The organism is Streptomyces sp. AJS327, assembly GCF_013450295.1.
In the GTDB taxonomy this organism is placed as follows: Bacteria; Actinomycetota; Actinomycetes; order Streptomycetales; family Streptomycetaceae; genus Streptomyces.
This window is the reverse complement of sequence record NZ_SKBR01000002.1, coordinates 1-115,343: the sequence shown is the minus strand read 5'-3', so window position 1 is coordinate 115,343 and position 115,343 is coordinate 1. Positions and strand designations below refer to the sequence as shown.

Below are 115,343 nucleotides of genomic sequence, written 5' to 3'. Positions count from 1 at the left end.
CGACCGTGACGTGTGGCGGGAGGAGGCCGCGCTGGTGCCGCAGCACCTGGAGACCTTCGGCGACCACACCCCCACCGCGCTGTGGGACGAGTACCGCGCCCTGGTCAGGCGACTCGGCTGAGCCACGGACACACCCGACGCCCCCGGCGCTTCCCCGCGCCGGGGGCGTCGCGCTGTCCGGGAACGGCCGCCCGCCACCCCTCCGGACGCCGGTGGCCCGGGGAGTGCGGCGTCGGCCGCGCGCTGGCCGGCACCCCGATGCGGCGGGCCGGACGAGCGGATCAGACCGGTCCGGTGGAACAGACCGACGGATCAGACCGGCTCGGCGAGCCCGAGCCGCTCTCCGTGCGCCACGGCGCACTCCTCCGCGAGCTGGATCGCGAGCGCGTCCTCGCGGGACGTGGCGACGGCGAGCGCGTTGCCCGCGAGCCGGTGCGCCCGCTGGTGCAGCGCGACGACCCGGGACGGATCGCCGCTCGGCGCCGAGGGCGCCGCACGCAGCGGGGCCTGCCCGGACCGCAACCGCGCAACGCCCTCCGCGAGCCGCCGCGCCCGCTCGTCCAGCTCGGCGGCGGGCGCCAGCGCGCGGATCTCGTCCACCACCGTGAGCAGCGCGGTGAGCTGACCCGCGAGCCGGATATCCAGCTCCTCCTCGCGGGAGCGGCGCGGCGCCCGCACCGCGGGGTCGGGCTCGGCCATCGTGTGGACCGACTTGCTGCGGATCGGTTCGTACATGGGTGGCCTCCTGGCGAACATCTTCGGGAAGACATCCTAACTTAGACTCCGTCTAAAGTTGTCCTCTCTCGCGTTCACCTTCCACGCGGCGTCCCGCCCCTCCCCCGCCCACCGGACGGCGCTCGCCGCGTACCCCCCACGACCGGCCCCACCCCCGAGCGCACGACCCGGGGACGAAGCTGCCCCGGACACACCGCACCCCCGGCCCACGGAGGGCCGGGGGTGCGGGGAGCGCGCGAGATGACGGGAGGGCGCCCCGGAGCACGGGGCGCGGAGCCGGGGCTCAGTACTGGCTGTAGCCGTCCAGGAAGTTCCCGATCCGGGTGACCGCCTCGGCCAGCTCGTCGGCCGCCGGGAGGTTGACGATCCGGAAGTGGTCGGGCTCCGGCCAGTTGAATCCGGTGCCGTGCACGATCATGATCTTCTCCTCCCGGAGGAGGTCGATCACCATCTGCCGGTCGTCCTTGATCTTGTACACGTCGGGGTCGAGCCGGGGGAAGGCGTAGATGGCGCCCTTCGGCTTGACGCAGGTCACGCCGGGGATCTGGGTGAGCAGCCGGTGCGCGGTGTCACGCTGCTCGCGCAACCGTCCCCCGGGCAGCGTCAGGTCCTCGATCGACTGCCGGCCGCCGAGCGCGGTCGCCACCGCGTGCTGCGCGGGCATGTTCGCGCACAGCCGCATGTTGGCCAGGATCGTCAGCCCCTCGACGTAGCTGTCGGCGTGCGCCTTCGGTCCGCAGACCGCCAGCCATCCGCTGCGGTAGCCCGCCACCCGGTACGACTTCGAGAGCCCGTTGAAGGTGAGGGTGAGCAGGTCGGGGGCGACTACCGCGGTGGGCGTGTGGGTGGCGTCGTCGTAGAGGATCTTGTCGTAGATCTCGTCGGAGCAGACGATCAGGTTGTGCCGCCGGGCGATGTCCGTCAGCCCGCGCAGCATCTCCTCGTCGTAGACCGCCCCGGTCGGGTTGTTCGGATTGATGATCACGAGTGCCTTGGTGCGGTCGGTCACCTTGCGCTCGACGTCCGCGAGGTCCGGCAGCCAGTCCGACTGCTCGTCGCAGCGGTAGTGCACGGCCGTCCCGCCGGAGAGCGAGACGGAGGCGGTCCACAGCGGGTAGTCGGGCGCCGGGACGAGCACCTCGTCACCGTCGTCCAGCAGCGCCTGCATCGACATCTGTATGAGTTCCGAGACGCCGTTGCCCAGGTAGACGTCCTCCACCGACAGCTCGACACCGCGCGTCTCGTAGTGCTGCACCACCGCGCGGCGGGCGGAGAGCAGCCCCTTCGCGTCCCCGTAGCCGTGTGCGCTGCCGACGTTCCGGAGCATGTCCTCCAGGATCTCGGGCGGGCAGTCGAAGCCGAAGGCGGCCGGGTTTCCGGTGTTCAGCTTGAGAATGCGGTGCCCCGCCGCCTCAAGCCGCATGGCCTCCTCCAGGACGGGGCCCCGGATCTCGTAACAGACGTTGGCGAGCTTGGTCGATTGGATCACCTGCATATCGCCACCTTACGGGCGAGTTTCGCAAGCCGCCCCGTGTTTCTCCTCACCCTCGCCGCCCCCGCCCGCCCGCACCGGCGGCGCTCCCCCCGCGCCACGGGCCCCCGTCAGCGGGCGGCACCGGCCGCACCGGCCACGGCCACGGCGCCGACGACGCCGGGCACCGGACCGCCGATCCAGCGACGGCCCGGAGCCGGCTCCCGCACGTACCGGAAACGCGCGCCCCACTCCCCGCGGCCGCCCGCACGCGCGCCAACTCGCCACACGCCGCGCACCGCACGCCCCCGGCACGGAGCCGGAACAGCCGTAGCCCCCGCCCGGGCGGTGGCCGAGAATGGTCACCATGGCTCGCGTAACCACCCCTTCCGCTGTCCCGGACGCCTCCGTGCCCGCCACCACCGCCCCCGACCCGCTGGCGGACGCGACCGGCCGTACGCACCGGACCGGCGCGGCGCTCCAGGAGAGCGCCGCCACCCCCCGGCTCGGGCTGCGCGAGCGCAAGAAGATCCAGACGCGGCGGGCCATCCGGCAGGCGGCCTTCCGGCTCTTCGCCGAACACGGGTACGACGCCACCGCCGTCGACCGCATCGCGGAGGCCGCCGAGGTCTCCACCAGCACCGTCTTCCGGTACTACCCCACCAAGGAGGACATCGTCCTCACCGACGAGTACGACCCGATGATGGCCGAGGCGCTGCTACGCCGCCCGGCCGGGGAGGCTCCGGCGACCGCGGTGCGCCACGCCCTCACCGATCTCACGCGGGAGGTCTGGAAGCACCAGGGGGTGGAGATCACCCAGCGGCTCCGGCTGGTCTGCGAGGTGCCAGCGGTGCGGGCGCGGCTGATCGAGAGCGTCGCCGTCACGGGCCGCGCGCTGGCCCGCGCCCTGGCGCAGCGCACCGGCCGCCCGGCGGACGACCTCGAACTCCAGGTCTTCGTGGGCGCGGTGGTCGGCGGGCTGGTCCAGGCGATCCTCTGCTGGGACGCGAACGGCCGGACCGGAGAGCTGGTCCACCTGCTCGACCGGGCCCTGGCCCTCCTGGAGAACGGCCTGCGGCTCTGAGCATCCCCGAGGCGCCAGCGCGCCCCCGGCGTCCCGCCGCGCGGCCAGCCGACGGGCCCACCCGCCCCAGCTTCCGCCATGCCCTCCGGCTTCCACCCGGTTCCGTCCAACTCCCGCCCCGGGAAGACCGGTTCGGCCGGTTCGCCGGGACCAGCCGGTCCAGCGGGTCCAGCCGGTTCTGTCAGCCCGGCCGGTTCGGCCGGTTCGGCCCGATCAGGGGAGGGTGGACGGCTCCTCCGGGGTGAGGGCGGCGGCCAGCTCGTCCGCGTCCGTCGTCGGCGCGGAGCAGACGAAGCCCCGGCAGACGTAGGCCGCCGGGCGGCCGTCCACCAGGCCCCGGCCCCCAAGCAGCGGCACCTCCGCCCCGGCGTCCGCCTCCACCCCGGCCTCCTCCGGGGTTCCGGGGCCGGGCTCCGGCTCGCCGCGCGCCACCACCACACCGGGCGCCGTGGCCAACAGCGCGGTGCGGTGCAGCAGTTCGGTACCCGGATCGGACGCGGGCCCGACGACGGCCACCTCGCGCGGCCCGTCCAGCAACGCCTCGGCCGCGGCGAGACCCCAGCCGATGAAGCGCGGCACCCGCGCCGCCAGCGGGGAGACCACCGCGAGCGCCCGCTCGGCCGCCCGCCGGTGCCGGTCGGAGCCGGTGTAGGCGGCGTAGCTGAGCAGCGCCGCGGCGGCGGCCGTCCAGCCGGAGGGCACCGCGTTGTCCGACGGGTCCTGCGGGCGCCGGATCAGCCGTTCCGCGTCGTCCGCCGTGTCGTACGGGGTGCCGTCCTCGCCGACGAAGCGGGCCAGCACCGTCTCCAGCAGGGCGCCGGTGCGGGTCAGCCACTCGGTGCGGCCGGTCACCGCGAACAGCGTGAGGTAGCCCTCGGCCACGTCGGCGTAGTCCTCCAGCACCCCGGCGCTCGGGCCCGCGGCGCCGTCCCGCGAGGTGCGCAGCAGCCGGGTGTGGGGGCGGCCCTCCTCCGGCGCCGGTTCCACCGTGTGGACGGCGGCGAGCAGTTCGGCGGCCCGGGTGGCGGCGTCCACCAGGTCGGGCCGGTCGAAGTACTGGCCGGTCTCGGCGAGGGCCGCGATGGCCAGCCCGTTCCACGCGGCGACCACCTTCTCGTCCCGCGCGGGTCGGGCGCGGGCGGCGCGGGCCTCACGCAGCCGGGCGCGCACCGACTCCAGCCGCTCCCCGTCCGCGCCCCCGCCCGGACCCACGTTCTCGCCGCCGCCCTCGTTCTCACCGTCGAGGGCGGGCAGTTGGAGGACGGAGGCGCCCTCCTCGAAGCTGCCCTCGGCCGTGACGCGGAACCGGTCGGCGGCGTACGCGGCGTCCCGCTCCCCCAGCGCCTCGACGAGCTGCGCCGGGGTCCACACGTAGTACGCGCCCTCCCGGTGCCGTCCGGTGCCGTCGTCGCTGTCCGCGTCCAGCGCGGAGGCGAAACCGCCCTGGGCGGTGCCGAGTTCGCCGACGAGGAAGTCCGCGGTCTCCAGCGCGATCCGCCGGGCGAACGCGGAGCCGCTGGTCCGCCAGAGATGGGCGTAGACCCGGCAGAGCAGCGCGTTGTCGTAGAGCATGCGCTCGAAGTGCGGAACGACCCACTCCGCGTCCACCGAGTAGCGGGCGAACCCCCCGCCCAGCTGGTCGTAGAGCCCACCGCGGGCCATCGCCTCGCAGGTCGCCTCCACCATCTGGAGCGCCCCCTCGGAGCCGGTGCGCGCGTGCTGCCGCAGCAGGAACTCCAGCACCATGGACGGCGGGAACTTCGGAGCGTCACCGAAGCCACCGCGCACCGCGTCGAAGTCCCGGGTCAGCCCGAGCAGCGCGGCACCCGTCTCGTCCGGTCCCGGGACGCCCGCCCCGTCGTACCGGAGGGCGCGGGAGGCGAGGTCCCGCGTGATCCGCGCCGCGACGTCCGCGACCTCCTCGCGCCGCTCCGCCCAGGCGAGCCGCACCCCCTCCAGCACCTCGCCGAAGGACGGCATGCCGTGCCGGGGACGCGGCGGGAAGTACGTGCCGAAGTAGAAGGGTTCGGCCTCCGGGGTGAGGAAGACCGTCATCGGCCAGCCACCGTGCCCGGTGGCCGCCTGCACCGCCTCCATGTACACCGCGTCGACGTCCGGGCGCTCCTCCCGGTCGACCTTCACGGACACGAAGTTCTCGTTCAGCAGCCGCGCCGTCTCCACGTCGGCGAAGCTCTCGTCCGCCATCACATGGCACCAGTGGCACGCGCTGTAACCGACGCTGAGGAGAACCGGAACGTCCCGCCGCCGCGCCTCCTCGAACGCCTCGTCCGACCAGGGCCACCAGTCCACCGGATTGTCGGCGTGCTGCTGGAGATACGGGGACGTGGCATCGGCCAGGCGGTTCATACCGGCATCGTCGCACGGCCCGGAGCGTCCGGCCCAGCGCCCGGGAGCCGTCCGGCGGGCGACGGACGGCGTCACGAGCCTTCGGACGCCAGCCCGGCCGAGGAGAGCGGAGCGAACGACCGTCGTGTACACCCCTTGGCGACATGTCGTCCCGGGTCTTCCCCAGGACGATGGCCTGGACGACCCCGGCCCAGCCGTGGCGCGCGTGCTCGTCGGCCACCAGCGCGGACGGCCGGTAGCGCGGCTCCCGTTCCCGGTGCTGACGGTTGGGGGGATCGGCGGGACGGCTGGTTCTGCCGCCTGGGGCGGACGGGGTCGGCCTCGTGGCCGGTTCGGTGGCCCGTCCGCCCGGGTGCGGATCGTCAGCTCTGCGCCGACCCCTCCTCGGCCTTGTCCGGTGCGTCCTCCGTGCTCGTGGGCAGCTTCGGCTGCCAGGTGAAGGCCACCAGGGTCACGACCACGACACCGGCCAGCGCGACGGCCATCCACGGGCCGAGCAGGGAGTCGACGGAGTGGATGACGAGCCCCGGGACGATCACGTCCGGGACGGTGAAACCGAGCCCCTTCGCGCCCTGCGCGCTGAGGTCGCCGAAGACCTGGAACTTGTACGCGGCGCTGATGAGGATCCAGCCGAGGAAGCCCCAGAGGAATCCACCGGCCCACGCGCCGCGGCGACCACCGGTGGCGTTGGCGAAGATCGCCGCCGCGCCGCAGGCGAAGAACGCGACGATCATGCTGGGGATCGGCACCGGCCAGCCGATGGCGGCGAGGAAGCCCATGCCGACCACCTGGCCGATGACCCCGGAGATCAGCCCGATCACCAGCGCGTTGGGCGCGAAGGAGAAGATCACCGGCACGTCGAGGGCGGGCTTGGCGCTGGGAATGATGCGGCGTGCGATGCCTTCGAAGGCGGGCACGATCTCCGCGATCAGCATCCGCACGCCGTAGAGCATGATGAGCATGCCCGCGGCGAAGCCGAGGGCGGAGAGCAGCGTGAACACCAGCCAGTTCTGGCCGTCGGATATGTCCTTGGTGAAGGTGGACAGGCCTATCTGCGAGATGGCTCCGGCCGCGGCGGCGAAGGCGATGACGAACATCACGAGTGTCGTCGAGACGGCGACGTCGCGGAAGAAGTTGAGCTTGGCGGGGACCTTGATGTCCTCGGTGCTCTTCTTGGGGTCGCCGACGAGCTTGCCCAGGCCCGCGGCGGCGACGTTCAGCAGCGTCTGCCCGTGACCGAACGCGACGTCGTCCCGGCCGGTGATCTTGCGCATCACCGGCTGCGCGAGGGCGGGCGCGAACGTCATGTAGGCGCCGTCCACGACCGACGCCGCGGCGACCGTGACCACGTCGCCCAGGTCCAGGCTGTGGAAGAGAATCGCGAAGGCGCCGGCGTGGACCCAGATCATGTGGCCGGTGAGGTACACGTATCTCGCTCTGGTGACGCGAGCGAGCAGGAGGTGGAAGGCGTAGCCGAAGAGCAGGGTGAGGCCGATCAGCATGCCGATCCGGCCTACGTCGGCGGTCTGGACCGCGCTGACGACCGCTTCGTCGAAGGTGGCGAAGGTCGTGATCCGGCCGGTGGGCAGCGCCTTCTCGAACATGGTCTGGATCGGGGTGAGTGCCTCGATGAGGACGGTGATGCCGCCGGCGATGACGAGCAGGCTGAGCGTGGTCTTGATGGTGCCCGAGACGGTGTCTCCCAGCGGCTTTCGCTGAGCGAGCAACCCGATCAGGGCGATACAGCCGATGATGATCGCCGGCACCTGGACAATTTCCAGGAGGAAGTTCAGGACGTCCATGTGCGTTCTCCTGCGCGGAATGGGCGTGCGGGCCGTCAGGGCCGCATGGTGGGAACCGGCTCGGCGTGCAGCTGAGTCCGTCTGATCTGGGGTGAGCGCTCAGAGGCCGCTCGTCGGGGAGCGTGGTGGCGCGGCCGCCCGGAGTTGGCGGCGGGCCGTCAGCTCGGCAGGGAGCGGATGAGGTCGAGGACCTTCCGGCTGACCTCGTCGCGGTCGACGAGGTTGTCGACGAGGACGACGTGCTTCGCCGAGCCACCCGAGACCTGGTGCTCCATGTCGCGGGGAGCGATGACGATGTCGGCGTGCATCGACTTGAACGAGGCGAGGTCGACCGGGTCGACGCTGGCCTGGATGCCTTCGTCGGCGACGATCTGGCGCACCTGCATCGCCAGCATCATGCTCGTGCCGAATCCCATTCCGCAGACGGTCGCGATCTTCATGACGTTCTCCTTCAGTGGCTGTTCTGGTCGCGGTGGCTGTTCTGGTCGCTGGCGGCCGGGAGGCCGTGGCGCAGCAGGACCGCGTGGATCTCGTCGCCGGTCTCGGCGGCGCGCAGTTCGGCGAGGGCCTCGCGGTTCTGGATGAGGGTGACGATCTGCTGCAAAGCCCGCAGGTGGGCCTGCTTGTCGAGCGCCGCGAACGCGATGACGACGTCCACCGGGTCGTTGGCGGCGTGGCCGAACTCGACCGGCTCGGCCAGTGTGACGATCGAGACACCGGGCGAACGGACACCTGCCTCCGGGCGGGCGTGGGGCATGGCGACGCCGGGGGCCACGACGACGTAGGGGCCGAGGTCGCGTACCGCGTCCTTCATGGCCGAGACGTAGTCGTCGGTGCAGAGGCCACCGCGGACGAGCAGTTCCCCCGCGGCGTCCACCGCGTCCTGCCACGCGGGGGCGGCGACGCGTGCGCGCGTGCGCTCGCGCGGCGCCAGGGGGGTCGGGTCCGCTGTCTCTCCGCTCACTGGTCGCCCTCCACGGAGGAGGACGGTCCGCGTCCCGGGGTCTTGCTGGAAGTCAGCCGGTTCATCACCACTCCCTGCTCATTAGTGATTGAAACTTCGCCAGATAGGAACAGTTTCAGTCAGTTGATGTCAATGTTTCGGTAGGAAAAATGTGATTCAGTCAGCATGTGTGGGGATGGGCTGGGGGCCTGGCACCGTGGAGGGCTCCGCGAGGAGCCGCAGCAGCCGGGCGACCTCTTCCGCCACGGCGTCGCGACCGGCACCGAGATAGCCGCGCGGGTCCCCTCGTCGGCTCGTCGTGATGGCCGCGAGCACCGCCCGCGTCATCCGCAGGTTGAGATGGGTCGCGATGTTGATCTTTCGCATGCCGGCGGCGACGGCCGCTCGCAGGCCGTCGTCCGGCACGCCGGACGAGCCGTGGAGCACCAGGGGAACCGGCACGGCGGCGGCGAGCCGCCGGATCAGCGGCTCGTCCAGCCGGGCGTCCCGGGTCTCCATGGCGTGCGAGGAGCCCACCGCGACGGCGAGCGAGTCGACCCCGGTGGCCTCGGCGAACCGCCGTGCCTCGGCCGGGTCCGTCCGCGCTCCCGGTGCGTGCACGCCGTCCTTGCCGCCGATCTCGCCCAGTTCGGCCTCGATCGACGCGCCCCGTTCGTGGCACCAGGCGGCCACCGACGCCGTCTCGCGCACGTTGTCGTCGTGCGGCAGCCGGGAGGCGTCGAACATGACCGATCCGACACCGAGGCCGACGGCACGGTGCAGGAGGTCGACGTCGGTGGCGTGGTCCAGGTGGACGCTCACGGGGGCACTGGACTCCTCGGCGATGCGCAGGCAGGCGAGGGCCAGGGGGCCGATGCTGCCGTGGTAGCTGACGGTGTTCTCGGAGATCTGCAACACGACGGGGCGCCGGGCCGCTTCGGCGCCGGTGACGATGGCCTCCGCGTGTTCCAGCGCGATGACGTTCATCGCGCCCAGCCCGGTGCCGTCGGCCTCGACGCGGGCGAGTAGTTCCGCCATGGTCATGTGGGGCACGTGGTTACCTCTCGCTGAGGAGTCGGGTGATGGGTTCGGCGTGCAGCTGGTGGCGCCAGGCTCGCCGGGTCGGCAGGTCGATCTCCCCTGCCGCGGGGGCGACCACGGCCGCGGCCGATGTGGCGACGGCCTCGGTCAGGATCTCGGGCCAGGGGCGCCCGTCGGTGAGGGCGGAGGCGATGGCGGCCACCGCGGCGTCACCGGCCCCCGTGGGGTTGCCTTCGAGCGCCCGCAACGGCTTGACCTGCCAGGTCGTCTCGGAATCGCTGGCGATCACGCCGTCGGCGCCGAGCGTGACGACGACCGGCGCACCGGTTGCCGCGGCGAGTTCGCGAGACGCTGCGACGACCTCCACCGCCTCGCCTGACGCGCCGAGGAGCCGCCCGAGTTCGTCCCGGTTGGGCGTGAGGATGGCGGCCGAGTTCCGGGCCGCGTACAGGAGGGGTTCGCCGTCGAGGTCGAGGATGACCGGCACCGCGTGCTCGCGTCCCAGGTGGGCCAGCCGCGTCGGGAGTGCGGGGTCCGTCCCAGGCGGGAGGCTCCCGGATACGACGAGGACCGTCGCGTCCCGAAGCCGCTGGGCGACCAGGTCGGTGAGGTCGTTCTCGCTGTTCGGCGCGGCGACGTACCCCGGTTCCCACAGCGAGGTCACACGCTGGTCGTCGTGGACCACGAGGGTCTGGCGGGTCTGGGGCAGTGACTCGACGAAGTGCGCGTCGACGCCCCGGTCCGTGAGCAGCCCGGTGAACCCTGGCCCGGCGAGGCCGGTGGCGAGGGTGGAACGGCGGAGCAGGCGCAGCACCCGGGAGACGTTGACCCCCTTGCCGCCCGGGCTCCTGGTGACTTCCGTGACCCGGTGCACGTCTCCGGGCTCCAGGTGGGGCAGTCGGTAGGTGACGTCGATCGCGGGGTTGCAGGTGACGGTGAGGATCACGCGACCCACCCGCCCCGGCGCATGACCTGGCGTACGCGCAGGTCGTCGTCGAGTCGCAGCAGGTCGGCCCGGGCGCCCCGGACCAGGCATCCGATCGGGGCGGCGGCCTCGCGTGCGGCGTGGAGAACGGCCGCCGGGGTCCGGGTCGCCGCCGTGACCGCCGCGGTGAGGTCCGCTCCCGCGTGGCTCACCAGCCGCCGCACGGCGTCGGCGAGGTGAATCGTGCTGCCGGCGATCGAGATCGGCTCACCGTCGATGACGAGCTTCGCGACACCATCGGCCACCTGGACGTCCTGGGGCCCGAGCCGGTAGGTGCCGTCAGGCATTCCCGCGGCGGCCATCGCGTCGCTGATCAGCACGGTCTGCCCGGCCGGGAGGAGGGTCGTCACGAGCCGGGCGGTGGCGTCGTCGAGGTGGGTGCCGTCGACGATCAGCTCGACGCGCGCGTCGAGGTCCGCGGCGGCCGTCAGCGCGGCCGCGACCGGACCCGGGGCGCGGTGGTGCAGGGGCGGCATGCCGTTGAACAGATGCGTCGCGAGCCCGGTGACCCCCCGCGCGCGGCCCCGGCGCAGCGCGGCGTCCGCCGTGGTGGCGTCGCACGAGGTGTGCCCGACGGACGCGGTGACCCCGCTGCCGTGCAGGAGGTCGATCACGTCGAGCGCCCCGGGCAGCTCGGGAGCGAGCGTCATCGCGACGAGGTGCCCGCGGGCGGCGTCGATCAGCTCCCGGGTGAATCCGGTGTCGGGGGCGCGCAGGTGCTCGGGGTCCTGGGCCCCGCAGCGGCTCGTGCTGAGGAAGGGCCCTTCGACGAAGACCCCCGCGATCACGTCGCGGTCGGCGGCGTCGGCCGCTGCCCCGACCGCCGCCAGCATGCGGTCACTCGTGTCGGTGACCAGGCCCGCGACCACCGAGGTGGTGCCCCGCCGCAGATGGTGGTCGGCCGCCGCCGCGATCTCGTCCGCCGCGCCGCTGGTGAACGACGCGCCGCCGCCCCCGTGGCAGTGGATGTCGACGTACCCGGGCACGATCACGCCGGATCGCGGTGTGCCGTCATCGTCGCGGCGCGCGGGGCGCACCTCGGCGATCCGGTCCGCGACGACGCTGACGACTCCGTCCTCGATCACGCCGTGCGGGGTGACGACGCGCCCGCGCAGGTTCTGGCCGGACCGCTCCTCGTCGGAGCGTCGTCCGTTCTCACCGGTGTCCATGGGTTACTCGGCGGCGTCGGCGAGGATGACCGAGCGGCTCAGGTTCCGCGGCTGGTCCGGGTTGAGGCCGCGGCGGAGCGCCAGCTCCAGGCTGAGGCGGTGGACTCGGACGAGTTCGGCCAGCGGGTCGTTCGCGAGGTACTCGAAGTGCGCACCGGTGGCGGCGACATCGTCGGCCAGACCCGGCACCGGTTCCCCCAGCGCCCACACGACCCGGCCCGGGGCACTGACGCTCAGGGGGCCGTGCCGGTACTCCATCATCGGGTAGGACTCGGTCCACTGCTGCGCGGCTTCGCGCAGCTTCAGGGCGGCCTCGTTCGCCAGGCCCACACTCCACCCCCGTCCCACGAAGGTGAACTGCTCGGCCGCCAGCAGCGTCGGCCACGTCTCGTGCTCGGTGTCGAGCGCTTCCCGCGCCTGGGCCGCCGCCGCCTCCAGGTCCTGCCCTAGGTGGGCGCGCAGCAGGGCGAGCGTGGTGGTGGCGAAGCGGGTCTGCACCACCGAGGCCTCGTCGACCTGCGGCGTGGCGATCGCGTCCGCCAGTTCGAGCACCGGGGAGTCCGGCGTGGCCGTGACCACCGTGGCTGGCACGCGGCCGCGGACCTCGGCGAGCAGGGCCAGGATCTCCGTCGTCGTGCCCGACCTGGTGATCGCCACGATCCGGTCGTAGGGCCGGTCGAGCCGCGCCTCCGTGGGGGTCCACGCGTCGGTCAGGCCGAGGCCCGCGTCCTCCCGGAGGCTGGCGTACGCCTGCGCCATGTAGAGCGAGGTTCCGCACCCCACCACGGCCACGCGCTCCCCGGTCGCGGGCAGCAGCGCCTGGTGGCGCTCGACCCCGGCGGCCGCGGACAGCCAGTCGGTCGGCTGGGTCGCGATCTCGGCCTCCAGGTGGGTCCTGCGCACGGAAACGGTCATCTCTCCTCCAGTGAGGGTCGGCCTGCCCATCCAGTCACCGACTGCGCGAATCTGACGCAGGGTGCGGATTACCGGGCAGCTTCACGCAACATTGAGATGGAGGCTAGCGCATGATGCTTGTTAATGACTAGAAGCTTGACTTTCCAATCAGCTCTATGCAGTGTGACACCACTCGTTCCACTACGAAGGAGAACCGGATGCCCAACCTGCCCGCCGCCTACTTCGATGCCGCGATCGAGCTTCTACGGCGGCTGCGAGACGAAGAGGTCAGCCCGATCGAGGAGGTCGGCGCTGTCGTCGGAGAGGCGCTGCGTTCCGGTGGCCGTCTGTTCGCCTTCGGCTGCTCGCACTCGTCGCTCCCGGTGCAGGACATCGTTTACCGCGCCGGTGGCCTCATGCTCGTCAACCCCGTCTACGGGCCGGGCATCGCCGCCCTGGACACCCGCCCGACGACGCTGGGCAGCGACATCGAGAAGCTGCCCGGGTACGCCAAGGCCCTCCTGGACAACTCCCCGCTGCGCGAAGGCGACGTCCTGATCGTCGTCTCCGTGTCCGGGCGCAACGCGGTGCCCATCGAGATCGCCCAGCTCGCGGCCGAGCGTGGTGCCACGGTGATCGCCGTGACCTCGCACGAGTACACGGACGCCGTCGAGTCCCGCCACCCCTCGGGCAAGAAGATGAAGGACTTCGCGCACCACGTCCTCGACAACAAGGTCCAGGCGGGCGACGCCGTACTGTCCCTGCCGGGCGTTCCGCAGCGGTTCTGCGCCCTGTCCGGGGTGACCAGCACCGCCTTGCTGCACGCGCTCGTCGCGGCCGTCATCGCCGACCTGGACAGCCACGGTGAGACCCCGCCGGTGTTCCTCGCCGCCAACGTGGACGGCGGTGCGGAGTGGAACGCCGAGCACATGTCCAGGAACGCCGATCGGATCTTCTACCTGTGACGACGACGGCCCACGGCGGACAGGCACGCACGGTCATCCGGGGACGTGGCGTCAGCGGGGGAGTCGGCGTCGGACCGGTCGTGCGCATGGCCGAGCCCGTCCCCGAACCCGCTCATGACGGCCGGCACACCGGGGACGGTGACGCGCGGGACGCCCTCCGCGAACTCGCTGGCGCGATCGACACGGTCCAGGAGGAGTTGCGGCGGCGCGCGGGAACCGCGAGCGGCGAGGTGCGCGACATCCTGCTCGCGACCATGGCCATGGCCGGTGACACCACCCTGCACCGGAGCGCGGAGCAGTTGATCGAGGCGGGGGCCTCGCCGCAGTCCGCCGTCTGGCGCGCGTGCGGCGGGATCGCGGACGCGTTCGCCGGCCTCGACGGCGTCTTCGCCCAGCGGGTGCGCGACGTCGAGGACGTCCGCGACCGGCTGATCAGCGCCTTGGACGGACGCCCCGCGCCGGGAGTGCCACACCGCGACGAGCCGTTCGTCCTGGTCGCCCACGACCTGGCCCCGGCGGACACGGCGACCCTGAACCCGGCCCAGGTGACCGCGCTCGTGACCGCGTCCGGCGGCCCGACGAGCCACACCGCGATCCTGGCCCGTTCGCTCGGCATCCCCGCCATCGTGGCGGCGCCGGACGCGGCCACGCTCGTCGAGGACTCCGTCGTTCTCGTCGACGGTGACCGGGGATCCGTCGTCGTCGGCCCGGCGCCCGACGAGATCGCGCGGTCCACCGAGGGGCCGGACCTCGCCGCCCCCTTCCGGGGCACGGCCGCGACGGCGGACGGCCACCGGGTGGTTCTGCTCGCGAACGTCGGGGACGCCGAGGCCGCCGACGGGTTCGCCAGCGGAGGGGCCGAGGGCATCGGCCTGTTCCGCACCGAGGTGTGCTTTCTCAACCGCACCACCCGGCCGGGCGTCGCCGAACAGACGGGCCTCTACCGGACGGTGCTCTCCGCGGCGGGCAGCGGCAGGGCCGTCGTGCGCACCCTCGACGCGGGCGCCGACAAGCCCATGGCCTTCCTGCCCCACCAGGCCGAACCGAACCCGGCCCTCGGGGTGCGCGGGTACCGGATGGCCGGGGCCGCGGAGGGGATCCTGGAGGACCAGCTTGCCGCGATCGCCCAGGCCGGTCAGGACGTGGCGGCCGACGTCTGGGTCATGGCACCCATGATCGCCACTCCCGCCGAGGCGTACGAGTTCGCCAGGGCCGCACGGCGTCCCGGTATCTCGCGGGTCGGAGTCATGATCGAGGTCCCCTCGGCCGCCCTGTGCGCTGACGAGATCCTCACCGCCTGCGACTTCGTCTCCGTCGGGACCAACGACCTCACTCAGTACACGATGGCCGCCGACCGGGAACTCGGCGGGGTCGCCGCCCTGAACGACCCCTGGCAGCCAGCGGTCCTGCGTCTCGTGGAACGCGTCGCCAACGCCGGTACCCGGGCGGGCAAGCCCGTCGGCGTGTGCGGCGAGGCGGCCGCCGACCCCGCGCTGGCCTGCGTGCTGGTCGGCATGGGCGTGAACTCCCTGTCGATGACGCCGCGCGCGGTCACCCCGGTCGCCAGACGACTTGGGGACGTCACCGTCGAACAGTGCCGGCGCATGGCCGCGGTCGCCCTGGCGGCCGACTCCCCCGAGAGCGCACGCGCTGGCGCCGAGGGCGTCCTCGACGCCCAGTGAGAGCAACCGGCGGACAGACGACAGACAGACGACGGACAACGAGAGCGAGGAGTACGTCGACCATGGTGGAGAAGCGCGTGACGGTGATGCTGGCAGAGGGCCTGCACGCCCGCCCGGCCACGGAGTTCGCCGAGCTGGCGGGCCGGCAGTCCGTCCAGGTCACCATCCGCAAGGAGGGTTCGTCCCCCCAGCGGGCCGACAGTGTCCTGGGGCTGATGATGCTGGGGGCGGCACACGGGGACGAGGTCGTCCTCAGCGCCGAGGGCGAGGACGCCCAGCACGCGATAGCCCAGCTCGCTCCGCTCCTCGACGGTGCGAGCTGATGCGGGTCCGGACCGTCCGGCTCGCGGTATCCCTGTCATGACAGTGTGTTGGTATCTTCGACGCGGTGTTCATGGGGATGCGTGGAGCCGGGTCAGGACGGGCTGACGAGCGGGAGCGATGATGCGATACGAGCGACTCAATGCCGTGCTCGAACTGCTGGCCAATCGCGGGCACATGAGCGTCGAGCAACTCGCCAAGGAACTGGACGTGTCCACGGCGACGGTCCGCCGCGACCTCGATCACCTGACCAGGCAGCAGTTGCTCACCCGGACCCGTGGCGGTGCGGTCGCCTCAGGCGTTGTTGACCTCCCGATCCGCTACAAGTCAGCCCGGCACGCCACCGAGAAGGAACGCATCGGGGAACTCGCCGCCGCCGAACTGGTGGGGCCCGGGATGGTGATCGGCATCAACGGCGGGACCACGACCAGCGAGGTCGCCCGCGCGATCGCCCGTCGCGCCGACCTGGCGGACCGGCAGGACAGCGAGCGCGTCACCGTGGTCACCAACGCGGTGAACATCGCCCAGGAACTCACGGTGCGCCAGCACATCAAGCTGGTCGTGGTCGGCGGCGTCGCCCGGTCGCAGTCCTACGAGCTGGTGGGCGCCCTCGCGCACGCCGCCATCACGCAACTCAACTTCGACCTGGTCATCCTCGGAGTCGACGGGATCGCACCGGGCCCGGGTACGACGACGCACGACGAGGACGAGGCCAGCATCAACGCCGCCCTCGCCTCACGCGCACGCCAGGTGGCCGTGGTCGCCGACGGCTCCAAGGTCGGCAACGCGGCCTTCGCCGGCATCTGCCCCCTCGACGCGATCGACGTCCTGATCACGGACACCACGGCGGACCCTCGGGCCAAGACGGAGATCGCCGACAGCGGAGTCCGCGTCCTCACCGCGTGAGCGGAACGCCGGAGCCGGGTCTCCGCGCGGGACCGTCCTCCGCGCCGTGGGGCTCGGGCACAGCCCGCTGAACCGGCGGCGACACGCCACCGCGACGACGCTGGCCCGTCGCGCCCGCCGTCAGCAGGACCACGATCCGCTCGACGGACGGCGCCCGGACGTCATCGTCTACCGGGCGGAGACCATCGACCTCACGCCCACCCGTCCCGAACACGTGCTCCTGGTCGTCGAGATCGTGTCACCCGGCTCGGAGACCACCGACCGGATCGTGAAGGTGGAGCAGTACGCCACGGCGGGCATCCCCTTCCACTGGCGTGTGGAGCACGCCGCCACCGGCGTTCCGATCGTCCACACCGACGTTCTCGACCCCTCCAGCGGGGCCTGCCGGCAAGGTGAGATGTTCACCGGCGCGATCAAGGCCACCGCCCCCTTCCCCGTCGCGGTCGACCTCGGGGCGTGACGTCAGCCTGGTCGGCCAGGTCCCGCCGGGGCCGGGGTGACCGGCACTGACGGTACCGGGCGGCGGTACCGGCGGAGGGATCGCCCGGAGGCGGGGAGGTCAGGGCCCGTCCGTGCGGCAGGAGTGACGGGCCGTCAACGCGGCGGCGGCGAAGGGTAGTTGACGGGGCGGCAGCTCGGACGGGAGCGGGGGCGAGCGTCCCGAGGGTGGCCGGACACGGGACCCGCCGAGGGCCGGACCCGAGTGGCCACCACGCGGAGGCCGACGGACCCGCCACCACACCTCCGGCTCCTCCCCCGTCCACCCGTCCCACCCCGTCACCTCCACCCCGTCACCTCCACCCCGTCACCTCCACCCCGTCACCTCCATCCCGCCCGTCCGGCTCGCCTGGCTCGTCCCGCCCGCCGGGCGCGGCCGGTTCGTTCGGCTCACCCGGTTCGTTCAGGTCGTTCAGGTCCTCAGGGGCGGCGGTCCGTGGTGCGTCGGGGTGCGCCGTAGCCGTCGCCACGGTGCAACGGGGTTGCCGCGTATCGGGTGGAGCGGTTCTCCACATCAGGGATGAATCGCCACGAAAGTCACCGTGAGGCCCGGGAACTCCCCTGTTTGTTGTCTATGTGGCAACGGAAATTACCGCTCAATAGCTTTCTCCACTCCACCTGTTGGCTTTACCGCAACACCGTTGTACGTTTCTCGCGCCGTCAGACGTACGGCCCCGGACCACCCCCTACGAGGAAGCCGATCGATGGACGTTGACTTCAGGGCAGCCCGCGCGGAGCGTGCTCGAACCATCGCCGCCGCGGGCGGTCTGGACGAGGCGATCGCCCGGGGAGCCCTGCCGAGCCGGGCCACCCTCACGTTGTCCGAGGCCCTGGTCCTGGGGCTGCTCCGGCAGGACGTGCGCGCGTTCGTGGTCGTACTGGGACACGGCTCCACGGAGATCGGTGAGGTCCTGCGGGTGTACGAGGACGCCGGGTTGCTGCGGACCTACCCGGTGCGGCACGAGACGGAGGCCTCGCACGCGGCGACGGCCCTGCGGTGGGTGACGGGCGAGAAGGCCGCCGTCGTCACCTCCATCGGGCCCGGCGCCCTCCAGGCGATGGCCGGTTCGCTGGTGGCCAGCAGCGACGGGGTCGGGGTGTGGCACCTCTACGGGGACGAGACCACCGAGGACGAGGGCCCCAACATGCAGCAGATCCCGCGCGCCGAGCAGGGGCTGTTCCTGCGGCTCGCCTCCGCGATGGGGCCCGCGTACTCGCTGCACACCCCGGGCGCGCTGCCCACCGCGCTGCGCCGGGGCCTGAACACGGTCGACCATCCCCATCGCCCGGGCCCCTTCTACCTGTTGCTGCCCCTCAACACGCAGCCGGGGATCATCGAGGACTTCAACCTCCTGGAGCTGCCCACCGGCGCGCCGCCGCGGCTCGGCGGGGCGTCGGCGGCGGACGAGCACGAGCGGACCGCGCGGCGGCTGCTCGCTGCGGAACGGGTCGTGATCAAGGTCGGCGGTGGCGCCGAGGGCTGCCGCGCCGAGCTGGAGGAGCTGGCCGGGCTCGTCGACGCCGTGTTCGTCATGTCCCCCGTCAGCCTGGGCATCGTGCCGTCGAGCCATCCCCGCCAGATGATGGTGGGCGGCTCGAAGGGGACGCTGAGCGGCAACTTCGCGATGGAGCACGCCGACCTCCTGGTGGCGGTGGGAACCCGGTCGGTCTGCCAGGCCGACAGCTCACGGACCGGGTACCCGCGCGTCCGGCACGTCGTGAACATCAACACCGACCTCGACGCCGCGACCCACTACAACGAGACCACCGCGCTGGTCGGCGACGCGCGGGAGACGCTCTCCGCGCTGGTCCGGGCGGTGCGCTCGGCCACGGAACGGCCGTCGTCCGGGCGTGAGCCGGGGCCGGGGGCGGACGGCTCGCCCTCGGCGTGGCTGGCCGAGTGCCGGGCCGCCCGCGAGCGGTGGGACGAGGTCCGGCGGAGCAGACTGGACACTCCCGTCCTCTTCGACGACGTGTGGGACCGGGAGGTTCTCACCCAGCCCGCGGCGGTGCACACCGTGGCGCGGTGGGCCGAGCGGCACTCGGCGGTGACCTTCTTCGACGCGGGGGACGTCCAGGCGGTCGGCTTCCAGATGTCGGAGGTGGAGGAGTCCGACACCTCCTACACCGAGGCGGGCGCGAGCTACATGGGGTTCGCCACCAGCGCGGTCCTCGCGACGGCGCTGAGCGAGCGCGACTGGTACGCGGTCGCGGTCTCCGGCGACGGCTCCTTCACCATGAACCCGCAGACGCTGATCGACGGTGCCGCGCACGGGGCGCGCGGCTGCGTGGTCGTGCTCGACAACCGCCGGATGGCGGCGATATCGAGCTTGCAGATCGCGCAGTACGGGGCCGACCACGCCACGTTCGACGGCGTGCCGGTCGACTACGTCGCCTGGGCCTCGGCCGTCGGCGGGATCGCCGCCTTCCACGGCGGGCACGACCGGGAGTCGCTGCGCGCGGCTCTGGACCGGGCACACGCGCACCCGGGGCTCAGCCTCGTCCACGTCCCCGTCTACTTCGGCCCGCACGAGGCCGGTGGCCTCCCCTCCTACGGCCGGTGGAACGTCGGCAACTGGGTCGGGGACACGCAAGAACGACGCCACGAGATCGGACTCTGACATGGCAACGACGACACGAGCGAGCCAGCACGAGGGCGCCGGGGAGTCCGGCGCGCTTCCCCCACCGCTGCTGTTCATCAACGGTGCGTGGCGGGAGTCGGCGGACGGGGCGACGCGGATCGTCGAGAATCCGGCGACGGAGACCGAGGTGGCCTCGGTGCCGCTGGCCACCCCCCGTGACCTCGACGAGGCGCTGGAGGCGGCCGACGCCGGGTTCCGGAGGTGGCGGTCGACCTCGGCGTGGGAACGCGCCGACGCCCTGCGGGCGTTCGCCCTCGCCATCCGCGAGCAGGCTGACCGCTTCGCTCTCGTCATGACGCTCGAACAGGGCAAGCCGCTGGCCCAGGCCCGGGGTGAGGTGCTCGCCTCGGCGGACCAGTTCGACTGGTACGCCGACGAGGCGCGGCGGATCTACGGACGCACCGTGGAGGCCCGCGATCCCGCCACGCGGATCCTCGTGCGCCGGGAGCCGATCGGGCCGGTCGCCGCGTTCGCGGCGTGGAACTTCCCCTCGCTGCTGTCCGCCCGGAAGATCGCCCCCGCGCTGGCCGCGGGATGCTCGATCGTGGTCATGGCGCCGATCGAGGCGCCCCTGAGCACCCTGCTGTTCGCCGAGGTCGCGGAGCGGACGGGGCTGCCCGCCGGGGTGCTCAACGTGGTCACCGGCGAACCGGCCGACGTCTCGCGGCACCTGATCACCTCCGAGGTGATCCGCAAGGTCAGCCTGACCGGCTCGGTCCCGGTCGGCGTCGAACTCGCCCGGCTGGCCGCCGAGGGCATGAAGACCACCTCCATGGAACTGGGCGGCCACGCCCCCGTGTTGGTGTTCCCCGACACCGACGTCCGTGGGACGGCGGTCGCCGCCGCCCGGGGCAAGTTCCGCAACGGCGGGCAGGTGTGCATCGCGGCGAGCCGTTTCCTGGTGCACGAGTCCGTCAGCGCGGAGTTCACCGAGGCGTTCGTCGCGGAGACCCGCGAGCTGCGGGTCGGCGACGGCCGGGACCCCGGTGTCGACCTGGGTCCGCTGACCACCTCCCGGCGCCGTGCGGAGGTGCGGGCCCTCGTGGAGGACGCCGTCGGCGCGGGAGCGACGCTGGAGCACGGCGGAGGCGTGCCCGAGGAGTTCGACGCCGGGTACTTCTTCACGCCCACCGTGCTCAGCGGGGTGCGCCCGGAGATGCGCGTGATGCGCGAGGAACCGTTCGGGCCGGTGGCGCCCCTGACCACCTTCGCGTCGTTCGACGAGGCGATCGCGCTCGCCAACTCGACCCCGTACGGCCTGGGCGGCTTCGTGTTCACCCGGGACCTCGCCACCGCGCACCGGGCCTCGGAGGCGCTGGAAGTCGGCATGGTCGGCGTCAACCATCTGACGATCGCGACCGCCGAGGCGCCGTTCGGTGGCGTCAAGCTGTCCGGCCACGGCCGCGAGGGCGGCAGCGAGGGCGTCGACGGCTACACCGTCACCAAGTACACCAGCATGCGTCTGGACGGCCCGTCATGACCGGCGTGGGCGCGGGCCCCGCGCGGGGGGTGGACGGGGGTCTGACCTCGTACGGGGACGTGGGGTTCAGCCGGTTCCTGCGCCGGGCGTTCCTCGCCTCGGCCGGGTTCGACACCGAGGACCTGGACCGGCCGGTCATCGGGATCGCGAACACCAGCAGCGACTACACCACCTGCCACCGCGAGATGCCGCAGCTGGTGGAGGCGGCCAGACGGGGCGTGCTGGAGGCGGGCGGGCTGCCGTTCGTGTTCCCCACCACCTCCCTGCCGGAGATCCTGCTGTCCCCCACCTCGATGCTCTTCCGCAACCTCATGGCGATGGAGACGGAGGAGCTGATCCGGGCCCAGCCCATGGACGGGGTGGTCCTGCTGGGCGGCTGCGACAAGACCGTTCCGGCCCAGATCATGGCCGCGGTCTCGGCGGACGTCCCCGCCGTCGAGGTGGTCGCCGGGCCGATGCTGACCAGTTCCTGGCGCGGTCAGCGACTGGGCGCGTGCACGGACTGCCGTGGAATGTGGGCCCGGCACCGCGCGGGTGAGCTGGACGAGGCCGACGTGGCCGACGTCGGGACGGCACTGGCCACCACCGGCGGGACCTGCATGGTGATGGGCACCGCCTCGACCATGGCCTGCCTCGCGGAGGCGATGGGCCTGAGCCCGGCGGGGTCGGCCACCGCCCCGGCCGCCACCGGTGACCGGCTGCGGGCCGGTGTGCGGGCCGGGCGGCTGGCCATGCGGGCGGTCGAGTCGGACCTGCGGCCGTCCCGGCTGCTGAGCGAGGCGAGCGTCACCAACGCGGTCACCGTGCTCCTGGCGATCGGCGGCTCCACCAACGCCGTCATCCACCTGCTGGCGATCGCCCGCCGGGCCGGTCTCGACCTGACCCTCGACGACATCGACCGGATCGCCCGCCGGGTGCCCCTGCTCGTCGACTGCAAGCCCTCCGGGAGCGCGTACCTGGAGGACCTGCACCGCGCGGGTGGGGTGCCGGTCCTCATGAAGACCCTGGAGCCGCTGCTGGACCGCTCGGCGCGGGTGATCGAGGGAGGCACCCTCGGTGACCGGCTCGACTCCGTCGCCCCGGCGCCCGCCTGGCAGACCACCATCCGCCCCCTCGACGAGCCCCTCGGTCCCCCCGGGGCGCTGGCGGTGCTGCGCGGGAACCTCGCGCCGGACGGAGCCGTCATCAAGGTCTCCGCCGCGACACCCCGGCTGACCCGGCACGAGGGCCCCGCCGTGGTGTTCGAGTCCCCCGACGACGTGGCCGCCCGCATCGACGATCCCGCCCTGGACATCACGCCGGACTCGGTGCTGGTCCTGCGCAACGCGGGGCCGGTGGCGTCGGGGATGCCCGAGGCCGGATCGTTCCCGGTGCCGAAACGCCTCGCCGAGCGGGGTGTCCGGGACATGGTCCGGGTCTCGGACGCCCGGATGAGCGGAACCTCCTACGGCACCGTCGTGCTCCACGTCGCGCCGGAGTCGGCGGTGGGCGGGCCCCTCGCCCTCGTACGGGACGGCGACCCGATCCGCCTGGACGCCGGGCGCGGCGAACTGTCCCTGCTGGTCCCGGACGAGGAGCTGGAGCGCCGCCGGGCCGCCTGGACGCCGCCGCCGTCGCCCTCCCGTGGCTGGCGCCTGCTGCACGCGCGACACGTCCAGCAGGCGTCGCTGGGCGCCGACTTCGACAGTCTGGGCCCCGCCCCGCGGGCTCCCGGGACCGGGCGGAGTGAGTGAATGTCAGCACTGACACGACGCCGGACCGGGGAGCGCACGCCTCATGACCACACGATCAGCGAACAGCAGCGCCCGGGGAGCCGGGGACAGGCCGCGCGGAAGCGGATCCCTCGCCTCGGGACTGGACATCCTGGAGACGCTCGCCCAGCACACGGAGGGCATGGGCGTCACCGCGGTGGCGCGGGCCGTCAACCTGGACAAGGGCAACGTCCACCGGCTGCTGCGGGTGCTGGAGGAACGCGGCTACGTCGAGCAGGACCCGCGCACCAGGGCCTACCGGGCCTCGGTCCAGCTGGTGTCGCTCGCCGGTCATCTGCTGCGGGGTATGGACCTCATCAGCGCGGCGGCGCCGGTCATGCGGGAGCTGACGGCGCGCACCGGCGAGGCGGTCCACCTGGCCCGGCGCACCCGGTCCGGCGGGGTTTACGTCGCGCAGGAGCGGCAGGGCAGCGGAGTCGTGACCGTGGAGACCGAGATCGGCGCCCAGCCCCTCATCCACGCGACGGCCACCGGTAAGGCGCTCTACTGCATGGCGGACGGCGAGGAGGTCGCCCGCGTGGTCGAGCGGCCCATGACGGCCCGCACCATCCGCACCCTCACGTCCCTGGACGCGCTGACCGCCGATCTGGAGAAGACCCGTGAACGCGGATACGCCATAGACGACGAGGAGCTGAACATGGAGGTCCGGTGCGTCGCCGCCCCGGTCTTCGACCTCTACGGCGCCCCCACCGCCTCGATCGGCCTGTCCGGGCCGGCGGCCCGCGTGAGCCTGTCCCAACTCGACGGTCTCGGGCAGCACGTGCGCGCCGCGGCGCGACGGATCACGGAGGACATCGGCGGGCACGTCCCAGCCGCGTTCGGCACCCACCCACCTTCCATGGAGATGCTGGAATGAGACGCGATGCATTCCCCCGCGGGCGGCGGGCGGCGCATGTGGCCCTGGCGGCCGCCATGCTCGGCCTGACCGCCTGCGGTACCGGCTCCGACAGTGGCGAAGTGACGATGAAGCACTACTTCGACGTCGGTGGCGGCCACTTCGACCGGATCGGGGCCCTGTGCGACGCGCAGAGCGGCGAACGGACCAAGATCGACCCGGTGGAACAGGAGGCCTACAAGGACTCCATACAGGTACAGCTCGCCGGGGGCAGTCCGCCGGACGTGTTCTCGTACTGGGCGGGCGCGAAGACCCAGTACCTGGTGGACCAGGAGCGGCTGACCCCGCTCGACGACGTCTGGGAGCAGTACGGACTGGACAGGTCCGTCCCCAAGTCGCTCGCCGACGCCTCGGCCGACTACGACGGCCACAAGTACCTGGTGCCGTTCGACTACCACTACGTCGGCATGTTCTACAACCCGAAGGCGCTGGCCAAGGCCGGGATCACCGAGACGCCGCGCACCTGGGACGAACTCATGGACGCGGCCGCCAAGTTGAAGTCCGTCGGCATCACCCCCTTCGCGCTGGGCGCCAAGGCCCAGTGGCCCGCCCAGTTCTGGTTCGACTACCTGCTCCTGCGGACCGCGGGGCCGGAGTACCGCGAGAAGCTGATGACCGGCCGGGCCTCCTACACGGACCCCCAGGTCAAGAAGGCGTTCGGGATGTGGCGGGACCTCTTCGACAAGGGGTACTTCAACAGGAGCGCCAACGGTGTCGACTGGCCCGACGCCGCCGACCAGGTGGCCAAGGGCGAGGCGGCCATGACCCTCAACGGGACGTGGATCACCGGGTACTGGGACGGGAACAAGATCTCCCCGGGCAAGGGCTACGACATGTTCCCCTTCCCCGAGGTGACACCGGGCGTGCCGCAGGCCGCGCTGGGCCCCGTCGACGGGTGGGCCGTGGGGACGGGTGCCGCGCACCCCACCGAGGCGAAGAAGGTCCTCGGCTGCCTGGCCGGCCCCCGCGCGCAGGAGATCATGGCCGAGGGCGAGGGTGCCCTGCCGCCCAACAGGAACGCCGACATCTCCCAGCGGAACTCCGTGGTGCGCAAGGCCGCCAAGGAGGTCGAGGACTCCTCGACGTTCGTCTTCAACTACGACCTCGCCACGCCCCCCGAGATGTCGGACGAGGGCCTTAACGCGATCGCGAAGTTCGTGCACGACCCGTCGACCCTTGAGCAGAACCTCAAGGACGCCCAGGCGGCCTCCGAGCGCACCTTCCAGAAGTAGCCGCCATCCCGGAAACCCCGGTCGGCGCCTCCCGCGCTCATCACTTTCTCCTTTCGCTGCGCTCACCGGACTGACCGAACTCAGCGAACTCACCGAATTCCTATCCGTACCCGAAGCTGCCCTTATCCGTACTCGAACAGGAATGGGGAGGAAATATGTCGTTGCGACGCACCGGCTGGGTTTGGGCATTCCTGTTGCTGCCGCTCATCACCTACGCGATAGCCGTAGTAGGCCCTGCCCTCTACTCCTTCTACTACAGCCTGACCGACTGGAAAGCGGTCGGTGGTGACAGCCCGTTCGTCGGGCTGCGCAACTACCAGGACATCGGCGCCGACCCCTACTTCTGGAACGCGCTGACGAACACCGGCCTGTGGACCGTCGTGGCCGTCGTCGTGCCCACGGCCGTGGGCCTGGCGCTGGCCCTCGGACTCAACCGGGTCATCCGGCTGCACCGGGTCATCAAGTCGCTGTTCTTCCTCCCGGTCGCGCTCTCCCTCGTGGTCGTGGGACAGGTGTGGTTCTGGATCTTCCGCCCGGAGGACGGCCTGCTCAACCTCGCCCTGGGTGCGGTGGGGCTCTCCTCCTGGCAGCAGGCGTGGCTCGCGGATCCGGACCTGGCGCTCTGGGCGGTGCTGCTGGCCTGGTGCTGGCAGCAGGTCGCCCTGTCCATGGTGGTCTTCCTGGCCGGTCTCACCGCGGTTCCGGCGGAGCTGATCGAGGCCGCGCGGATGGACGGCGCCTCGGCGCGGCAGCAGCTGCGCCATGTGGTGATCCCCGCCCTGCGCCCCGCGTTCACCGTGGTGATCTCCCTCTCGGTGATCAACGCACTCAAGAGTTTCGACATCATCTACATCATGACGCAGGGCGGCCCCTTCCGGGAGACCGAGACGCTGGCGGCATTCATGTACAGGGTCGGATTCAAGACCTACGAATTCGGCTACGCCAGTGCCGTGGCGGTCGTTCTGTTCGTCCTCACCCTGGTGACCATCGGCCTCTTCTTCGGCTGGATGAACCGTAAGGAGAAGGAGAATGGCTGACGTTGTCACTCCGGGCCCGGGAAAGCCGGGAAGGCTGGGAAGGCCGGGAAGGAAGGCCACCCCGTCGTCGCCGGAGAGCGCGACCGGGAAGGAGCGCGGGGGGCGCCTCACCACCACGATCGTGATGCTGCTCCTCAGCGTCCTGTTCCTCGCACCGGCGCTGGGCGTGCTGTGGACCTCCCTGAAGTCCAACACCGACATCGCGGCGAACGGCCTGTGGGCGCCCACCGGCGACCTCACCACGGACAACTACCTCCAGGCGTGGAGGTCGGGCAACGCCGGCACGTACCTGCTCAACTCCGTGCTGGTGTCGATACCGGCGGCCGTCATCTCGATCGTCCTCGGCTCGCTGGTCGGCTACACGGTCGCGAAGCTCCGTCCGCGCGGCTCGCAGCTGATCACGCTGTTCTTCGTGGCCGGGCTGTTCGTCCCCCCGCAGATCCTGCTGCTCCCGCTGTTCAAGCTGTTCAGCGCCAGCGGGCTCTACGACACCCTGTGGCCGATGATCATCGTGCACAGCGGTTACGGGATGTCCCTGTGCACGCTGGTGATGCGCAACTTCTTCCAGAACGTTCCGGACTCCCTGCGCGAGGCCGGTCTGGTCGACGGCGCGAGCGAGCCGCGCATCCTGCTGTCCCTCGCGATGCCGCTGGCCCGGCCCGCGCTCGCCACGCTGGCGACCCTCCAGTTCACCTTCATCTGGAACGACTTCCTCTACCCGCTGGTGTTCACCAGCTCGGAGGAGACCCGCACGGTCATGGTGGGGATCCTCTCGCTCCAGGGGCGGTTCTCGGTCGCCTACGGAACCCAGGCGGCGATGGCCGTCCTCGCCAGCCTCCCCACCCTCCTCGTCTACATCGTCTTCCAGAAGCACTTCGTCCGCGGCCTCACCGCCGGGGCGGTCAAGGGCTGACCTCTCACCGCTCAACCGACAAGGAACCCAACCATGCCCCGTATTGGAATCATCGGCTGCGGCCGGATCTCGGACCTGCACGCGCGCGCGTACCTGGAGCACCCCGACGCCACGGTGGTCGCGATCGCCGACCCGGACCGCGGCAACCTCGCGGAGCGGGGCGAGGCGTGGGGCGTGCCCGCGTCCGGTCGGCACGAGGACTACCGGGACCTCCTCGCCCGCTCCGACGTGGACGCGGTCGAGATCCTCGTGCCGCACCACCTGCACGCGCCCATCGCCCTCGACGCGATGGACAGCGGCCGTCACGTGTCCCTCCAGAAGCCGATGGCGCTGTCCCTGGCGGAGGCGGAGGCGATGGTGGGGCGGGCCCGCGAGCGCGGCGTCACCTTCAAGGTCTTCGAGAACTTCGTGTTCTACCCGCCGGTGGTCCGGGCCAAGGAGCTGGTGGACAACGGGGAGATCGGGGACGTGCTGAGCATCCGGATCAAGTCGAACCCCGGCTGGAGCCCCACCTCCTGGGACGTTCCGGCCGCCGCCCAGGCGTGGCGCGTCGACCCCGAGAAGTGCGGGGGCGGCCCCCTCGTCTTCGACGACGGGCACCACAAGTTCGCCATCGCCTGGCACTTCCTCGGCCTTCCCGAGCGGGTGCACGCCTTCGTCGGCTCGGACCCCCGGACCGGGCTGGACGCCCCGTCCATGGTCAGCTGGCAGCACGGCGGCGGGCAGGTCGGCGCCCTGGAGGTCGTCCACTCCCCCGACCTCCAGCTGGACACCGTCCACTACCCGCAGGACGACCGGGTGGAGATCACCGGTACCCGGGGGGTCATCTGGGTCACCCGCGGACACGGGCGGATGCTCGACGCCCCGGCCGTCGTCCTCTACCGGGACGGGCGCACCCAGGGGTTCTCCGACATGCCCACGGGCTGGGAGACCAGCTTCGTGGACTCCGGCCGCCAGTTCGTCGACTCGCTGACGACCGGCGCCGCCCCGTCGCTGACCGGTGAGGAGGGCGCCGAGGTCCTGGCGTTCGCGCTGGCGGCCCAGGAAGCCGCGCGGAGCGGCGCACCGGCCACCCTCTGAACCCCCGCCGCCAGCTCCGGAGTCCTCCCCGCTCGTCACACGGGCGCGGAGGACTCCGGCGGGTGCGGCCCCGCCCTCGGCGCCGCCCCACGGCCGGTGGTGGGGGGTGGAGGCGGCCGTGGGGGCGGCTCGGCGGGCTGGCGGCGGCCCGCGTGCTGGGCGGCCGAGGTCCCGGTGGTGGCCCGCCCGTTCAGGCCCCGGCCGGGTGGGCTGTCCCCGTCCGGTCCGGCGGGGGCGTCCGTACCCCGGAGAACGCGAGGGTCAGCAGGGCCAGCGCCGCGCAGTACGTCAGCATGACCAGGGCGCCCCGCCCGGGGAAGCCGAGCCCGGCGACGCCGAGTCCGATCAGCAGGTCGGAGACGACGAAGACCAGCCCGCCCCAGGCCGCGGCGGTCCCCAGGACGTGCGCGGTCAGCGCCATGGTGAGCAGCGCCAGCGCGTACCCGGTCACCGCGGTGCCCAGCGCGGGCCCGAGCGCGGGCGCCAGCGCGGCGCAGGCCACCACCCAGGCCAGCAGGTACGCGGCGCACAGCGGGCGGCGCGCCCGCAGGTGACCGACGGCACCGGCGCGGACGAACGCCGTGATCCAGCACAGCTGGGCTCCCAGGAAGAACAGCAGGCCGACGACGAACGCGACCGCGCCGGGCAGCAGCAGGGCCACGTCACCGGCGGTGGCGAAGCCGAGTCCGGCCAGGACGTGCGGGTGCCGGCGGCCGGTCGTCCGCCACAGGTGGAGGGCGAGCACGGGGGCCAGCAGCGGCTTGGCGCACCACTCCAGGACGGGCCAGTCCGCCATCACCGCCGTGAGGTCGGCGGCGGCCAGGACGGCGAAGACCACGAGCGGGACCGGCATGGTCAGCTCTCCTTCTCGCGGAGCGGGGCGCGGGTCCGCCGGGGCCCGTCGCCGGGGGTGGGTGGGAGGGGCGGCGGTGTGGCGTCGGCGGGTACGGGGGGCGGGGCGGGGTCTGGGCCCGCCTCAGCGCGCCGGTCGAGCCGGTACCCCAGCTGGCAGACGACGGCGCCCGCCATGAGCACGGCGGGAAGCACCGTGAACCCCCACAGCAGCGCCGTCAGCGCGGTGGAGGTTTGCGCGACGGTGGCCCCCTCCGTCGCCGAGCTGAACCCGGCGACGGCGAGGACGGCGGAGTACGCGTACGGGCCGACCGCCGTGCCGGTCGCCTCGGTCGCCGTCCACACCCCGGTGTAGGCGCCCGCCTCGGCGGTGCCCCGTTCCTTCGCCGCTGCGATGACGTCGGGGAGCATCGAGAAGGCGAAGAGCTGGAGGCCCGCGAACGCCGTGCCCATCACGGCGACCACGGCGACGATCCCCACCGTGCCGAGGCTCCGGCCGGGCAGCAGGGCGAGGGATCCGGCGAGGAACAGGCCCTGCGCCGCGAGCAGTCCGCGCTGTTTCCCGGTCCTGCGGGACAGCCGCAGCCACAGCGGCCCGACGGCGGTGGCCGGGACGAGGAAGGCGCCCATCAGCACGGCCGTGAGGGAACGGTCGTGCAGCACGTACTGGGTGTAGAAGGGCACGGCCGCGAGGAACAGGTGGGTGGTCGTGCCGGTGAGGAGGTACGAGAGGAGCAGCGCGCGGAAGTCGCGGTCCCGCCAGGCCGACCGGAGGTCGCCGGAGACCGAGTGGGCGCGCGCGGCCGGTGGCTGGAAGCCGCAGTGGCGGGTGAGTCCGCGGACCCCGGAGATGGCGAGCAGCCCGGACAGCACCAGGACCCCGGCCAGCAGCAGCGCCATCCGCGCGTAGGAGCCGCGCTCGCCGGAGGACACCAGGAGCGGCGCGGTGACGCCCGCGCCGAGCAGGCCCAGGGTGAGGAACACCATCCGGAACATGAAGACGCGGGTGCGTTCGTGGTAGCCGATGCGCAGGTCGGACGGGGTCGTCAGGTAGGGGACCTGGAAGCAGGCGAACAGCAGGTTCCCGGCGACGTAGCAACAGCCCACCCACAGCGCGGCGTTCACTCCGGTGACGCCCCCGGGCACGGTGAACATGGCGGTCCAGGCCAGCGCGAGGAGCAGCCCGTGGCGGAGCATGCCGCGCCGGTGCCCGACGCGGCGGGCCTGGCGGTCGGAGCGGGAGCCGAGGAACGGGTGGACGACGATGTCGACGATCTTCGGCAGGAGCAGGGTGATCCCGGCGAGGAACGGGGAGACGCCGAGGGTCTGGGTGAGGAAGTAGAGGAGCAGCAGTCCCGGCACCGTCACCCACAGGCCCATGCCGACCGATCCGGCGGCGTACCGGCTGAGGTCCCCGGTGCGGGCGCGCGCCGTGGCGGGCGCGGTGCTCACGGCGCGGCCCGATGGCGCCGGACGACCCCGGCGGCAGGTGCGGCTCCGTCGAAGGCGTCGCCGCGTACCCGGGCCGCGAGGGTGCGGGCGATGACGCGGTCGGTGAGCCGGGGCAGGTGGCGGGCGAGGAAGAACTCGGCGGCGCCGCGCCGGGTCGTGGTCAGGTCGCGGCGGGCCCGGCGGGCGAGGCCGGCGCGGAGCACCGTGTCGACGACGCCGTCCAGCGGCTCGTAGGCGCTCATGCCCTCCAGGGAGAGTCCGGCGGCGGCGGTCGAGTCGTGGATGGGGCTGCGCACCGCCGAGGGGTAGACGCAGGTGACGCCGACGTGGGTGCCGATCTCCAGGCGCAGCGCGTCGGCGTAGGCGACGAGCGCCCGTTTCGAGGCCCCGTAGGCGGCGGCGAGCGGCAGCTGCATCACCGCCATCCGCGAGGAGACGATGACGACCCGGCCCCGGGCGGCGACCAGCGCGTCCACGCAGGCGGCGGTGGTCCGCCAGGTGCCGAGCAGGTTGACGTCGAGCTGGCGGCGCACCTCGGCCGAGGGCGGGTGCTCGGCGGGCGCCGGTCCGCCGACACCGGCGTTGTTGATCAGCAGGTCGAGTCCGCCGAGCCGGTCGAGGGCGGCGGCCACGTTGGTGGACACGTCGGTGTCGTCGGTGAGGTCGCAGGGCAGCACCTCGACCGGTTCGTCATCGCCGGGCGCCAGGTCGAGGCCCACGACGCGGGCTCCCTGGCTGGCGAGGCGCGCGCAGATCGCGCGGCCGAAGGTGCCGGAGGCGCCGGTGACGAGGACGCGCAGTCCCCTGGCGTCCCGCCGGGTGCGGGGGAGGGTGCTCACACTGCGCTCCTGTCCTGGGTGGCGGGGGTGAACGGCCGTGCGCCGCGCCGCAGTCGGGCGCGGCCCGCGGCGATCTCGCGCGGCACGTCCGCCACGTACTGGTCGAAGTCGATACGCATGGCCGGTCGCCGGTCGCCCCACCGCGCGACGGCGGCGCGCAGGGCGCGGTCCGTGGCGCGCCGCCGCCGCTCGGGGGACGGCAGGGCGTAGGCGCCGCCGAGGTGGGCGGCGGCCAGCCGGGCCTGGGCCTCGACGACGGGCAGGGCGGCGCCGGTGGACTGCATCAGGCCCACGAAGCACAGGCTCGGGTCGTCGAGGTGGAAGACCCGCTGGTAGAGCGGGAGTCGCTCGGGGTCGCCGCCGAGCCAGCGCTCGGACAGGAAGGGGATGGTGACGCGGTATCCGGTCGCCCACACGATCACGTCGACGGGCTCGTCCCGGCCGTCGGCGAAGACGACGCGGTCCCCGGCGAGGCGGTCGACCCCGGGGCGCGCGGCCACCTCGCCGTGGGTGAGGCGGTGCAGGATGGTGTCGCTGATCGTGGGGTGGTTCTGGAACAGGCCGCCCTCCGGCGCGGGCAGCCCGTAGCGCCGGGGGCTGCCGACGGCGAGCCGCAGCATCGTCTCGGCGAGGCGCTGGCGCAGCCGCCAGGGCAGCGCGGCGAGGGCGCCGCCGGTGGCGTCGGAGGGCCGTCCGAAGAGGTACTTGGGGACGATGTGCACCCCGCGCCGGGCGGAGAGCAGGACGGGGCCGCGGGCGACGTGGGAGGCGTCGACGGCGATGTCCATCGCGGAGTTGCCCATGCCGACGACGAGGACGCGGCGGTCGCGGAAAACCTCCGGGGTGCGGTAGTCGTGGGCGTGCAGCTGGCGGCCACCGAAGTCGCCCGGGTAGGCGGGGTCGGGCCAGCGGGCGTCCCAGTTGTGGCCGTTGGCGACGACGACGGCGTCGAACCGCTCGCTGTCCCCGGCGGTCACGGTCCAGCCGTCCGGGTCCCGTTCGACGGCGGTCACGGTGGCGCCGTAGCGGATGTGCCGGGTGAGGCCGAACCGCTCGGCGTAGTCGGCGAGGTAGCCGGCGACCAGGTCGGCGGAGGGGTAGTCGGGCCAGTGCGCGGGCATCGGGAGGTCGGCGAACTCGGTACGGCGTCTGCTGGTGTTCAGGTGCAGCGAGGCGTACGCGGGCGACAGTCCGCTGGAGTTGTCCCGCGCCCACAGGCCGCCCGGCCGGTCCCCCCGCTCGTAGGCCACGGGCCGCGCGCCCGCGTCGAGGAGCGCCTTGACGGTGGCCAGACCGGCGGCGCCCGCGCCGATCACGGCGACACGGCAGGGTGGGGGCATGCTGCTCCTCGGGACGGCGGGGGCGCGGGCGGGTGCCGCGGCGCGGCCGACTGTGGCCGGTACCAACCGTAGGAAGGCCTCCCGCCTCGGAACATGTTCCGCGTCACGTCATCGGGTCCCCGCGTTGTGCCTGGCCACAACGGGCCGCAGGATGCGCCCATGGAACGTGACGGCTGGCGGGACGTGGTCGACCTGATCGAGCGGGTGGTCGGCGAGGACGAGCTGATGCCCTCCGTGGTGGCGGGGGTGCGGGGCACGGTGCGGGAGGTGGCGGCGCTGCCGGCCGCCGACATCGCCGGGCACACCCGTGCCCTGCTGGCCGCGGCGACCCGGGCGCTCGCGGCGCGGCGCGGGCCGACCGAGGCGGAGCTGTCCTTCGTCGAGGAGCTGGGCTCGACCCGCGCCCGGCAGGGCGTTCCCATCGAGGCGGTGCTCGGGGCGATCCACGTCGCGGAGCGGGTGATCTGGTCCCGGGCGAGGGAGGCGGCGAACGGGCTGGAGGCCCATGTCCTCCTGGACGTACGGGAGTTGTACGAGGACTGGGCGCACGCGGTGCGGGCGCGGCTGATCAGCGCGCACCGGGCGGCCGACGCGGGGCGGCACGTCGGCGAGCGGGACCTGGCCGCGCTGCGGCGCCTGCTGGAGGGCGGTTCGGCGGCGACGCTCGCCGCCGCCGAGGCGGGCCTGCCCCCGGGCGGCGGACTGTGGGTCCTGGTCGCCCGGCCCGGCGACGGCGCCCTGGAGCAGTCCGTCCGCGAGCACGGCCCGGCGCTCCTCGCGCACGTGGACGGGCTGCTGGTCGGGGTGTTCGCGCGGGCGCCCGGGGAGCGGGCCACGGGCGGCGGCACGGCGGGCCTCGCGGGCCCGGCCGAACCGGAGGAGCTGGGCGCCGTACGCCGTCTCGCGCTGGCCGCGCTGACCGCCGCCGAGTCGACGGGGCGTGGCGGCGTGACGCACGTGGCGGACGTGGCCGTGCTCGCCGCGGTCGCGGACCGCGCCGACCTCGCCGCCATGCTGACGGACCGCCACCGCCCGGCGATGACGGCCCTCGGCCCGCACGCCCGGCCGGTCGCCCAGGCCGTCCGGGCCTGGCTGGAGTGCGGACGCGACGTCCCGGCGGCCGCCACCCGCCTCTTCGTGCACGCCAACACCGTCCGCAACCGCGTCCACCGGTTCGCCGACCTCACCGGCATCGACCCCACCGACCCGTTCGGCGCGCTGAACGCCTGGTGGCTGTGCGGGGAGTGGCTCGCGCAGGGCGCGGAGCCAGCCGGCCCCCGGGGGACCACCCCGGGCTAAGCGGCCGGGGCGGTCCCCGTGGGCGACGCGTCGTCCCTGGTGAGCGGAGTGGTGCGGGCCGCGCGTCGCGGCAGGGGCGACGGCGCGTCACGGCACGGTGGGCGAGCGGGAGTTGGCGAGGTGGGATCGGCGGACCGGGGGGCGCGGGGTGGTGCGGGCCGTCGCCACGGTGCGGGCGGAGGGGGTGCCTCCGTGCCCACCGGGACATGAGAGTCCCCTCATCCGGGTGGGTTAGCCTGCCCACCCCTGTTTCGATGGTTCAGCGTTTCGCCGTTTCGCCGTTCTGCGTTCGCCGTTCGGCGGACGGCGTCTCGACCGTTCCTGGCCCGGCACCGTCAGCGGAGTGAGCTGCGCATGGATGTTCCCGTTTGGATCTGGACGCTGACCTGCGTCGGGATCGTGGCCCTGATGGCCTTCGACTTCTTCTTCCACGTGCGTGAGGCGCACGTGCCGACGCTGCGGGAGGCGGCGCTCTGGTCGGCGCTGTACGTCGGCGTCGCCGTCGCGTTCGGCGTGGGCGTGCTGGTGTTCGGGGGCTCCACGATGGGGTCGGAGTACTTCGCGGGCTACGTCACCGAGAAGGCGCTCTCGGTGGACAACCTGTTCATTTTCCTGGTGATCATCAGCAGCTTCCAGGTGCCACGGGAGGACCAGCAGAAGGTGCTGCTGTTCGGCATCATCTTCGCGCTGGTGGCCCGGACCGGGTTCATCGCCGTGGGCGCCACCCTGATCAACTCCTTCGCCTGGGTCTTCTACCTCTTCGGGCTGGTGCTGCTGCTCACCGCCGGAAAGATGCTCAAGCCCGCCAGCGAGGACTCGCACAACAGCGAGAACGTCATGGTCCGGCTCGCCCGGCGGCTGCTGAACACCAGCGACCAGTACGACGGGGACCGGCTGTTCACCGAGATCGACGGCCGGCGCGTGATGACGCCGATGCTGCTGGTGATGGCCGCCATCGCCGGTACCGACCTGCTGTTCGCGGTCGACTCGGTGCCCGCGATCTACGGTCTGACGCAGAACGTGTACGTGGTCTTCACCGCCACCGCGTTCTCCCTGCTCGGGCTGCGCCAGCTGTACTTCCTGATCGACGGCCTGCTGGACCGGCTGATCTACCTCGGCTACGGGCTGGCCGCGATCCTCGGGTTCATCGGCGTGAAGCTCATCATGCACGCGCTGCACGAGAACAACGTGCCGTTCATCAACGAGGGCGACCCGGTGAGCGTGACGCAGATCGGCACCGGGGCGTCCCTGGCGGTGATCTCCGTCGTCCTGGTGGTCACCGTCGTCGCGTCGCTCTACAGCAAGCGCGGCCGGATGCAGAACGCGATCTCCAACGCCCGGCGGCACGCCACCGACTACCTGGACGCGGAGTACACCGCCGACCCGGAGGAGCGGGAGCGGATCTACCACGCGCTCCTCGACGAGCGGCGGCAGATCGCCGAACTGGGCCCGAAGTACCAGGGGATGCTGGACGGCGAGCCCGGGTTGACGGCCCTGCTCGACCGTGCCGTGGCGCGGCACGAGGAGGCCGTCGCCCGCGGTACCGCGGACCCGGTGCGGTCGGCGGACGCGGAGGCGTAGCCCGCCGGACGGGCCCCGGCCGCCGCCTCTCCCCCCGGGGAGGGGAGGCGGCCGAACGCCCGTCCTCCGCCGGGGAGTCGCGGTGACCACGAGCACCGAAGCGGACGCGGCGGGCCGTCGGCGCCGGGCGGTGAACCCACCGGGCACCCCCTAGTCGCGCGCCGACCCCTATCTTTGCCGGATCGCCTCCACAGGCTCCGCCGTGGCTGGTTAGCCTCGCCGACGTGCCGCAGTCAGTGTCCCGCCGTTCGTCACGCCCGTCCGTTCCGACGCCGCCCCGCACGGCCCACTCTCCCGTGACCGGCAGCGGCTCACCAGCGTCCCCGTGCTCCGGCGAGCACGCGCGGAAGCGGTACGCGCGGGCCGGACGCGCCCGGGGCCCGTTCCCGCCGCCGCGTTCCGGCGGCCCCCTGGGTCCCGGCGCGACGCGGCGTCTCCACCACCGGGACCACGGCTGGGCCCTCCCCTCCGGCGGCCACGCCCCGGAACCCGGTCGGGCCGACCGGCGGGCGGACGGACCCGCCAGCCCCCAGTAGCTCGCAGTAGCCCGCAGCACCAGCACGACGAACGGGAGCGTGAATGAATTCTCGAATAGCGGTGGCCGGTGGCGGTATAGCCGGGCTGAGCGCCGCGTTGCTGCTCGCCCGTCAGGGGTACCGGGTCGACCTGGTGGAGCGGGACGGGCCCCCGCCGGACGACCTCGCCGACATCCAGTCCTGGGAGCGGCCCGGGGCACCGCAGGTCCGTCACCCGCACATGTTCTTCGGCCTGTTCCGGCAGCTGCTCCGCACGCGCCTACCCGACGTGCACGCCGACCTCCTCGCGCACGGGCTGGAGGAGGTGGACATGACCGCGCCACCCGGGGTCGAGGCCCCGGAGGACGCCACCGACATGGCGGGCTTCGGCTGCCGCAGGGCCACGGTCGAGTGGGCGCTGCACCGGGCCGTACGGCGGCAGGACGGGATCGAGGTCCACCACGGCCGCTCCGTCCGGGAGGTCGTGGTGGAGGACGGCCGGGTTCGCGGGCTCCGGCTCGACGACGCGACGCTGGAGGCCGTGGCCGTGGTGGACGCGACGGGCCGTCGCTCGCCGCTGGCCGCCGCGTTCACCGGCGAGGCCGAGGAGAGCCCCTGCGGGAACGTGTACCACAGCCGTTTCTACCGGCTGCTGGACGGCGTCCCGCAGCCCCCGCTGTTCCTCAGCCCGATCGTCTTCGCGGGCGGGGCGGGCTTCGGCGGCGGTCTCTACGCGCACGACAACCGCACCTTCGCGGTGGTCTTCGCCCGGCTGCCGGAGGACGAGGTCCTCGGCCAGCTTCGCGACGTCGACACGTTCGAGGCCGCGACCCGGGCGGTCCCCCAGTTCGAGCCGTGGCTGCGGCCGGGGAGCGCGGAGCCGATCGGCCCCACCCTGCCGATGGCCGGACTCACCAACACCTGGCGGGAGTTGACCCCCGAGGCCCCGGCGGGCTACCTGCCGATCGGGGACGTGCTCTGCACCACCGACCCCGTGCTGGGGCGCGGCGCCTCGTTCGCGCTGTCCGGCGCGGTCCGGCTGAACGACCTGCTCGCCGAGCACGGCGCCGACCTCGCGGCGGTCGCCGCGGACCTGCGGGCCTACGCCCGCGACGACCTCCGCCCCTGGTACGACGACGCCGTCCGGGAGGACGACCAGCGCACGCGGAGCTGGCGCGCGACGGTCGAGGGCCTGCCGGAGCCGGAGGCCGAACTCCCCCTGGTCGTCCTCGCCGTGCTGGCGGGCATGCGGGACCAGCGGCTGTGGGAGCTGGCGCAGCGGCGCGCCAACCTGCTGACGCCGCCGGACGCCCTGGACGTCCCGGAGGTCCACGAGCGGGTTCAGGCCGTGTTCGCCAGCGGCTGGGAGCCGCCGGTGCTCTCGGGCGGTCCGTCCTACGACGACCTCACCAAGGCGCTGAGCGCGCCCACCGACTGAGCCAACCACCCGTGGGGCCCCGGCGTTCGCCGGGGCCCCCACGACGTCCCGCGCCTAGCCGGCCTCGGGCCGGGGCGGTTCGGGCAGCCAGGCGTCGACGGCCGCGGCGGTGGTGGCGGCGCCGGTCTCCATCATGGAGAAGTGGTTCCCGGGCACCTCCCGCGTGGTGTTCGGCAGCGGCCACGTCAGGCGCCAGCCGTCGCCGGAGACGGTGTCGGTCACCGGCTCCTCGGGGCGGAGGAACAGCGTGGGCGTGCGCACCGGCGCGGGCGCCCAGTCGTCGAACATCTGCAGGTAGGCGCCCATCGCGGTGAGCCGGGCGCTGTCGAGCCGCCCGACCGTGGACTCGTTGTCGAACATCATGTCCGTCAGCGCGTCCTGTACCTCAGCGAAGGCCGCGCTGCCCGGCAGGTAGGTGTCGATCAGCACGGTGCCGGCCGGCGGTGTCCCCCGGGACTCCAGCCGGGCGGTCACCGCGTGCGCGAGCCAGCCGCCCGCCGAGTGCCCGACGAGGACGAACGGCCGCCCCTCGGCGCACCCCGTGGCGAGGTCGGCGTGCAGGTCGACCACGGCGTCCACGTCCGCCGGGACCGGCTCGTCCGCGCCGAACCCGGGCACCGGCAGGAACCACGCGTCCCGCCGCCCCTGGAACGCCGCACCGAAGCGGGCGTACTGGTAGACGCTGGACAGCGCGGTGATGGTGGACAGACAGACCAGCACGGGCCCGCCGGAGCCACGGGACAGGCGCACCGGCCGGGGCGGCCGCTCCAGGTCGGCGGGGGAGGCGAAGGTGTCCCGCAGCCGGGACGCCGCGACGAGCAGGTCCAGCGCCTCGTGGACCCGCCGCCGCTGGCAGGCCAGCCGGTACAGCGCCTCGATACCGTCGGGCGCCCCGCCCTCCGCCGCCGGGGCGGGCGAACCGCCACCGGTGGTGCCGGTGTCGGTTCCGGTGGCGGGTTCCGGTTCCGGCGCGGCCGCCAGTTCGGCGTCCAGGTGCGCCGCCAGCGCCAGCGGCGTCTCGTGGTCGAAGACGAGCGTCGCGGGCAACCGCAGTTCCGTCGCGGCCTGGAGCCGGTTCCGCAGTTCGACGGCGGTCAGCGAGTCGAAGCCCAGTTCCCCGAACGGGCCGTCGGTGGGCACCTCCTCCGCGTCGGCGTGGCCGAGCACGGCGGCGGTAGCGGTGCGGACCAGCCGCACCAGCACCTCCTCCCGCTCGGCGGGCGAGCGACCCGCCATCTCCCGCCGCACGGTGGCCTCCACGGCGGCCGGGCCGCGCGGCGCCCGCTGCCCGGGCGCCCCCACCAGGGTGCCGAGCAGCGGCGGCACCGCCCCCTCGGCGGCCCGGGCGCGCAGCGTCGCCAGGTCGACGCGGGCGCCGAGCAGCGTCGCCTCGGCGTGCCCGAGCGCCGCGTCCAGGAGCGCCAGCCCGTCCTCGGTGCCGAGGGGAGCCAGACCGGCGCTGACCATGCGGCGCAGGTCCGCCTCGGACAGGTGGCCGGTCATGCCGGTGCGTTCCCCCCACAGGCCCCAGGCGAGGGACAGCGCGGGCAGTCCGGCGGCCCGCCGGTGCCGGGCCAGACCGTCCAGCACGGCGTTGGCCGCCGCGTAGTTGCCCTGTCCGGGGCTGCCGAGCACGGCGGCCGCCGAGGAGAACAGCACGAAGGCGGCCAGCGGCCGGTCGCGGGTCAGCTCGTGCAGGTGGAGCGCGCCGTCGGCCTTCGCCCGCAGGACCCGGGCCAGCTGCTCCGCCGTCATGGAGGTGAGGACGGCGTCGTCCAGCGCCCCGGCGGCGTGGATGACCGCGCTGAGCGGCCGGTCCTCCGGGATGCCGTCCAGGACCCGGCGCAGCGCCTCCCGGTCGGCGGTGTCGCAGGCCACCAGGGTGGCCTCGCAGCCCAGTTCGGCGAGTTCCGCGCGGAGTCCGGGGGCTCCGGGGGCGTTCTCGCCGCTGCGGCTGAGGAGCAGCAGGTGCCGCACGCCGTGCGTGGCGGCGAGGTGCCGGGCGACGTGCCCGCCGAGCGTTCCGGTACCGCCGGTGACCAGGACGGTGCCGGTGAGCGGTGCGGCCGGTGCGGCCGGTGCGGGCAGGCGGGCGAGCCGGGGTTCGAGCACGGCCCCGGCGCGCACGGTGAGTTGGGGCGCGCCGCTGGCGACGGCCTCGACGAGCGCCCGTGGCAGCACGTCGCCGTCCAGGTCGAGCAGGGTGAAGCGGCCGGGGTGCTCGGCCTGCGCCGAGCGGTACAGCCCCCAGACGGCGGCGGCGGTGGGGTCGGCCGTGTCCGCGCCCCGGGTGGTGACGACCAGCCGCGTGGCGGCGAACCGCTCCTCGTCCAACCAGGCGCGCAGCAGGGTCAGTTGGTGGACCATCGCCTCGTGCACGTCGGCCACGGTGGGCGGCGCTGGCCGGGCGGGCGTCCCGGGGGCGAGCAACACCACCGCGGGCACCGCGCCGTCGGCGTACGCCGAGCGCAGCGCGGGCAGGTCGGGATGGGCCGTGGCTCCGGCTCCCCCGGCGGTGAGCCGTGCGCACAGCTCCTGCGCCCCAGCGCCGACGACCGCCCAGTCTCCACCCTGGGGCGCCACGTCGTGGCCGGTCGTCTCCCGCCAGTCGATCCGGAACAGCCCGCCGCCGGAGGCCCGTAGCCCCCGGGTGGACAGCGGGCGGAACTCCAGCGAGCCGGCGGACAGCACCGGGGCGCCGGTGTCGTCCGTCGCGGTGACGGCGATACCGCCGCCCGCCCGCTTCAGCCGCACCCGCAGGGCGCTGGCGCCGGGGCGGTGCAGGCTGAGACCAGTCCAGGCGAACGGCAGCCGCACCTCGGCGTCCGGGTCGGCGGGGGCGTCCCCGGCGGTCGCGGCCAGGCCGACCGCCTGCACCCCGGCGTCGAGCAGCGCCGGATGGAGCCCGAACCGGGCCGCCTCGGGGGCGAGTTGCTCGGGCAGCTGGACCTCGGCGAAGGTCTCGTCGCCACGGAGCCACACCCGCCGCACCCCACGGAAGGCGGGGCCGTAGCCGTAGCCGAGGGCGGCGAGCCGGTCGTAGCCGCCGGTGAGGTCGACGGGGGTGGCGCCCTCCGGCGGCCAGACGGTCTCCGTGTCGGCGCCGGGGACGGCGGTGGCGGCGAGCGTGCCGGTGGCGTGGCGGGTCCACACCGGGCCGTCGGCGTCGTCGTCCGCCCGGGAGTGGACGGTGAGTTCGCGGCGCCCCACTGCGTCGGGCGGTCCCACCCGCAACTGGAGGCGGCGTTCGGTGTCCTCCGGGACGACCAGCGGCGCCTGGAGGGTGAGTTCCTCCACCGCCGGGTGGCCGCAGCTGGCCCCGGCCCAGAGCGCGAGGTCGACGAACGCCGTGCCGGGAAGCAGCGTCACCCCGGACACCTGATGGTCGGTCAACCACGGCTGGATACGCGGGTGGACGCTGCCGGTGAGCACCAACTCGCCGCTCTCCGCGAGGTCGACGGCGGCGCCGAGCAGCGGATGGTCCGCCGCGTCCACCCCGGCCGCGGCGACGTCCCCGGCGCCGGACGGGGCGGGGGTCGGTACCCAGTACCGCTGCCGCTGGAAGGCGTACGTGGGCAGGGCCACCGGCCGCACCGCGCGCCCGGCGAACGCGGGGCGCCAGTCGACCCGCACCCCACTGACGTGGGCCTCGCCGAGCGAGGCGTGGAACCGGTCGAGGCCGCCCTCGTCACGGCGGAGCGTTCCCACCGCGACCGCGTCAGTGTCGGCCTCGCCCGCCGTGTCGAGCACCCCGGCGGTCAGCACCGGATGCGGGCTCAACTCGACGAAGGCGCGGTGCCCTTGGCCGAGCAGACACCCGACGGCCTCGTCCAGCCGCACGGTGTGCCGCAGGTTCCGGAACCAGTAGTCGGCGTCCAGCGTCGAGGTGTCGAGGCGTTCCCCGGTCACCGAGGACACGAACGGCACGCTGGACGGGCGGGGTTCGACGCCGCCCAGCCGGGCGAGGAGCGGTTCACGGAGCGTCTCCACCTGCCGGGAGTGCGAGGCGTACCCGACGGGGACACGCCGCGCCCGCACCCCGGCGGTGGCGCACTCCTCCTCCATCCGGCCCAGACCGTCGACCGGACCGGACACCACCACCGCGCGGGGCCCGTTGACCGCGGCGATCTCCAACTCCCCGCCCCACCCGGCCAGTCGCTCTCCGACCCACGCGGCGGACGCGGCGACCGAGGTCATCCCTCCGCCGCCGGTGAGGTCCGCCAGCATCCGGCTGCGCAGCGCCACGACCCGCGCCGCGTCGGCGAGGGACAGCGCGCCCGCCACGTGGGCGGCGGCGATCTCCCCCTGGCTGTGGCCGACCACGGCGGCCGGGCGGACGCCGTACGCCCGCCAGAGTTCGGCCAGCGACACCATCATCGCGAACAGCGCGGGCTGCACCACGTCCACCCGGTCCAGCGAGGGCGCGCCGGGGGCGCCACGGAGCACCTCCGGCAGCGACCAGTCGACGTGCGGGGCCAGCGCCGCGGCGCACGCCTCCACGCTGTCGCGGAACACCGGTGCGGTGTCCAGGAGTCGGGCGGCCATCCCGTCCCACTGCGCCCCCTGCCCGGGGAAGACGAACACCGGGCGCTCCCCCGAGTCGGCCCGGCCGCGCACCACGTGCGGGGACTGCTCCCCGGCGGCCAAGGCGTCGATTCCGGCGAGGAGTTCGACGGTGCTGGCGCCGTTCACGACCGCGCGGTGGGTGAAGAGCGACCGCGTGGTCACCAGGGCGTGCCCCACGTCGGCCGGGTGTGCGGCGGGGCCGTGGCGCAGCCGCCGCCGGAGACGTCCGGCCTGGTCGCGCAGGGCCGCCTCGGACTTCGCGGAGAGCACCCACGGCGGAACGGCACGCGCGGCCACCCCGTCGGCCGCGAACTCCGTGGCGTCCGGGGAGTTTTGGGCCACGTCGGCCATCTCCCGCCCGTCGGCGCTCGGTTCGACGGCCGACTGGACGGACCCGGGTACGCGGCCCGGGAGTTCGGCACCGGGACGTTCGGGCCCGGAAGGCTCCTCGCCCGGCGGATCGTCGGGCGCCTCCTCCAGGATGGCGTGCGCGTTGGTGCCGCTCATCCCGAACGAGGAGACCCCGGCCCGGCGCGGGCGGTCACCGCGCCGCCACGGCAACGGCTCGGTGAGCAGCCGCACCTCGCCGTCGGACCAGTCCACGTGCGGGGACGGCCGGTCGGCGTGGAGCGTACGGGGCAGCAACTCGGCGCCCAGCGCCATCACCATCTTGATCACACCCGCCACACCGGCCGCTGCCTGGGTGTGGCCGATGTTGGACTTCAGCGACCCCAGCCACAGCGGACGGCCGTCGGACCGCTCCCGGCCGTAGGTGGCCTGGAGGGCCTGCGCCTCGATCGGGTCGCCCAGCGTGGTGCCGGTGCCGTGCGCCTCCACCGCGTCGACCTCGGCCGGCCCCACCCCGGCGTTCGCCAACGCCTGCCGGATGACGCGCTGTTGGGACGGGCCGTTCGGCGCCGTCAGACCGTTCGACGCACCGTCCTGGTTAACAGCCGAACCACGCACCACCGCCAGCACGGGGTGCCCGTTGCGCCGCGCGTCCGAGAGCCGTTCCAGCAGCAGCATGCCGACGCCCTCGGCCATGCCCATCCCGTCCGCCTCGGCGGAGAACGCCTTGCACCGCCCGTCGGCGGCCAGCCCCCGCTGCCGGGCGAAGGTCAGCAGCGAACCCGGCGTCGACATCACGGTGACGCCGCCGGTCAGCGCCAGGGAACACTCCCCCTGCCGCAGCGCCCGCGCGGCCCAGTGCATCGCCACCAGCGAGGACGAACAGGCCGTGTCCACCGAGACGGCGGGCCCCTCCAGCCCGAAGGCGTAGGCGACCCGGCCGGAGACGACGCTCGCCGCGTTGCCGGTGCCGAGGTAGCCCTCCATACCGTCCCCGGCCGCCATCAACAGCGGTGCGTAATCCTGCCCGTTGGTGCCGACGAAGACACCGGTGTCGCTGCCCCGCACCTCCTGGGGCGCGATACCCGCCCGCTCGAACGCCTCCCAGGAGGTCTCCAGCAGCAGCCGCTGCTGCGGGTCCATCGCGACCGCCTCACGCGGGCTGATCTCGAAGAACCCGGCGTCGAACTCCCCGGCGCCGTGCAGGAATCCACCGCCCCGCGCGTACACCGTCCCGGCCCGGTCCGGGTCCTCGTCGTAGAGCCCGGTAACGTCCCAGCCCCGGTCGGTGGGGAACGGCGTAACGGCGTCGACGCCGTCCGCGACCACCTGCCACAGCTCCTCCGGCGAGCCGACCCGGCCGGGAAAACGGCAGCTCATCCCGACGATGGCGACCGGCTCGTCGACGACCTCCCGGGCGGGAGGCGCGGCACCCGCCACCTCGTCGGCCCGCCCGGGCGCCAGCTCCTCGCGCAGCAGCTCCGCCACCGCCGCCGGGGTGGGGTGGTCGAAGATCAGCGTGGCGGGGAGCCGGACTCCGGTCGCCGAGGACAGCCGGTTCCGCAGTTCCACCGCGGTCACCGAGTCCATGCCCAGCTCCCGGAACGCCTTCAGCGAACCGACGCCGTCCGGCCCGGAGTAGCCCAGTACGGCCGCCGTGGCCGCCCGCACCTCCGCCAGCACGATCTCGTCGTACTCCTCCGGCGCGGCGTCGGCCAGCGCCCGCGCCACCCGCGAGACCTCCCGCGCCCTCGGGTCCTCCTCGGCCTCGGCGTCCAGCACCCGCCGCGCCTCCGCGAGGTCACCGATCAGCGGCCGGGGCCCGGCCGCCGTGAACGCCGGGACGAAACGCTCCCAGTGCACCCGCGCCAGCACCACCGCCGCCTCGCCCAGCGCCAGCAGACCGGGCAACCCCGCGAGTGCCACCTCGGGATCGGTCACCGGCACCCCCTGCCCACGCAGGGCCTCCACCAGTTCGGGCTCGCCCTCCCATGGGCTGACGGCGACGGCGGTGACCGGACGACCTGCCGCCCGCTCCCGCTCGGCCAACGCGTCGAGCCACGCCCCGGACGCCGCCAGCGCCCCGTGCAGACCACTGCCCCAGACCCCCGCGACGGAGGAGAGCAACACCAGCGGGGTGTCCGGATGGTCGGCGCGCAGCACCTCCGCCAGCGCGGCCGCACCCACGCACCTCTCCCCCATCACCCGCTCCACATGGGCGGGTTCGCTCTCCCGCACCGGCGCCAACTCGGTCACGCCCGCGGCGTGCACGACGACGGACAGCGGCGCCTCCCCGGCGGCCTCCCGGAGTATCCCGCGCAACGCCTCCGGATCGGTCACCTCCCCCGGCAGTGTGACGGCGGGTGTGCCCAGCTCCGTCAACTCCGCGCACAGTTCAGCCGATTCACCGCCGACAAGGACCAGCCGCTCAGCGCCACGGGCCGCCACCCACCGCGCCAGCTGGGCACCCTGACCCTCGGTTCCGCCGGTCACCACCACCGTTCCCGCCGACGGCCAGCCCACCGCCGACGCGCCCGGCTCCTCCACGGACAACAGCCGACGGCCGAAGGCGCCCTCGGCGCGGACCGCCACCTGGTCCTCACCGCCGTCCCGGGTGAGGTGAGCCGTCACCCGGGCCACCACCCCCTCGTCGACGGCGTCCGGCAGGTCGACCAGACCGCCCCACCGGTCCGGGTGCTCCAGTGCGAAGCACCTCCCCCAGCCCCAGAGCCCCGCCGCCGTCGGGTCGTTGACCACATCCCCGCCCCCGACACCGACGGCGCCCGAGGTCAGCTGCCACAGCCGGGCCTCGCACGACACGGCACCCACCGCGCGCAGCAGCCCGACGGCCGCCTCCCCGTCCAGCAACGAGACCATCCCGACGGGCCGTTCGGCCGGAACGACCCCGTCCAGCACTCGCGCCAGCTCCTCCGGTCCCACCCGTCCCGTGGGCACGGCGACGACCCGCGCCGAACCGGATTCCTCGCCCAACGCGGCGGCCAGCGCGATCACTTCGGGCGCCCCGGACCGCCCCTCCGCGCAGACCAGCAACCAGTCAGTGATCCTCGGCGGCCCCGTACGCTCCGGCTCGGGCAGCGGCTTCCAGCCGATCCGGTACCGCCCGACCGGGTTCCGCGTGGCGGACGCCGGTCCGTCGAGCCAGTAGCGCTGGCGCTGGAACGCGTACGTGGGTAGAGCGACCGGCGCCGCCTTCGGCAGCACCCGCGACCACTCCACCGGCAACCCCACCGTCCAAGCCGCACCCAGACTCCTCAGCAACTGTTCCGGTTCGGGCTGGTCACGGCGCAGGGTGTGCAACACCCGCGCGTCCGAGTCCGCCAACACCCCCGACAAGGCCAGCCCCAACACCGGATGCGGACCCACCTCCAAAAACACCCCATGCCCCAGAGCGTGTGCCGCCCGCACCGCCTCCGCGAACAACACCGGCTCCCGCAGATTCCGGTACCAGTAGTCGCCGTCCAACTCCCCCGTGGCAGCGGGCCGTCCGGTCACGCTGGAGACCAACACCGGCCCCTCGAACACGCCGCCATCCGCAGCCATGACCGCGGCCTGGTCGACGACCGGCGCCAACTCGCGCCGCAACTCTTCCTCGATGGCCTCCACCTGCGCGTGATGCGAGGCATAGTCCACCTCGATCAACCGAGCGCGTACGCCCGTCTCCTCCGCCCGGGCACACACCTGCGCCACCTGCGACGGCGGGCCGCTGACGACCACCTGCCCCGGAGCGTTGATCGCCGCCACCGAGACCCCCTCCGGCAGCAGGTCCTCCACCTCCGCCACATCCAGACCGATCGAGGCCATCGCACCCCCACCCGCCAACCCCCGCAACGCACGCGACCGCAACGCCACCACCCGCGCCCCATCCTCCACACTCAACCGACCCGCCACCACCGCCGCCGCGATCTCACCCTGCGAATGCCCCACCACCACATCCCCCACCACACCCACACCCCGCCACACCTCAGCCAACGACACCATCACCGCCCACAACACCGGCTGCACCACATCCACCCGCCCCAACCACCCCTCATCAACCCCCAACAACACCTCACGCAACGACCACCCCACAAACGGCTCCAACGCCCGCTCACACTCCACCAACCGCCCCACAAACACCGACCCAAGAACAGAACCCGCACCCGCACCCGACCCCGACTCCGCCGCCTCCAACAACCCACGACCCATCCCCAACCACTGACCACCCTGCCCCGGAAACACCAACACCGCCCCCGACAACGACCCCACAGCCACCGACTGCCCCTCACCCGCCACCCCATCCAACCCCGCCAACAACTCCTCCACACCCGACCCCACCACCACAGCACGATTCTCCAACCCCGCACGCCCCACCAACCCCGCAGCCACACCCGCCACATCAACCCGCTCACCCGCCGCCACACGCTCCCGCACAAACCCCGCCAACCGCGCAGCCTGACCCCGCAACCCCACACCCCCACGACCCGACACCACCCACGACACCAACCCCAACTCCCCCACCACAGAAGCCGACCCCACCCCGGCGGGCCTCACCGACTCCGGCGGCTCCTCCAAAATCACATGCGCGTTCGTCCCACTCACACCAAACGACGACACCCCCGCACGACGGGGGTGCCCTTCCCCCCGCCACGGCACCGCCTCGGTGAGCAGCCGCACCTCACCCGTCGACCAGTCCACGTGCGGCGAGGGCTCGTCCACGTGCAGGGTCACCGGCAACCGCTCGTGCCGCAGCGCCATCACCATCTTGATGACGCCCGCCACACCAGCAGCCGCCTGCGTATGACCGATGTTCGACTTCACCGAACCCAGCCACAACGGACGGTCCTCCGGGCGGTTCTGCCCGTAAGTGGCCAGCAGTGCCTGAGCCTCGATCGGGTCACCGAGGCTGGTGCCGGTCCCGTGCGCCTCCACCACATCCACCTGTTTCGCGGAGACCCGCGCGTTCCGCAGCGCCTGCCGGATCACCCGCTCCTGCGACGGGCCGTTGGGCGCGGTCAGACCGTTGGACGCGCCATCCTGGTTGACCGCCGAACCCCGCATCACCGCCAGCACGTTGTGCCCGTTGGCCACGGCGTCCGGCAACCGTTCCAGCAGCAGCAGGCCGACGCCCTCGCCCCAGCCCGTGCCGTCCGCCGCCGACGCGAACGGCTTGCACAGCCCGTCCGGCGCCAGGCCACGCTGCCTGCTGAACTCCACGAACGTGCCCGGGCTGGACATGACCGTGGCGCCACCGGCCACCGCGAGCGCGCACTCGCCCGACCGCAGGGCCTGCGCGGCCAGGTGCATCGCCACCAGCGACGAGGAACACGCGGTGTCGATCGTGACGGCCGGGCCCTCCAGCCCCAGCGTGTACGCGATCCGCCCGGACGCGACGGCCGCCGCGCTGCCGGTCAGCAGGTACCCCTCCACACCGGGCGGCGCCTCGGCCGTCGTGATTCCGTACCCCGAGGTGGAGGTGCCGACGAACGTGCCGACGGGACGGCCAGCCACCGAGAGCGGGTCGATGCCCGCATGCTCGAACACCTCCCAGGAGAGTTCGAGCAACTGCCGCTGCTGCGGGTCCATCGCCAGCGCCTCACGCGGGCTGATCCCGAAGAACTCCGCGTCGAACTCCCCGGCGTCCGCGAGGAATCCGCCCGCACGCGCGTACGAGGTCCCGGTCTGCTCGGGGTCCGGGTCGTAGAGGCCGTCCACGTCCCATCCCCGATCGCGCGGGAACGGGGTGATGGCGTCCCGTTCCCCGGCCACCAGGTCCCACAACCGGTCGGGGGAGTCCACGCCGCCGGGAAACCGGCAGCTCATCCCGACGATGGCGATCGGCTCCGGTTCGGCGGCCCGCGCCTCCTCCAACCGCCTGCGGGTCTGCCGCAGATCGGCCGTCACCTTCTTCAGGTAATCCCGCAGCTTCTGCTCATCTGTCATCCGGAACCACTCCTCGTGCGCGGCGGGCAGGCGGCCGTACGTGTCACTGCCTGCCGAGCTCTTCGTCAATCAGGTCGAACATCTCGTCATCGGTGGCGGCGGCCAGGTCGTCGTCATCCCCCTCCGCCGCGGCCGGCCGGCCCCCCGCGGTGTCCCGCCAGCTCCACATGAGGTCCTCCAGCCGGGCGGTGATCTCCTCGCGCAGATCAGCGGAGTCCGGGGCCTCCGCCAGCGCGGCCTCCAGCCGGTCCAGACCGTCGATGATGGGAGATGAGCCCGCTCCGTCGTCCGGCCGCAGCGCCTCCCACAGGTGGTCGGCGAGCGCGGTGGGAGTGGGGAAGTCGAAGACCACCGTGGCGCGCAGCGAAAGGCCGGTGGCGGCACCGAGCCGGTTACGTACCTCCACACCGGTCAGCGAGTCGAACCCCAGCTCCTTGAACGGCTTCCGGTCCCCGATGGCGTCCGTGGTCTCGTGCCCGAGAACGGCCGCGGTGTGCTCCCGCACCGTGGACAGCAGCAACCGCCGCTGGTCATCCGGAGCCAGTTCACGCAGCCGCTCCGTCAGTGACACCGACGGCGCCCTGACTTCCTCCCGTCGGGACACGCTCCGCGTCGAACGGGCCGGTCCCCCGAGATGTGCCAGCAGGGGATGCGCGTGCCGGTGGCCCGGCGCCAGCGGCAGCGGCACCGCGTGCGCGCGACCGCCGAACCGCCCCGCCTCGTCCAGCAGGCGCAGGCCCTGCTCGGTGCTGATCGGCACCATCCCCGACCGGGCCACCCGGGCCAGGTCCGCCTCCGTGAGGTGACCGCTGATGGCGCTGGGCTGGGCCCACAAGCCCCACGAGAGGGACTGCGCCACCATCCCGTGCGCCCGGCGGTACTCGGCCAGCGCGTCCAGGAAGGTGTTCGCCGCCGCGTAGTTGGCCTGCCCCGGCGACCCCAGCACCCCGGACGCGGACGAGAACAGCACGAACATCGCCAGGTCGGCGTCGTGGGTCAACTCATGCAGATGCCACGCCGCGTCGGCCTTCGCCGCCATCACCCGCTCCACCCGTTCCGGCGTCAGCGAGTCCAGGACCCCGTCGTCGGCGATCCCCGCCGCGTGCACCACCCCGGTGAGCGGGTGCTCCGCGTCGACCTGCGCCAGGACGCCCGCCACCTCCGCGCGGTGCGCGAGGTCGGCCGCCACGATGCGTACCTCGGCGCCCAACTCACCCAGTCGCTCGCGGAGTTCGTCAGCTCCTGACGCCCGCGGTCCACTCCGTCCGGCGAGCAGCAGACGCCGCACCCCGTGCTCGGTCACCAGATGCTCGGCGACCAGCGCCCCCAGCGATCCGGTGCCGCCGGTCACCAGGACGGTGCCCTCCGGGTCGAGCGGCACGGGCACACGGAGAACGACCTTTCCGGTGTGCCGGGCCTGGCGGACGTGTCCGAAGGCGGACCGTGCCCGGCGTACGTCCCACACCGTCAACGGCAGCAGCCGCACGTCGCCGTCCCGGAACATCGTCAGCAGCTCGCCCAACATCACGCCGATCCGGGCCGGTTCCGGCTCGGACAGGTCGAAGGTGCGGTAGGTGACGCCGGTCGGCAGGGACGTCCCGTCCCGGACGTCGGTCTTGCCCATCTCGATGAACCGACCGCCACGCGGCAGCAGTTCGAGCGACGCGTCAATGAACTCCCCCGCCAGGGAGTTCAGCACCACATCCACCCCCTGCTCCTCCGTCACCTCGGCGAACCGCCCAACGAAGTCCAGATCACGCGACGAGGCGATGTGATCCTCCGCCACCCCCAACGCCCGCAACGTCCCCCACTTACTCGGATGCGCCGTCGCGAACACCTCCGCCCCCAGACACCGCGCCACCTGAACCGCCGCCATCCCCACACCACCCGCACCCGCATGCACCAACACCCGCTCACCCGCCCGCAGACCCGCCAGATCACACAACGCGTACCGAGCCGTGAGGAAGGCGATGGGCACGGAGGCGGCCTCCTGGAACGCCCACCCCTCGGGCATACGGACCACCATGCGCGCGTCCGCCACCGTGGTGTCCCCGAACGAGTCGGGCATCAGGCCCATCACCCGGTCCCCGACGGCCAGTTCGGCAACACCCGAACCGACCTCGGTCACCACCCCGGCGCCCTCGCCACCGATCACCGCAGCCCCGGGGTACATCCCCAACGCGATAAGCACGTCCCGGAAGTTGAGTCCTGCGGCGCGCACCGCCACCCGCACCATGCCCGCGCCCAGCGGTTCACCGGCCGACTCCTGCTCCACGAGCGACAGTTCCTCAAGGGTTCCGCTCGACCCGGCCGTCAGCCGCCACCCCTCACCGGGCACCGTCATGTCGTCATCACCGTTGACCGGTTCCAGGCGCGGAGTCAGCAACACCCCGTCCCGCCGGGCGAACTGGGTGGCCGCAGTTCCGGAAAGCGCAGACAGCACGGCGGGCCACTCCTCCCCGGCCACCTCGGCGTCAACGTCCAGCAGCACCAAGCGGTCCGGGTGCTCCGACTGGGCCGACCGAACCAGCCCCCACACCCCCGCCGCCGACACGTCGACGTCCCGGTCATCCTCTCCGGTCGCCACCGCGCCCCGCGTCAGCACCACCAACCGCCGTCCAACCAGCGTCGGTTCCTCCAGGAAGGAGCGCACCTGCCCCAACACCCAGGCGGTCAGCGCACGCGCCCGCTCCGGAACCGACCCGTCCCCGCTGGCACGGCAGGGCAGCACCACCCACTCCGGCTCGGCCGCGCCCTCGCCAGCCACCCCCGACAGGGCGGCGACGTCCGGTTCAGCCAGCACGTACCCAGCCGCCCCATCCGCCCGCGCCTCCGAAGCGTCAGCACCGGCGACCCCCGCCCACCGCAGGTGCAGTAGGCCACCGGCCAGCGGCGCCGCCCCCGCCAGATCGGCATGACTGACCGGCCGGAAGACGAGGGAGTCGATGGTGACAACCGGCTGCCCGCTCGGATCAACAGCCTCCACACATACCCCATCGGACCCCTGACGCCGCAGCCGCGCGTGCAGCGTCCGCGCACCAGACCGATAGACAGTCACACCACTGAACGCGAACGGCATCCCACCCTCGAACTCAGCGACCTCCCCGTCACCATCGGCGGTGACGGCCAACGCATGCAACACCGCGTCCAACAACGCCGGATGCACCACATAACCCGCCGGATCATCCGGCAACACCACCTCCGCGAACACATCCCACCCATCCCGCCACACCCCCCGCAACCCCCGAAACACCGGACCATAATCAAACCCACCCCCAGCCAACCGATCATAGATCCCCTCAACAGCCACCACCTCACCCGACGGCGGCCACCCCCACTCCGGCACAAACCCCTCCGCACTGACGGGAGTCGGCGCGAGCACACCCGTCGCATGCAACGTCCACACCTCACCCCCACCCGGCGAGCCACTACTGACTCCACTGCTGGACCCGCCGCTGGTACTGGTGCTGGGCCCGCCGCTGGTACTGGTACTGGTTGCGGTATCGGGACGGGAGTAGACACTCACCCCACGCCGACCCTCCCCATCCGCATCCTCCACCACCACCTGCACCACCACACCCCGCGCACCCTCACCCTCAGACACCACCAACGGCGCCCGCAACATCAACTCCTCCACACACCCACACCCCACCTCACCCCCCACATACGCCACCACATCCACAAACGCCGTCCCCGGCACCACCACCACACCACCCACACCATGATCAACCAACCACGACTGCCCCACCACCGACAAACCACCCACCCACACCACACCCCCACCAGCCAACGACACCCGCGCACCCAACACCCCATGCCCCCCACCCACCAACCCCCACCCCGACAACCCCGAAACCCCAGACCCCACAACCCCATCCACCCAAAAACGCCGCCGCTGGAAGGCGTACGTCGGCAACTCCACCGACCCCGCACCCCGGGGCAGAAGCCGCCGCCAATCCACCCCCACCCCATGAACATGCAGCCGAGCCAAACCAGTCAACACCCCCGCCACCTGGTCCCGCCCACGACGCATGAACACCGCCGACACCTCCCCCTCACACCCACCCAACACCGCCGTCAACGCCGGCTGCGGACCCACCTCAGCCCACACCCGCACACCCAACCCCCGCGCCACCCCCACCGCATCACCAAACCGCACCGGCCGACACGCATGCTCCACCCAATACGCCACACCACCAAAATCCGAACCCACCACCCCACCCGACACCGTCGAAACCACAGGAATCCGCCCCGGACCAAACGACAAACCCTCAATCCGCTGAGCGAACTCCTCCAAAATCGGGTCCATCAACGGAGTATGAAAAGCGTGACTAACCGGCAACCACCGCGTCCGAAACCCCTCACCCGACAACACCCCCACCACACCACCAACCGCCTCCGCCTCCCCCGCCAACACCACCGCCTCCGGACCATTCACAGCAGCTACCCACACACCCTCCAACCCCTCAACCCGCCCCTCAACCTCCGCCACCGACGCCGCCACCGAAACCATCACCCCACCCGACGCCAACCCCTGCATCAAAACCCCCCGCGCACACACCAACCGCACCGCATCCGACAAACTCAACACACCCGACGCCACAGCCGCACTGACCTCCCCCACCGAATGCCCAATCAACACATCCGGACACACCCCACACTCCTCCAACACACGCCACAACCCCACCTCCAACGCCACCAACCCCACCTGCGCAAACACCGTCTCCCCCAACAACCCCTCACCCACACCGCCCCCACCATCCCCACCCACACCGCCCTGACCGTCCCCGCCCACACCGTCCTGACCGTCCTCGCCGAACAACACCGGACGCAACGGCCCAGGCAACAACCCATCCGCCACCTCACACACCTCATCCACCACACCCGCGAACACACCAAACCGCCCATACAACTCCGCACCCATCCCCACAAACTGCGACCCCTGCCCCGTAAACAACACCGCCAACTTCCCACCCACAGACGAACCCACAACCACACCCTCACCAGCAGCCGACGCCCCACCCTCAACCACCGCATCCAACCCCGACAACAACCCCTCCACACCAGAACCCACCACCACAGCCCGATCCTCCAACCCCGCACGACCCACCAACCCCGCAGCCACACCCGCCACATCAACCCGCTCACCCGCCGCCACACACTCCCGCACAAACCCCGCCAACCGCGCAGCCTGACCCCGCAACCCCACACCCCCACGACCCGACACCACCCACGGCACCAACCCATCCAACTCCCCCACCACAAGCCCAGAAACAACGTCAGAACCCGAACCGGACTCCACGACCTCAGCGGACTCCTCCGACACCGGAGCCTCTTCCAAAATCACGTGCGCGTTCGTCCCACTCACACCAAACGACGACACACCCGCACGACGCACCCGCGAGTCCGACACCTCCCACGGCACCGACTCCGTCAACAACCGCACCTCACCCGCCGACCAATCCACATGCGGCGACGGCTCATCCACATGCAACGTCGCGGGAAGGCTCCCATGCCGCAGCGCCATCACCATCTTGATCACACCCGCCACACCAGCAGCCGCCTGCGTATGACCGATATTCGACTTCACCGACCCCAACCACAACGGACGGTTCTCGGGACGGTCCTGCCCGTAGGTGGCCAGCAGGGCCTGGGCCTCGATCGGATCACCCAGCGTGGTGCCGGTGCCGTGCGCCTCTACCACGTCGACCTCGCCCACGCCCAGCCCGGCGTTCGCCAACGCCTGCCGGATGACGCGCTGTTGGGACGGACCGTTCGGCGCCGTCAGACCGTTCGACGCACCGTCCTGATTGACCGCCGAACCCCGCACCACCGCCAACACCTCATGACCGTTGGCCACCGCGTCCGACAACCGCTCCAGCAGCAGAACACCGACGCCCTCACCCCACCCCGTACCATCCGCCGCCGACGCGAACGGCTTACACCGACCATCAGGCGCCAACCCCCGCTGACGACTGAACTCCACAAACGCACCCGGAGTCGACATCACCGTCACCCCACCCGCCACCGCCAACGAACACTCCCCCGACCGCAACGCCTGCGCCGCCAAATGCAACGACACCAACGACGACGAACACGCCGTATCCACCGTCACCGCCGGACCCTCAAGCCCAAACACATACGCCAAACGACCCGACACCACACTCGCCGCGTTCCCCGTCGCGAGGTATCCCTCGGCGGCGATTCCGGCATCGCCCATCAGGGAGACGTAGTCCTGACCGTTCGTGCCGACGAACACACCGGTCGGGCTGGTCCGCAGGGACTCCGGATCGATGTGCGCGCGCTCCAGCACCTCCCACGTCGCCTCCAACAGCAACCGCTGCTGCGGGTCCATCGCCAGTGCCTCACGCGGGCTGATTCCGAAGAACTCCGCGTCGAACTCATCGGCGTCGTGCAGGAAGTTGCCCGTGGTGGCGTAGCTGGTGCCCGGGCGGTCCGGGTCCTCGTCGAACAGCGCCGCCAGGTCCCAACCCCGGTTGGTCGGGAATTCGGTCATCGTGTCCTGACCAGCCGCGACCAACTGCCACAGGTCCTCGGGCGAACCCACCTCCCCGGGGAAGCGGCAGCTCATCCCCACGATGACGATGGGATCCTCGTGAACCGCGGCGCTGGAGGCAGACAACGCCGTTGCAGGTGACGTGTGTTGGGCGAATATGGTCGACCACAGCTGTTCGGCCAGACCGATCGGCGTGGGATGGTCGAAGAGCAGCGTGGCGGGCAGCCGGAGCCCCGTCACCGTGTGCAGACGGTCCCGCAGCTCGATGGCGGTCAGCGAGTCGAACCCGAGGTCACGGAAGGCCCGGTTCTCGTGAATGTCCGACGCGTGGGAGTGGCCGAGCACCTCCGCCGCCGCCACGCGCACCACGTCGAGCAGTTCGCGTCGCTGTTCCGACTCGTCAAGTGACCTCAGTTTCACGACGAGTTCGGAGTCGTTGTCCTGGTGCTCGGTGTCGTCGGACTGGTCCGCCGCCAGCGCCTCGCGCGCCGCCGCGATCTCGTCGAACAGTCGGTTGCGGCGAGCCATCAGGTACGTCGGCGCGAAGCGGGCCCAGTCGACGTCCGCGACGATGGCCGTGGTCTCGCCTCGTTCCACGACCTGTTGAAGCGCGGCCAACGCCCGGTCGACCGGCATCGTGGCGATGCCACGGCGGCTCAGCTGGACTGCGGCGTCCCCCTCCGCCATGCCGTCGCCCGCCCAGGCCCCCCAGGCAACCGAGGTCGCGACCAGCCCGCGGGCACGGCGGTGCTGGGCCACCCCGTCGAGGAAGGCGTTCGCCGCCGCGTACGCGCCCTGCCCACCACTGCCCCAGATTCCCGCGATCGAGGAGAACAGCACGAACGCGTCGAGCGGTTCGGCACCGAACAGTTCGTCCAGGTTCAGGGCCCCACGAGCCTTCGCCGCCATGGTCTCTCGGAACTCCCCTGACGGCACCTCCGTCAGGGCTCCCGTCCAGCCCAGCCCGGCCGCGTGGACCACGACCCGGATATCCGCCCCGTCGGCGCGTATCTGCCGTACCACGGCGTCGAGTTGCTCGCGGTCCGCCACATCACAAGCGGCGACGGTCACGCGTGCTCCCGCCTCGGTGAGTTCGTCACGCAGGGCGGTCGCCTGCGGCGCGTCCGGACCGCGGCGTCCGAGCAACACGACGTGTTCCACGCCCTGTTCCACCAGCCATCGTGCGATGTGCCCACCAAGTGCCCCGGTACCGCCGGTGATCAGTGCGGTGCCTCGCGGCTGCCAGGACGCGGGTGTTTGTGCGTCGGAACCCGCCGGGCGAATCCGGCGCGCGAACATCCCCGTGGGACGGACCGCTACCTGGTCCTCACGATCCGCACCCGCGACGAGACGGCAGACCCGGTCGTACGCGGTGTCATCCGCCGACACCGGAAGGTCGACCAACCCGCCCCACACGGACGGGAGTTCCAGCGCGGCCACGCGACCCATGCCCCAAACCAGCGCACCCGCGGGATCAGCGACGGGGTCATCGTCGGCCATGCTCACCGCCTGCTGGGTCAGGCACCACAGCGGTACGTCGGCAGCGGCCCCGTCCAGCGCCCTAATGAGGGCGACGGTGTCGGTCACCGTCTCCAGCAGTCGGTCCGGTGAGACCTCCTCCCGTGCTCCGTCCACCAGCGCCAGGCAGGAGATCGCTCCCCGCACAGGCGGCGCGTCAGCGCACGCCTCGGCCAGACGGGCCGCGAACTCCTCCGGCGATCCCCCGACCGGCAGCGAGACCACGACGGGGTGCCCCCCGGCACGGCACACGGCCGCGACTATGTCGGAAGCGTCATCACCGTCCCGCGTGACCACCGCCCATGTGCCGCCCATCGAGGCCGTGTTGGGGCCGGGTATCGACTTCCAGGCAACGTGGTACCGCCAGCCCTCCAGAGTCCGGCGCTCCTGATGGGTGCGTCGCCACGCCGAGAGCGCGGGAAGCACCTCGGTCAGAGAGGTGTGCTCGTCAAGTCCCAGCGTTGCCAGGTCGTTCCGCTCGACCGCCTCCCAGAACACGGCGCTGTCGGCGTCAACCCCCGTCTCCGTCCCCGTACTTGCAAGCGCATCCAGCCAGTACCGGCGCCGCTGGAAGGCGTACGTCGGCAACTCCACCGACCCCGCACCCCGGGGCAGGAGCCGCCGCCAATCCACCCCCACCCCATGAACATGCAGCCGGGCCAAACCAGTCAGCACCCCCGCCACCTGGTCCCGCCCACGACGCATGAACACCGCCGACACCTCCCCCTCACACCCACCCAACACCGCCGTCAACGCCGGCTGCGGACCCACCTCAGCCCACACCCGCACACCCAACCCCCGCGCCACCCCCACCGCATCACCAAACCGCACCGGCCGACACGCATGCTCCACCCAATACGCCACACCACCAAAATCCGAACCCACCACCCCACCCGACACCGTCGAAACCACAGGAATCCGCCCCGGACCAAACGACAAACCCTCAATCCGCTGAGCGAACTCCTCCAAAATCGGGTCCATCAACGGAGTATGAAAAGCGTGACTAACCGGCAACCACCGCGTCCGAAACCCCTCACCCGACAACACCCCCACCACACCACCAACCGCCTCCGCCTCCCCCGCCAACACCACCGCCTCCGGACCATTCACAGCAGCTACCCACACACCCTCCAACCCCTCAACCCGCCCCTCAACCTCCGCCACCGACGCCGCCACCGAAACCATCACCCCACCCGACGCCAACCCCTGCATCAAAACCCCCCGCGCACACACCAACCGCACCGCATCCGACAAACTCAACACACCCGACGCCACAGCCGCACTGACCTCCCCCACCGAATGCCCAATCAACACATCCGGACACACCCCACACTCCTCCAACACACGCCACAACCCCACCTCCAACGCCACCAACCCCACCTGCGCAAACACCGTCTCCCCCAACAACCCCTCACCCACACCGCCCCCACCCACACCGTCCTCGCCGTCCTGGCCGTCCTGGCCGTCCTGGCCGTCCTGGCCGTCCTGGCCGAACAACACCGGACGCAACGGCCCAGGCAACAACCCATCCGCCACCTCACACACCTCATCCACCACACCCGCGAACACACCAAACCGCCCATACAACTCCGCACCCATCCCCACAAACTGCGACCCCTGCCCCGTAAACAACACCGCCAACTTCCCACCCACAGACGAACCCACAACCACACCCTCAACCCCAACACTCGAAGCTGACACCCCGCCCTCAGCCACCGCATCCAACCCCGACAACAACCCCTCCACACCAGACCCCACCACCACAGCACGATCCTCCAACCCCGCACGACCCACCAACCCCGCAGCCACACCCGCCACATCAACCCGCTCACCCGCCGCAACACACTCCCGCACAAACCCCGCCAACCGCGCCGCCTGACCCCGCAACCCCACACCCCCACGACCCGACACCACCCACGGCACCGCCACCGGCCCACAAGCGAGATCGACACCAGACTCGGAACCAGAACCAGATTTCTCTGCCTCAGCGGACTCCTCCGACACCGGAGCCTCTTCCAAAATCACGTGCGCGTTCGTCCCACTCACACCAAACGACGAGACGCCCGCACGACGGGCCCGCCCCTCGCTCTCCCAAGGCACCGGCTCCGTCAGCAGACGCACTCCGCCCGACGACCAGTCCACATGCGGTGACGGTTCATCCACATGCAGTGTCGCGGGAAGGCTCCCGTGCCGCATCGCCATCACCATCTTGATGACGCCCGCCACGCCCGCCGCTGACTGCGTGTGACCGATGTTGGACTTCACCGAACCCAGCCACAGCGGACGTTCCCCCGCGCGGTCCTGCCCGTAGGTCGCCAGCAGGGCCTGGGCCTCGATCGGATCACCCAGCGTGGTGCCGGTGCCGTGCGCCTCGACGACGTCCACTTCGCCCACGCCCAGCCCGGCGTTCGCCAACGCCTGTCGGATGACGCGCTGTTGGGACGGACCGTTCGGCGCCGTCAGACCATTCGACGCACCGTCCTGGTTGACCGCCGTACCCCGCACCACCGCCAACACCTCATGACCGTTGGCCACCGCGTCCGACAACCGCTCCAGCAGCAGAACACCGACGCCCTCACCCCACCCCGTACCATCCGCCGCCGACGCGAACGGCTTACACCGACCATCAGGCGCCAACCCCCGCTGACGACTGAACTCCACAAACGCACCCGGAGTCGACATCACCGTCACCCCACCCGCCACCGCCAACGAACACTCCCCCGACCGCAACGCCTGCGCCGCCAAATGCAACGACACCAACGACGACGAACACGCCGTATCCACCGTCACCGCCGGACCCTCAAGCCCAAACACATACGCCAAACGACCCGACACCACACTCCCGGTGGAGCCGGTCAGGAAGTAGCCGTCGGAGGTGTCCGCGGTGCTGCCGTACCCCTGGAAGCCAGCGCCCACGAAGACACCGGTCGAACTGCCGTGGAGCGCGGTCAGGTTGAGGCCCGCGCGTTCGAACAGCTCCCATACCGACTCCAGCAACAGCCGCTGCTGCGGGTCCATGCTGATCGCCTCGCGGGGGCTGATACCGAACAGTTCGGCATCGAAGTCAGCGACGTCCTCCACGAATCCGCCCTCGCGGGCGTATGTCCTGCCCGGTCGGCCCGGCTCAGGGTCGTACAGCTCATCGACCGCCCAGCCGCGGTCCGTTGGGAACGTCGTGATGGCGTCCGTTCCGTTGGCCACCAGCCGCCACAGGTCCTCGGGGGACTCGACACCGCCCGGCAGTCGACAGCTCATCCCCACGATGGCGATCGGCTCGTGCTCACCGGACTCGTACCGAAGGAGCCGTTCGCGGGTCTGCTTCAGCTCACCGGTCACGCGCTTGAGGTAGTCGAAAAGCTTGTCCTGGTCTGTCATCACAATCTCAATCGCTGGAGTCGAACGGGCGTGGGGGCGTCAGCGCTGACCCAGCTCTCGGTCAATGAAGTCGAACACTTCGTCTGGTGTCGCGGACTCGAAGTGCTCCTGTCCGCTGTCCCGTTGGGGCTCGTCGCCTTCACGCCACCGGTCCAGGAGTGACTGGAGACGGAGCGTGATGCGCGCCTTCTCGCGCTCGTCGGCATCCGTCCGCATCAGCGAGTTCTCCAGACGCTCGATCTGGGCGAGTGGGGACTCCGCTTCGCGCGCCCCCTCCGGGAACATCGCGTCGCGGAGGAAGGCGACGACGGCACTCGGCGTCGGATGGTCGAACACCAGGGTGGCGGGGAGCTGTTGGCCGGACAGTTTGCGCAGCCGGTTACGCACCTCGACTGCGGTCACCGAGTCGAAGCCGAGGTCACGGAACGCCCGGTTCTCCTCCACCGCCTCGGGATCCGGCAGTTCGAGCACCTTCGCGGCGGCCTCGCGAACGACGTCCAGCAACTCGCTGTACTGGTCCTCGGCGTTCAGCCCGGCAAGCCGGTCCCGCAGGGACCCCGTCCCCTCTCCGGATACGGCGCCGCTCTGCTCCTCGCTGGTCAGGGCCAGGCGACGGACCTCGGGCAACTCCTCTATGAGGGGACGACGACGGGCGGCGGTGAAGGTGGGCACGAACCGGTCCCAGTCCACGTCCGCCACGGCGACGAAGGTCTCGTCGAGAGTGAGTGCCTCGTGCAGGGCGGCCACCGCGTGCTCGGGCGCCATCGGCCGGATACCGACACGCGACAGGTACTCCTCCCCGCCGCCTTCCGCCATGCCGCCGCCACCCCAGAGGCCCCAGGCGAGCGATACGGCCCGGCGACCCTTGCCGCGCAACTGCTCGGCCACGGCGTCGAGGTAGGCGTTCGCGGCGGCGTAGGCGCCGTGCATGCCGCTGCCCCACACACCCGAGTTGGAGGAGAACAGCACCAGTTCGTCCACCGGATGTTCGTCCACGGCCGCGACGAGGTTCTGCGTGCCGACCACCTTCGCACGCAACAGTTCGGCGAAGTCACCCAGTTGGGACTCTCGAATCGTCGTGCGCTGGGGAACGCCAGCAGCGTGGATGACTGTGGAGATCCTCGGATAGCCGTCGTCCGCCAGGACGGCGTCCACCTGCTCGCGGTCGGCGATGTCACAGGCGACGACCGTGGTCGGCGTGCCCTGATCCGTCAGTTCACGAGCCAGCTCGCCGACGCCGGGGGCGTCGGGACCGGACCGGCTTGCCAGAACCAGGTGTTCGGCGCCGTGCCGGGCCAGCCAGCGAGCCAGGTGGCCGCCGAGCGCCCCGGTGCCACCGGTGATCAGTACTGTGCCGCTGGGCTTCCACTCCGGACGGTCGTCCGAGGGCGCCGGAGCGTGCTGGAGCCGACGGGCGAACACACCGACGGTACGTAGCGCGATCTGGTCCTCGACCGACTCGGCCAGCGCGGCGGCCAGCTGACTGCCGGTACCGGCCTGCCAGGTCGTGGGCAGGTCGATCAACCCGCCGTAGTGGTCAGGGTGTTCCAGACCGAACACCCGCCCCAGCCCCCACACCGCCGCCTGCGCCGGGTCCGGTGCCGCGTCCGCGCCAGGCGTGCTGACCGCACCGCGGGTCAACATCCAGAGCCGGGCGCCCGTTTGCTCGACAGCCGCCTGGACCGCCGTCAGCACGGAGGCCAAGCCCGCAGGTAGTCCCGCGTGTTCGGGATGATCCCGGTCGAAGCCGCTCGGGAGGTACGCGATGTGCTTGGCTCCCGAGAACAGTTGGACGACACCGTCCCGATCGGAGTCGTTGGGCAGGATCCGCAGCTCGACCTCAGCGCCAGCCTGCTCCAACGCCCGCTGAACGTCCGCTGCTTCGGCACTGTCGTGGCAGACCAGCAGCCAGCGTCGGGACAACCCGCCGGTCTGCTGGGCGCCCAACGGGGTCCAGCCGACCCGGTAGCGCCACGCGTCATGTACGGAAGTACCCGCCGCCACAGGCACGTCCGTGGCCTGGCCTGGCGCGTCGAGCCAGTAGCGCTGGCGCTGGAAGGCATACGTGGGCAACTCCACCGGCTCGGCCTTCCCCGGCAGCACCCGCGACCACTCCACCGGCAACCCCACCGTCCAAGCCGCACCCAGACTCCTCAGCAACTGTTCCGGTTCAGGCTGGTCACGACGCAGGGTGTGCAGCACCCGGGCCTCGGCCTCCGGGTCCGACTCCGCGAGTACCCCAGCCAGGGCGAGGTTCAGCACCGGATGCGGGCTCACCTCCACGAACGCGCGGTGTCCCAGGGCGTGCGCGGTGCGCACCGCGTCCGCGAACAACACCGGCTCCCGCAGGTTCCGGTACCAGTAGTCGCCGTCCAACTCCCCGTCGAGAACCGGTTGTCCGGTCACCGTGGAGACCAGTACCACTCCCGAACCGGAGCCCCGGTCAACGACCCCGGCCAGTTCGCTCCGCAGCCGTTCCTCCACCGCCTCGACCTGCGCGTGGTGTGAGGCGTAGTCCACCTCGATCAACCGAGCGCGTACGCCCGTCTCCTCCGCCCGGGCACACACCTGCGCCACCCCCGACGGCGGACCACTCACCACCACCTGCCCCGGAGCGTTGATCGCCGCCACCGAGACCCCTTCCGGCAGCAGACCCTCCACCTCCGCCACGTCCAAACCGATCGAGGCCATCGCACCCCCACCCGCCAACCCCCGCAACGCACGCGACCGCAACGCCACCACCCGCGCCCCATCCTCCACACTCAACCGACCCGCCACCACCGCCGCCGCGATCTCCCCCTGCGAATGCCCCACCACCACATCCCCCACCACACCCACACCCCGCCACACCTCAGCCAACGACACCATCACCGCCCACAACACCGGCTGCACCACATCCACCCGTTCCAGGGTGGGGGCGCCGGGTTCGCCGCGGAGTACGGCCAGCGGGGAGTAGTCGAGGTACGGCTGGAGGGCGTCGACGCAGGCCGTGAGGTGTTCGCGGAAGACGGGCGACGCGTCCATCAACTGGACGCCCATTCCGGCCCATTGGGAGCCCTGGCCGGGGAAGACGAGGACGGTCCGCCGATCGTCCGCGGCGGTGTCCTGGGCGAGGTGGCGGGTGGTTTCGCCATCGGCGAGGGCGCGCAGTCCGGTGAGCGGGTCGTCTGCTCCCCCGACGACGACGGCCCGGTGGGCGTGGGCGGCGCGTCCGGTGGCGAGGGTGTGGGCGAACCCGCCAACCGCGGGCTGACGCCCGGTGGTCGCACGAGACAGTCCACGACACCGGACCGGCCACTACTTCGGTCTCAACTTCCCCTTCGACAACTGGAGTTGAGTTGACGACGGTTCGCGCCGCGGACACGTCGAGTTCCGGTGCGGGCTCCGTGGCCGTCGCTTCTCCGGCCACGAACGGCTTCGTCGCCTTCGCCTGCGACGGCATCGCCGGCGGCTCTTCCAGGATCACGTGGGCGTTGGTGCCGCTCACCCCGAACGACGACACCCCGGCCCGACGCACCCGCCCGTTCGCCTGCCACGGCACCGGCTCCGTCAGCAGACGCACGTCACCCATGGACCAGTCCACATGGGGCGAGGGGGTGTCGGCATGCAGGGTCGCCGGGAGCAACCCGTTCCGCAGCGCCATCACCATCTTGATGATCCCGGCCACACCCGAAGCGGCCTGCGAGTGGCCGATGTTGGACTTCACCGAGCCGAGCCACAGTGGACGGTCCTCAGGGCGTTCCTGGCCGTACGTGGCCAACAGGGCCTGGGCCTCGATCGGGTCACCCAGGGTGGTGCCGGTCCCGTGGGCCTCCACGGCGTCGACCTCGGCGGCACCGACTCCGGCGTTCGCCAACGCCTGCCGGATCACCCGCTGTTGGGACGGGCCGTTCGGCGCTGTCAGACCGTTCGACGCACCGTCCTGGTTAACAGCCGAACCACGCACCACCGCCAGCACGTTGTGCCCGTTCGCCACCGCGTCCGACAACCGCTCCAGCAGGATGAGCCCCACGCCCTCGGCCATACCCATCCCGTCCGCGTCGGCGGAGAAGGACCGGCACCGGCCGTCGGGTGACAGCGCGCCCTGCTTGCTGAACGCCACCAGGGCGCCCGGGGAACCCATCACGGCGACGCCGCCCGCGAGTGCCAGCGAGCACTCTCCGAGCCGCAGCGCCTGCGTCGCCAGGTGCACCCCGACCAGGGACGACGAGCAGGCCGTGTCGACCGTCACCGCTGGCCCCTCCAGGCCGAACGTGTAGGCGATGCGGCCGGAGAGGACGCTCGACGCGCCACCGGTGAGCATGTGTCCCTCGGCGCCCTCCGGCGCGTCGGTCACGTTCGCCCCGTAGTCCTGGTAGTTGGAGCCGACGAAGACGCCCGTCGCGCTGCCCCTCAGCAACTCCGGGTCGATTCCGGCGCGTTCGAAGGTCTCCCAGGAGGCTTCCAGCAGCATGCGTTGCTGCGGGTCCATCGCCCGGGCCTCGCGTGGGCTGATGCCGAAGAACGTCGGGTCGAAGAGGGCCGCGTCGTGCAGGAAGCCACCGCCCTCGGCGTACACGCTGTTCGGGCGGTCCCGGTCCGGGTGGTACAGCGACGACATATCCCAACCGCGGTCCGTCGGGAACCCCGCGATGGCGTCGCCCTGTTGGGAGATCAGATCCCACAGTGCCTCGGCGGAGTGCACGCCACCGGGGTAGCGGCAGCTCATCCCGACGATGGCGATCGGCTCACCGCTGAACGCCACCGACTGGACGACGGGTTCGACCGAACTACCTCCCCACACCTCGTTCTTGAGGAAGACCGCGAGCGCCCGCGGTGTCGGGTAGTCGAAGACCACCGTCGCGGGCAGGTGGATTCCGAGGGCCGTACCGAGCCGGTTTCGCAGGTCGACGGCGGTCAGCGAGTCGAACCCGAGGTCGCGGAACGCTCGGGTGGGAGTGACGGTGTCCGCGTCGGCATGGCCGAGCACGGCCGCCACCTCGGTTCGGACCGTCTCTAGCAGCGCGGCCTCCCGCTCCGCCTCGGTGGCGGTGGCCAGCCTGCTCACCAGCGCCGAAGAACCCTCGGTGTCACGGTCGTTGGAGCCCTTCTCGGCAGAGTCGAGGGCCCGGACCTCGGGCAGCTCGGAAAGCAGGGGACGTTCCCTGGCCGCGGTGAAGACAGGGACGAAGGTGGGCCAGTCGACCTCAGCGAGCGCCAGAACCGTCTCCCCGCCACCGAGGACCTGAGCGAGCGCGTCGAGTGCGCGGTCGCGGTCGAGGAACGGAAGACCTTGCCGGTACATCTGGTCGGGATCCACTCGCCCCAGGTCGAGTTCGGTGTCCCAGATCCCCCACGCTACGGAGGTGATGGGCTGAGAGGCGGCCCGGCTCTCAGCCAGCGCATCGAGGTAGGCGTTGGCGGCGGCGTACGCGCCGTGCATCCCGCTGCCCCATATCCCGGCGATGGAGGAGAACAACACCAGCCGGACGTCAGGGTGATGGGCACCGAGCAGTTCCGCGAGATGGTCGGCACCGGTGCACTTGGCGTCCAGGACCGTGTTCAGGTGGTCCGGTGTGGCGTCGCGCAACCAGGCCAACTCGATGATGGCAGCGGTGTGGATAACGGTGGTGACGGGCGGGCCGTCGACGCTGTCCAGGAGGTCGGCGAGCTGCTGCCGGTCGGTTATGTCGCAGGCGGCGACCGTGGTCGGCGCACCCAGGGCGGTCAACTCCTCAGCCAACTCCCGTGCTCCCGGAGCCTCCAGACCCGAACGACTCACCAAAACCAACTGCTCCGCACCGCTCCGCACCAGCCACCGCGCCAGATGGGAGCCGATTTCACCGGTGCCGCCGGTGACCACCACCGTGCCCGAGGGCCGCCACACACGACCACCAGCAACCGAGGACACCGGAGCATGCTGCAAACGGCGCACGAACACGCCCCCCGCGCTCACCGCGATCTGGTCCTCCACCGGATGCGTCAACGCGGCAACCAGCTGACCATCCGTACCCGACCGCCACACCGTCGGCAGATCAACCAACCCACCGTAATGATCCGGGTGTTCCAGACCGAACACCCGACCCAGCCCCCACACCGCCGCCTGCGACGGATCAGGCACCACATCCGAACCCGGCGTCGCCACCGCACCACGAGTCAGGAACCACAGGCGACACGGAGATCCCAGATCGACGGTCGCTTGCATAACGGTCAGGGCGGTGGCTGGCTCGTCGACTCCCTGCGTCAGACAGGCAACGTGCTCGGCGCCAGAGAGGAGTTCGGCGACGCTCGCCCGATCGGGCTGGGCGGGCAGCACCCGCACCTCGACCTCGGCACCGACTTGCTCCAACGCCGCCTTAACGTCGCTTACCTGGTCGCTGTCCCGACATATCAACCTCCATTGACGCGGCAGTCCGCCGCTCGTGGGCTGGGCGGCCAGTGGAGTCCAGCCGACTCGGTAGCGCCACGCGTCCGTCCCCGAGACCACGGAAGGAGCCGGAGCTGGGGCGTCGAGCCAGTAGCGCTGGCGCTGGAACGCGTACGTGGGTAGAGCGACCGGCGCCACCTTCGGCAGCACCCGCGACCACTCCACCGGCAACCCCACCGTCCAAGCCGCACCCAGACTCCTCAGCAACTGTTCCGGTTCGGGCTGGTCACGACGCAGGGTGTGCAACACCCGCGCGTCCGACTCCGCCAACACCCCCGACAAGGCCAGCCCCAACACCGGATGCGGACCCACCTCCAAAAACACCCCATGCCCCAGAGCGTGTGCGGTACGCACCGCGTCCGCGAACACCACCGGCTCCCGCAGATTCCGGTACCAGTAGTCGCCGTCCAACTCCCCGTCAGGAACCGGTTGTCCGGTCACGGTGGAGACCAACACCGGGCCCTCGAACACGCCGCCATCCGCAGCCATGACCGCGGCCTGGTCGACGACCGGCGCCAACTCCGCCCGTAGCTCCTCCTCGATGGCCTCCACCTGCGCGTGGTGCGAGGCGTAGTCCACCTCGATCAACCGCGCCCGCACCCCCGCCCCCTCCGCCCGGGCACACACCTGCGCCACCTGCGACGGCGGGCCGCTGACGACCACCTGCCCCGGAGCATTGATCGCCGCGACCGACACCCCCTCCGGCAGCAGACCCTCCACCTCGACCGCGTCCAGACCGATCGAGGCCATCGCACCCCCACCCGACAACCCCCGCAACGCACGCGACCGCAACGCCACCACCCGCGCCCCATCCTCCACACTCAACCGACCCGCCACCACCGCCGCCGCGATCTCACCCTGCGAATGCCCCACCACCACATCCCCCACCACACCCACACCCCGCCACACCTCAGCCAACGACACCATCACCGCCCACAACACCGGCTGCACCACATCCACCCGCCCCAACCACCCCTCATCAACCCCCAACAACACCTCACGCAACGACCACCCCACAAACGGCTCCAACGCCCGCTCACACTCCACCAACCGCCCCACAAACACCGACCCAAGAACAGAACCCGCACCCGCACCCGACCCCGACTCCGCCGCCTCCAACAACCCACGACCCATCCCCAACCACTGACCACCCTGCCCCGGAAACACCAACACCGCCCCCGACAACGACCCCACAGCCACCGACCGCTCCTCACCCGCCACCCCATCCAACCCCGCCAACAACTCCTCCACACCCGACCCCACCACCACAGCACGGTTCTCCAGACCAGACCGGCCACTAAGCCGCACCGCCACACCCGCCAACCACTCCGCATCCACCCCACCCGCCGCCACTCGCTCCCGCACAAACCCCGCCAACCGCGCAGCCTGACCCCGCAACCCCGCACCCCCACGGCCCGACACCACCCACGGCACCAACCCCAACTCCCCCTGGCCGCCCGACCCCTCGCGCTCCACCCGCTCACCCAACTCCCGCTGCTCACCGCGTTCGCCATCCTCAGCGCCAAAGGCGGCCACCGCCGGAACCCGAATCACGGCGGGCTTCGCCGGGGCGGGCGGCTCCTCCAAAATCACGTGCGCGTTCGTCCCACTCACACCAAACGACGACACCCCCGCACGACGCACCCGCGAGTCCGACACCTCCCACGGCACCGACTCCGTCAACAAACGCACCTCACCCGCCGACCAATCCACCTGCGGCGACGGCTCATCCACATGCAACGTCACCGGCAACCGCTCATACCGCAACGCCATCACCATCTTGATGACACCCGCCACACCAGCAGCCGCCTGCGTATGACCGATGTTCGACTTCACCGACCCCAACCACAACGGACGGTCCTCCGGGCGGTTCTGCCCGTAGGTCGCCAGCAGGGCCTGGGCCTCGATCGGATCACCCAACCGCGTCCCCGTACCATGCGCCTCCACCACGTCGACCTCGCCCACGCCCAGCCCGGCGTTCGCCAACGCCTGCCGGATCACCCGCTGCTGCGACGGACCATTCGGCGCCGTCAAACCATTCGACGCACCATCCTGATTCACCGCCGAACCCCGCAACACCGCCAACACCTCATGCCCATTCGCCACCGCATCCGACAACCGCTCCAACAACACCAACCCCACACCCTCACCCCACCCAGTACCATCCGCCGCCCCCGCAAACGACTTACACCGACCATCCCCCGACAACCCACCCTGCCGACCAAACTCCACAAACGTCGCCGCCGACGACATCACCGTCACCCCACCCGCCAACGCCAACGAACACTCACCCAACCGCAACGACTGCGCCGCCAAATGCATCGCCACCAACGACGACGAACACGCCGTATCCACCGTCACCGCCGGACCCTCAAACCCCAACGCATACGACACCCGACCCGACACCACACTCGTCGTATTCCCAATCCCCACATACCCCGCCGCCTCCTCAGGCACCACACCCAACCGCGCCGCATAATCCTGCGGAATCACCCCCACAAACACACCCGTCCGACTCCCCCGCAACCCCAAAACATCCACACCACCATCCTCCAACGCCTCCCACGCCACCTCCAACAACAACCGCTGCTGCGGATCCATCGCCAACGCCTCACGCGGCGAAATCCCAAAAAACCCCGCATCAAACAAACCCGCCTCATAAACAAACCCACCACCACCAGGAACCACACCACCCACACCCTCCAACACCCCCACATCCCAACCCCGATCCACCGGAAAACCACCCACCGCATCCCCACCCGACCCCACCAAACCCCACAACCCCTCACCCGACACCACACCACCCGGATAACGACACCCCACACCCACCACCACCACCGGATCACCCTCCACCACACCACCACCAACACCAGAACCAGAAACAACCTCAGAACCAACCCCACCCCCACCCCGCACCAACCCACACACAAACTCCGCCAACACCCCCACCGACGGATGATCAAACACCACCGTCGCAGGCAACCGCACCCCCAACACCACACCCAACCGATTCCGCAACTCCACCGACGTCAACGAATCAAAACCCATCTCCCGAAACGCCAACCCCACCGGAACCTCCACCCCCGACCCAAACCCCAACACCCCAGCAACCTCAACCCGGACAGCCTCCGTGATCGCGGCCAGCGCCTGACTCCTGGACATGCGGGCCACGCGGTCCCGTAGACCGCTCGCAGCCGATCCACTCGCCCGGCGCTTACGCGGCGACCCATCGCGCACCAACTCGCGGAGGATCTGCGGCACCAAGGGCGCCTCCTGCCAGGCACGCCAGTCCCAACGGGCCGCCACCGGAACGGTTTCCGGCAGCTCCATCGCCCGGCCCAGCAACGCCATCCCCTCTGCCGGTGAGAGTCCGGTAACGCCACCGCGCGCCATGCGGGCTACGTCGCCGTCGCTGAGCCCTCCAGCCATCCCCTCCTCCACATCCCACAACCCCCACGCCACCGACTGACCCACCAACCCACGAGACCGCCGCCACCCCACCAACCCATCCACAAACCCATTCGCCGCCGCATAATTCGCCTGCCCCGGAGAACCCACCACACCAGCAACCGACGAAAACACCACAAAAAACGACAAATCAAAACCACGCGTCACCTCACTCAACCACCACGCCCCACCCGCCTTACCACCCATCACCACACCCACCCGATCCCCCGACAACGAACCCACCACCCCGTCATCCACCACACCCGCCAAATGCACCACCCCCGACACCACACCACCACCCGACACCACACCATCCACAACCCCCTCCACCCCACCCCGACACGACACATCAGCCGCCACCACATCCACCACCACACCCAACCCACGCAACCGCTCCACCACACCCACCACCGAACCCACCAAACCCCGCCGACCCACCAACACCAAACGCCGCACACCCCACTCCGACACCAACCACTCCGACACCACACCACCCAACACACCCGTACCACCCGACACCACCACCACACCCTCCGGATCGAAGGGCACCGGCAGGGTCAGCACGTTCTTGCCGACATGGCGAGCCTGGCTGAGGTGGCGGAACGCCGCGGGCGTGCGGCGCACGTCCCATGCCGTCATCGGCAGCAGCTCAAGTCGTCCCTCGGTGAACAGCGCCAGCAGCTGGGAGAGCATCTCCCCGATGGTGGTGGGTTCCGGTTCGGACAGGTCGAAGGTGCGGTAGGTGACGCCGGGCGGCAGGGACGTCCCGTCCCGGACGTCGGTCTTGCCCATCTCGATGAACCGACCGCCACGCGGCAGCAGTTCGAGCGACGCGTCAATGAACTCCCCCGCCAGGGAGTTCAGCACCACATCGAGCCCCTCCCCGTATGTCGCGTCGAGGAACGAGGTACGGAAGTCGAGGTCCCGGGAGGAGGCGATCCGGTCGTCGGACAGTCCAAGTCCCCGCAGCGTCTCCCACTTCGACGGGTGCGCCGTCGCGAACACGTCCGCCCCGAGGTGCCGTGCCAGCTGGACGGCCGCCATTCCGACACCGCCCGTCCCCGCGTGGATGAGCACACGCTCACCGCAACGGAGGTCGGCGAGGTGCACCAGCGAGTAGTACGCCGTCAGAAACGCCACCGGCACCGAGGCCGCCTCTGCGAACGACCACCCTTCGGGGATCGGCGCCACCGTCCGCGCGTCGGCCACCACCACGTCACCGAACGACTCAGACATCAGGCCCAGAACCCGGTCGCCGACGGCCAGTTCAGTGACGTCCGGAGCGACCTCTGTCACCACGCCGGCGCCCTCACTGCCGATCGTCGCGTCATCCGGATACATGCCCAACGCGATCAGGACGTCCCGGAAGTTGAGACCGGTGGCCCGCATCGACAACCGAATTGTCCCGGACGGCAGCGGTCCGGCCGCCTCCGGGTGGGGAACCGGGGTCAGTTCCGTCAGCGTCCCGCCCGGTCCGGCTGACAGGCGCCACGGTCCGTCCTCCGGAAGCCTCAAGTCGTCGGTCTCGTCGACCTCCGCGAGCGCCGGTGCGATCAACTCCCCTCCGCGCACCGCCAACTGGTCGAGTTCGCCAGACCGTACGGCAGGCAGCATCCGCTCAAGGAGGGAGTGCTCATCCGCCGCATCGGTCTGCGGGTCGAGGTCCAGGAGAAGGAATCGCTCAGGGTGTTCCGTCTGCGCGGATCGCACCATGCCCCAGACCGCGGACATCGCGGGGTCCACGGGGTGCAGCGGATCCTCCGTGGTCACCGCGCCCCGGGTGAGCACCAGCAACCGTGCGTCGTTCAGCTTCGGAGACGCGAGGAACTCCTGTATCTCGCCCAGCAGGCGCACCACCATTGATTCGGCGCGCGCCGCTCCGTCCTCACCGGCCTCAACTCGCCCCGTATCACCGCACGTTGACAACACCACGAGCGAGGGTGATTCCGCCCCGTCCGGCAACGCCTGGGCCAGCGCGGCCAGATCCGCGTACCCGTCTCTCGCGTCACCCACGAGCACCCAGTCGGCCGTCGATTCCTCCGCACGGGCATCGACCAACTCTGACGCCGACGACCACCGCATCCGCAGAAGCCGCGGCTCGGACGCCGAGGAACCCGCGAGAGTCTGCTGGTTGATCGGCCGGAAGACGAGGGAGTCGATGGTGACAACCGGCTGCCCGCTCGGATCAACAGCCTCCACACATACCCCATCGGACCCCTGACGCCGCAGCCGCGCGTGCAGCGTCCGCGCACCAGACCGATAGACAGTCACACCACTGAACGCGAACGGCATCCCACCCTCGAACTCAGCGACCTCCCCGTCACCGCCAGCGGTGACGGCCAACGCATGCAACACCGCGTCCAACAACGCCGGATGCACCACATACCCCGCCGGATCATCCGGCAACACCACCTCCGCGAACACATCCCACCCATCCCGCCACACCCCCCGCAACCCCCGAAACACCGGACCATAATCAAACCCACCCCCAGCCAACCGATCATAGATCCCCTCAACAGCCACCACCTCACCCGACGGCGGCCACCCCCACTCCGGCACAAACCCCTCCGCACTGACGGGAGTCGGCGCGAGCACACCCGTCGCATGCAACGTCCACACCTCACCATCAGCCACATTCCCACTCCCACCGCTGGCGCTGGTGCTGGTTGCGGTATCGGGACGGGAGTAGACACTCACCCCACGCCGACCCTCCCCATCCGCATCCTCCACCACCACCTGCACCACCACACCCCGCGCACCCTCACCCTCAGACACCACCAACGGCGCCCGCAACATCAACTCCTCCACACACCCACACCCCACCTCACCCCCCACATACGCCACCACATCCACAAACGCCGTCCCCGGCACCACCACCACACCACCCACACCATGATCAACCAACCACGACTGCCCCACCACCGACAAACCACCCACCCACACCACACCCCCACCAGCCAACGACACCCGCGCACCCAACACCCCATGCCCCCCACCCACCAACCCCCACCCCGACAACCCCGAAACCCCAGACCCCACAACCCCATCCACCCAAAAACGCCGCCGCTGGAAGGCGTACGTCGGCAACTCCACCGACCCCGCACCCCGGGGCAGAAGCCGCCGCCAATCCACCCCCACCCCATGAACATGCAGCCGAGCCAAACCAGTCAACACCCCCGCCACCTGGTCCCGCCCACGACGCATGAACACCGCCGACACCTCCCCCTCACACCCACCCAACACCGCCGTCAACGCCGGCTGCGGACCCACCTCAGCCCACACCCGCACACCCAACCCCCGCGCCACCCCCACCGCATCACCAAACCGCACCGGCCGACGCGCATGCTCCACCCAATACGCCACACCACCAAAATCCGAACCCACCACCCCACCCGACACCGTCGAAACCACAGGAATCCGCCCCGGACCAAACGACAAACCCTCAATCCGCTGAGCGAACTCCTCCAAAATCGGGTCCATCAACGGAGTATGAAAAGCGTGACTAACCGGCAACCACCGCGTCCGAAACCCCTCACCCGACAACACCCCCACCACACCACCAACCGCCTCCGCCTCCCCCGCCAACACCACCGCCTCCGGACCATTCACAGCAGCTACCCACACACCCTCCAACCCCTCAACCCGCCCCTCAACCTCCGCCACCGACGCCGCCACCGAAACCATCACCCCACCCGACGCCAACCCCTGCATCAAAACCCCCCGCGCACACACCAACCGCACCGCATCCGACAAACTCAACACACCCGACGCCACAGCCGCACTGACCTCCCCCACCGAATGCCCAATCAACACATCCGGACACACCCCACACTCCTCCAACACACGCCACAACCCCACCTCCAACGCCACCAACCCCACCTGCGCAAACACCGTCTCCCCCAACAACCCCTCACCCACACCGCCCCCACCCACACCGTCCTCGCCGTCCTGGCCGTCCTGGCCGTCCTGGCCGTCCTGGCCGAACAACACCGGACGCAACGGCCCAGGCAACAACCCATCCGCCACCTCACACACCTCATCCACCACACCCGCGAACACACCAAACCGCCCATACAACTCCGCACCCATCCCCACAAACTGCGACCCCTGCCCCGTAAACAACACCGCCAACTTCCCACCCACAGACGAACCCACAACCACACCCTCAACCCCAACACTCGAAGCTGACACCCCGCCCTCAGCCACCGCATCCAACCCCGACAACAACCCCTCCACACCAGACCCCACCACCACAGCACGATCCTCCAACCCCGCACGACCCACCAACCCCGCAGCCACACCCGCCACATCAACCCGCTCACCCGCCGCAACACACTCCCGCACAAACCCCGCCAACCGCGCAGCCTGACCCCGCAACCCCACACCCCCACGACCCGACACCACCCACGGCACCAACCCCAACTCCCCCACCACAGACACCGACTCCACCTCAACGGACGTCGCCGGGGCGGGCGGCTCCTCCAAAATCACGTGCGCGTTCGTCCCACTCACACCAAACGACGACACCCCCGCACGACGTGTTCGTCCTTCGCCCTGCCAGGGCATGGGTTCGGTCAGCAGTCGCACCTCACCCGCCGACCAGTCCACATGCGGCGACGGCTGATCCACGTGCAACGTCGTGGGAAGGCTCCCGTGTCGCATGGCCATCACCATCTTGATGACACCCGCCATGCCTGAAGCGGCCTGCGTGTGACCGATGTTGGACTTCACCGAACCCAGCCACAGCGGACGGTTCTCGGGACGGTCCTGCCCGTAGGTGGCCAGCAGGGCCTGGGCCTCGATCGGGTCGCCCAGCGTGGTGCCGGTGCCGTGCGCCTCTACCACGTCGACCTCGCCCACGCCCAGCCCAGCGTTCGCCAACGCCTGCCGGATCACCCGCTGTTGGGACGGACCGTTCGGCGCCGTCAAACCGTTCGACGCACCGTCCTGATTGACCGCCGAACCACGCACCACCGCCAACACCTCATGACCGTTGGCCACCGCATCCGACAACCGCTCCAGCAGCAGAACACCGACGCCCTCACCCCACCCCGTACCATCCGCCGCCGACGCGAACGGCTTACACCGACCGTCAGGCGCCAGGCCGCGCTGACGGCTGAACTCCACGAACGCACCTGGGTTCGACATCACGGCGACGCCACCGGCGACCGCCAGCGAGCACTCCCCCGCGCGTAGGGCCTGGGCGGCGAGGTGCAGGGACACCAGGGATGAGGAACAGGCGGTGTCCACCGTCACGGCCGGACCCTCCAGGCCGAAGACGTACGCGAGTCGGCCCGACACCACACTCGCCGCGTTCCCGGTCAGGAAGTAGCCTTCGCCACCCTCACCGGCGTGGTCGGCGAACATGCCGTAGCTCTGGGCTGAAGCTCCCACGAACACACCGGTGTTGGTGTTCCGCAGCGTGTTCGCGTCGATCCCGGCGCGCTCGATGACCTCCCAGGTGCACTCCAGGATGAGCCGCTGTTGCGGATCCATGGCGCGGGCCTCACGGGGGCTGATTCCGAAGAACCCGGCGTCGAACTCACCTGCGTCATAAACGAATCCGCCCGTCGACGTGTACGAGGTACCAGTCTGGTCGGGGTCGTCGTCGAAGAGCGATTCGAGGTCCCAGCCCCGGTCCGTCGGGAACTCGGAGATGGCGTCGGTGCCATCGGCGACGAGGTCCCACAGTTCCTCCGGTGAACGCACTCCACCGGGGAAGCGGCAGCTCATACCCACGATAGCGATGGGCGCGTGCTGCTCGGCTTCCAACTGTTCCAGGCGCTGGCGCGTCTCGTGCAGGTCCGTGGTGACGAACCTGAGGTAGGACCGAAGCTGTTCCTCGTTAGCCATTTTCGTGGGGCCTCTCACAACGTGTTGCAGACAAGCGGGGCAGGGGTGTCAGGAGCTTCGGAACCGCTTGTCGATGAAGTCGAAGATTTCCTCGTCGCTCGCCGCGCCGAGCTGTTCACTCATGTCGTTGGCGGCTGTTGGTGTGCCGTCGCAGGAGTTCAGGAGTTCCCGCAGCCGTTGTGCCACCCGCTTGCGAACGGCGTCGTCACCGGCGACCTCGGAGAGGGTCTCCGTGAGTCGGTCGATGTCCCCGAACACCCGAGTGGTCGCGGGCATCTGCTCGGTGCGCCCGAGTAGTTGCGCACTGAGGTGTTCGGCGAGGACACGCGGGGTCGGATGGTCGAACGCGACCGTTGGTGGAAGTTGAAGACCCGTCTCGGCGTTGAGCCGCTGCCGGAGTTCGACAGAGGCGATGGAGTCGAACCCCATGTCCCTGAAGGCACGTTCGGGTTCGATGTCGTCGTGGCTGGCGTGGGACAGGACCCGGGACGCCTCCGCGCAGACAAGCGTGGACAACAGGTCGATGCGATCAGCCTCGTCCAACTCCTCCAGTCGGGCGTGGAGTCGGGAGGGCTCGTTCTCGTCCTTACGGTCCGGGACCGCAGTGAGCTGTTTGGCTTCGGGCAGGTCCTCGACGAGGGGACGCCGTCGGGACGCCGTGAAGGTGGGCACGAACCGGTCCCAGTCCACGTCGGCGACGGCAGTGAACGTCTCGTCCAGGGCAAGCACGTCGTGCAGCGCCTCGATGGCGAGATCCGGCGCCATGGGCCGCAGTCCGAGTCGACTCAGGTGCACGCCAACCTCACCGGAGCCCATTCCCGCGCCGTCCCACAGCCCCCAGGCAACGGACGTCACCAACCGGCCCTCGACGCGCAGGCGTTCAGCGAGGGCGTCGAGGTGTGCGTTGGCCGCGGCGTACGCGCCCTGCCGTGAGCCGCCCCAGACCCCCGCGTTGGACGAGAACAGGACCAGGCGCTCGAACGCCCCCTCGGCCAGCTGCTCGGCCAGGGCGTCCGCGCCCCGAACCTTCGCCGCGAGGACGTCCTCCAGCCCGTCGGGGGTCAGTTCGGTGAGCGCCGCGTCCCGGGACACGCCCGCGGTGTGGATGACGGTGGTGACGGGCGGGCCGTCGACGCTGTCCAGGAGGTCGGCGAGCTGCTGCCGGTCGGTGATGTCGCAGGCGTCGACCGTGGTCGGCGCACCCAGCGCGGTCAACTCCTCAGCCAACTCCCGTGCTCCCGGGGCCTCCAGACCCGAACGGCTCACCAGAACCAACTGCTCCGCACCGCTCCGCACCAGCCACCGCGCCAGATGCGTCCCCAGCGCACCGGTGCCGCCGGTGACCACCACCGTGCCCGAGGGCCGCCACACACGACCACCAGCAACCGAGGACACCGGAGCATGCTGCAAACGGCGCACGAACACGCCCCCCGCGCTCACCGCGATCTGGTCCTCCACCGGATGCGTCAACGCGGCAACCAGCTGACCACCCGTACCCGACCGCCACACCGTCGGCAGATCAACCAACCCACCGTAATGATCCGGGTGTTCCAGACCGAACACCCGACCCAGCCCCCACACCGCCGCCTGCGACGGATCAGGCACCACATCCGAACCCGGCGTCGCCACCGCACCACGAGTCAACAACCAGAGCCGCGCGTCCGGTTGCTCGACCACGGCCTGAACGACCGCCAGAACCGAGATGATCCCTACCGACAGCGCCGGATGTCCCGGGCACGTCCGGTCGAACCCAGCAGCGAGGTAGGCGACGTGCTCGGCTCCGGAGAGGAGTTTGGCGACGCTCGCCCGATCGGGCTCGACGGGCAGCACCCGCACCTCGACCTCGGCACCAGCCTGCTCCAACGCCGCCCGAACGCCCGTCCCGTCCCCCTCGTCATGGCACAACAACAGCCATTGACGCGGCAGTCCGCCGCTCGTGGGCTGGGCGGCCAGTGGAGTCCAGCCGACTCGGTAGCGCCACGCGTCCGTCCCCGAGACCACGGAAGGAGCCGGAGCTGGGGCGTCGAGCCAGTAGCGCTGGCGCTGGAACGCGTACGTGGGTAGAGCGACCGGCGCCACCTTCGGCAGCACCCGCGACCACTCCACCGGCAACCCCACCGTCCAAGCCGCACCCAGACTCCTCAGCAACTGTTCCGGTTCGGGCTGGTCACGGCGCAGGGTGTGCAACACCCGCGCGTCCGACTCCGCCAACACCCCCGACAAGGCCAGCCCCAACACCGGATGCGGACCCACCTCCAAAAACACCCCATGCCCCAGAGCGTGTGCCGCCCGCACCGCCTCCGCGAACAACACCGGCTCCCGCAGATTCCGGTACCAGTAGTCGCCGTCCAACTCCCCCGTGGCAGCGGGCCGTCCGGTCACGCTGGAGACCAACACCGGCCCCTCGAACACGCCGCCATCCGCAGCCATGACCGCGGCCTGGTCGACGACCGGCGCCAACTCGCGCCGCAACTCTTCCTCGATGGCCTCCACCTGCGCGTGATGCGAGGCATAGTCCACCTCGATCAACCGAGCGCGTACGCCCGTCTCCTCCGCCCGGGCACACACCTGCGCCACCTGCGACGGCGGGCCGCTGACGACCACCTGCCCCGGAGCGTTGATCGCCGCGACCGACACCCCCTCCGGCAGCAGACCCTCCACCTCGACCGCGTCCAGGCCGATCGAGGCCATCGCGCCCCCACCCGACAACCCCCGCAACGCACGCGACCGCAACGCCACCACCCGCGCCCCATCCTCCACACTCAACCGACCCGCCACCACCGCCGCCGCGATCTCACCCTGCGAATGCCCCACCACCACATCCCCCACCACACCCACACCCCGCCACACCTCAGCCAACGACACCATCACCGCCCACAACACCGGCTGCACCACATCCACCCGCCCCAACCACCCCTCATCAACCCCCAACAACACCTCACGCAACGACCACCCCACAAACGGCTCCAACGCCCGCTCACACTCCACCAACCGCCCCACAAACACCGACCCAAGAACAGAACCCGCACCCGCACCCGACCCCGACTCCGCCGCCTCCAACAACCCACGACCCATCCCCAACCACTGACCACCCTGCCCCGGAAACACCAACACCGCCCCCGACAACGACCCCACAGCCACCGACCGCTCCTCACCCGCCACCCCATCCAACCCCGCCAACAACTCCTCCACACCCGACCCCACCACCACAGCACGGTTCTCCAGACCAGACCGGCCACTAAGCCGCACCGCCACACCCGCCAACCACTCCGCATCCACCCCACCCGCCGCCACTCGCTCCCGCACAAACCCCGCCAACCGCGCAGCCTGACCCCGCAACCCCGCACCCCCACGGCCCGACACCACCCACGGCACCAACCCCAACTCCCCCTGGCCGCCCGACCCCTCGCGCTCCACCCGCTCACCCAACTCCCGCTGCTCACCGCGTTCGCCATCCTCAGCGCCAAAGGCGGCCACCGCCGGAACCCGAATCACGGCGGGCTTCGCCGGGGCGGGCGGCTCCTCCAAAATCACGTGCGCGTTCGTCCCACTCACACCAAACGACGACACCCCCGCACGACGCACCCGCGAGTCCGACACCTCCCACGGCACCGACTCCGTCAACAAACGCACCTCACCCGCCGACCAATCCACCTGCGGCGACGGCTCATCCACATGCAACGTCACCGGCAACCGCTCATACCGCAACGCCATCACCATCTTGATGACACCCGCCACACCAGCAGCCGCCTGCGTATGACCGATGTTCGACTTCACCGACCCCAACCACAACGGACGGTCCTCCGGGCGGTTCTGCCCGTAGGTCGCCAGCAGGGCCTGGGCCTCGATCGGATCACCCAACCGCGTCCCCGTACCATGCGCCTCCACCACGTCGACCTCGCCCACGCCCAGCCCGGCGTTCGCCAACGCCTGCCGGATCACCCGCTGCTGCGACGGACCATTCGGCGCCGTCAAACCATTCGACGCACCATCCTGATTCACCGCCGAACCCCGCAACACCGCCAACACCTCATGCCCATTCGCCACCGCATCCGACAACCGCTCCAACAACACCAACCCCACACCCTCACCCCACCCAGTACCATCCGCCGCCCCCGCAAACGACTTACACCGACCATCCCCCGACAACCCACCCTGCCGACCAAACTCCACAAACGTCGCCGCCGACGACATCACCGTCACCCCACCCGCCAACGCCAACGAACACTCACCCAACCGCAACGACTGCGCCGCCAAATGCATCGCCACCAACGACGACGAACACGCCGTATCCACCGTCACCGCCGGACCCTCAAACCCCAACGCATACGACACCCGACCCGACACCACACTCGTCGTATTCCCAATCCCCACATACCCCGCCGCCTCCTCAGGCACCACACCCAACCGCGCCGCATAATCCTGCGGAATCACCCCCACAAACACACCCGTCCGACTCCCCCGCAACCCCAAAACATCCACACCACCATCCTCCAACGCCTCCCACGCCACCTCCAACAACAACCGCTGCTGCGGATCCATCGCCAACGCCTCACGCGGCGAAATCCCAAAAAACCCCGCATCAAACAAACCCGCCTCATAAACAAACCCACCACCACCAGGAACCACACCACCCACACCCTCCAACACCCCCACATCCCAACCCCGATCCACCGGAAAACCACCCACCGCATCCCCACCCGACCCCACCAAACCCCACAACCCCTCACCCGACACCACACCACCCGGATAACGACACCCCACACCCACCACCACCACCGGATCACCCTCCACCACACCACCACCACCAACACCAACACCAGAACCAGAACCAGAACCAGAACCAGAAACAACCTCAGAACCAACCCCACCCCGCACCAACCCACACACAAACTCCGCCAACACCCCCACCGACGGATGATCAAACACCACCGTCGCAGGCAACCGCACCCCCAACACCACACCCAACCGATTCCGCAACTCCACCGACGTCAACGAATCAAAACCCATCTCCCGAAACGCCAACCCCACCGGAACCTCCACCCCCGACCCAAACCCCAACACCCCAGCAACCTCAACCCGGATGGCTTCCACTACCGCCTTCGTCAGCTGGGCGCCCGGCAGACCGGCGAGCTGTTCGGCCAGCGCCGCGGCCGCCGGGCGGCGGGTACGCCTCGCGGCCCGTCCGGCGGGGACGAGTCCGCGCAGCATCGGGGGGACGACGTCGGTGTCACGCCAGACGGACATGTCCCAGCGGGCCGCGACGAGTACCGGGTCCGGGCGGTCCATGGCGGCGCGGAGCAGTTCGAGTCCCTCGGGGGCGGACAGTGCGGTGATCCCGCCTCGGGACATGCGGGCTACGTCGCCGTCGCTGAGCCCTCCAGCCATCCCCTCCTCCACATCCCACAACCCCCACGCCACCGACTGACCCACCAACCCACGAGACCGCCGCCACCCCACCAACCCATCCACAAACCCATTCGCCGCCGCATAATTCGCCTGCCCCGGAGAACCCACCACACCAGCAACCGACGAAAACACCACAAAAAACGACAAATCAAAACCACGCGTCACCTCACTCAACCACCACGCCCCACCCGCCTTACCACCCATCACCACACCCACCCGATCCCCCGACAACGAACCCACCACCCCGTCATCCACTACACCCGCCAAATGCACCACCCCCGACACCACACCACCACCCGACACCACACCACCCACAACCCCCTCCACCCCACCCCGACACGACACATCAGCCGCCACCACATCCACCACCACACCCAACCCACGCAACCGCTCCACCACACCCACCACCGAACCCACCAAACCCCGCCGACCCACCAACACCAAACGCCGCACACCCCACTCCGACACCAACCACTCCGACACCACACCACCCAACACACCCGTACCACCCGACACCACCACCACACCCTCCGGATCGAGGTCTGCGGGGCGCTCCAGGGAGGGCATCTCGACGGGTACGGCGACGAGTTGGGGCGTGTGCAGGTTTCCGCCGCGGATCGCGACCTGGTCCTCGCCGGTGGCGAGGGCGGCGCGAAGCAGCTCGGGGGCGATGTCGGTGTCGTCGAGGTCCAACAGGACTATCTGGCCCGGGTGTTCGGACTGTGCGGACCGGGCGAGGCCCCATACGGCGGCGCCCGCGAGGTCGGTGACGCCCTCTCCGGGCAGTGCTTCGACGGCGCCACGGGTGGCCAGGACCAGCCGGGACCCGGCGAGCCGTTCGTCGGCGACCCATGCCTGGATGAGGTGTAGCGCCCGGACTACGGCGGCGCGGGCGTTGTCGGGGACGTCTTCGTCCGGTTCCGCGTCGCCGGAGGTGCTGATCAGGATGGTGTGGTCCGGTGCGGGGTCGGGCAGCACGTCCCAGACGGACTGGCCCTCCTGGGGGTCGGTGAGGGGCGGAAGCCGGTCTGCGCCAGGCCAGTTCGGCAGGTCGTCCCCGAGGACCACCGTCCGTCCGGGCGCCGTGGGCGTGGACGGGCGGGCGTGGACGGGCCATTCGATACGGGACAGCCGACCGTCGGTGGTGTGGGAGGCGGTGCGGATGCGCTCAGGTACTACCGGTCGCAGGACCAACGATCGTGCGGATAGCACGGGTTGACCGTCCATGCGGGTCGCCGTCACGGAGACGGTGTCCGGTTCGGTGGCGGGCGAGAGCCAGACGCGCAGCTGATCGGTGCCCGGCCCGTGGAGGGTGACCTCGCCCCAGGAGAAGGGCAGTCGGCCACCGCCGTCGGACTCCTCGGACAGCGGGCCGAGTCCGAGGGCGTGCAGGGCGCTGTCAAGCAGGGCGGGGTGGGTGCCGAACCGGTCGGCCTCCGTCTCGTGCCCGGCGGGCAGCCGCACCTCGACGAAGAGGTCCCGTTCGCGTCGCCAGGCGGCGCGCAGTCCGCGGAAGCCGTCGCCGTAGTGGAACCCGATGCCGGTCAGGCTCTCGTAGAGGCCGTCGAGGGGGATCGGGGTCGCTCCGGGCGGTGGCCAGACGGGGCTGTCCGGGACGGCCGGGGGCGCGGGGGTGTCGTCGGTGAGGAAGCCGTGCGCGTGACGGCGCCAGGGCGCGTCGTCCGGGGCGTCGTCGGGGCGGGAGTGGACGCTGAGGGGGCGCCAGCCGCCGTCGTCCGGCCGCTCCACCATGACCTGTATCTCGACGGCGCCCTCGTCGGGCACTATCAGCGGTGATTCCAGGGTGAGTTCGGCGACGCCGCCCGCGCCGGTCACCCGCGCGGCGTGTGTCGCGACCTCCAACAGGGCGGTTCCGGGGACGAGGACCGCGTCGAGGATGCGGTGGTCGGCCAGCCAGGGGTGGGAGTCGAGGGCGAGTCGTCCGGTCAGGAGCAGCCCGTCGGTGGCGGGTACGGGGACGGCGGCGCCGAGGAGCGGGTGGTCGGCGCTGTGCAGTCCGGCCGCGGTGAGGCCGCGTCCGCCGCCGGGGGCTGAGACGAGCCAGTGGCGGCGGCGTTCGAAGGGGTAGGTGGGCAGTTCGACGGGTTCGCCGTCGGGGGCGGGGAGCGCGGCCCAGTCGACGGGGAGGCCCTGGACGTGGGCTTCGGCGAGGCTGGTGAGGAAGCGTCCCCGGCCGCCGTCGTCGCGGCGGAGCGATCCGACGGTGGCGGCGGGTGTCCCGGTGTCGGTGGCGGTGTCGGAGATCGCGGCGAGCAGCGACGGGTGGGGGCCGCACTCGACGAACTGGCGGTGTCCGTCGGCGAGGAGGAGCCGGACGGCGTCGTCGAAACGGACGGTCTGCCGGAGGTTCCGGTACCAGTAGGGGGCGTCGAGGGTGGTGGTGTCGGGGATGTCGCCAGTGACGGTCGAGTAGAGGGGGATGTCTGCTGGTCGGGGGGTGATGTCCCCGATCGCGTCGAGGACGTCCTGGCGGATGTCCTCCATCTGCGCGGAGTGCGAGGCGTAGTCGACGGGGAGTTGGCGGGTCTGGAAGCCGTCCGCCACGGCCTGTTCGAGGAAGGTGTCGACGGCGGTGGGCTCTCCGGCGACGACGGTCGACGCTGGCCCGTTGACGACGGCGACGGACAGGCGGCCGGGGGTGTCCGTGACGCGCCGGGCGGCCTCGTCGGCGGGCATGGCGACGGCGGCCATGGTGCCCTGGCCGGAGAGGCCGCGCAGGACGCGGCTGCGCGCGGCGACGATCCGGGCGGCGTCGTCCAGGGTCAGGGCCCCCGCCACGTGGGCGGCGGCGATCTCGCCCTGGCTGTGGCCGACGACGGCGGCCGGGTGGACGCCGAGGGCGCGCCACAGGCGGGCCAGCGACACCATGACGGCGAACAGCGCTGGCTGCACGACGTCGACGCGGTCCAGGGACGGGGCGCCGGGTTCGCCGCGCAGCACCGGCAGCAGGGACCAGTCGACGTGGGGCTCCAACGCGGCGGCGCACGCCTGTAGTTGCTCGGCGAAGACGGGCGAGGTCTCGTACAGGTCGAGTCCCATGCCGAGCCACTGCGCACCCTGCCCGGGGAAGACGAACACCGCGTCGCCGCGCACGGCCTGGCCGGTGACGAGGTGGGGGGCTGGCTCGTCGCGGGTGAGTGCGGCCAGGGCACGCAAGGTCGTCTCGCGGTCCTCGCCGCGCACGGCGGCGCGGTGGTCGAAGAGGGTGCGGCCGGTGCGGAGGGACAGCTCAACGTCGGTGTCGCGCAGGTCGGTTCGGCTGGAGACGTGGTCGTAGAGCCGCTGGGCCTGTGCGCGCAGCGCGGCGGGAGTGCGGGCCGAGAGCAGCCAGGGCCGTGTCGTGCCGGTCAACGACCGTGTGGTCGGGGCGAGTTCGGCGTCCGTGGACTGCTCGGTGCCGGTGGGCTGTTCGGCGTCCGTGGTTTCCGGTGCGCCGGGCTCGTCCGGCGCCTCCAGGATGACGTGCGCGTTGGTGCCGCTCACGCCGAACGAGGAGACGGCGGCGCGGGCCGGGCGGTCGCGTTCCGGCCAGGGTGTCCGCTCGGTGAGGAGCGCCATCGTGCCGGAGGACCAGTCGATGGCGGTGGTGGCGGACTCGGCGTGCAGGGTCCTGGGCAGTGTCCGGTGCCGCAGCGCCATGACCATCTTGATCACGCCGCCGACTCCGGCGGCGGCCTGGCTGTGGCCGATGTTCGACTTGAGGGAGCCGATCCGTACGGGGTCGCCGACGGGGCGGTCGCTGCCGTAGGTGGCCTCCAGCGACTGGGCCTCGATGAGGTCGCCGAGCCGGGTGCCGGTGCCGTGCGCCTCCACGGCGTCCACGTCGGCGGTGGTCAGTCCGGCCGCGGACAGCGCCTCGCGGATCACCGTCTCCTGCGCGGAACCGCTGGGCGCCGTAAGGCCGTTGCTGGCGCCGTCCTGGTTGACGGCGCTGCCGCGCACGACGGCCAGGACGGGGTGGCCGTTGCGCCGCGCGTCGGACAGTTTCTCCAGCAGCAGGACGCCCGCGCCCTCGGCCCAGCCGGTGCCGTCGGCGTCGGCGGAGAACGCCTTGCAGCGGCCGTCCGGGGCCAGGCCACGCTGGCGGGAGAACTCCACGAAGGTGTCAGGGGTGGACATCACGGTGACGCCACCGGCCAGCGCCAGCCCACACTCCCCCCGGCGCAGGGCGTGGGCGGCGAGGTGGACGGCCACCAGTGAAGAGGAGCAGGCGGTGTCGATGGTGAGTGCGGGCCCCTCCAGGCCCAGCACGTACGACACCCGGCCGGAGGCGACGCTGGCGGTGTTGCCGGTGCCGATGTACCCCTCGACGTCCGGGGGGATGTCGGACAGGCGCCAGGCGTAGCCCTGGCCGATGAGCCCGGAGAAGACGCCGACCTTGCCGCCGCGCAGCGACGTGGGGTCGATTCCGGCGCGTTCGATCGCCTCCCAGCTGGCCTCCAGCAGCAGCCGCTGCTGCGGGTCCATCGCGAGGGCCTCGCGCGGGGAGATGCCGAAGAACTCCGCGTCGAAGTCGGCTGCGTCGTGCAGGAATCCGCCACTCTGGACGTAGGAGGTGCCGGCCTCCTCCCCGTCGGCGTCCCGCAGGTCGTCGAGGCTCCAGCCACGGTCACGGGGGAAGGGGGTGATGGCGTCACCACCCCGGTCGACGAGCTGCCACAGCTCCGCCGGGGAGGCGACACCGCCGGGGTAGCGGCACGCCATACCGACGACGGCGATCGGCTCCCGCGCGGCGGTGGCCAGGTCACGGTGCTCGCGGCGGAGCCGGTCGTTGTCCTTCAGCGCCGCGCGGAGCGCCTGGACGAGCTGGTCGGCCGAGGATTCCATGGTCGTCACTCCGGATGCGTCAGTCGTCGAGCGTGTCGAGGGCGATGCGGATCAACTCGTCGGCGTCCATGGCATCGATCTCTCCGGGTCGGTCGTCCTCCGGCTCGGCCGGGGGACGGTCGTCGCCGCGGGCGAGCCGCAGCAGCGGGCCGGTGAGTCCGGCGTCGCGGATGGTCTGGAAGGGGATGGTGGCCAGTGCCCGGCGGAACTCGGCCTCGGTGAGGTCCTCGTCGGACGTGTCCGCCTCGCCGGTGGTGGCCGAGGCCCCGGCGTCCGCCGTGACCCGCTGGTCCAGGTGGTCGGCGAGGGCGGCCGGGGTCGGATGGTCGAAGACCAGGGTGGCCCGCAGCGACACTCCGACGGCGGCGTTGAGCCGGTTACGCAGCTCGATGCCGGTCAGCGAGTCGAACCCGAGGTCCTTGAAGGCCCGTTCGTCCTCGACGGTCTCGATGTCGGGGTGGCCGAGGACCCCCGCCGCGTGCTCCCGCACCAGGTTGAGCAGTGCCCGGCGGCGTTCGGCGCCGGTCAGGGTGGCCAATCGCTCGCGGGCGGCCCGCCCATCACCGGCCGTGGCGCCACGTGCGCGGGTCGTACGTCCGGCGGTTCCGGACGGGTCGGCCAGCAGCGGGTGCGTCTGCCGGTGGCGTGGGTCGAGTTGCAGCAGTGCCAGGTGGGGCAGGTCGGCGCGGTCGCGGGCGTGGTCCCACATCCGCAGGCCGGCCTCGCTGGTCAGCGGCACCATCCCGGAACGCGCGACGCGGGCCAGGTCGTCGTCCGTGAGGTGCCCGCTGATTCCGCTGCGCTGCGCCCAGAGTCCCCACGCCTGGGACTGCGCGGGCAGTCCACGGGCGTGACGGTGTTCGGCGAGCGCGTCCAGGAAGGTGTTGGCGGCGGCGTAGTTGCCCTGTCCGGGAGCCCCGACGAGACCGGCCACCGAGGAGAACAGGGTGAACATGGCCAGGTCGGCGTCGCGGGTCAACTCATGTAGGTGCCAGGCCGATTCGGCCTTGGCGGCGAGGACCGTGGCGACGCGTTCCGGGGTCAGCGAGCCGATGACGGCGTCGTCGGCCACTCCGGCGGCGTGCACCACGCCGGTAAGCCGGTGGCCGGGGTCGACGCCGTCGAGCAGGGCGGCGACCTCGTCCCGGCGCGACACGTCACAGGCGGCCACACGGACCTCGGCGCCCAACCGTTCCAGTTCTTCGACGAGTTCGGCCGCCTCCGGCGCGGAGGGACCACGTCGGCCCGCCAACAGCAGGTGCCGCACGCCGTGTTCGGTGACCAGATGCCGGGCCACCAGCGCGCCGAGGGTGCCGGTGCCGCCGGTGACCAGGACGGTGCCGTCCGGGTCGAGCGGCGTGGGCACGGTCAGGACCAGCTTGCCGGTGTGCTTCGCTTGCCCGAGGTACCGGAACGCGGCGGGCGCCGCGCGCAGGTCCCAGGTCGTACGGGGCAGCGGCTCCAACTCGCCCCGCGCGAGGAGGGCGAGCAGTTCGGACAGCATGGCGCCGATGCGCTCCGGTGGCGGGTCGGCGAGGTCGAAGGTGCGGTAGGTGACGCCGGGCGGCAGGGACGTCCCGTCCCGGACGTCGGTCTTGCCCATCTCGATGAACCGACCGCCACGCGGCAGCAGTTCGAGCGACGCGTCAATGAACTCCCCCGCCAGGGAGTTCAGCACCACATCCACCCCCTGCTCCTCCGTCACCTCGGCGAACCGCCCACCGAAGTCCAGATCACGCGACGAGGCGATGTGATCCTCCGCCACCCCCAACGCCCGCAACGTCCCCCACTTACTCGGATGCGCCGTCGCGAACACCTCCGCCCCCAGATACCGCGCCACCTGAACCGCCGCCATCCCCACACCACCCGCACCCGCATGCACCAACACCCGCTCACCCGCCCGCAGACCCGCCAGATCACACAACGCGTACCAGGCGGTCAGGAAGACGATCGGGACGGACGCCGCCTCCGCGAACGTCCAGTCCCCCGGTACGGGGGCCACCATTCGGGCGTCCACCGTCGTGAACGGTCCGAAGCACTCCGGCATCAGCCCCATCACCCGGTCCCCGACAGCCAGTTCGGCAACACCCGAACCGACCTCGGTCACCACCCCGGCGCCCTCCGCGCCCAGCGCGGCACGCCCCGGGTACATTCCGAGGGCGACCATCACGTCCCGGAAGTTCAGCCCCGCGGCACGCACCGCCACCCGCACCTCACCGGAGGCCAACGGCGTCGGCGCGGCCCCGTCGGCGACGAGACGCAGACCGTCGAGCGTGTCGCCGCCCGGGGTGAGCCGCCAGTTCGTCCCGTCCGGAACCGACAGCACGTCGTCGTCGAGTGGGACGAGACGCGGGGCGAGCAACACACCGCCGCGCAGAGCCAGTTGCTCCCTTCCGGCCGCCTCCACCGCCGTGAGCAGCTCCCGCACACCGACCTCACCGCCTGCGGCCTCCGCCCCAACAACGCTCCCCGTAGGACCGGTTGGACGAGCCAAGACACTGCCGTCCCGGGCGTCTGTGGCATCGGTGCTGTCAGCGCTGCCGGTGATACCGGGGTTGCCGGGGCTGCCGGTGGTGTCGGTGTCGAGCAGGTGAATCCGGTCCGGGTTCTCCGCCGCGGCCGACCTCGCCAGCCCCCACACGGCGGTGACGGCCGGATCCACGTCCCGGTCGCCCGGACCCGTGATGACGGCGCCCCTGGTACGGATCAGCATCCGCGCGTCCGCCAACGCGGGCGCGGCCAGGAACGCCTGCAACTGGCCCAGCAGCCACTCCGTCGCGGTGCGGGCACGCTCCGGCACCGTGCCGGAGTCACCGCCGTCGGGCAGGTCCAGGATCACCCAGGAGGGTACGTCCGCACCGCTCTCCACCGCCGACAGCGCCGCGTCCACACCGGAGTGCCACCCCTCCCCCACCAGCGCGAACTCCCCGTTCACGCCCGGGGGTTCGCTCTCCCCAGCAACGGACGTGACGACCGTCGCCTGGTCCCAGCGCATCCGCAGGGGCGTATCCCGTACCGGGTTGAGCGCCGCCTCGCTCACCGGCCGGAAGACGAGGGAGTCGATGGTGACAACCGGCTGCCCGCTCGGATCAACAGCCTCCACACATACCCCATCGGACCCCTGACGCCGCAGCCGCGCGTGCAGCGTCCGCGCACCAGACCGATAGACAGTCACACCACTGAACGCGAACGGCATCCCACCCTCGAACTCAGCGACCTCCCCGTCACCGCCAGCGGTGACGGCCAACGCATGCAACACCGCGTCCAACAACGCCGGATGCACCACATAACCCGCCGGATCATCTGGCAACACCACCTCCGCGAACACATCCCACCCATCCCGCCACACCCCCCGCAACCCCCGAAACACCGGACCATAATCAAACCCACCCCCAGCCAACCGATCATAGATCCCCTCAACAGCCACCACCTCACCCGACGGCGGCCACCCCCACTCCGGCACAAACCCCTCCGCACTGACGGGAGTCGGCGCGAGCACACCCGTCGCATGCAACGTCCACACCTCACCCCCACCCGGCGAACCACTACTGGCTCCACTGCTGGACCCGCCGCTGGTACTGGTGCTGGTTGCGGTATCGGGACGGGAGTAGACACTCACCCCACGCCGACCCTCCCCATCCGCATCCTCCACCACCACCTGCACCACCACACCCCGCGCACCCTCACCCTCAGACACCACCAACGGCGCCCGCAACATCAACTCCTCCACACACCCACACCCCACCTCACCCCCCACATACGCCACCACATCCACAAACGCCGTCCCCGGCACCACCACCACACCACCCACACCATGATCAACCAACCACGACTGCCCCACCACCGACAAACCACCCACCCACACCACACCCCCACCAGCCAACGACACCCGCGCACCCAACACCCCATGCCCCCCACCCACCAACCCCCACCCCGACAACCCCGAAACCCCAGACCCCACAACCCCATCCACCCAATACCGCCGCCGCTGGAAGGCGTACGTCGGCAACTCCACCGACCCCGCACCCCGGGGCAGGAGCCGCCGCCAATCCACCCCCACCCCATGAACATGCAGCCGGGCCAAACCAGTCAGCACCCCCGCCACCTGGTCCCGCCCACGACGCATGAACACCGCCGACACCTCCCCCTCACACCCACCCAACACCGCCGTCAACGCCGGCTGCGGACCCACCTCAGCCCACACCCGCACACCCAACCCCCGCGCCACCCCCACCGCATCACCAAACCGCACCGGCCGACACGCATGCTCCACCCAATACGCCACACCACCAAAATCCGAACCCACCACCCCACCCGACACCGTCGAAACCACAGGAATCCGCCCCGGACCGAACGACAAACCCTCAATCCGCTGAGCGAACTCCTCCAAAATCGGGTCCATCAACGGGGTATGAAAAGCGTGACTGACCGGCAACCACCGCGTCCGAAACCCCTCACCCGACAACACCCCCACCACACCACCAACCGCCTCCGCCTCCCCCGCCAGCACCACCGCCTCCGGACCATTCACAGCGGCTACCCACACACCCTCCAACCCCTCAACCCGCCCCTCAACCTCCGCCACCGGCGCCGCCACCGAAACCATCACCCCACCCGACGCCAACCCCTGCATCAAAACCCCCCGCGCACACACCAACCGCACCGCATCCGACAAACTCAACACACCAGACGCCACAGCCGCACTGACCTCCCCCACCGAATGCCCAATCAACACATCCGGACACACCCCACACTCCTCCAACACACGCCACAACCCCACCTCCAACGCCACCAACCCCACCTGCGCAAACACCGTCTCCCCCAACAACCCCTCACCCACACCGCCCCCACCATCCCCACCCACACCGTCCTGACCGTCCCCGCCCACACCGTCCTGACCGTCCTCGCCGAACAACACCGGACGCAACGGCCCAGGCAACAACCCATCCGCCACCTCACACACCTCATCCACCACACCCGCGAACACACCAAACCGCCCATACAACTCCGCACCCATCCCCACAAACTGCGACCCCTGCCCCGTAAACAACACCGCCAACTTCCCACCCACAGAAGAACCCACAACCACACCCTCAACACCAACACTCGAAGCTGAAACCGAAACCCCGCCCTCAACCACCGCATCCAACCCCGACAACAACCCCTCCACACCCGAACCCACCACCACAGCCCGATCCTCCAACCCCGCACGACCCACCAACCCCGCAGCCACACCCGCCACATCAACCCGCTCACCCGCCGCCACACACTCCCGCACAAACCCCGCCAACCGCGCAGCCTGACCCCGCAACCCCACACCCCCACGACCCGACACCACCCACGGCACCAACCCCAACTCCCCCACCACAGAAACCGACTCCACCTCAACGGACGTCGCCGGGGAGGGCGGCTCCTCCAAGATCACGTGCGCGTTCGTCCCACTCACACCAAACGACGACACCCCCGCACGACGTGTTCGTCCTTCGCCCTGCCAGGCCATGGGTTCGGTCAGCAGTCGCACCTCACCCGCCGACCAATCCACATGCGGCGACGGCTCATCCACATGCAACGTCGCGGGAAGGCTCCCGTGCCGCATGGCCATCACCATCTTGATCACACCCGCCACGCCCGAAGCAGCCTGTGAGTGGCCGATGTTGGACTTGACGGATCCGAGCCACAGCGGACGATCCCCCGCGCGGTCCTGCCCGTAGGTCGCCAGCAGCGCCTGGGCCTCGATCGGATCACCCAGCGAGGTTCCGGTGCCGTGCGCCTCCACCACGTCGACGTCGATGGCCGCGATGCCTGCGTTGCTCAACGCCTGCCGGATGACGCGCTGTTGGGACGGACCGTTCGGCGCCGTCAAACCGTTCGACGCACCGTCCTGATTCACCGCCGAACCTCGCACCACCGCCAACACCTCATGACCGTTGGCCACCGCGTCCGACAACCGCTCCAGCAGCAGAACACCGACGCCCTCACCCCACCCCGTACCATCCGCCGCCGATGCGAACGGCTTACACCGACCATCAGGCGCCAACCCCCGCTGACGACTGAACTCGATGAAGGCGCCGGGGGTGGACATCACCGTCGCTCCACCGGCGAGGGCCAGCGTGCACTCGCCGGACCGCAGGGCCTGGGCGGCCAGGTGCAGGGACACCAGGGATGAGGAACAGGCGGTGTCCACCGTCACGGCCGGACCCTCCAGGCCGAAGACGTACGCCAGCCGTCCGGACACCACACTCGCCGCGTTGCCGGTCGCGAGGTGGCCTTCGGCAGCGCCGCCCGCTCCGCCGAGCAGGGAGACGTAGTCGTGGACGCTGGTGCCGACGAACACGCCGGTGGGACTGGTCCGCAGGGACTCCGGATCGATGTGCGCGCGCTCCAGCACCTCCCACGTCGCCTCCAACAGCAACCGCTGCTGCGGGTCCATCGCCAGCGCCTCACGCGGCGAGATACCGAAGAACGCGGCGTCGAACTCACCCGCTTCGGCGAGGAATCCGCCCTCGCGGGCGTAGGAGGTACCGCTGTGCTCGGGGTCGGGGTTGTAGAGGGCGTCCAGGTCCCAGCCGCGGTCCGAGGGGAAGGCGCTGATGGCGTCGCCGCCGGTGGCGACCAGGTTCCACAGGTCTTCCGGCGACGCGACGTGGCCGGGGTAACGGCAGCTCATGCCGACGATGGCGATGGGTTCGGCGGTGTCGCCGGACCGTGCCGGGGTGGTGGTGGGCCGGTCCGGTCGCAGGCCGAGCAGGGTGACGCGGAGTTGGCTGGCAAGGGCGGCGGGGGTGGGGTGGTCGAAGGCGAGAGTGGCGGGCAGTGCGCTGCCAGTGGCGGTGGTCAGCCGGTCGCGGAGCTGGATGGAGGTGAGGGAGTCGAAGCCGAGGCCCCGGAAGTCGCGGTTCTGGTCGATCTCGTCCGGGTTGGTGTGGCCGAGGACGGCGGCGGCTTCGGATCGTACGAGATCCAGGAGCAGTTGGGTGCCGTCAGCCTCCGGGAGGGAGGCGACGCGCTGACTCATATCGCCCGATATGCCGGTGGGTTGCTCATCGGGCTCGACCAACTCGTGTGCCGCGTCGGGCAGGTCGCTGAGGAAGGGGCTGGGTCGGGCCCCGGTGAACAGGGGGGTGAAACGCTTCCAGTCCACGTCAGCGACGGTGATGGTGGGTTCCTCGTCGGCCAGGGCCTGGCGCAGGGCCAGGACGGCCCGGTCCGGGTCCATCACGCTTATGCCACGGAGGCGGAGTTGCCCGGCCGCCTCTTCGGTGGCGGCCATGCCGACGTTCGCCCAGGCGCCCCAGGCGACGGAGGTGGCTACGAGGCCCTGGGCGCGGCGGAGTTCGGCGAGGGCGTCCAGGTGTGCGTTGGCGGCGGCGTAGGCGGCCTGGCCGCCACTTCCCCAGACGGCGGCGATGGAGGAGAAGAGGACGAACGCGTCGAGTGTGGTGTCCGCGAACTCCTCGTGCAGGACGGTGGCGCCCACGACCTTGGCGGCGACGGTGTCCGCGATCTCCTCTGGGGTCGTGGCCGCGACGGGGGCGTGGCGGCTGATCCCGGCGGCGTGGAACACGGCACGGATGGGGTGGCCGGCGGCGGCCATCCGGGTGGTGAGGTCGGTGACCGCCCGCCGGTCGGTGACGTCGCAGGCGGCGATGGTGACGCGGGGGCCTAGTTCGGCGGCGAGTTCGGCGGCGCCGGGGCTGTCGGGGCCGCCACGGCTCGCGAGTACGAGGTGGTCGGCGCCGGAGTGGGCCAGCCAGCGGGCGACGTGGGCGCCGATGCCTCCGGTTCCGCCGGTGACCAGGATGGTGCCCCGGGGCTGCCAGACGCCGGTGGCGGGTGTGGTGGGACGGGTGAGGCGCCGTCCGAGGACACCGGTGGGCCGGATGGCGACCTGGTCCTCGCGGGTTCCGGCGGCGAGTACGGCGCACAGCCGGTCGTAACTGGTGTCGTCGGGCTCGGACGGCAGGTCGGCGAGTCCGCCCCAGTGCCGGGGGTGTTCCAGCGCGGCGACCCGGCCGAGGCCCCAGATCTGCGCCTGTGCGGGGTCGTTGACGGGAGTGATCCGGTCGGCGGCGACGGCGCCCCGTGTCACGCACCAGAGGCGCGCTTCGCTGTCGGTCTCGGCGAGGGTCCGGGTCAGCAGGACGGTTCCGGTGAGGCCCGCGGTGAGTTCGGGACGGCCGGGGTGTGGTCGGCGGTCCAGCGGGAGGAGCGAGAGGATTCCGGCCGGTGGGTGGTCGGTCGCGGTGAGTGCGGTGCGCAGTGCGGTGTCGGCGTGGGTGTCCGCGGGGTCCACGGTGAGGAGTTGGGGGTGTGCGCCGCAGCGGGTGAGGGCGGCGAGCGCGCTCGCCGTCACGGGTTCGCTGTCGGAGCCCGAGGGGGCGACGACGAGCCAGGTACCGCTGAGGCGGGGCCTGTTGGGGAGTTCGGTGAGGGGGCGCCAGGTGACCCGGTAACGCCAGGTCTGGACGGCCGACTCGTCCTTGCGGCGGCCGCGCCAGGTGGAGAGCGCGGGGAGCAGTTCGGGGAGGGGGGTCGTCTCGTCGACTCCGAGCGCGGCGGTGAGTGACGCGAGGTCTTGCTGGTCGACAGCGGTCCAGAAGCGGGTCTCGGTGGGGTCGTTGGTGGGCGGCGGGGCGGTCGGGGAGGTGGTGTGCTCCGGCCAGTAGCGGCGGCGGCGGAACGGGTAGGTGGGCAGGGGGACGCGTTGGCCGCCCCAGCCGGTGGTGATGGCGGACCAGTCCAACGGCACACCGTGCGTGTGGAGTTCACCGATGGCGGCGGTGACGGCGCGGGGTTCCGGCCAGGCGTGGCGCAGCGCCGGAACGAACGCCACCTCGGTGCCGGTGCCGGTGCCGGTGCCGGTGCCGGTGAGGCATTCGGTGCCCATACCGGACAGCACGCCGTCCGGGCCGAGTTCGAGGAAGACGGTGACGCCTCGGGAGTGCAGCCAGTGGATACCGTCGCGGAACTGGACGGCTTCCCGTACGTGCCGGACCCAGTAGTCGGACGAGGTGGCCTGGTCCTCGGTGAGGGCGGTGCCGGTCACGTTGGACACGATCGGCACGCGTGGGGGCCTGAGGTCGAGTTGGCTCGCGACGTCGTCGAACGCGGCGAGCATGTCGTCCATGTGGTGGGAATGGAAGGCGTGGCTTACGCGCAACCGGCGGGTTTTGAGGCCCTGTTCGGCGCAGTGTGCGGCGATGTCCCGGATGGCGTGCTCGTCGCCGGACAGGACGGTGGCGGCGGGGCCGTTGACCGCCGCGACGCTGATCTCGTGTGCCCTGCCGTCGAGTAGGGGGGCCAGGTCCTCGGGGGCGGCGTTGACAGAGAGCATGGCGCCGCCCGCTGGCAGGTCCCACATGAGCTGGCCGCGGGCGGCCACGAGCCGTGCCGCCTCGGGAAGGCTGAGGACTCCGGCGACGTGGGCGGCGGTGAGTTCACCGACGGAGTGGCCGAGCAGGTAGTCGGGACGGAGGCCCCATCCTTCCAGCAGTCGGTAGAGCGCCACCTCGACGGCGAACAGGGCGGGTTGGGTGTAGTGCGTCTGGTCCAGCAACTCCGCTTCGTCGGTGCCGGGTTCGGCGTGCAGGACATCGAGGAGCGGCCGGTCCAGGTGGGGGGCGAACGCGGCGCACACCTCGTCGAGCCGGGCGGCGTACTCGGGGTACCGGCTGTGGAGGGCACGGCCCATGCCGACGCTCTGGCTGCCCTGTCCGGCGAAGAGCACGGCGACGCGGGGCTCAGCGGCCACTCCCCGGAGGACTCCGGGGGCGGGCTCGCCGTCGCCCAACGCGGCGAGAGAGCTGAGGAGTTGGTCGCGGTCGGGGGCTAGGACCACGGCTCGGTGTTCCAGGGCGGCGCGGGTGGTGGCGAGGGAGTGGGCGACGTCCGGCAACGTCAACCGGGGGTGGGTGGTGAGGTGTGTGTGGAGGCGGTCGGCCTGAGCCGCCAGGGTCGTGGCGTCGCGGGCGGACAGCAGGAACGGCGGCGCCTCTTCCGACGGCGGGCCGGTCACCGGGTCCTGGTCCGCCAACTCCGCGTCGGCGACAACGGGTTCGGTGACAGGTCCGGGGACGAGCGCGGGGCCGGGTTCGGTGGTGGGGAGGTCGGGGGCCTCTTCGATGATGACGTGGGCGTTGGTGCCGCTCACTCCGAACGACGAGACACCGGCGCGGCGGGGATGGCCGTCGCGTTCCCACGGCACGGACTCGGCCAGCAGCGAGACCTCGCCCGCCGTCCAGTCGACGTGCGGGGACGCCTCGTCGGCGTGCAGCGTGCGCGGCAGCGTCCCGTGCCGCAGGGCCAGCACCATCTTGAGCACCCCGGCCGCGCCCGCGGCGGCCTGCGTGTGCCCGATGTTCGACTTGATGGAGCCGATGCGCAGCGGCCGGTCGGCGGGTCGGTCGCCGTAGGCGGCGATCAGGGCCTGCGCCTCGATGGGGTCGCCCAGCACCGTGCCGGTGCCGTGGGCCTCGACCGCGTCGACGTCGCCGGGGGTGAGCGCGGAGTCGGCGAGCGCGGCACGGATGACCCGCTGCTGCGCTGGCCCGTTCGGCGCGGTCAGCCCGTTGCTGGCGCCGTCCTGGTTGACGGCGGAGCCGCGGACCATGGCGAGGACGGGGTGGCCGTTGCGGTGGGCGTCGGAGAGCCGTTCCAGCAGCAGGACGGCCACGCCCTCGCCCCAGGCGGTGCCGTCGGCCCGCGCGGAGAACGGCTTGCAGCGTCCGTCCGGCGCGAGTCCACGCTGGCGGCTGAAGCCGACGAACGCGGCGGGAGTTGACATCACGGTGACCCCGCCCGCCAGGGCGAGGGAGCACTCCTGGCGGCGCAGGGCCTGGCTGGCCAGGTGGATGCTGACCAGGGAGGCGGAGCAGGCGGTGTCGACGGTCACGGCCGGGCCCTCCAGCCCGAGCACGTACGCCACCCGGCCGGACAGGACGCTCGCCGCGTTGCCGGTGGCCGCGAAGTCCTCGCCGTCCGGGACGTCGGCCAACAACCCGGCGTAGTCCTGTCCGTTGGTCCCGGCGAACACGCCCGTACGGCTGCCCCGCAGCGTCGAGGGGTCGATACCGGCGCGCTCCAGCACCTCCCAGGACGTCTCCAGCAGCAACCGCTGCTGCGGGTCCATCGCCACCGCCTCGCGCGGGCTGATGCCGAAGAAGGCGGCGTCGAACTCGGCCGCGCCGGACAGGAATCCGCCGTGCCGGACGTAGGAGGTGCCGGGCCGGTCCGCGTCCGCGTCGAAAAGGCGGGCCAGGTCCCAGCCCCGGTCAGTGGGGAACTCGTCCATCGCGTCGACGCCGTCCGCGAGGAGCGTCCACAGCTCCTCGGGCGACCGTACGCCGCCGGGTAGTTGGCAGCCGACCGCGACGATCGCGATGGGCTCGTCAGTCTCCGCCCCGGCGGGCAGGTACGTGCCACGCTCCGGCGTTCCCTCTGCGAACTCGACGTGTTCGGTGTGGAGTTCGCTGTCAAGGTGCGCGGTGAGCTGGCCGACGGTGGGGTGGTCGAAGACGAGCGTGGCGGGCAGTGTCAGACCGGTGGCCGCGGCCAGCCGGTTACGCAGGTCGAGACCGGTCAGCGAGTCGAACCCCAGGTCCCGGAAGGGGCGTTCGGAGCCAATGCCCGTAGGTTCCGCGTGCCCCAGGACCGCGGCGGCCTGTTCTCGGACGAGGTCGAGCAGCGCCGCGTTCCGTTCGGCTCCGGACAGGGCGCCGAGCCGCCGAACAGCTTCCGGTAGAAGGGCGTTGGCGACCTCAGGGGACCAACCGCCTCCCACTGCCTCGGTGTTCCAGGCATCCGGCAGCTCGTCGAGGAGCGGGTTGCGCCGCGCCGCGGTGACGGTGCGGGCGAAGCGCGGCCAGTCCAGGTCCGCGACCGCGACGGTGGTCTCCCCCGACTCCAGCGCCCGGCCCATCGCGGCGAGCGCGAGGTCGGGCGCCATCGGCCGGGCCCCGGTACGCCGTAGCCGCAGCGCGGTGGCCGACGACCGCGCCGCCATCCCGTCACCGGCCCACGCGCCCCACGCGATGGCGGTGGCGGGCAGTCCGGCGGCCCGGCGCTGTTCGGCCAGCGCGTCCAACACGGCGTTGGCCGCCGCGTAGTTGCCCTGTCCGGCGCTGCCGAGCACGCCCCCGAAGGCGGAGAACAGGACGAAGGACGTCAGCGGCAACTGGCGCGTCAACTCGTCCAGGTACCGGGCCGAGGTCGCCTTGGCGCGCAGCACCGCGCCCAGACGGTCGGGGGTCTGCGCCGACAGCGGGGCGTCGTCCAGCACGGCGGCGGCGTGCACCACCGTGGTCAGCGGACAGTCGGCCGGTACGGCGGCTACGGCCTCAGCCAACTCTGCGCGCACGCTGATGTCGCAGGCGCGGATGGTGACGCGCGCGCCCAGCGCTTCGAGGTCCCGCCGAAGATCGGCGGCGCCCGGCGCGTGCGGTCCCAGGCGGCTGAGCAACAGGACGTGTTCGACACCCCGTTCCGCGAGCCACCGTGCAACGTGCCCACCCAGCGCACCGGTTCCGCCGGTGATGAGCGCGGTACCCCGCGACGACCAGCCTGGCTCGCCCTCCCCGGACGCGCCCCCGACCGTGGCGGCGGTGGCGGCGCCGGACGGGGCACGCCGCAGTCGGCAGGCGAACAGCCCGGCGTCCCGTACGGCGACCTGGTCCTCACCCGTGGCGCCCGACAGCACGAGGGCGAGCAGCCGGTAGGCCAACTCATCGGGCAGGGACGGTAGATCGACCAGTCCACCCCAACGGTCCGGGTGCTCCAGACAGGCGACCCGGCCCAGCCCCCACACCGCCGCTGCCTCCGGCTCACACACCGTGTCCGTACCACCCGTGCCCACCGCACCGCTGGTGAGACACCACAGCGGCGCGCCCACCCCGACGTCGCCCAGCGCCTGGAGCAGGGCCAGGCTGTCCGCGAGCGAGACCTCGTGGTCAAGCGGCCTGCCACCCGGCAGAGTCAGCGCGGACAGCACGCCCGCGAGCGGCTCGCCGTCCGCCGACATCGCGCGCAGCCGGTCCGCGAGCAGCGCCCGGTCGGTCCCCGGCTCGACGGTCAGCACCTCCGCCCGCGCCCCCGCACGCCCCACCATCTCCACCAGCCGCGCCGTCTCTCCGCCCTCATGACCGACGACGAGCCAGGTACTGCGCAGCCATGTATCGCTCATTTCACGCGAGTTGGGCTCGGGTACGGACCGCCACGCGACGTGGTACCGCCAGCCGTCCACGGTCTGGCGTTCCTGATACGTGCGCCGCCACGCCGAGAGCGCGGGAAGCACCTCGGCCGGGACTGTGTTCTCGTCCAGCCCCAGCGCCGCCAGGTCCTGACGCTCGACGGCCTCCCAGAACGCGATACTTCCGGCATCAACGAGGGTCTCCGCCTCGGCACTTGCGGTGGCCTCCAGCCAGTACCGGCGCCGCTGGAAGGCGTACGTCGGCAACTCCACCGACCCCGCACCCCGGGGCAGAAGCCGCCGCCAATCCACCCCCACCCCATGAACATGCAGCCGGGCCAAACCAGTCAGCACCCCCGCCACCTGGTCCCGCCCACGACGCATGAACACCGCCGACACCTCCCCCTCACACCCACCCAACACCGCCGTCAACGCCGGCTGCGGACCCACCTCAGCCCACACCCGCACACCCAACCCCCGCGCCACCCCCACCGCATCACCAAACCGCACCGGCCGACACGCATGCTCCACCCAATACGCCACACCACCAAAATCCGAACCCACCACCCCACCCGACACCGTGGAAACCACAGGAATCCGCCCCGGACCGAACGACAAACCAGCGATCTCCCGAGCGAACTCCTCCAAAATCGGGTCCATCAACGGGGTATGGAAAGCGTGACTGACCGGCAACCACCGCGTCCGAAACCCCTCACCCGACAACATCCCCACCACACCACCAACCGCCTCCGCCTCCCCCGCCAGCACCACCGCCTCCGGACCATTCACGGCGGCTATCCACACACCCTCCAACCCCTCAACCCGCCCCTCAACCTCCGCCACCGGCGCCGCCACCGAAACCATCACCCCACCCGACGCCAACCCCTGCATCAACCTCCCCCGCGCACACACCAACCGCACCGCATCCGACAAACTCAACACACCCGACGCCACAGCCGCACTGACCTCCCCCACCGAATGCCCAATCAACACATCCGGACACACCCCACACTCCTCCAACACACGCCACAACCCCACCTCCAACGCCACCAACCCCACCTGCGCAAACACCGTCTCCCCCAACAACCCCTCACCCACACCGCCCCCACCATCCCCACCCACACCGTCCTGACCGTCCCCGCCCACACCGTCCTGACCGTCCTCGCCGAACAACACCGGACGCAACGGCCCAGGCAACAACCCATCCGCCACCTCACACACCTCATCCACCACACCAGCGAACACACCAAACCGCCCATACAACTCCGCACCCATCCCCACAAACTGCGACCCCTGCCCCGTAAACAACACCGCCAACTTCCCACCCACAGACGAACCCACAACCACACCCTCAACACCAACACTCGAAGCTGAAACCGAAACCCCGCCCTCAGCCACCGCATCCAACCCCGACAACAACCCCTCCACACCCGAACCCACCACCACAGCCCGATCCTCCAACCCCGCACGCCCCACCAACCCCGCAGCCACACCCGCCACATCAACCCGCTCACCCGCCACCACACGCTCCCGCACAAACCCCGCCAACCGCGCAGCCTGACCCCGCAACCCCACACCCCCACGACCCGACACCACCCACGGCACCAAGCCCAACTCCCCCGCCACAAGCCCAGAAACAACGTCAGAACCCGAACCGGACTCCACGACCTCAGCGGACTCCTCCAACGCCGGAGCCTCTTCCAAAATCACGTGCGCGTTCGTCCCACTCACACCAAACGACGACACCCCCGCACGACGCACCCGCGAGTCCGACACCTCCCACGGCACCGACTCCGTCAACAAACGCACCTCACCCGACGACCAATCCACATGCGGCGACGGCTCATCCACATGCAACGTCGCGGGAAGGCTCCCGTGCCGCATGGCCATCACCATCTTGATGACACCCGCCACACCAGCAGCCGCCTGCGTATGACCGATATTCGACTTCACCGAACCCAGCCACAACGGACGACCCCCCGCGCGATCCTGCCCGTAGGTCGCCAGCAGGGCGTCCGCCTCGATCGGGTCGCCCAGCGAGGTGCCGGTGCCGTGCGCCTCCACCACGTCGACGTCGATGGCCGCGATGCCTGCGTTGCTCAACGCCTGTCGAATGACGCGCTGTTGGGACGGGCCGTTCGGCGCCGTCAAACCGTTCGACGCACCGTCCTGGTTGACGGCGGAACCGCTCAACACGGCAAGGACCTGGTGGCCGTTGGCCATCGCGTCGGAAAGGCGCTCAAGCAGCACGAGTCCGACGCCCTCGCCCCAGCTCGTGCCATCAGCCCCGGCGGCGAACGCCTTACACCGGCCGTCGGGCGCCAGCCCGCGCTGGCGGCTGAACTCCACGAAGGTGTCAGGGGCGGACATGACCGTCGCACCGCCCGCGACCGCCAGCGAACACTCACCCGACCGCAACGCCTGCGCGGCCAGGTGCATAGCGACCAGCGAGGACGAGCAGGCGGTGTCCACCGTCACGGCCGGGCCCTCCAGCCCGAACACGTACGACAGCCGCCCCGACACCACGCTCGCCGCGGTGCCGATGCCGAGGTATCCCTCGACCTCCTCCGGAACGGTGGGAAGCCGGGTGGCGTAGTCCTGTCCGTTCAGGCCGACGAACACGCCGATCCGACGTCCGGTGAGGCCCGTCGGATCGAGGGCGGCGCGCTCGAACAACTGCCAGGAGGTCTCCAGCAGCAGCCGTTGCTGCGGGGACATGGCGAGCGCTTCTCTGGGGCTGATGCCGAACAGTTCGGCGTCGAACTGGTCGGCGTCGGAGAGGAATCCGCCCTCGCGAACGTAGGTGGTGCCGGAGTTGTCGGGGTCCGGATCGTAGAGCGCGTCGAGGTCCCAGCCCCGGTTCGTGGGGAAGTCGGAGATGGCGTCAGCGCGGGCGGCGACGAGGTCCCACAGGTCCTCGGGGGAGGCGACACCGCCGGGGAACCGGCAGCTCATCGCCACGATCGCCAGCGGTTCCCGCTGACGCGCCTCGGACTCCTTCAGCTGCCGCCGTGTCTGGCGGAGTTCCGTCGTCGCACGCTTGAGGTAGTCAAGGAGCTTGGCGTCCTCGGTCATTCTGCGCTACCTCCCTGCGGCCCGGACGGTGGTGCCGAGTCGTCGAGTTCGTTGTCGAGAATCGCGAGCACCTCAGCCGCGGTGGCGGACTCGATGTCGCTGTCGTCTGGTTCCGGTTCCCGGTCCCCGGAGGCCGTGTTGCTGGTCAGTACGGACACCAGCCCCTGGAGCCGGGCCACGAGCCGTTCCCGGACGGCGTCGTCGGCGTCCAGGGACGACAGGGTGGTGTGGAGTTGGGCGAGGTTCGCGAACACCGGGTCGACCGTGGCGGATCCGACCAACTCAGCGCGGAGGTGGGCCGCGAGGGCTCGCGGGGTGGGGAAGTCGAACACCAGCGACGGGGACAGCCGACGCTGGACGGTGGCGGCCAGCCGGTTGCGGAGGTCCACGGCGGTGAGCGAGTCGAAGCCCAGGTCCTTGAACGCCCGGTCCGGGTCGATCTGTTCGGCGTCCGCGTGCGTGAGCACGTCGGCGACCGTGCCCAGGACCAGGTTGAGCACCACCTCGTCCCGTTCGTGTTCGGGGAGTTGGGCGAGGCGGGTGTCGAACGCCTCGGCTTCGCGCTCGGGTTGGTCGGATGGACGTTGCGGTGCGCCGTGTGCTCCCCACAGCACGGGGGGCAGTTCCCGACCCGATCGGGGTCCCACGTCGATCCCGGCCACGAGGGCCGGGAGGCCGCTGGCGAGGGCGGTGTCGAACAGCGCGAGTCCCTCCGCCGTGGACATCGGGGAACCCCCCTCACGGAGGATCCGCTCGACGTGTCGCGCGGCCAGGTCCCCTGTCATGCCGCTCTGTTCGGACCACATGCCCCACGCGATCGATGTCGCGGGCAGGCCCTCCGCACGGCGTTGGTACGCCAGGGCGTCGAGATAAGCGTTCGCGGCCGCGTAGTTGCCCTGTCCGGCGCCGCCTAGTACGGACACCGCCGAGGAGAACAGTACGAAGGCACGCAACTCACCGTGGTCTCGGGTGAGTTCGTGGAGATGTCGTGCGGCGTCGACCTTCGGGCGGAAGACGGTCGCGACCTGGTCGTCGGTCAGCGACATGACGGTGCCGTCGTCCAGCACTCCGGCCGTGTGGATCACCGCTGTGAGGGGATGGTCGGCGGGCACCGTTTCGAGCACGGTGGCGAGGGCGGTGCGGTCGCCCACGTCGCAGCTCTCCACGGTCACGTCCGCGCCCGCTTCCCTCAGTTCGGCGACCAACTCCGGCATGCCCGGCGCGTCGACTCCACGGCGGCCGAGAAGCAGCAACCGGCCCGCCCCGTGCTCGTGGACCAGGTGGCGGGCGACCAGCCCGCCAAGGGTGCCCGTCGCCCCCGTGACCAGGACGGTTCCGGCGCTGTCCAGCTGTGGCACCTCGTCGGCCGCTCGGCGTGGGACGGGCCGCAGACGGGGGACGAACAGCGCGCCAGCCCGCAGCGCGGCCTGTGGCTGATCGGCGGCGAGCGCTCCCGGCAGGGCGCGGAGCGACTCGTCACGCTCGTCGAGGTCCAACACGACGATTCGGTCCCGGTGTTCGGCCTGCACCGTGCGGGCAAGCCCCCAGACGGCGGCGCCGGTCAGGTCCGCCACACCACCCCCGTCGGTGGCCACCGCGAACCGGGTCACCAGTACCAGGCGGGTGGCGGTGAACCGTTCGTCCGCCAGCCACGATCGCACCAGCCGCAGCACCCGGGTCACCTCGGTCCGCGTCGCGGTCGGTGAGGACGGGTCGGTGGGCGCCACCGGGACGAGGATGTTGTGCGGAACGTCCCCTGGTGTGGCGTCAGTTGCGGCGGCCAGCTCGGTGAGTCCGGTGTACCGCTCAGTGACGGTGCCCTGGCCGCGTAGCGCCTCGGCCAGCTTGTTCTCCGCCGCGTCCAGCACCGCGTACCGCTGCGGCACCGTGGGCTGGGGCAGGGCGCCAAGGCCCTCCCAGCCCAGATGGTGCGGTGGCCGGGCCGTGCCCCGCCGCCACTCACGGACCTGTTCGGGGGATGGTGGCCGCAGGGTCACCTCGGCCACGTCAGCCACGGGTGCGCCGTCGCTGCCCGTCAGGTGCAGTGCGAGGGTGTCCGGTCCGCTGGGGGTCATCCGGGCGCGGATGTCGCCGGTGGCGTCCCGGACCGGCGCCACCTCCCGCCACTGGGTGGCCATCCGCGGTTCGGGGGTGGCGTCCATCGTCACCGCGGCGGCCACGCGCAACAGCGCGTGCATCAGGTCCGGGGGCAGGATGAACCGGCCGGTGGCGGTCTCCGCGCCCTCGGGCGTCCGGGCTTCCACGAGCACGTCGTCGCCGTGCCTCCAGAACTGGCCGAGCCAGTCGTGGACGTTCTCACCTGCGGCTCCGCACTCGATGAGTGCCTTCCGGACGGTGTCGTCGGGCATCGGCTCCGCGTCGACCGGGGGCCACGTCTCCGCTACGGCAGGCGGGTTGCCGTCGACCCGGTCTGTCAGCAGTCCGGTGGCGTGGCCGCGCCACTCGGCCTCGCTCTCGTCGGCTGGCCGGGAGTGGACGTCCACCCGTCGGTGTCCCGCGTCGTCCCTTCCGCCGACGACGAGTTGGACCTGGACCGCCTCATCCACCGGGAAGGTCAGCGGTTCGGAGAACGCGAGGTCCGCCAGCGCGGTGCATTGCGCCAACTGACCGGCGTACAGGGCCATCTCCAGCACGGCGGAGGACGGTACGACCACGGTTCCGTCCCTCGTGTGCTCCCGCAGCCACCCGTGGGTTTCCAGGGAGAGCCGGGTGAGGAACAACCGTGCGTCGGCGCCGGGCAGTTCGGTGACGGCGTCCAGCAACGGGTGTCCCGTCGGGCTCAGCCCGGCGAAGGGGACGTCCCTGGCCACCGCAGCGGTGGCGTCGAGCCAGTAGCGCTGGCGCTGGAACGCGTACGTGGGCAACTCCACCGGCTCGGCCTTCCCCGGCAGCACCCGCGACCACTCCACCGGCAACCCCACCGTCCACGCCGCACCCAGACTCCTCAGCAACTGTTCCGGTTCGGGCTGGTCACGGCGCAGGGTGTGCAGCACCCGCGCGTCCGACTCCGCCAACACCCCCGACAAGGCCAGCCCCAACACCGGATGCGGACCCACCTCCACGAACGCGCGGTGGCCCAGGGCGTGCGCGGTGCGCACCGCGTCCGCGAACAACACCGGCTCCCGCAGGTTCCGGTACCAGTAGTCGCCGTCCAACTCCCCGTCGGGAACCGGTTGTCCGGTCACCGTGGAGACCAGTACCGCTCCCGAACCGGAGCCCCGGTCAACGACCCCGGCCAGTTCGCTCCGCAGCCGTTCCTCCACCACCTCCACCTGCGCGTGGTGCGAGGCATAGTCCACCTCGATCAACCGCGCCCGCACCCCCAACCCCTCCGCCCGGGCACACACCTGCGCCACCCCCGACGGCGGACCACTCACCACCACCTGCCCCGGAGCATTGATCGCCGCCACCGACACCCCCTCCGGCAGCAGACCCTCCACCTCCGCCACATCCAAACCGATCGAGGCCATCGCACCCCCACCCGCCAACCCCCGCAACGCACGCGACCGCAACGCCACCACCCGCGCCCCATCCTCCACACTCAACCGACCCGCCACCACCGCCGCCGCGATCTCCCCCTGCGAATGCCCCACCACCACATCCCCCACCACACCCACACCCCGCCACACCTCAGCCAACGACACCATCACCGCCCACAACACCGGCTGCACCACATCCACCCGCCCCAACCACCCCTCATCAACCCCCAACAACACCTCACGCAACGACCACCCCACAAACGGCTCCAACGCCCGCTCACACTCCACCAACCGCCCCACAAACACCGAGCCAAGAACAGAACCCGCACCCGCACCCGACCCAGAACCCGCCGCCTCCAACAACCCACGACCCATCCCCAACCACTGACCACCCTGCCCCGGAAACACCAACACCGCCCCCGACAGCCCAGCAACCGACACCGACCGCTCCTCACCCGCCACCCCATCCAACCCCGCCAACAACTCCTCCACACCCGAACCCACCACCACAGCACGATTCTCCAACCCCGCACGCCCCACCAACCCCGCAGCCACACCAGCGATATCCACACCCACACCCGCCGCCACACGCTCCCGCACAAACCCCGCCAACCGCGCAGCCTGACCCCGCAACCCCACACCCCCACGACCCGACACCACCCACGACACCAACCCCAACTCCCCCACCACAGAAGCCGACCCCACCCCGGCGGGCCTCACCGACTCCGGCGGCTCCTCCAAAATCACATGCGCGTTCGTCCCACTCACACCAAACGACGACACCCCCGCACGACGCACCCGCGAGTCCGACACCTCCCACGGCACCGACTCCGTCAACAAACGCACCTCACCCGACGACCAATCCACATGCGGCGACGGCTCATCCACATGCAACGTCGCGGGAAGGCTCCCGTGCCGCATGGCCATCACCATCTTGATGACACCCGCCACACCAGCAGCCGCCTGCGTATGACCGATATTCGACTTCACCGAACCCAGCCACAACGGACGACCCCCCGCGCGATCCTGCCCGTAGGTCGCCAGCAGGGCCTGGGCCTCGATCGGGTCGCCCAGCGAGGTGCCCGTACCGTGCGCCTCCACCACGTCGACCTCGCCCACGCCCAGCCCAGCGTTCGCCAACGCCTGCCGGATGACGCGCTGTTGGGACGGGCCGTTCGGCGCTGTCAGACCGTTCGACGCACCGTCCTGGTTGACCGCCGAACCACGCACCACCGCCAACACCTCATGGTCGTTCGCCACCGCGTCCGACAACCGCTCCAGCACCAGCAGGCCCACGCCCTCGCCGGGACCGAAGCCGTCCGCGTCCGCTCCGAACGCCTTGCACCGGCCGTCCGCCGACAGCCCCCGCTGACGGCTCAGTTCGGTGAACAGCATAGGGCTGGTCATGACGGTGCTGCCGCCCGCGAGCGCCATGGAGCACTCGCCGGAGCGCAGGGCCTGGGCGGCCATGTGGAGGGCCACCAAGGACGAGGAGCATGCCGTGTCCACCGTCACCGCGGGGCCCTCGAAGCCGAACGTGTAGGCCACCCGGCCCGAAGCCACGCTCCCCGCGCTGCCGTTGGCCAGATACCCCTCCACCTCTCCCGGTGCCACGCCCACACGCCAGCCGTACTCGTGGTACATCAGGCCCGCGAACACGCCGGTCCTGCTGCCCCGCAACATCCCCGCGTCCACACCGGCGTTCTCCAGCGCCTCCCACGCCACCTCCAGCAGCAGCCGGTGTTGGGGGTCCATCGCCAGCGCCTCACGCGGCGAGATCCCGAAGAATCCGGCGTCGAAGAGGCCCGCGTCGTAGAGGAAAGCGCCCCGGTTGACGTACGTGGTGCCGGGCTGGTCCGGGTCCGGGTCGTACAGTCCGGCGGTGTTCCAGCCTCGGTCGGCGGGGAACTCCCCGATCGCTTCACCGCCGTTGGCCACCAGATCCCACAACCCCTGGGCGGAGGTGACGCCGCCGGGAAAGCGGCAGCCGATGCCGACGATGGCGATCGGATCGTCGTCCGGGGTGGCTGTCGTGGTGGACGGCGTGGAGGGGCCCTCCTCCCGCGTCTCGGGCTCGCCGACGATCCGGGTGGCGAGGTACCGCGCCACCGCCTGCGGGGTGGGTTCGTCGAAGACGAGGGTGGCGGGCAGCGCGAGTCCGGTCCGCGCGCTGATCCGGTTGCGCAGTTCGAGGGAGGTGAGGGAGTCGAACCCGATCTCGCGGAAGGCCCGGCCCGGGTCGGCCTCGTCCAGCGAGGGCAGGCGCAGCACCTCACCGACCTGTTCCCGGACGAGGTCGACGAGGGCGCGTTCCCGTTCGTGCGCGGGGAGTTGGGCCAGTTCGTCGGTGGGGAGGCCCGAACGGCCGGTGGTGGCCGGGGTGTTCCGCTGGGCGGTGACCCGAGCGAGGCCGCGGACGATGGCGGGCAACGGCTCGGCGCGCTCGGCTCGGGCTATGAGCGACGGGGTGTTGATCCGCGCGGTGACCACGGCGGCTTCTGGATGGGTGCGGGCCGCGTCGAGCAGCGCCAGTCCCTCGTCGGTGCTGATCGTCTCCACGCCGTATCCGGCCAGGCGTTGTAGTTCGATGTCGCCCATGTCGGCGGTGAGTTCGCTGCGGTCGGCCCAGAGACCCCAGGCGAGGGAGGTGCCGGGGAGTCCGGTGGCGGCGCGGTGCTGGGCGAGGGCGTCCAGGAAGGCGTTGGCCGCGGCGTAGTTGCCCTGCCCGGCGGTGCCCAGGATTCCGGCGACGGACGAGAAGAGGACGAACTCCACGAGGTCCCGCTCGCGGGTGAGTTCGTGGAGCGCGAGCGCGCCGTCCACCTTGGGGCGGAGGACGTGGGCGAGACGTTCCGGGGTGAGGGCGGAGATGATGCCGTCGTCCAGCACTCCGGCGGTGTGGATGACGGACGTGAGGGGCTGGTCGTCGGGGATGGTGTCCAGGAGCGCGGCGAGGGCCGTCCGGTCGGTGATGTCGCAGGCCGCGAGGGTGACGGTGGCGCCCTGGCCGGTCAGTTCGGCGTTGAGTTGTTCGGCGCCGGGGGCGTCCGGGCCGCGTCGGCTGACCAACAGGAGGTGGCGGGCGTTCTGTTCGGCCACCAGGTGGCGTGCGACGGCGGCACCGAGCACGCCGGTGGCGCCGGTGATCAGCGTGGTGCCGGGCGGTGCGTGGTGCTCCGTGTCGCTGTCCTGGGTGGTGCGTGGTTCGGCGGGCGCTAGGCGGGGCGTGTGCAACTGACCGGCGCGGAGGGCGTATTGGGGCTCGTCGGCGTGGAGCAGGGCGGGAAGTGCCCGGCCCAGGGCGGCGGGGTCGTCCACGTCGGCCAGTAGGAGTCGGCCGGGGTTCTCGGTCTGCGCGGACCGGACCAGTCCCCAGGCGGCGGCCGCTGCGAGGTCGGCGGCGGGCTCACCGGACCGTACGGCCACGGCGTTCCGGGTGAGCAACACCAGTCGGGCGCGGGCGAATCGATCCTCGTCCAGCCAGCGCCGGAGCAGGTCGAGCACGTGGGCGGTGGTCCGGTGGACGGCTTCGGCGGTCGGGTCACCGGGAGTCGCGGCCGTCATGGGCAGTGGGACGACGACGAGTTCGGGGCGGGCGGTGTCTTCGTCGATGGCGCGGGCGAGGGCGTCGAGGTCGGTGTGCTGGCTGCTGCCGATGCCCAACCCTCGGGCCACCGCCCGTCGTTGGTCGGCGTCGGGCCCGACGACGGCGACCGGCACGTCCCGGGCGGCCGTCGGCTGGCCGGTGAGCGCCTGCCACACGACGCGGAACATGCTGTGTGGCGGGACGCTGGAGGTCAGTCCGGCCTCGTTCGGCTGGAGGGGACGGAGCACGATCGACCGGGCGGAGAGCACTGGGCGCCCGGCGTCGTCGGTGACGGCGAGGGTGACCGCGCCGCTCTCGGCAGGCGTCAGCCGGGTCCGCAAGGGGCCCTCGACAGGCCGGTGGAGCCGTACGTCCGTCCAGACGAAGGGCAGCCGCAGGCTGTCCCCGGACTGACCGGAGGCGGCGTCGGCGGCGTTGACCAGGTCGAGTGCGACCGGCTGCAAGGCCGCGTCGAGCAGGACGGGGTCGGCGGCCGTTCCGGGGGGTCCGGCGGTCAGCCCTTCCGGCGATCCCACCTCAGCGAGGAGAGCGTCCCCGGCCCGCCACATCCGTCGCAGCGCGCGGAACCGGGGGCCGTGGTGGTATCCGTTCGCGGCGAGCCGCTGGTACGCGCCGGCCAGTTCCACCTCGTCGGCGGCGGGCGGTGGCCACGGCGCGGCGGCGTCCTCGTCGACGGGGTCGGTGTCGGGCGCGAGGCTGCCGCTGGCGTGCAGGGTCCACTCCGCCGTCGGGTCCGTGTCCGGGCGGGAGTGCAACGACACGGGGCGGTTGGCGTTGTCGTCCGCCGCACCGACGGTCAGCTGGAGCTGGATCTCCTCGTCGGATGGGACGAACACCGGGGCGCTGAGGACGAGTTCGCTGACGCGGGGGCTGCCGATCCGGGCAGCGGCCCACAGGGCGAGGTCGAGCACGGCCGTGCCGGGCAGTATCGTCCGGCCGTTCACCTGGTGTTCGGTGAGCCAGGGGTGGATCCGCGTCGACAGCTCACCGGTGAACACGGCGCCCTGCCCGTCGGCGAGTTCGACCGCGCCGGTCAGCAGCGGATGGCCGGGCCCGTCGGACGGCCGGGCGCTGGTGCGGGGCGGCGCGTCGGGCCAGTAGCGCTGCTGCTGGAAGGCGTACGGGGGCAGCGGCAGGCGTGGCGTGCCGGTGGGGAAGAAGTGCCTCCACTGGACGGGGAGTCCGGCGGCCCAGGCGGCGCCCGCGCTCCGGACGAGCTGTTCGGGTTCGGGCTGGTCGCGGCGGAGGGTGTGCAGCACCCGCGCGTCCGAGTCCGCCAGCACTCCCGACAGGGCCAGCCCCAGCACCGGATGCGGGCCGACCTCCAGGAACACCTCGTGTCCCTGGGCGTGTGCGGTACGCACCGCGTCCGCGAACAACACCGGCTCCCGCAGGTTCCGGTACCAGTAGTCGCCATCCAACTCCCCCTCGGGAACCGGTTGTCCGGTCACGGTGGAGACCAGTACCGCTCCCGAACCGGAGCCCCGGTCGACGACCCCGGCCAGTTCGCTCCGCAGCCGCTCCTCCACCGCCTCGACCTGCGCGTGATGCGAGGCGTAGTCCACCTCGATCAACCGCGCCCGCACCCCCAACTCCTCCGCCCGGGCACACACCTGCGCCACCTGCGACGGCGGGCCGCTGACGACCACCTGCCCCGGAGCGTTGATCGCCGCCACCGACACCCCCTCCGGCAGCAGACCCTCCACCTCCGCCACATCCAAACCGATCGAGGCCATCGCACCCCCACCCGCCAACCCCCGCAACGCACGCGACCGCAACGCCACCACCCGCGCCCCATCCTCCACACTCAACCGACCCGCCACCACCGCCGCCGCGATCTCCCCCTGCGAATGCCCCACCACCACATCCCCCACCACACCCACACCCCGCCACACCTCAGCCAACGACACCATCACCGCCCACAACACCGGCTGCACCACATCCACCCGCCCCAACCACCCCTCATCAACCCCCAACAACACCTCACGCAACGACCACCCCACAAACGGCTCCAACGCCCGCTCACACTCCACCAACCGCCCCACAAACACCGAGCCAAGAACAGAACCCGCACCCGCACCCGACCCAGAACCCGCCGCCTCCAACAACCCACGACCCATCCCCAACCACTGACCACCCTGGCCGGGGAAGACCAGCGCCACGCCGGGGTCTGGAAGGGCCTCACCCGTCACCACGTTCTCGGAGGGCCGTCCTTCGGCGACGGCGTCCAGGCCCGCGAGCAGCGTCTCGACGTCCGCGCCGACCACCATCGCCCGGTCCTCCAGCGGGACACGGCTACGGGTCAGCGCGGCGCCCACCTGGTGGGGGAGCGCCTCGGCGTCGGTGCCGCCCCGCTCCGCGCGGACGAAGACCGCGAGCCGCGCGGCCTGGGCGCGCAGGCCCGCGTTCCCACGGCCGGACACGATCCACGGCAGCGGGCTGCCGGGTCCGGGTGGGGCGAAGGGCGTGACCGGCGGGCGGCTCTCCGAGGGGAGCGCGCCCTCGTCGGAGGCTTCCCGGGCGACGGCGCACTCGGGCTGTCCGTGCTGAACTGGCTGCGGTGCGGGGGTTGTTGGGGTGGTCGGTGCGGCTTCGACGACGACGTGGGCGTTCGTGCCGCTGACCCCGAAGGACGACACACCGGCTCGGCGCGTGCCGCCGTCGGCGGTCCACGGCTGGGCCTCGGTGAGGAGCCGCACGGTCCCGCTCGACCAGTCGACGCGGGGGGTCGGCTCGTCGACGTGCAGGGTGCGGGGCAGCAGACCGTGCCGCAGCGCCATCACCATCTTGATGACGCCCGCCACACCGGCGGCGGCCTGCGTGTGACCGATGTTGGATTTCACCGAGCCGAGCCAGAGCGGGCGGTCCTCGGGGCGGTCCTTTCCGTAGGTGGCCAGCAGGGCGTCCGCCTCGATGGGGTCGCCCAGCGAAGTGCCGGTGCCGTGGGCCTCGACGGCGTCGACCTCGGCGGCACCGACTCCGGCGTTCGCCAACGCCTGCCGGATCACGCGCTGTTGGGACGGGCCGTTCGGCGCCGTCAGACCGTTCGACGCACCGTCCTGGTTGACCGCCGAACCACGCACCACCGCCAGTACGTTGTGCCCGTTCGCCACCGCGTCCGACAACCGCTCCAGCACCAGCAGGCCCACGCCCTCGCCGGGACCGAAGCCGTCCGCGTCCGCTCCGAACGCCTTGCACCGGCCGTCCGCCGACAGCCCCCGCTGACGGCAGAAGTCCAGGAAGGTGGTGGGGCTGGACATGACCGTGGCACCGCCCGCCACCGCGAGGGAGCACTCGCCGGAGCGCAGGGCCTGGACGGCCAGGTGCAGGGCCACCAGTGACGAGGAGCAGGCGGTGTCGACGGTCACCGCGGGGCCCACGAACCCGAACTCGTAGGAGATGCGGCCCGACGCGACGCTGGCGTTGCCGCCGGTTATCAGGTATCCCTCCAACTCCTGGGAGATCTCCTGTACTTGGAGGGCGTAGTCCTGGTAGGTCAGCCCGATGTAGGTGCCGGTCTGGCTGCCGCGCAGCGCCTCCGGGTCGGCTCCGGCGTCCTCCAGCGCCTCCCAGGCGACCTCCAGCAACAGGCGCTGTTGCGGGTCCATCGACAGCGCCTCGCGCGGTGAGATGCCGAAGAAGCCGGCGTCGAACCAGGCCGCGTCGTAGAGGAAGCCGCCGTGCCGGGTGTACGAGGTGCCGTTCCGCTCCGGGTCCGGGTCGTACAGTCCGGCGGTGTCCCAGCCACGGTCGGCGGGGAACTCCCCGATCGCGTCGCCGCCGTCGGTGACCAGGTCCCACAGTCCCTGGGCGGACGCGACGCCGCCGGGGTAGCGGCAGCCGATGCCGACGATGGCGATCGGCTCCTGGGCCAGGGCGTCCGTGGCCACGGCCGGGGCACCGTCGTCGACGTCGGTGCCGTGCTCCTCGGCCCCGAACAGTTCGGTGGCGATGTGCCCGGCGAGCGCGCGGGGGGTCGGCTGGTCGAACACCACCGCGGGCGGGAGGCGCAGGCCGGTGAGTCCGTTGAGCCGGGTGCGGACCTCCACGCCGGTCAGGGAGTCCAGGCCGAGTTCCCGGAAGTTGCGCCGGGTGTCCACGGTTTCGGGGGACGGGTGTCCGAGGACGGCGGCGGTCTCCTGGCGTACCAGGTCCAGCAGGGCCCGACCGCGGGCCGCGCGGTCCAGCGGGGCCAGTCGGCGGGCCAACTCGGTGCCTGACGACTCCTGTTCGGCGGCCTGCTGGCGTCGCGTCCCGGCCAGCCGCCGCGCCTCGGGGACGCCCTCCAGCAGGGGCCGCGCACGGGACGCGGTGAACGCCAGGAACAGCCGGTCCCAGTCCACGTTCGCGACGGTGAGGCAGGCGGCGTCCTCGGCGACGGCCACGCGGAGTGCCTCGACGGCCTGTTCGGGTCGCATCGGGAGCAGGCCACTGCGGTTGAGCAGCGTCTCCACCGCGCGGTGTTCCGTCAGGCCGCCGCCCGACCAGGGGCCCCAGGCCAGGGAGGTGGCCGGAAGCCCCTCCGCCCGGCGGTTCTCGGCGAGCGCGTCGAGGTAGGCGTTGGCGGGGGCGTAGCCGCCCTGCCGGGAGCCGCCCAGGGTGCCCGAGACGGAGGAGAACAACACGAAGGCGTCGAGGGGCAGTTGGCGGGTCAGTTCGTGCAGGTGTTGGGCGGCCTCGGCCCTGACTCGCAGTACCCGGCCGAGCTGCCGCGGTGTCAGGGTCTCCAGCGCGTCGCTGCCGGGGGCGGCGGCGGCGTGCACGACCGCGGTGAGCGGGTGTTCGGGCGGTACGGAGTCCAGGACGGCGGCGAGCGCGGACCGTTCCGCCACGTCGCAGGCGACGTTCGTCGTGGGGGTGCCGGCGGCGGTGAGTTCGGCCGCCAGGTCGTCGGCTCCGGCGGCGTCCGGGCCGGACCGGCTGACGAGGACCAGTCGGTCAGCCCCGCTGGCCGCCAGCCAGCGGGCGAGTTGCCTGCCCACCACGCCGGTGCCGCCGGTGACGAGCACCGTGCCGGTGGGCCGCCAGCCGGGGCCGTCCGGTTCTGGCGCCCGGTACAACCGCCGGACGAACAGGCCGTGTTGGCGGACGGCGAACTGGTCCTCCGTGCCGTCGTTCAGCGCGACGGCCAGCTGGTCGCCGATCCGCTCGTCCCACTCGGCGGGCAGGTCCAGCAATCCTCCGTAGCGGTCGGCGTGCTCCAGGCCGAACACCCGGCCCAGTCCCCACACGGCGGCGCGGGCCGGGTCCGGCGCGGCGTCGTCGCCACCGATCCCGACCGCGCCGGAGGTCACGGTCCACAGCCGCACCGGTTGCGGCAGGTCCGCGACGGCCTGTGTCAACGCCAGTTGTGTGGCGGCCAGTTCGGACGCCGTACCGGTCGGCTCCACCCGTCCCGACACCAGCGACAGGATCCCGGCCGGTGTCTCGGTCCCCGGAACGCCGTCCCGCGTCAGCAGCTCGGTGAGCGTCTCGCGCTCCGGCACGCCCCGTGGCACGGTCACCGTCCGGGCGCGGGCGCCGTCGCGGGTCAGGACGTCCCGAACGCCGGTCACGTGGGAGGAGTTGGCGTCCTCCTCGGCGCAGAGCAGCATCCACTCGCCAACGGTGGTGGCTCCGGCGGTGCCGTTCGCGGAGCGGGCGGCCAGTGGCTGCCAGCCGACGCGGTAGCGCCATCCGGCCGCCACCGACCGCTCCTCGCCGTGTTGGCGCCAGGACTCCAGCATGGGCAGGGCGTCGGTGACGCTCTGCTCGTCGCCGCCGGTCATCCGGCTCAACTCGGCGGCGTCGCCGTGGTGTACGGCGTGCCAGAACCGCTGTTGCCAGCTGTCCCCGACGGGGGTGGCGGGCTTCTCCGGCCGGGTGTCAAGCCAGTGGCGCTGGCGCTGGAAGGCGTAGGTGGGTAGCTCCACCGGTTCGGCCTTCCCCGGCAGCATCCGCCGCCACTGGACGGGGAGTCCGGCGGCCCAGGCGGCGCCCACGCTCCGGACGAGCTGTTCGGGTTCGGGCTGGTCGCGGCGGAGGGTGTGCAGCACCCGGGCCTCGGCCTCGGGGTCCGACTCCGCGAGTACCCCGGCCAGGGCGAGGTTCAGCACCGGATGCGGGCTCACCTCCACGAACGCGCGGTGGCCCAGGGCGTGTGCGGTGCGCACCGCGTCCGCGAACAACACCGGCTCCCGCAGGTTCCGGTACCAGTAGTCGCCGTCCAACTCCCCGTCGAGAACCGGTTGTCCGGTCACGGTGGAGACCAACACCGGACCGGTGTCCGAACCCGAACCCTGGCCCTGGTCGACGACCGGCGCCAACTCGCGCCGCAACTCTTCCTCGATGGCCTCCACCTGCGCGTGATGCGAGGCATAGTCCACCTCGATCAACCGAGCGCGTACGCCCGTCTCCTCCGCCCGGGCACACACCTGCGCCACCTGCGACGGCGGGCCGCTGACGACCACCTGCCCCGGAGCGTTGATCGCCGCCACCGAGACCCCCTCCGGCAGCAGACCCTCCACCTCCGCCACATCCAG

General features: G+C 71.5%; 37 protein-coding genes and 5 pseudogenes (1 of these 42 running past the window's edge). 18 read left to right on the top strand and 24 right to left on the bottom strand.

What is annotated here, in order from left to right:
* A protein-coding gene (locus E0L36_RS10430) for a phosphoenolpyruvate carboxykinase (GTP) (RefSeq protein ID WP_180928751.1) crosses the window boundary here: on the top strand, positions 1-121 show its 3' portion. 1,721 nt of this gene lie to the left of the window's left edge; 121 of the gene's 1,842 nt are visible here — the last part of the coding sequence; the start codon falls outside the window, past its left edge; it ends in the stop codon at positions 119-121.
* A 191-nt stretch (positions 122-312) separates the two neighbouring features.
* On the opposite strand, the gene E0L36_RS10425 is transcribed toward E0L36_RS10430, so the two are convergent.
* Positions 313-735, bottom strand: coding sequence for a hypothetical protein (locus E0L36_RS10425; protein WP_180928750.1), 423 nt, complete (start codon positions 733-735; stop codon positions 313-315).
* A gap of 283 nt (positions 736-1,018) precedes the next feature.
* Entirely contained in the window at positions 1,019-2,230 is a 1,212-nt protein-coding gene (locus tag E0L36_RS10420) for a pyridoxal phosphate-dependent aminotransferase (protein ID WP_180928749.1), read from the bottom strand.
* Between the two features lie 343 nt (positions 2,231-2,573).
* Here E0L36_RS10420 and E0L36_RS10415 point away from each other — a divergent pair, with 343 nt between their 5' ends.
* A complete protein-coding gene (locus tag E0L36_RS10415) occupies positions 2,574-3,290 on the top strand; it encodes a TetR/AcrR family transcriptional regulator (RefSeq protein ID WP_180928748.1) in 717 nt (238 codons plus the stop codon).
* A 213-nt stretch (positions 3,291-3,503) separates the two neighbouring features.
* Here E0L36_RS10415 and E0L36_RS10410 read toward each other — a convergent pair whose 3' ends face one another.
* The 8 genes from E0L36_RS10410 to E0L36_RS10375 form a co-directional block, all read right to left on the bottom strand.
* Positions 3,504-5,657 (bottom strand): thioredoxin domain-containing protein, encoded by a 2,154-nt coding sequence (locus E0L36_RS10410; RefSeq protein ID WP_180928747.1) that lies wholly within the window; start codon positions 5,655-5,657, stop codon positions 3,504-3,506.
* A gap of 362 nt (positions 5,658-6,019) precedes the next feature.
* Positions 6,020-7,459: a PTS ascorbate transporter subunit IIC gene (locus E0L36_RS10405; protein ID WP_180928746.1), complete on the bottom strand. Its 1,440-nt coding sequence runs from the start codon at positions 7,457-7,459 to the stop codon at positions 6,020-6,022.
* A gap of 158 nt (positions 7,460-7,617) precedes the next feature.
* Positions 7,618-7,899, bottom strand: coding sequence for a PTS sugar transporter subunit IIB (locus E0L36_RS10400; RefSeq protein ID WP_180928745.1), 282 nt, complete (start codon positions 7,897-7,899; stop codon positions 7,618-7,620).
* An 11-nt stretch (positions 7,900-7,910) separates the two neighbouring features.
* A complete protein-coding gene (locus E0L36_RS10395) occupies positions 7,911-8,423 on the bottom strand; it encodes a PTS sugar transporter subunit IIA (protein WP_219636526.1) in 513 nt (170 codons plus the stop codon).
* Between the two features lie 156 nt (positions 8,424-8,579).
* Complete coding sequence (locus tag E0L36_RS10390; RefSeq protein WP_374705517.1) at positions 8,580-9,455, bottom strand: class II fructose-bisphosphate aldolase; 876 nt, start codon at positions 9,453-9,455, stop codon at positions 8,580-8,582.
* A 4-nt stretch (positions 9,456-9,459) separates the two neighbouring features.
* Entirely contained in the window at positions 9,460-10,389 is a 930-nt protein-coding gene (locus tag E0L36_RS10385; protein ID WP_180928744.1) for a 1-phosphofructokinase family hexose kinase, read from the bottom strand.
* Positions 10,386-11,597 carry an N-acetylglucosamine-6-phosphate deacetylase gene (locus tag E0L36_RS10380; protein WP_180928743.1) on the bottom strand — a complete coding sequence of 404 codons (1,212 nt, stop codon included), beginning with the start codon at positions 11,595-11,597 and terminating at the stop codon, positions 10,386-10,388. The genes E0L36_RS10385 and E0L36_RS10380 overlap by 4 nt, the downstream gene beginning before the upstream one ends.
* Before the next feature lie 3 nt (positions 11,598-11,600).
* Positions 11,601-12,512, bottom strand: coding sequence for an SIS domain-containing protein (locus E0L36_RS10375; RefSeq protein WP_180928742.1), 912 nt, complete (start codon positions 12,510-12,512; stop codon positions 11,601-11,603).
* 197 nt (positions 12,513-12,709) lie between these two features.
* Between E0L36_RS10375 and E0L36_RS10370 the strand changes: the two genes are divergently transcribed.
* The 13 genes and pseudogenes from E0L36_RS10370 (at position 12,710) to E0L36_RS10310 (ending at position 27,914) form a co-directional block, all read left to right on the top strand.
* Positions 12,710-13,456, top strand: coding sequence for a sugar isomerase domain-containing protein (locus tag E0L36_RS10370; protein ID WP_180928741.1), 747 nt, complete (start codon positions 12,710-12,712; stop codon positions 13,454-13,456).
* A complete protein-coding gene (gene ptsP / locus E0L36_RS10365) occupies positions 13,453-15,138 on the top strand; it encodes a phosphoenolpyruvate--protein phosphotransferase (protein WP_180928740.1) in 1,686 nt (561 codons plus the stop codon). Before E0L36_RS10370 ends, ptsP begins: the two co-directional genes overlap by 4 nt.
* A 62-nt stretch (positions 15,139-15,200) precedes the next feature.
* A complete protein-coding gene (locus tag E0L36_RS10360; protein WP_180928739.1) occupies positions 15,201-15,461 on the top strand; it encodes an HPr family phosphocarrier protein in 261 nt (86 codons plus the stop codon).
* A 121-nt stretch (positions 15,462-15,582) separates the two neighbouring features.
* Positions 15,583-16,365, top strand: coding sequence for a DeoR/GlpR family DNA-binding transcription regulator (locus tag E0L36_RS10355; RefSeq protein WP_308416717.1), 783 nt, complete (start codon positions 15,583-15,585; stop codon positions 16,363-16,365).
* Positions 16,366-16,501: 136 nt separating this feature from the next.
* A pseudogene (locus tag E0L36_RS10350) lies at positions 16,502-16,825 on the top strand (Uma2 family endonuclease); the annotation flags it as partial.
* Positions 16,826-17,567: 742 nt separating this feature from the next.
* The gene (locus E0L36_RS10345) at positions 17,568-19,484 is read left to right on the top strand and encodes a thiamine pyrophosphate-binding protein (protein ID WP_180928737.1); all 1,917 of its coding nucleotides are present in this window, start codon (positions 17,568-17,570) and stop codon (positions 19,482-19,484) included.
* A gap of 1 nt (position 19,485) precedes the next feature.
* Positions 19,486-20,985: an NAD-dependent succinate-semialdehyde dehydrogenase gene (locus E0L36_RS10340; protein ID WP_180928736.1), complete on the top strand. Its 1,500-nt coding sequence runs from the start codon at positions 19,486-19,488 to the stop codon at positions 20,983-20,985.
* The gene (locus tag E0L36_RS10335; RefSeq protein WP_180928735.1) at positions 20,982-22,718 is read left to right on the top strand and encodes a dihydroxy-acid dehydratase; all 1,737 of its coding nucleotides are present in this window, start codon (positions 20,982-20,984) and stop codon (positions 22,716-22,718) included. The genes E0L36_RS10340 and E0L36_RS10335 overlap by 4 nt, the downstream gene beginning before the upstream one ends.
* 43 nt (positions 22,719-22,761) lie before the next feature.
* Positions 22,762-23,613, top strand: coding sequence for an IclR family transcriptional regulator (locus E0L36_RS10330; RefSeq protein WP_180928734.1), 852 nt, complete (start codon positions 22,762-22,764; stop codon positions 23,611-23,613).
* Positions 23,610-24,884 (top strand): ABC transporter substrate-binding protein, encoded by a 1,275-nt coding sequence (locus tag E0L36_RS10325; RefSeq protein WP_180928733.1) that lies wholly within the window; start codon positions 23,610-23,612, stop codon positions 24,882-24,884. Before E0L36_RS10330 ends, E0L36_RS10325 begins: the two co-directional genes overlap by 4 nt.
* A gap of 155 nt (positions 24,885-25,039) precedes the next feature.
* On the top strand, positions 25,040-25,921 hold the full coding sequence (locus E0L36_RS10320) for a carbohydrate ABC transporter permease (RefSeq protein ID WP_180928732.1): 882 nt from the start codon (positions 25,040-25,042) through the stop codon (positions 25,919-25,921).
* Positions 25,914-26,834 carry a carbohydrate ABC transporter permease gene (locus tag E0L36_RS10315; RefSeq protein ID WP_180928731.1) on the top strand — a complete coding sequence of 307 codons (921 nt, stop codon included), beginning with the start codon at positions 25,914-25,916 and terminating at the stop codon, positions 26,832-26,834. Before E0L36_RS10320 ends, E0L36_RS10315 begins: the two co-directional genes overlap by 8 nt.
* Positions 26,835-26,867: 33 nt before the next feature.
* The gene (locus E0L36_RS10310; RefSeq protein ID WP_180928730.1) at positions 26,868-27,914 is read left to right on the top strand and encodes a Gfo/Idh/MocA family protein; all 1,047 of its coding nucleotides are present in this window, start codon (positions 26,868-26,870) and stop codon (positions 27,912-27,914) included.
* A 190-nt stretch (positions 27,915-28,104) separates the two neighbouring features.
* On the opposite strand, the gene E0L36_RS10305 is transcribed toward E0L36_RS10310, so the two are convergent.
* Genes E0L36_RS10305 through E0L36_RS27580 form a run of 4 tightly spaced genes read right to left on the bottom strand, consistent with a single transcriptional unit; the run spans position 28,105 to position 32,397 of the window.
* A complete protein-coding gene (locus tag E0L36_RS10305) occupies positions 28,105-28,767 on the bottom strand; it encodes a lysoplasmalogenase family protein (RefSeq protein ID WP_180928729.1) in 663 nt (220 codons plus the stop codon).
* A gap of 2 nt (positions 28,768-28,769) precedes the next feature.
* Complete coding sequence (locus tag E0L36_RS10300; protein WP_308416716.1) at positions 28,770-30,218, bottom strand: MFS transporter; 1,449 nt, start codon at positions 30,216-30,218, stop codon at positions 28,770-28,772.
* The gene (locus E0L36_RS27585) at positions 30,215-31,057 is read right to left on the bottom strand and encodes an SDR family oxidoreductase (RefSeq protein WP_308416715.1); all 843 of its coding nucleotides are present in this window, start codon (positions 31,055-31,057) and stop codon (positions 30,215-30,217) included. Before E0L36_RS27585 ends, E0L36_RS10300 begins: the two co-directional genes overlap by 4 nt.
* On the bottom strand, positions 31,054-32,397 hold the full coding sequence (locus E0L36_RS27580; RefSeq protein WP_180928728.1) for an NAD(P)/FAD-dependent oxidoreductase: 1,344 nt from the start codon (positions 32,395-32,397) through the stop codon (positions 31,054-31,056). Before E0L36_RS27580 ends, E0L36_RS27585 begins: the two co-directional genes overlap by 4 nt.
* A gap of 159 nt (positions 32,398-32,556) precedes the next feature.
* Here E0L36_RS27580 and E0L36_RS10285 point away from each other — a divergent pair, with 159 nt between their 5' ends.
* From E0L36_RS10285 to E0L36_RS10275, 3 genes are all read left to right on the top strand, one after another.
* Complete coding sequence (locus tag E0L36_RS10285) at positions 32,557-33,696, top strand: helix-turn-helix domain-containing protein (RefSeq protein ID WP_180928727.1); 1,140 nt, start codon at positions 32,557-32,559, stop codon at positions 33,694-33,696.
* A gap of 354 nt (positions 33,697-34,050) precedes the next feature.
* Positions 34,051-35,277 (top strand): TerC family protein, encoded by a 1,227-nt coding sequence (locus tag E0L36_RS10280; RefSeq protein ID WP_180928726.1) that lies wholly within the window; start codon positions 34,051-34,053, stop codon positions 35,275-35,277.
* Positions 35,278-35,856: 579 nt separating this feature from the next.
* Positions 35,857-37,230 (top strand): NAD(P)/FAD-dependent oxidoreductase, encoded by a 1,374-nt coding sequence (locus tag E0L36_RS10275; protein WP_180928725.1) that lies wholly within the window; start codon positions 35,857-35,859, stop codon positions 37,228-37,230.
* Between the two features lie 54 nt (positions 37,231-37,284).
* Here E0L36_RS10275 and E0L36_RS10270 read toward each other — a convergent pair whose 3' ends face one another.
* The 10 genes and pseudogenes from E0L36_RS10270 to E0L36_RS27560 all read right to left on the bottom strand — a co-directional run bounded on the left by E0L36_RS10270 (position 37,285) and on the right by E0L36_RS27560 (position 115,337).
* Positions 37,285-48,084, bottom strand: coding sequence for a type I polyketide synthase (locus E0L36_RS10270; RefSeq protein WP_180928724.1), 10,800 nt, complete (start codon positions 48,082-48,084; stop codon positions 37,285-37,287).
* Between the two features lie 43 nt (positions 48,085-48,127).
* Complete coding sequence (locus E0L36_RS10265) at positions 48,128-59,494, bottom strand: type I polyketide synthase (RefSeq protein WP_180928723.1); 11,367 nt, start codon at positions 59,492-59,494, stop codon at positions 48,128-48,130.
* A gap of 39 nt (positions 59,495-59,533) precedes the next feature.
* The gene (locus E0L36_RS10260; protein ID WP_180928722.1) at positions 59,534-62,518 is read right to left on the bottom strand and encodes a type I polyketide synthase; all 2,985 of its coding nucleotides are present in this window, start codon (positions 62,516-62,518) and stop codon (positions 59,534-59,536) included.
* A gap of 454 nt (positions 62,519-62,972) precedes the next feature.
* Positions 62,973-64,430, bottom strand: a pseudogene (locus tag E0L36_RS28485) (beta-ketoacyl synthase N-terminal-like domain-containing protein); the annotation flags it as partial.
* 444 nt (positions 64,431-64,874) lie between these two features.
* A pseudogene (locus E0L36_RS28480) lies at positions 64,875-67,925 on the bottom strand (type I polyketide synthase); the annotation flags it as partial.
* A gap of 141 nt (positions 67,926-68,066) precedes the next feature.
* A pseudogene (locus tag E0L36_RS28475) lies at positions 68,067-75,080 on the bottom strand (beta-ketoacyl synthase N-terminal-like domain-containing protein); the annotation flags it as partial.
* A 69-nt stretch (positions 75,081-75,149) separates the two neighbouring features.
* Positions 75,150-75,200 (bottom strand): annotated as a pseudogene (locus tag E0L36_RS28470) (hypothetical protein); the annotation flags it as partial.
* A 48-nt stretch (positions 75,201-75,248) separates the two neighbouring features.
* Positions 75,249-85,466: an SDR family NAD(P)-dependent oxidoreductase gene (locus tag E0L36_RS10230; protein WP_374705516.1), complete on the bottom strand. Its 10,218-nt coding sequence runs from the start codon at positions 85,464-85,466 to the stop codon at positions 75,249-75,251.
* Positions 85,467-85,476: 10 nt separating this feature from the next.
* Positions 85,477-101,715, bottom strand: coding sequence for a type I polyketide synthase (locus E0L36_RS10225; RefSeq protein WP_180928721.1), 16,239 nt, complete (start codon positions 101,713-101,715; stop codon positions 85,477-85,479).
* Positions 101,712-115,337, bottom strand: a complete 13,626-nt coding sequence (locus tag E0L36_RS27560; protein WP_308416714.1) for an SDR family NAD(P)-dependent oxidoreductase — start codon at positions 115,335-115,337, stop codon at positions 101,712-101,714. Before E0L36_RS27560 ends, E0L36_RS10225 begins: the two co-directional genes overlap by 4 nt.
* Positions 115,338-115,343: the final 6 nt, after the last annotated feature.

What these genes read in the sequence shown, in the direction of transcription:
- E0L36_RS10425 (WP_180928750.1), bottom strand. Translation starts at nt 735, where the DNA reads ATGTACGAACCGATCCGCAGCAAGTCGGTCCACACGATGGCCGAGCCC.
- E0L36_RS10420 (WP_180928749.1), bottom strand. Translation starts at nt 2,230, where the DNA reads ATGCAGGTGATCCAATCGACCAAGCTCGCCAACGTCTGTTACGAGATC.
- E0L36_RS10415 (WP_180928748.1), top strand. Translation starts at nt 2,574, where the DNA reads ATGGCTCGCGTAACCACCCCTTCCGCTGTCCCGGACGCCTCCGTGCCC.
- E0L36_RS10410 (WP_180928747.1), bottom strand. Translation starts at nt 5,657, where the DNA reads ATGAACCGCCTGGCCGATGCCACGTCCCCGTATCTCCAGCAGCACGCC.
- E0L36_RS10405 (WP_180928746.1), bottom strand. Translation starts at nt 7,459, where the DNA reads ATGGACGTCCTGAACTTCCTCCTGGAAATTGTCCAGGTGCCGGCGATC.
- E0L36_RS10400 (WP_180928745.1), bottom strand. Translation starts at nt 7,899, where the DNA reads ATGAAGATCGCGACCGTCTGCGGAATGGGATTCGGCACGAGCATGATG.
- E0L36_RS10380 (WP_180928743.1), bottom strand. Translation starts at nt 11,597, where the DNA reads ATGGACACCGGTGAGAACGGACGACGCTCCGACGAGGAGCGGTCCGGC.
- E0L36_RS10375 (WP_180928742.1), bottom strand. Translation starts at nt 12,512, where the DNA reads ATGACCGTTTCCGTGCGCAGGACCCACCTGGAGGCCGAGATCGCGACC.
- E0L36_RS10370 (WP_180928741.1), top strand. Translation starts at nt 12,710, where the DNA reads ATGCCCAACCTGCCCGCCGCCTACTTCGATGCCGCGATCGAGCTTCTA.
- E0L36_RS10360 (WP_180928739.1), top strand. Translation starts at nt 15,201, where the DNA reads ATGGTGGAGAAGCGCGTGACGGTGATGCTGGCAGAGGGCCTGCACGCC.
- E0L36_RS10355 (WP_308416717.1), top strand. Translation starts at nt 15,583, where the DNA reads ATGCGATACGAGCGACTCAATGCCGTGCTCGAACTGCTGGCCAATCGC.
- E0L36_RS10345 (WP_180928737.1), top strand. Translation starts at nt 17,568, where the DNA reads ATGGACGTTGACTTCAGGGCAGCCCGCGCGGAGCGTGCTCGAACCATC.
- E0L36_RS10340 (WP_180928736.1), top strand. Translation starts at nt 19,486, where the DNA reads ATGGCAACGACGACACGAGCGAGCCAGCACGAGGGCGCCGGGGAGTCC.
- E0L36_RS10335 (WP_180928735.1), top strand. Translation starts at nt 20,982, where the DNA reads ATGACCGGCGTGGGCGCGGGCCCCGCGCGGGGGGTGGACGGGGGTCTG.
- E0L36_RS10330 (WP_180928734.1), top strand. Translation starts at nt 22,762, where the DNA reads ATGACCACACGATCAGCGAACAGCAGCGCCCGGGGAGCCGGGGACAGG.
- E0L36_RS10325 (WP_180928733.1), top strand. Translation starts at nt 23,610, where the DNA reads ATGAGACGCGATGCATTCCCCCGCGGGCGGCGGGCGGCGCATGTGGCC.
- E0L36_RS10320 (WP_180928732.1), top strand. Translation starts at nt 25,040, where the DNA reads ATGTCGTTGCGACGCACCGGCTGGGTTTGGGCATTCCTGTTGCTGCCG.
- E0L36_RS10315 (WP_180928731.1), top strand. Translation starts at nt 25,914, where the DNA reads ATGGCTGACGTTGTCACTCCGGGCCCGGGAAAGCCGGGAAGGCTGGGA.
- E0L36_RS10310 (WP_180928730.1), top strand. Translation starts at nt 26,868, where the DNA reads ATGCCCCGTATTGGAATCATCGGCTGCGGCCGGATCTCGGACCTGCAC.
- E0L36_RS10305 (WP_180928729.1), bottom strand. Translation starts at nt 28,767, where the DNA reads ATGCCGGTCCCGCTCGTGGTCTTCGCCGTCCTGGCCGCCGCCGACCTC.
- E0L36_RS27580 (WP_180928728.1), bottom strand. Translation starts at nt 32,397, where the DNA reads ATGCCCCCACCCTGCCGTGTCGCCGTGATCGGCGCGGGCGCCGCCGGT.
- E0L36_RS10285 (WP_180928727.1), top strand. Translation starts at nt 32,557, where the DNA reads ATGGAACGTGACGGCTGGCGGGACGTGGTCGACCTGATCGAGCGGGTG.
- E0L36_RS10280 (WP_180928726.1), top strand. Translation starts at nt 34,051, where the DNA reads ATGGATGTTCCCGTTTGGATCTGGACGCTGACCTGCGTCGGGATCGTG.
- E0L36_RS10275 (WP_180928725.1), top strand. Translation starts at nt 35,857, where the DNA reads ATGAATTCTCGAATAGCGGTGGCCGGTGGCGGTATAGCCGGGCTGAGC.
- E0L36_RS10270 (WP_180928724.1), bottom strand. Translation starts at nt 48,084, where the DNA reads ATGACAGATGAGCAGAAGCTGCGGGATTACCTGAAGAAGGTGACGGCC.
- E0L36_RS10265 (WP_180928723.1), bottom strand. Translation starts at nt 59,494, where the DNA reads ATGACAGACCAGGACAAGCTTTTCGACTACCTCAAGCGCGTGACCGGT.
- E0L36_RS10260 (WP_180928722.1), bottom strand. Translation starts at nt 62,518, where the DNA reads ATGGACGCGTCGCCCGTCTTCCGCGAACACCTCACGGCCTGCGTCGAC.
- E0L36_RS10225 (WP_180928721.1), bottom strand. Translation starts at nt 101,715, where the DNA reads ATGACCGAGGACGCCAAGCTCCTTGACTACCTCAAGCGTGCGACGACG.